The 115343-nt window shown below is 54.2% G+C and carries 96 protein-coding genes (2 of these 96 only partly in view); 67 read left to right on the forward strand and 29 right to left on the reverse strand.

From position 1 onward, the window contains the following. Nucleotides 1–1130: the 5' portion of a methyl-accepting chemotaxis protein gene (locus ACN28R_RS00270; protein ID WP_095833253.1), read on the reverse strand. 427 nt of this gene lie to the left of the window's left edge; 1130 of the gene's 1557 nt are visible here — the first part of the coding sequence; the start codon lies at nucleotides 1128–1130; its stop codon lies off the left edge, out of view. Nucleotides 1131–1766: 636 nt separating this feature from the next. Between ACN28R_RS00270 and ACN28R_RS00275 the strand changes: the two genes are divergently transcribed. From ACN28R_RS00275 to ACN28R_RS00350, 16 genes are all read left to right on the forward strand, one after another. Further along, the gene (locus ACN28R_RS00275; RefSeq protein ID WP_095835688.1) at nucleotides 1767–2459 is read left to right on the forward strand and encodes a glutamine amidotransferase; all 693 of its coding nucleotides are present in this window, start codon (nucleotides 1767–1769) and stop codon (nucleotides 2457–2459) included. 106 nt (nucleotides 2460–2565) lie between these two features. Beyond that, complete coding sequence (locus tag ACN28R_RS00280; RefSeq protein ID WP_095833254.1) at nucleotides 2566–2961, forward strand: type II toxin-antitoxin system RelE/ParE family toxin; 396 nt, start codon at nucleotides 2566–2568, stop codon at nucleotides 2959–2961. Then, entirely contained in the window at nucleotides 2951–3280 is a 330-nt protein-coding gene (locus ACN28R_RS00285; protein ID WP_095833255.1) for a helix-turn-helix domain-containing protein, read from the forward strand. Before ACN28R_RS00280 ends, ACN28R_RS00285 begins: the two co-directional genes overlap by 11 nt. 420 nt (nucleotides 3281–3700) lie before the next feature. Then, the gene (gene nifH, locus ACN28R_RS00290; RefSeq protein ID WP_048639814.1) at nucleotides 3701–4528 is read left to right on the forward strand and encodes a nitrogenase iron protein; all 828 of its coding nucleotides are present in this window, start codon (nucleotides 3701–3703) and stop codon (nucleotides 4526–4528) included. A 196-nt stretch (nucleotides 4529–4724) separates the two neighbouring features. Further along, the gene (gene anfD, locus ACN28R_RS00295; protein WP_048637598.1) at nucleotides 4725–6293 is read left to right on the forward strand and encodes a nitrogenase iron-iron protein, alpha chain; all 1569 of its coding nucleotides are present in this window, start codon (nucleotides 4725–4727) and stop codon (nucleotides 6291–6293) included. An 11-nt stretch (nucleotides 6294–6304) separates the two neighbouring features. Continuing rightward, nucleotides 6305–6655, forward strand: coding sequence for a Fe-only nitrogenase subunit delta (anfG, locus tag ACN28R_RS00300; RefSeq protein ID WP_048637599.1), 351 nt, complete (start codon nucleotides 6305–6307; stop codon nucleotides 6653–6655). 12 nt (nucleotides 6656–6667) lie between these two features. Continuing rightward, on the forward strand, nucleotides 6668–8056 hold the full coding sequence (anfK, locus tag ACN28R_RS00305; RefSeq protein WP_095833256.1) for a Fe-only nitrogenase subunit beta: 1389 nt from the start codon (nucleotides 6668–6670) through the stop codon (nucleotides 8054–8056). Between the two features lie 77 nt (nucleotides 8057–8133). Continuing rightward, complete coding sequence (locus tag ACN28R_RS00310) at nucleotides 8134–8538, forward strand: hypothetical protein (protein WP_048637601.1); 405 nt, start codon at nucleotides 8134–8136, stop codon at nucleotides 8536–8538. A gap of 40 nt (nucleotides 8539–8578) precedes the next feature. Then, complete coding sequence (locus tag ACN28R_RS00315) at nucleotides 8579–9088, forward strand: pyridoxamine 5'-phosphate oxidase family protein (protein ID WP_231604115.1); 510 nt, start codon at nucleotides 8579–8581, stop codon at nucleotides 9086–9088. Between the two features lie 30 nt (nucleotides 9089–9118). After that, on the forward strand, nucleotides 9119–9736 hold the full coding sequence (gene anfO / locus ACN28R_RS00320; RefSeq protein WP_095833257.1) for a Fe-only nitrogenase accessory protein AnfO: 618 nt from the start codon (nucleotides 9119–9121) through the stop codon (nucleotides 9734–9736). A 286-nt stretch (nucleotides 9737–10022) separates the two neighbouring features. Then, a complete protein-coding gene (locus ACN28R_RS00325; RefSeq protein ID WP_082153028.1) occupies nucleotides 10023–11633 on the forward strand; it encodes a sigma 54-interacting transcriptional regulator in 1611 nt (536 codons plus the stop codon). Between the two features lie 3 nt (nucleotides 11634–11636). Next, nucleotides 11637–12791: a sigma 54-interacting transcriptional regulator gene (locus ACN28R_RS00330; RefSeq protein ID WP_095833258.1), complete on the forward strand. Its 1155-nt coding sequence runs from the start codon at nucleotides 11637–11639 to the stop codon at nucleotides 12789–12791. An 814-nt stretch (nucleotides 12792–13605) separates the two neighbouring features. Beyond that, on the forward strand, nucleotides 13606–14031 hold the full coding sequence (nsrR, locus tag ACN28R_RS00335) for a nitric oxide-sensing transcriptional repressor NsrR (RefSeq protein ID WP_048637604.1): 426 nt from the start codon (nucleotides 13606–13608) through the stop codon (nucleotides 14029–14031). 41 nt (nucleotides 14032–14072) lie between these two features. After that, nucleotides 14073–16529, forward strand: a complete 2457-nt coding sequence (gene rnr, locus ACN28R_RS00340) for a ribonuclease R (protein ID WP_048637605.1) — start codon at nucleotides 14073–14075, stop codon at nucleotides 16527–16529. A 241-nt stretch (nucleotides 16530–16770) separates the two neighbouring features. Next, entirely contained in the window at nucleotides 16771–17502 is a 732-nt protein-coding gene (gene rlmB, locus ACN28R_RS00345; RefSeq protein WP_095833259.1) for a 23S rRNA (guanosine(2251)-2'-O)-methyltransferase RlmB, read from the forward strand. Nucleotides 17503–17571: 69 nt separating this feature from the next. After that, a complete protein-coding gene (locus ACN28R_RS00350; protein ID WP_095833260.1) occupies nucleotides 17572–17970 on the forward strand; it encodes a DUF350 domain-containing protein in 399 nt (132 codons plus the stop codon). A 68-nt stretch (nucleotides 17971–18038) separates the two neighbouring features. On the opposite strand, the gene bsmA is transcribed toward ACN28R_RS00350, so the two are convergent. Further along, complete coding sequence (bsmA, locus tag ACN28R_RS00355) at nucleotides 18039–18344, reverse strand: biofilm peroxide resistance protein BsmA (protein WP_095833261.1); 306 nt, start codon at nucleotides 18342–18344, stop codon at nucleotides 18039–18041. A gap of 566 nt (nucleotides 18345–18910) precedes the next feature. Here bsmA and ACN28R_RS00360 point away from each other — a divergent pair. Together ACN28R_RS00360 and yjfP are read left to right on the forward strand one after the other, a co-directional pair. Next, nucleotides 18911–19651 carry an alpha/beta fold hydrolase gene (locus tag ACN28R_RS00360; protein ID WP_095833262.1) on the forward strand — a complete coding sequence of 247 codons (741 nt, stop codon included), beginning with the start codon at nucleotides 18911–18913 and terminating at the stop codon, nucleotides 19649–19651. A gap of 318 nt (nucleotides 19652–19969) precedes the next feature. Beyond that, nucleotides 19970–20722 (forward strand): esterase, encoded by a 753-nt coding sequence (gene yjfP, locus ACN28R_RS00365; RefSeq protein ID WP_095833263.1) that lies wholly within the window; start codon nucleotides 19970–19972, stop codon nucleotides 20720–20722. 91 nt (nucleotides 20723–20813) lie between these two features. On the opposite strand, the gene ACN28R_RS00370 is transcribed toward yjfP, so the two are convergent. After that, nucleotides 20814–21569: an IclR family transcriptional regulator gene (locus ACN28R_RS00370; RefSeq protein WP_375153871.1), complete on the reverse strand. Its 756-nt coding sequence runs from the start codon at nucleotides 21567–21569 to the stop codon at nucleotides 20814–20816. A gap of 316 nt (nucleotides 21570–21885) precedes the next feature. Here ACN28R_RS00370 and ACN28R_RS00375 point away from each other — a divergent pair, with 316 nt between their 5' ends. From ACN28R_RS00375 to rplI, 7 genes are all read left to right on the forward strand, one after another. Beyond that, nucleotides 21886–22812, forward strand: a complete 927-nt coding sequence (locus ACN28R_RS00375) for a dihydrodipicolinate synthase family protein (RefSeq protein WP_095833265.1) — start codon at nucleotides 21886–21888, stop codon at nucleotides 22810–22812. Between the two features lie 21 nt (nucleotides 22813–22833). Continuing rightward, a complete protein-coding gene (locus tag ACN28R_RS00380; RefSeq protein ID WP_183096802.1) occupies nucleotides 22834–24354 on the forward strand; it encodes a UxaA family hydrolase in 1521 nt (506 codons plus the stop codon). A gap of 51 nt (nucleotides 24355–24405) precedes the next feature. Then, on the forward strand, nucleotides 24406–25719 hold the full coding sequence (locus ACN28R_RS00385; protein ID WP_095833266.1) for an MFS transporter: 1314 nt from the start codon (nucleotides 24406–24408) through the stop codon (nucleotides 25717–25719). 422 nt (nucleotides 25720–26141) lie between these two features. Continuing rightward, a complete protein-coding gene (rpsF, locus tag ACN28R_RS00390) occupies nucleotides 26142–26534 on the forward strand; it encodes a 30S ribosomal protein S6 (protein ID WP_048637615.1) in 393 nt (130 codons plus the stop codon). A gap of 5 nt (nucleotides 26535–26539) precedes the next feature. Next, a complete protein-coding gene (gene priB, locus ACN28R_RS00395) occupies nucleotides 26540–26860 on the forward strand; it encodes a primosomal replication protein N (protein WP_095833267.1) in 321 nt (106 codons plus the stop codon). A 4-nt stretch (nucleotides 26861–26864) separates the two neighbouring features. Further along, entirely contained in the window at nucleotides 26865–27092 is a 228-nt protein-coding gene (rpsR, locus tag ACN28R_RS00400; protein WP_048637617.1) for a 30S ribosomal protein S18, read from the forward strand. Between the two features lie 41 nt (nucleotides 27093–27133). Beyond that, entirely contained in the window at nucleotides 27134–27586 is a 453-nt protein-coding gene (gene rplI / locus ACN28R_RS00405) for a 50S ribosomal protein L9 (RefSeq protein ID WP_048637618.1), read from the forward strand. An 88-nt stretch (nucleotides 27587–27674) separates the two neighbouring features. Here the strand turns inward: rplI and ACN28R_RS00410 are convergent, their stop codons facing one another. After that, on the reverse strand, nucleotides 27675–28253 hold the full coding sequence (locus ACN28R_RS00410) for an OapA family protein (protein ID WP_231604119.1): 579 nt from the start codon (nucleotides 28251–28253) through the stop codon (nucleotides 27675–27677). A 229-nt stretch (nucleotides 28254–28482) separates the two neighbouring features. Between ACN28R_RS00410 and fklB the strand changes: the two genes are divergently transcribed. Next, entirely contained in the window at nucleotides 28483–29103 is a 621-nt protein-coding gene (gene fklB / locus ACN28R_RS00415) for an FKBP-type peptidyl-prolyl cis-trans isomerase (protein ID WP_095833268.1), read from the forward strand. Nucleotides 29104–29174: 71 nt separating this feature from the next. Here the strand turns inward: fklB and ACN28R_RS00420 are convergent, their stop codons facing one another. From ACN28R_RS00420 to ACN28R_RS00465, 10 genes are all read right to left on the reverse strand, one after another. Continuing rightward, entirely contained in the window at nucleotides 29175–30842 is a 1668-nt protein-coding gene (locus ACN28R_RS00420) for an alpha-keto acid decarboxylase family protein (RefSeq protein WP_095833269.1), read from the reverse strand. Nucleotides 30843–31098: 256 nt separating this feature from the next. Next, nucleotides 31099–32835: a nitrilase-related carbon-nitrogen hydrolase gene (locus ACN28R_RS00425; protein ID WP_095833270.1), complete on the reverse strand. Its 1737-nt coding sequence runs from the start codon at nucleotides 32833–32835 to the stop codon at nucleotides 31099–31101. Between the two features lie 146 nt (nucleotides 32836–32981). Beyond that, nucleotides 32982–33614, reverse strand: a complete 633-nt coding sequence (locus tag ACN28R_RS00430) for an ANTAR domain-containing response regulator (RefSeq protein ID WP_048637622.1) — start codon at nucleotides 33612–33614, stop codon at nucleotides 32982–32984. After that, a complete protein-coding gene (locus tag ACN28R_RS00435) occupies nucleotides 33604–34770 on the reverse strand; it encodes a transporter substrate-binding domain-containing protein (RefSeq protein ID WP_048637623.1) in 1167 nt (388 codons plus the stop codon). Before ACN28R_RS00435 ends, ACN28R_RS00430 begins: the two co-directional genes overlap by 11 nt. Nucleotides 34771–34836: 66 nt before the next feature. Further along, complete coding sequence (locus ACN28R_RS00440; RefSeq protein WP_095833271.1) at nucleotides 34837–35829, reverse strand: acetamidase/formamidase family protein; 993 nt, start codon at nucleotides 35827–35829, stop codon at nucleotides 34837–34839. Nucleotides 35830–35885: 56 nt separating this feature from the next. Next, entirely contained in the window at nucleotides 35886–36608 is a 723-nt protein-coding gene (locus tag ACN28R_RS00445; RefSeq protein WP_048637625.1) for an ABC transporter ATP-binding protein, read from the reverse strand. Beyond that, nucleotides 36608–37330, reverse strand: a complete 723-nt coding sequence (locus ACN28R_RS00450) for an ABC transporter ATP-binding protein (protein ID WP_095833272.1) — start codon at nucleotides 37328–37330, stop codon at nucleotides 36608–36610. The genes ACN28R_RS00445 and ACN28R_RS00450 overlap by 1 nt, the downstream gene beginning before the upstream one ends. Next, nucleotides 37327–38385: a branched-chain amino acid ABC transporter permease gene (locus ACN28R_RS00455; protein WP_375153870.1), complete on the reverse strand. Its 1059-nt coding sequence runs from the start codon at nucleotides 38383–38385 to the stop codon at nucleotides 37327–37329. The genes ACN28R_RS00450 and ACN28R_RS00455 overlap by 4 nt, the downstream gene beginning before the upstream one ends. Before the next feature lie 9 nt (nucleotides 38386–38394). Further along, entirely contained in the window at nucleotides 38395–39258 is an 864-nt protein-coding gene (locus ACN28R_RS00460; protein ID WP_095833273.1) for an ABC transporter permease subunit, read from the reverse strand. A gap of 99 nt (nucleotides 39259–39357) precedes the next feature. Next, nucleotides 39358–40527 carry an urea ABC transporter substrate-binding protein gene (locus ACN28R_RS00465; protein ID WP_197089021.1) on the reverse strand — a complete coding sequence of 390 codons (1170 nt, stop codon included), beginning with the start codon at nucleotides 40525–40527 and terminating at the stop codon, nucleotides 39358–39360. A 701-nt stretch (nucleotides 40528–41228) separates the two neighbouring features. Here ACN28R_RS00465 and ACN28R_RS00470 point away from each other — a divergent pair. Continuing rightward, complete coding sequence (locus tag ACN28R_RS00470; protein WP_048637629.1) at nucleotides 41229–41624, forward strand: DUF2502 domain-containing protein; 396 nt, start codon at nucleotides 41229–41231, stop codon at nucleotides 41622–41624. Between the two features lie 66 nt (nucleotides 41625–41690). Here the strand turns inward: ACN28R_RS00470 and ACN28R_RS00475 are convergent, their stop codons facing one another. Further along, nucleotides 41691–43643 (reverse strand): bifunctional 2',3'-cyclic-nucleotide 2'-phosphodiesterase/3'-nucleotidase, encoded by a 1953-nt coding sequence (locus ACN28R_RS00475; RefSeq protein WP_095833274.1) that lies wholly within the window; start codon nucleotides 43641–43643, stop codon nucleotides 41691–41693. A 211-nt stretch (nucleotides 43644–43854) separates the two neighbouring features. On the opposite strand from ACN28R_RS00475, the gene cysQ reads away from it, so the two are divergent. Further along, complete coding sequence (gene cysQ / locus ACN28R_RS00480) at nucleotides 43855–44598, forward strand: 3'(2'),5'-bisphosphate nucleotidase CysQ (RefSeq protein ID WP_048637631.1); 744 nt, start codon at nucleotides 43855–43857, stop codon at nucleotides 44596–44598. Between the two features lie 458 nt (nucleotides 44599–45056). Continuing rightward, complete coding sequence (locus tag ACN28R_RS00485; protein WP_145957950.1) at nucleotides 45057–45263, forward strand: DUF1107 domain-containing protein; 207 nt, start codon at nucleotides 45057–45059, stop codon at nucleotides 45261–45263. A gap of 419 nt (nucleotides 45264–45682) precedes the next feature. Here the strand turns inward: ACN28R_RS00485 and paeA are convergent, their stop codons facing one another. Both paeA and msrA read right to left on the reverse strand, forming a co-directional pair. Beyond that, nucleotides 45683–47014: a polyamine export protein PaeA gene (gene paeA, locus ACN28R_RS00490; RefSeq protein ID WP_095833276.1), complete on the reverse strand. Its 1332-nt coding sequence runs from the start codon at nucleotides 47012–47014 to the stop codon at nucleotides 45683–45685. 185 nt (nucleotides 47015–47199) lie between these two features. Beyond that, a complete protein-coding gene (msrA, locus tag ACN28R_RS00495) occupies nucleotides 47200–47838 on the reverse strand; it encodes a peptide-methionine (S)-S-oxide reductase MsrA (RefSeq protein WP_095835691.1) in 639 nt (212 codons plus the stop codon). A gap of 331 nt (nucleotides 47839–48169) precedes the next feature. Here msrA and tamA point away from each other — a divergent pair, with 331 nt between their 5' ends. The 3 genes from tamA to ACN28R_RS00510 are packed head-to-tail and all read left to right on the forward strand — an operon-like array spanning nucleotide 48170 to nucleotide 54200. Further along, nucleotides 48170–49891: an autotransporter assembly complex protein TamA gene (tamA, locus tag ACN28R_RS00500; RefSeq protein ID WP_095833277.1), complete on the forward strand. Its 1722-nt coding sequence runs from the start codon at nucleotides 48170–48172 to the stop codon at nucleotides 49889–49891. Further along, complete coding sequence (gene tamB, locus ACN28R_RS00505) at nucleotides 49888–53850, forward strand: autotransporter assembly complex protein TamB (protein ID WP_095833278.1); 3963 nt, start codon at nucleotides 49888–49890, stop codon at nucleotides 53848–53850. The genes tamA and tamB overlap by 4 nt, the downstream gene beginning before the upstream one ends. Before the next feature lie 2 nt (nucleotides 53851–53852). Continuing rightward, nucleotides 53853–54200 carry a gamma-glutamylcyclotransferase family protein gene (locus tag ACN28R_RS00510; protein WP_048637637.1) on the forward strand — a complete coding sequence of 116 codons (348 nt, stop codon included), beginning with the start codon at nucleotides 53853–53855 and terminating at the stop codon, nucleotides 54198–54200. 48 nt (nucleotides 54201–54248) lie between these two features. On the opposite strand, the gene ppa is transcribed toward ACN28R_RS00510, so the two are convergent. Then, nucleotides 54249–54779 carry an inorganic diphosphatase gene (gene ppa, locus ACN28R_RS00515; protein ID WP_048637639.1) on the reverse strand — a complete coding sequence of 177 codons (531 nt, stop codon included), beginning with the start codon at nucleotides 54777–54779 and terminating at the stop codon, nucleotides 54249–54251. Nucleotides 54780–54958: 179 nt separating this feature from the next. Next, nucleotides 54959–55573 (reverse strand): glycerol-3-phosphate 1-O-acyltransferase PlsY, encoded by a 615-nt coding sequence (gene plsY, locus ACN28R_RS00520; RefSeq protein WP_048637640.1) that lies wholly within the window; start codon nucleotides 55571–55573, stop codon nucleotides 54959–54961. A gap of 137 nt (nucleotides 55574–55710) precedes the next feature. Here plsY and folB point away from each other — a divergent pair, with 137 nt between their 5' ends. Both folB and bacA read left to right on the forward strand, forming a co-directional pair. Next, nucleotides 55711–56064, forward strand: coding sequence for a bifunctional dihydroneopterin aldolase/7,8-dihydroneopterin epimerase (gene folB / locus ACN28R_RS00525; protein WP_095833279.1), 354 nt, complete (start codon nucleotides 55711–55713; stop codon nucleotides 56062–56064). Between the two features lie 262 nt (nucleotides 56065–56326). After that, the gene (bacA, locus tag ACN28R_RS00530; RefSeq protein ID WP_048637642.1) at nucleotides 56327–57145 is read left to right on the forward strand and encodes an undecaprenyl-diphosphate phosphatase; all 819 of its coding nucleotides are present in this window, start codon (nucleotides 56327–56329) and stop codon (nucleotides 57143–57145) included. 230 nt (nucleotides 57146–57375) lie between these two features. On the opposite strand, the gene ACN28R_RS00535 is transcribed toward bacA, so the two are convergent. Beyond that, nucleotides 57376–58623, reverse strand: coding sequence for a multifunctional CCA addition/repair protein (locus ACN28R_RS00535; RefSeq protein ID WP_095833280.1), 1248 nt, complete (start codon nucleotides 58621–58623; stop codon nucleotides 57376–57378). 84 nt (nucleotides 58624–58707) lie between these two features. Further along, nucleotides 58708–59328, reverse strand: coding sequence for a TIGR04211 family SH3 domain-containing protein (locus ACN28R_RS00540; RefSeq protein WP_048637644.1), 621 nt, complete (start codon nucleotides 59326–59328; stop codon nucleotides 58708–58710). 335 nt (nucleotides 59329–59663) lie between these two features. Between ACN28R_RS00540 and ACN28R_RS00545 the strand changes: the two genes are divergently transcribed. The 5 genes from ACN28R_RS00545 to ACN28R_RS00565 all read left to right on the forward strand — a co-directional run bounded on the left by ACN28R_RS00545 (nucleotide 59664) and on the right by ACN28R_RS00565 (nucleotide 67741). Beyond that, nucleotides 59664–60998, forward strand: a complete 1335-nt coding sequence (locus ACN28R_RS00545) for a CYTH domain-containing protein (protein ID WP_095833281.1) — start codon at nucleotides 59664–59666, stop codon at nucleotides 60996–60998. A 70-nt stretch (nucleotides 60999–61068) separates the two neighbouring features. Next, nucleotides 61069–63906: a bifunctional [glutamate--ammonia ligase]-adenylyl-L-tyrosine phosphorylase/[glutamate--ammonia-ligase] adenylyltransferase gene (gene glnE, locus ACN28R_RS00550; RefSeq protein ID WP_472297958.1), complete on the forward strand. Its 2838-nt coding sequence runs from the start codon at nucleotides 61069–61071 to the stop codon at nucleotides 63904–63906. A gap of 103 nt (nucleotides 63907–64009) precedes the next feature. Continuing rightward, on the forward strand, nucleotides 64010–65443 hold the full coding sequence (gene hldE / locus ACN28R_RS00555; protein ID WP_095833283.1) for a bifunctional D-glycero-beta-D-manno-heptose-7-phosphate kinase/D-glycero-beta-D-manno-heptose 1-phosphate adenylyltransferase HldE: 1434 nt from the start codon (nucleotides 64010–64012) through the stop codon (nucleotides 65441–65443). A 15-nt stretch (nucleotides 65444–65458) separates the two neighbouring features. Then, nucleotides 65459–67513: an NAD-dependent DNA ligase LigA gene (ligA, locus tag ACN28R_RS00560; protein WP_095833284.1), complete on the forward strand. Its 2055-nt coding sequence runs from the start codon at nucleotides 65459–65461 to the stop codon at nucleotides 67511–67513. A 3-nt stretch (nucleotides 67514–67516) separates the two neighbouring features. Further along, a complete protein-coding gene (locus ACN28R_RS00565; RefSeq protein ID WP_048637649.1) occupies nucleotides 67517–67741 on the forward strand; it encodes a DUF3820 family protein in 225 nt (74 codons plus the stop codon). 40 nt (nucleotides 67742–67781) lie between these two features. Here the strand turns inward: ACN28R_RS00565 and ACN28R_RS00570 are convergent, their stop codons facing one another. The 4 genes from ACN28R_RS00570 to garD form a co-directional block, all read right to left on the reverse strand. Then, entirely contained in the window at nucleotides 67782–68138 is a 357-nt protein-coding gene (locus ACN28R_RS00570) for a FlxA-like family protein (RefSeq protein ID WP_048637650.1), read from the reverse strand. Between the two features lie 213 nt (nucleotides 68139–68351). Continuing rightward, nucleotides 68352–68708, reverse strand: coding sequence for a FlxA-like family protein (locus ACN28R_RS00575; protein WP_095833285.1), 357 nt, complete (start codon nucleotides 68706–68708; stop codon nucleotides 68352–68354). Nucleotides 68709–68794: 86 nt separating this feature from the next. Continuing rightward, nucleotides 68795–70330: a methyl-accepting chemotaxis protein gene (locus ACN28R_RS00580; RefSeq protein WP_183096811.1), complete on the reverse strand. Its 1536-nt coding sequence runs from the start codon at nucleotides 70328–70330 to the stop codon at nucleotides 68795–68797. 876 nt (nucleotides 70331–71206) lie between these two features. Further along, nucleotides 71207–72772, reverse strand: coding sequence for a galactarate dehydratase (gene garD, locus ACN28R_RS00585; RefSeq protein ID WP_095833286.1), 1566 nt, complete (start codon nucleotides 72770–72772; stop codon nucleotides 71207–71209). A 486-nt stretch (nucleotides 72773–73258) separates the two neighbouring features. Here garD and ACN28R_RS00590 point away from each other — a divergent pair, with 486 nt between their 5' ends. The 4 genes from ACN28R_RS00590 to ACN28R_RS00605 all read left to right on the forward strand — a co-directional run bounded on the left by ACN28R_RS00590 (nucleotide 73259) and on the right by ACN28R_RS00605 (nucleotide 77643). Then, complete coding sequence (locus tag ACN28R_RS00590; protein WP_095833287.1) at nucleotides 73259–74590, forward strand: MFS transporter; 1332 nt, start codon at nucleotides 73259–73261, stop codon at nucleotides 74588–74590. Nucleotides 74591–74666: 76 nt separating this feature from the next. Beyond that, nucleotides 74667–75437 (forward strand): 2-dehydro-3-deoxyglucarate aldolase, encoded by a 771-nt coding sequence (garL, locus tag ACN28R_RS00595; RefSeq protein WP_095833288.1) that lies wholly within the window; start codon nucleotides 74667–74669, stop codon nucleotides 75435–75437. A gap of 21 nt (nucleotides 75438–75458) precedes the next feature. After that, a complete protein-coding gene (gene garR, locus ACN28R_RS00600; protein WP_095833289.1) occupies nucleotides 75459–76364 on the forward strand; it encodes a 2-hydroxy-3-oxopropionate reductase in 906 nt (301 codons plus the stop codon). Between the two features lie 136 nt (nucleotides 76365–76500). Then, entirely contained in the window at nucleotides 76501–77643 is a 1143-nt protein-coding gene (locus tag ACN28R_RS00605) for a glycerate kinase (protein ID WP_095833290.1), read from the forward strand. A gap of 61 nt (nucleotides 77644–77704) precedes the next feature. Here ACN28R_RS00605 and barA read toward each other — a convergent pair whose 3' ends face one another. Further along, nucleotides 77705–80479, reverse strand: a complete 2775-nt coding sequence (gene barA / locus ACN28R_RS00610) for a two-component sensor histidine kinase BarA (RefSeq protein ID WP_095833291.1) — start codon at nucleotides 80477–80479, stop codon at nucleotides 77705–77707. Between the two features lie 164 nt (nucleotides 80480–80643). Here barA and rlmD point away from each other — a divergent pair, with 164 nt between their 5' ends. The 13 genes from rlmD to ACN28R_RS00675 all read left to right on the forward strand — a co-directional run bounded on the left by rlmD (nucleotide 80644) and on the right by ACN28R_RS00675 (nucleotide 99676). Beyond that, a complete protein-coding gene (rlmD, locus tag ACN28R_RS00615; RefSeq protein WP_095833292.1) occupies nucleotides 80644–81981 on the forward strand; it encodes a 23S rRNA (uracil(1939)-C(5))-methyltransferase RlmD in 1338 nt (445 codons plus the stop codon). A gap of 191 nt (nucleotides 81982–82172) precedes the next feature. Further along, a complete protein-coding gene (relA, locus tag ACN28R_RS00620) occupies nucleotides 82173–84404 on the forward strand; it encodes a GTP diphosphokinase (protein ID WP_095833293.1) in 2232 nt (743 codons plus the stop codon). A gap of 452 nt (nucleotides 84405–84856) precedes the next feature. Continuing rightward, the gene (gene mazG, locus ACN28R_RS00625) at nucleotides 84857–85657 is read left to right on the forward strand and encodes a nucleoside triphosphate pyrophosphohydrolase (protein ID WP_095833294.1); all 801 of its coding nucleotides are present in this window, start codon (nucleotides 84857–84859) and stop codon (nucleotides 85655–85657) included. Nucleotides 85658–86485: 828 nt separating this feature from the next. Next, complete coding sequence (locus ACN28R_RS00630) at nucleotides 86486–87883, forward strand: NAD(P)/FAD-dependent oxidoreductase (RefSeq protein ID WP_048637661.1); 1398 nt, start codon at nucleotides 86486–86488, stop codon at nucleotides 87881–87883. Nucleotides 87884–88025: 142 nt separating this feature from the next. Continuing rightward, the gene (locus ACN28R_RS00635; protein WP_048637662.1) at nucleotides 88026–88865 is read left to right on the forward strand and encodes a nuclear transport factor 2 family protein; all 840 of its coding nucleotides are present in this window, start codon (nucleotides 88026–88028) and stop codon (nucleotides 88863–88865) included. Nucleotides 88866–88934: 69 nt separating this feature from the next. Then, a complete protein-coding gene (locus ACN28R_RS00640) occupies nucleotides 88935–90497 on the forward strand; it encodes an aldehyde dehydrogenase family protein (RefSeq protein WP_236840171.1) in 1563 nt (520 codons plus the stop codon). 413 nt (nucleotides 90498–90910) lie between these two features. Next, complete coding sequence (gene potF, locus ACN28R_RS00645) at nucleotides 90911–92020, forward strand: spermidine/putrescine ABC transporter substrate-binding protein PotF (RefSeq protein WP_048637663.1); 1110 nt, start codon at nucleotides 90911–90913, stop codon at nucleotides 92018–92020. A 97-nt stretch (nucleotides 92021–92117) separates the two neighbouring features. After that, nucleotides 92118–93248, forward strand: coding sequence for a putrescine ABC transporter ATP-binding subunit PotG (gene potG / locus ACN28R_RS00650; RefSeq protein WP_095833296.1), 1131 nt, complete (start codon nucleotides 92118–92120; stop codon nucleotides 93246–93248). A gap of 13 nt (nucleotides 93249–93261) precedes the next feature. After that, nucleotides 93262–94221 (forward strand): putrescine ABC transporter permease PotH, encoded by a 960-nt coding sequence (gene potH, locus ACN28R_RS00655; protein WP_048637665.1) that lies wholly within the window; start codon nucleotides 93262–93264, stop codon nucleotides 94219–94221. Next, a complete protein-coding gene (potI, locus tag ACN28R_RS00660; protein WP_095833297.1) occupies nucleotides 94218–95063 on the forward strand; it encodes a putrescine ABC transporter permease PotI in 846 nt (281 codons plus the stop codon). The genes potH and potI overlap by 4 nt, the downstream gene beginning before the upstream one ends. Before the next feature lie 125 nt (nucleotides 95064–95188). Next, complete coding sequence (gene pyrG / locus ACN28R_RS00665; protein WP_048637667.1) at nucleotides 95189–96826, forward strand: glutamine hydrolyzing CTP synthase; 1638 nt, start codon at nucleotides 95189–95191, stop codon at nucleotides 96824–96826. A gap of 85 nt (nucleotides 96827–96911) precedes the next feature. Beyond that, nucleotides 96912–98213, forward strand: coding sequence for a phosphopyruvate hydratase (gene eno / locus ACN28R_RS00670; RefSeq protein WP_095833298.1), 1302 nt, complete (start codon nucleotides 96912–96914; stop codon nucleotides 98211–98213). 128 nt (nucleotides 98214–98341) lie between these two features. Further along, nucleotides 98342–99676 carry an IS4 family transposase gene (locus ACN28R_RS00675; protein WP_095835693.1) on the forward strand — a complete coding sequence of 445 codons (1335 nt, stop codon included), beginning with the start codon at nucleotides 98342–98344 and terminating at the stop codon, nucleotides 99674–99676. On the opposite strand, the gene ACN28R_RS00680 is transcribed toward ACN28R_RS00675, so the two are convergent. Next, nucleotides 99669–99953 (reverse strand): hypothetical protein, encoded by a 285-nt coding sequence (locus ACN28R_RS00680; RefSeq protein ID WP_095833299.1) that lies wholly within the window; start codon nucleotides 99951–99953, stop codon nucleotides 99669–99671. The two genes, ACN28R_RS00675 and ACN28R_RS00680, sit on opposite strands and share 8 nt — an antisense overlap. A 101-nt stretch (nucleotides 99954–100054) precedes the next feature. Here ACN28R_RS00680 and ACN28R_RS00685 point away from each other — a divergent pair, with 101 nt between their 5' ends. Both ACN28R_RS00685 and bglB read left to right on the forward strand, forming a co-directional pair. Beyond that, complete coding sequence (locus ACN28R_RS00685) at nucleotides 100055–101611, forward strand: MFS transporter (protein ID WP_048637670.1); 1557 nt, start codon at nucleotides 100055–100057, stop codon at nucleotides 101609–101611. Nucleotides 101612–101654: 43 nt separating this feature from the next. Next, the gene (gene bglB, locus ACN28R_RS00690; protein WP_095833300.1) at nucleotides 101655–102794 is read left to right on the forward strand and encodes a beta-galactosidase BglB; all 1140 of its coding nucleotides are present in this window, start codon (nucleotides 101655–101657) and stop codon (nucleotides 102792–102794) included. A 177-nt stretch (nucleotides 102795–102971) separates the two neighbouring features. On the opposite strand, the gene ACN28R_RS00695 is transcribed toward bglB, so the two are convergent. Continuing rightward, on the reverse strand, nucleotides 102972–103937 hold the full coding sequence (locus tag ACN28R_RS00695) for an MBL fold metallo-hydrolase (protein WP_048637672.1): 966 nt from the start codon (nucleotides 103935–103937) through the stop codon (nucleotides 102972–102974). A gap of 189 nt (nucleotides 103938–104126) precedes the next feature. Between ACN28R_RS00695 and queE the strand changes: the two genes are divergently transcribed. After that, nucleotides 104127–104798 (forward strand): 7-carboxy-7-deazaguanine synthase QueE, encoded by a 672-nt coding sequence (gene queE / locus ACN28R_RS00700; protein ID WP_095833301.1) that lies wholly within the window; start codon nucleotides 104127–104129, stop codon nucleotides 104796–104798. A 562-nt stretch (nucleotides 104799–105360) separates the two neighbouring features. Here the strand turns inward: queE and queD are convergent. Beyond that, nucleotides 105361–105723 carry a 6-carboxytetrahydropterin synthase QueD gene (gene queD / locus ACN28R_RS00705; RefSeq protein WP_048637674.1) on the reverse strand — a complete coding sequence of 121 codons (363 nt, stop codon included), beginning with the start codon at nucleotides 105721–105723 and terminating at the stop codon, nucleotides 105361–105363. Between the two features lie 286 nt (nucleotides 105724–106009). On the opposite strand from queD, the gene cysJ reads away from it, so the two are divergent. From cysJ to ACN28R_RS00745, 8 genes are all read left to right on the forward strand, one after another. Next, entirely contained in the window at nucleotides 106010–107848 is a 1839-nt protein-coding gene (cysJ, locus tag ACN28R_RS00710) for an NADPH-dependent assimilatory sulfite reductase flavoprotein subunit (protein ID WP_095833302.1), read from the forward strand. Nucleotides 107849–107883: 35 nt separating this feature from the next. Further along, nucleotides 107884–109599 carry an assimilatory sulfite reductase (NADPH) hemoprotein subunit gene (gene cysI, locus ACN28R_RS00715; protein WP_048639821.1) on the forward strand — a complete coding sequence of 572 codons (1716 nt, stop codon included), beginning with the start codon at nucleotides 107884–107886 and terminating at the stop codon, nucleotides 109597–109599. Nucleotides 109600–109611: 12 nt separating this feature from the next. After that, a complete protein-coding gene (locus tag ACN28R_RS00720; RefSeq protein WP_095833303.1) occupies nucleotides 109612–110346 on the forward strand; it encodes a phosphoadenylyl-sulfate reductase in 735 nt (244 codons plus the stop codon). Nucleotides 110347–110482: 136 nt separating this feature from the next. Then, the gene (cysG, locus tag ACN28R_RS00725; RefSeq protein WP_095833304.1) at nucleotides 110483–111925 is read left to right on the forward strand and encodes a siroheme synthase CysG; all 1443 of its coding nucleotides are present in this window, start codon (nucleotides 110483–110485) and stop codon (nucleotides 111923–111925) included. 10 nt (nucleotides 111926–111935) lie between these two features. After that, nucleotides 111936–112844 carry a sulfate adenylyltransferase subunit CysD gene (cysD, locus tag ACN28R_RS00730; protein ID WP_048637678.1) on the forward strand — a complete coding sequence of 303 codons (909 nt, stop codon included), beginning with the start codon at nucleotides 111936–111938 and terminating at the stop codon, nucleotides 112842–112844. An 11-nt stretch (nucleotides 112845–112855) separates the two neighbouring features. Continuing rightward, nucleotides 112856–114301: a sulfate adenylyltransferase subunit CysN gene (gene cysN / locus ACN28R_RS00735; protein ID WP_095833305.1), complete on the forward strand. Its 1446-nt coding sequence runs from the start codon at nucleotides 112856–112858 to the stop codon at nucleotides 114299–114301. Then, a complete protein-coding gene (gene cysC / locus ACN28R_RS00740) occupies nucleotides 114240–114926 on the forward strand; it encodes an adenylyl-sulfate kinase (protein WP_072065843.1) in 687 nt (228 codons plus the stop codon). The genes cysN and cysC overlap by 62 nt, the downstream gene beginning before the upstream one ends. A 208-nt stretch (nucleotides 114927–115134) precedes the next feature. Beyond that, nucleotides 115135–115343, forward strand: partial view of a DUF3561 family protein gene (locus ACN28R_RS00745; RefSeq protein WP_048637680.1) — the 5' portion only. 124 nt of this gene lie beyond the right edge of the window; only the first 209 of its 333 coding nucleotides appear in the window; the start codon lies at nucleotides 115135–115137; its stop codon lies beyond the right edge, outside the window.

Raw genomic sequence — 115343 nt, forward strand, 5'->3', positions numbered from 1 at the left:
TTGGTCTGGAAGGCGATGCCGTCAATCACGCCGAGAATATCATTAATCCGTTTGGCGCTGGCGTCGATCTCCTGCATTTTCTCAATGACATAACAGACCGATTCGCTGCTTAGACCGCTGGTATCGGCCACGTTGTTAGCCAACTGATGCGCCTGTTCCGCATGTTCGGCATTATTTTTTACCGTTGCGCTGAGTTGTTCCATGCTGGCCGCGGTTTGTTCCAGTGAGGCGGCGGACTCTTCGGTGCGCTGTGAAAGACGGTTATTCTCTTCAAAAAGTTCGCGGCTGCCGCGATCGATCTGGGTACCGGCGTCGCGCACCTGTCTGACGGCATCCAGCAACGCGCCCTGCATGCGGCCAATCGCATCGTTCAAGCGTCCCAGTTCGTTATTTCCCCCCAGCATCACACGGCAGGTCAGGTCGCCCGTGGCAACGCGCTCCAGTTGGTCAATCGCATGATCCAACGGTTTTAACAGCATGTGGCGCAACGCTATCCAGGCAAGGCCGGCCAGCGCGACCGACAGCAGGCAGGAAATAATGATGAGTAGCCGCATTACTCGTTCATTGTGTGCGGATAACGCCAGTCGTTGTTCAGAGAGTTGCTGTGCGTAGAGGCGAAAATCCTGGATGGATTTATCAAAGGCATCGCTTAGCGGACCGAGCTGTTTTTCCAGAACGTCGTAATACTCGTCGGTATATTGTTTTTGCAGTGAACTGAGCATCGGCATCATGCCCTGTTCAAGGTAGACCTGATAGGTTTTCTCTACTTCCTGCGCCAGCGAGTGTCTTTGCGTATCAGGTTCGATGGACGCCATCACCAGGGCAATCTCTTTCTGGGACTGCAGCAGATTGTTCTCTACCGTTGCGGTTTCTTTCGTTCCATCGTCAAGCAGCCCGATCTCAATTTTTCTAACGGCCAGCGCAGCCGACGCCCTGGCCCTCAGCGTCAGGTTATAGCCGTTCATCAGGCTACTCAGCTCCGTCCCCTGAATTTTATTCAGCGACAGCAGCGCCTCTTTGTCATTTTTAATTGCCAGGATACCCATACCGCTAACAATAAGCAGTAACAGGGTGGTTAAAAGTAATAATGTCAGTAATCCGGCACGAATGGAGATGTTTTTCAGTCCCATTGTTTCCTTTTCCTTGTGTGTGCGACATGAAGAGACAAAAGCCGTAAACCTTGTAGCCTCGCTAAACCTCATGTTTCCTTCGAGGCCATTCATCAAACAGAACATCACAGAAAATGCGGAGTCGGTGCGGCGCGAACATAGTCGATGCCGGTAAAGCCATAATAAAATCAGTTAGACGGGGCAACGCAGACTACCCGGATAACCGGGTTTATCGTCTGTCCGTTCGTCTTCGCAAGACTGGCGCTGAGTTTTAACGTCATTTTTTATACTCCGCCTAACTAAAAATCGGCTTAAAAGTGATAACCATTAGGGCTGGATGATGGATATTTTACAGTTTGACGGATTTGACTGGGAAATCAGCGGCGTGCTCGTCGCCGTGGTCGTCAGCGATAGAAAATTCGTTATATAAAAGTCATTACCGGTTCTGGCAATATCAACTATACCCTTCATCTTTCACGTTGCAGGTGCGTTGGCTTTGTGACTCGGCCCAATCGCTTACTTGCGTAAGCTGGCCGGGATGCTCTCGTCCGCCGCCTGCCGGTAACTCGAAATTTATTGGGTATCGCAAACCACGAGGTGTCGGCCGAATCAATGGATTACGGCGGCCGGTTCGATTTTTCCTGGGGGGAATGGCTGATGAAAACAGCGGTGGCTTTACGTCATGTTCATTTTGAAGATCTGGGCATCCTTGAAACGCTATTGCCCGATTATGGTTATACGTTTCGTTATCTCGAACCGGCGGTCGATGATTTGTCATCGGTAAATCTGGCCGAGTGTGATTTGCTGGTGGTGCTGGGCGGGCCGATTGGGGCTTTTGACCATGAGAGCTATCCTTTTTTAAACGCGGAATTAGCGCTGATTCGCCAACGCCTGCAGAGTAAAGCGCCTATTCTGGGGATCTGTTTGGGCGCGCAGTTGATGGCGCGGGCGTTAGGTAAGCCCGTCGGGCCGATGGGGGTGAAAGAAATTGGCTTTAGCCCATTGACCTTAACCCCGGCCGGCGCGCACTCCGTGCTGTCATCGCTTGTCGGCGTGCCGGTTCTGCACTGGCACGGCGATCGTTTCGAGATACCGGCCGGCGCGCATTTGCTGGCGGAAACGCCGATTTGCCCCCACCAGGCGTTTGCGCTTGACGATTATGCGCTGGGGCTGCAATTCCATCTGGAGGTGACGCCCGAAAACCTTGCCCACTGGCTGGTCGGTCACGCCAGTGAACTGGGGCAGGCCAATATCGATCCGCGGGCATTGCGCGCCCAGGCCGCCGAGTACCGTGAGGCGCTCGCGCAAGCGGCGCGTCGGACATTCGGCGACTGGCTGTCGCGGCTGTAAAGGGACGGAATCCGGGATATGTCGTCTTGCCATACACGGTAAATGACGTTTGAAAAAAATACCGTAATCATTACCATGATTGCATCAGAGGAATAGACTGAGGCTAATGGATTTGGCGATATATACAACGAAGCTATTTGACCGGAAAATGAAAAAGGAAGATGTGACTGACGTTGATTTATGTCAGGCGGCGTCAGAAGTGATGAACAGTTGTTTCGAGGCGGATTTAGGCGGCGGCGTATTAAAAAAACGTCTGGCTCTACAGAGTGGTAAAAGTGGCGGCGCGAGATCCATCATCTTCTTCAAAAAAGGAAGTCATGTATTTTTTTTCGATGGTTGGAGAAAAAAACAAATCACCAAGAAAGGCGCAAAAGAGATCGAGGAAGATGTGCTCAACACTTATAAGGATTTCGCAGCAGTTTTTCTACAGTATGATGCAGCGATGATAACCAGACTGAAAAAAGCAAAGCAATTAAGAGAGGTAAATTGCGATGAGCGCTAACTTGAAAGAGCTACAGGCACTGGCGCAGGAACTGCATGAGCACGGCGCTATGCCAGACGAAACCATGTCCCGGATTAATGCACGCGTCAGATCGCGGGAACTTCGTGAGCGCATAGCCAGGGTTCATGTAATGACGGGAACGCAGATTAAATCCATGCGTGAACGTTACGGCATGTCGCAGTCAACGCTGGCTTACACGTTGGGGATGTCAGTCGAAAGCGTATCAAAGTGGGAGCGGGGAGAGATTCAGCCCAGCGGTCCGGCATTGCGTATCCTCAACACGATTGACGCCAAAGGCCCTGAAGTTTTTATGCTGTAATTTCCGAGCCGAATTCAAGGTCCCTTTTATGGGACTTTTTGATGGCGTTGAACGTAGGCTGGTTCTGACGCGCTAGCTCGTCAAACGATATAAAAGCGAATCCGCGCAAGAAAGCGTTTTCCGTGCCGCGTCATTTTTCACATCCAGGAACGATCCTGAATAAAAATGTACGTTAATGAACGAAATTATTTGTCTCCCCTTGGGATTGCCCGACGTTTACCTTCCTTTTTATGCCTGCCGGGAAAATAAATAACGCTTCATAAGGCGATGAATCATTGGCCTTATTAAATCGATCGCCTTATTGGTATCAGTTTTTCTTATCGACATTTCCCGGCGTTGGCACACCCCTTGCTCTGTTAATAATGTACTTGGATATGGCATGACTTGGCTGTTTAACACTACATTGAGTAGAGGTGTGTGATAATGCGTAAATTAGCGATTTACGGTAAAGGTGGGATTGGTAAATCAACCACTACACAAAATACCGCGGCGGCGTTGGCGTATTTCCATAGCAAAAAGATTTTTATTCATGGTTGCGATCCAAAGGCGGATTCCACGCGTTTAATATTGGGCGGTAAGCCTCAGGAAACGCTGATGGATGTATTACGCGATCAGGGCGCCGAAAAAATTACCAATGAAATGGTGGTAAAAACCGGCGTGTTTAATATTCGCTGCGTGGAATCCGGCGGTCCGGAGCCGGGCGTCGGCTGTGCGGGACGCGGCGTGATTACCGCCATCGATCTGATGGAAAATAATAAAGCCTACACGGAAGACCTGGACTTTGTTTTCTTCGATGTCCTGGGGGATGTGGTGTGCGGCGGGTTCGCCATGCCGATCCGCGATGGTAAGGCCCAGGAAGTGTATATCGTCGCCTCCGGCGAAATGATGGCGATCTACGCGGCCAATAATATCTGTAAAGGGTTAGTGAAATATGCCAAACAGAGCGGCGTGCGCCTCGGCGGTATTATTTGTAATAGCCGTAATGTGGATGGAGAAAAAGCGTTTCTTGAGGAGTTCACCGCCGCTATCGGTACCAAAATGATTCATTTTGTGCCGCGCGACAATATCGTGCAAAAGGCCGAGTTTAATAAAAAAACGGTAACGGAATTCGATCCTGAAGCTAATCAGGCAAAGGAATATTGCGAATTAGGCCGCAAGATTATTGAAAATACCGATCTGGTTATTCCGCGGCCGTTAACCATGGATCAGTTGGAGTCGATGGTAGTTAAGTATGGTCTTTCCGATTAAGTATACCCGTCATACTTCAAGTTGCATGTGCGTTGGCCACACTCAGTCACCCGAATCACTTACTTGAGTAAGCTCATCGGGGTTCCTTCGATTGCCGCCTTCCTGCAACTCGAATTATTTAGGGTATATCTAAGGTGAATAAAAGACCGTCTGGCCGTATTGATAATATTTATTCATTAAGCGTGGGGAATGTATTATGCCTTACCATGAGTTTGACTGTAGTAAATGTATTCCTGAAAGAAAACAACACGCCGTGGTAAAAGGTCCGGATGAGGATTTAACCTCGGCATTGCCGCTGGGCTATTTAAATACCATCCCCGGGACGATTTCCGAACGCGGTTGCGCCTACTGTGGCGCGAAACATGTTATCGGCACGCCGATGAAAGATGTTATTCACATCAGCCACGGTCCGGTCGGGTGTACTTATGATACCTGGCAGACCAAACGCTATATCAGTGATAACGATAATTTTCAGCTTAAATATACTTTTGCCACCGATATGAAAGAAAAACATATCGTATTTGGCGCCGAAGGGGTGCTGAAAAAAAATATTATCGAAGCGTTTGATGCCCACCCGACGATTAAACGGATGACCATTTACCAAACCTGCGCCTCGGCGTTGATCGGCGACGATATCGCCGCGGTGGCTCAGGACGTCATGGACGAGCGGCCCGATGTGGATATTTTTGTCTGTAACTCGCCGGGATTCGCCGGCCCCAGCCAGTCCGGCGGGCATCATAAAATCAATATCGCCTGGATTAATCAGAAGGTCGGTACGGTAGAGCCGAAGATAACCAGCGATCACGTGATTAACTACGTCGGCGAATACAATATTCAGGGCGATCAGGAAGTGATGGTCGACTATTTCAAACGCATGGGCATTCAGGTGCTGTCCACCTTTACCGGCAACGGTTCTTATGACGATCTGCGCGCCATGCACGGAGCGCATCTGAACGTACTGGAGTGCGCCCGCTCGGCCGAATATATCTGTAATGAACTGCGGGTTCGTTACGGTATTCCCCGGCTGGATATCGACGGATTCGGTTTTGGCCCGCTTTCCGATTCATTGAAGAAGGTGGGGCTGTTTTTCGGCATCGAAGATCGGGCGCAGGCGATTATTGACGAAGAAACGGCGCGCTGGAAACCGGAGCTGGATTGGTATAAAGCGCGGCTGAAAGGCAAGAAAGTCTGCCTGTGGCCCGGCGGCTCGAAGCTCTGGCACTGGGCGCACGTTATCCATGACGAGATGGGCGTCGAAGTGGTGTCGGTATACACCAAATTCGGCCATCAGGGGGATATGGAAAAAGGCATCGCTCGCTGTGAAGCCGGGGCGCTGGCTATCGACGATCCCAATGAGCTGGAGTCGCTTGAGGCGATGTACAAGCTGAAGCCGGACGTGATTTTCACCGGTAAAAGACCGGGCGAAGTGGCGAAGAAAATTCGTGTGCCTTATCTCAACGCCCATGCCTATCACAACGGTCCGTATAAAGGCTTTGAGGGCTGGGTGCGTTTTGCCCGCGATATCTATAACGCCATTTATTCGCCGATTCACCAACTGGCCCAACTGGATATCAGCCAGGATGAAATCCCGACCGAACAGGGTTTCGTCACCGCCCAAATGCTCTCTGATACCGGTCTGAGCGACGAGGTTCGCAATGCGCCGGATCTGCGTGAATACAGCGGCGGTTTTGACAGTGTTTCCAAGCTGCGCGACCGCGAATATCCGGTGTTCGCCGCGCAATCCGCCGTTGCGGCTGAAGAGTAAAGGGGGGCGTTATGGCTAATTCGGATGAGTCGAAGATTGACGCGATGGTGGACTACATCATGAAAAACTGCCTCTGGCAGTTTCATTCGCGGACCTGGGACCGGGAAAAGCAAAACGCCGGCATTCTGCTGAAAACGCAGCAGCTGCTGTGCGACGAACCGGTCGATCTGAGCACGCCGGCCGACCGCTGTTACTGGGTGGATGCGGTGGTGCTGGCCGATGCCTATAAAGCGCGCTTTCCCTGGCTGCTCGAAATGGATAAAGACGCGATTTGCGCGCTGATGAAGGGGCTGCATGAGCGGATGGATTATTTGACGATCTCGGGTTCGCTCAATGCGGAACTTACCGATCAACGCTATTAGAAGGTGGCTGAAATGTCTTGTGAATTGAAAACCAAAGATCGCGTCGGCGTCATTAACCCGATCTTTACCTGTCAGCCTGCCGGCGTGCAGTACGCCAGTATCGGCATCAAGGATTGTATCGGCATCGTGCACGGCGGGCAGGGATGCGTGATGTTTGTGCGTCTGCTTATTTCTCAGCATTTGAAAGAAAGCTTTGAGATCGCCTCGTCATCCGTGCATGAGGACGGAGCGGTTTTCGGCGCGCTGGACAGGGTTGAACAGGCGGTTGATGTCCTGTTGATGCGCTATCCCCATGTGAAGGTGATCCCGATTATCACCACTTGCTCAACCGAGGTTATCGGCGATGATGTGGACGGCGTCGTCATCAAGCTGAATGAAGAATTGTTGAAAGAGAAGTTTCCCGACCGCGAGATCCACCTCATTCCGATCCATTCGCCCAGCTTTGTCGGCAGCATGGTCAGCGGCTACGATGTGGCCGTCAGAGACTTTGTGAAATATTTCGCTGAAAAAAGCGAACCGAACGGCAAGCTGAATGTGATTACCGGCTGGGCCAATCCCGGCGATGTCACCGCGATTAAACATCTGCTGGCGGAAATGCAGATAGAGGCCACCGTGCTGTTTGAGATAGAGAATTTTGATTCTCCGCTGATGCCTTCCGGCAATACGGTTTCGCACGGCAATACCACCATTGAAGATTTAACCGGTACGGCGAATGCGCTGGGTACGATTGCGCTGAACCGCTATGAAGGGGGCAAGGCGGCCCGCTATCTGGAAGATAAATTCGGCATACCGACCATTATCGGGCCTTCTCCCATCGGCATCCGTAATACCGACACCTTTCTGCAAAATCTCAAGCAGATGACGGGGAAACCCATTCCGCCTGCGCTGGTGCGTGAACGCGGGATCGCCATTGATGCGTTAACCGATCTGGTTCATATGTTCCTCGCCGATAAACGGGTGGCGATTTACGGCAATCCCGATCTGGTCATTGGGCTGGCCGAGTTTTGTCTGGATCTGGAAATGAAGCCGGTGCTGTTGCTGCTGGGGGACGACAACGCCGGTTATGAAAGCGATCCGCGCGTGCTGGCGCTACAGGAAAAAGTCGATTACGGCATGGAAATCATTACCAACGCCGACCTGTGGGAACTGGAGAAACGCATTACCCAACAGTCGCTTAAGCTGGATTTGATCCTGGGTCATTCCAAAGGGCGCTTTACGGCGATCGATAACCAGATCCCGATGGTCAGAGTGGGCTTCCCGACTTATGACCGGGCCGGACTGTATCGCCATCCGGTGGTGGGTTATGCCGGCGCCATCTGGCTGGCCGAGCAGATAGCGAATGCGCTGTTCACCGATATGGAATACAAGAAAAACAAAGAGTGGATTTTGAACGTCTGGTAACGGCGGATCGCTATCATCTTCCCCGCCGCATGCGCCGGGGAAGATCGTTTTCCTCTTGGTTCGAACGGGGTGCTGTTATGTCGAAATATATTTTTGAAACAGATGAGAAACGGTTCACGCGCTGTTATCAGGATGCGCAGTGTTATCACCGGCGGGCTGAACTGTTTGCCGGGCAGCAACAGTCGCCCAGTCTGGTGTTTAATGTGGCCGCCATTGCCGTAGAGAACTATCTGATCGCCCTGTGCGCACGCTATGGCGAAATGCCGTTCAATCACAATTACAGCAGCTTGCTTGCCTCGGTGAATGAGGCGATGCCGGAGCCGTTGTCCCCGGCGCTCTGTGACGGCATTCGCTACCTGGACAATATTTTCGGTATCTGTTCCGTAGACAACTATCACCATGGCGCGCCGGACAGCAAGGATAAAGAGGCGATTTTAGCGATTTGCAACGCGCTTTCGATGCAGCTAAAAGCGGTGGCATAGCGCGCCGGTTTACTCTCGCAAAAAACAGACAGGAGCAAGCATGGTGTCCAGCAGCGCAACAATAATGGCGGAAGGCTTTCCTCACGGTGAGATGCGCCGGGAGGATCGGGAAATTACCGATCCGGCGGAAATCGAACAGATCATTCAGGCAGCAAAGGTCATGTATCTTGCGCTGTCCTGTGACGATCTTCCTTTTCTTGTTCCGGTGTTTTACGCCTGGGACGGCCATTCGCTCTATTTTCACTCCGCCAGGAACGGCAGCAAGATCGAAATCATGAAAAAAAATAATAAGGTCTGTTTCGCGATCTCGGTCGACCAGGGAATTATTGAAGATGAACTGGCCTGTAATTTTGAAGCCCGGCATCGCACGGTGATCGGCCTTGGCGAAACGGTGTTTATTGAAGATGAACAGGAAAAAATCACCGCGCTGGATCGCATTGTGGCGCGCTTCACTGACCGGGCATTCAGTTATCCGCCCGCCAATCTTAAATCCACCCGGGTGATACGCGTCGACATCCTTTCGCTGAAAGGGAAAAAACACGGCTTTTGACGCCGATAGCGAAAAAATTCAGGAGGCGAGATGAAAATTGCCGTTTTTATTAATCAGGATGGGGAGATCGCGCCGCTGTTCGAACCCGGCGGGGTACGGCTATTTTCCCGCTGCGATAATCGCTGGCAGGCGGTTGGCGAGATTTCCTATGCGCTGAATCACCAAATGTCATTGAGCGAGATCCGGACGCGCACCTTAACGCTGCTGGAAGAAATGCCTGGCTGCCATCACTTTGTGGCGCGGCAGATACAGGGCGCGTTGCTCGCCTGGTTTGACGGCATGGGCGTGACCATGTGGCAATTTACCGGCCTGCCGGAAGATTGCCTGGAGGTGATTTATACCGCGGTAAGGCAGGTTCAGCGGGCTCCTGCCGTTCCCGCCGCCGCAGAAACCTTCATTCAGACCAGCGCACGGGAAGGGGAATACCATATCGATCTGATTACCACGCTGGCGGGCGATGCCCGGCTAACCTCAAAACAGTTACTGATCCCTTTTTTACAATCCCGGCGCTTTACCCGACTGAGCGTTACCTGCGATCACCTGCCGAAATGGTTCGAGCAGCAACTGCCGGCGTTAAATCTGGCGGTTGAGGTCGAAAAGCAGCGGGGACATCTTTGCGCGGTGATCCATCCCAACGTCGTAAAGTAATATGCAATCGACCTATCCGCTTCGTTTGTACCAATAAGTACATTTCCTGACAAGCGTGTGTTGTTCGGAACACTTTCCCGGCATGATTTCAAACAGTGAATTAAAAACATTGATAAATCAAATAAATAAAATCGCGACATTCGTAGTGAAGATGGCTTTTATTTTGCAACAGTGTTTATCCAGCCTAAAAGCGGCGCGTAATCGGATCGGGCCGGCAGCGGAGGAAGAACAGGGGCGTTTAGGCAGGGAGGATGCATTCACGGTTGTCTCTTCCGGAGAAAAAGCCATGCGTAGCAGAAAAGAAAATATGATAGTCGCAGGCATTGAGCGGAATGTTTTAAAACCACTGTCGTTTACCTGTCTGCTGGGTGAGTGCCGTTCCGAGTTACTGCCGCTGCTTTCCGAAGTCAGTAAAGTCGTCAGCGCAGAAGGGTCGCTATCCAAGACCTTAAAGCTGGTGCTTGAGTTGATGAAACAGCACCTTCAGGTGACCCGGGCGATGATCAGCCTTTATGACGCCAGCTGCGATCAGATCTTTATCCATGAAAGTTTCGGCTTGTCTAAAGAAGAGGCCGAAAAGGGCGTCTATTACCCCGGCGAAGGCATTACCGGGAAAGTGGTTGAAGCCAAACAGCCGATTATTGTGCCGGATATCGCTGACGATCCCCGTTTTCTTAACCGTACCGGCAGCTGGGATAAAAACGAGGATCGTCATCTGTCGTTTATCTGCGTTCCCATTATCCGCGGCATGAAAGTCATGGGAACGATCGGTATTGAACGTCAATATAACAACGATCAACTGCTCTATCTGGATCTGGAAGTCCTGCGGATTATCGCCACCACCACCGCACAGGCCGTTGAGCTGCATCTGTTGGAAAGAGCGCATAAAAAGGTGCTCAGAGATCAGGATTCGCTGTTAAGGCGTACGCTGCGGGAAACCTTCAAACCCGCCAATATCATCGGTAATTCGCGGGTGATGCAATCCGTTTATCAACTGATAGAGAAAGTCAGCCACGCCCGCACCACCGTATTGATTCTGGGCGAGAGCGGCGTCGGCAAGGAGCGCGTCGCCAGTGCGATTCACTATAATAGCCCTTGCGCTACCGGGCCTTTTGTTAAATTTAACTGCTCCTCGCTGCCGGAGGGCATCATTGAAAGCGAACTGTTCGGGCATGAAAAAGGCGCTTTTACCGGCGCGACGTCACGGCGGGCCGGGCGCTTTGAAGAGGCGGACGGCGGCACCATTTTTCTGGATGAAATCGGCGAGCTGACGCCGCTGGCGCAGGCAAAGCTGTTGCGCGTATTGCAGGAGCGCTGTTTTGAACGCGTGGGCAGCAATGAAACCATCAAGGTGAACGTGCGTATTCTGGCGGCCACGCACCGCAATTTGCAGGAGATGGTCGCCAACGGCACGTTCCGCGAGGATCTGTTTTATCGCCTGAATGTTTTCCCGATCACCATTCCTCCGTTGCGCGATCGCGGGAATGATATTCTTATTCTGGCCGATCATTTCAATGCCCATTTCGCCAAAGAGCTGGGGATTGACGTTCCGACCATCGCCACGCCCGCCTTGAATCTGCTGTTGAGCTATAGCTGGCCGGGCAACGTGCGTGAACTGGAGAACACCATGGAGCGGGCCGTGCTGCTGGCGGATGAAGGCTTCATTCACAGCTACCATCTGCCGATTAATCTGCAACCGGTGATCCTGGGGGAAACCGTCACCGGCCTGGAAGCGCAGTTGGCGAGAATCGAGTACGACATCATCGTCGAATCACTGGCGCGCAATCAGGGAAATATTTCCCGCACGGCGGCGCAACTGGGTATGACCCGACGGGCGTTGAGCCTGCGGATGGAAAAATATCAGTTGAGCTATAAAGCGTACCGGAGCGGAAATTAGCGTATGGAAAATACCAAACGCGCCAGCCCCGAACAGGCGGAAGATGCGGTTTCGCCACGCGCCGGCGGCGGCAGATCGAAAAAGAAACCCCATTCGGTACATGAGGTTAGCCGCATTATTACCCATTCGTTCGCCATGAAGCGGGTGATGGAAAAGGTGGCGCGTTTTGCGCCGACGCTATCGCCGATATTGCTGCGCGGCGAACCCGGAACCGGTAAGGATGTCATCGCCAGGGCTATCCATGCACAATCGACGCGCCACCGCCGCGCGTTTATCAAATTAAGCTGTGATTATTCCAATGATGATCAGGCAATCATGGCGTTGCTGGGCAGTGATGAGAACGGAAACCAGCAGCAGGGAGCGATCTCTCTGGTTAACGGCGGCACGCTATTTTTAAGTGAAATCGGCCTGTTTTCGCTGCGCATGCAGAAGTCCCTGCTGCGCTTATTGCAGGAAAAAGAGTACATGCCGTTAGCGGGAACCCGGGTTTTGCCTTGCAAAATGCGGCTGGTGTGCGCGACGGAAAGGAATCTTGAACAGATGGTCGCCGCCGGCGATTTTTTGCCGGAATTATATTACCGGCTGCATGTCGCCACTATTGCGCTGCCGGCGTTGCGCGATCGTCAGGAGGATATTCCCGAACTGGTCAATTATTTTTTTGAACGATTTAACCGCGTGAACAACCTGAATATCTCCATGACGGAGGCGGCGCTCTCTCCCCTCTATTTATGTAACTGGCCCGCCAACGTGCGTGATTTAGAGAACTGTCTGGAATATGCCTCGCTGCACCGGGAAGGGGATATTATCAAACAGCTCCCTTGTCTGACTGAACGCTGCATGCGGCAGAAATTGAATCTGCAGATCAGCAACTATATTCAGAGCGGCGCCGGGGAACCCGCCGCGGCGCCAGAGCCGGTCGCCGCGGAATTTGATGCTCCGCTGCGCTGGGAGCCTTGCGCGACATTACCGCATGTCGTGATGCCGATAGCCGGCGGATCCAGCGGCTACGACCCAAGCGATGAGATTCGTCACCGCATCATCGCCGCGCTGGAGAAGAGCGGTTGGGTCAAGGCCAAAGCCGCGCGTTTATTAAATCTCACCCCTCGCCAGCTCTCTTACGCGCTGCAAAAGCTACAGATCGAAGTGAAAAAGTTTTAACGTTATGAGTTTGGTGACAAATCTTCTGGTTCTCACCCCACCCCGGCCCTCCCTTTCGCAGGGGCTGTCTCTTATGCACAAATGTAGGGACTATGACGGGTTTTGCCGTTTCGGCGTAAGAAATTATGCAGCGGTGGACTTGACCGCCGAGTGAGCCGCATGGATGCGGCGAGAGCCAGTGCCGCGTCGGGAACGCGTCATTGGCGGCTCGAATAGCGGTCGAGAACACCGATGGCACCGCGCAGCGGCATAATTCCCGCCGTAAGCCTGGGGTCACGGGGCGGGCGGCGCTTGAGCCGCCCCGTGTCGGGCGCGTGCGACGAGGTCGCATGAAAATGGCGGTATTGTGGCGCACGAAACTGTCTCCAAGTCTGCATAAAAATGTGACTAAGAGACAACTAACAAGGGGAAGCCGGGCCGGGTAATTAATAGCAATGTCGAACTTTGTTAACAGTCTCGTTATTCAACTTTGCCCTCTTCTGGAGGCGAACTACGTCATCTCAATGGCTAACGCAGGCGTTGTGGCGGCATATATCTCTGTATTGTCGTTAAATAATTAGCCGTAGCGTTTGAGGCTGGTTTATTATCTTCAGTATTGCGTATCTGAAACCCGGAGTCTGGAATACCCGGCTCCTTTTTTCTAAACGCATGAGTTTGATGGCAACGCCCTATACTTACTGAACGGTCTTCCCGCCTGCGGCCGGTGTTGTTTGAGATCCCCGCAGGGGCGAGGATGACGGACATAGGGCTATTTTGTCGTCAGCCTGGCAGTCGCCACGTTGGAAAACGGTACCCAAAGGTATCTGAGGTTTATGTGCAGTTAACACGTTTTACGGATTATGGTTTGCGGGCGCTGGTTTATCTGGCGTCGTTGCCGGACGAGGAAATGACCAGCATTTCAGAAGTGACTGAAGTGTACGGCGTGTCTCGTAATCATATGGTCAAAATTGTCCATCAACTTAGTCGGGCTGGGCTGGTTATGGCGGTGCGAGGTAAGAATGGCGGGATCCGTTTGGGAAAACCCGCAGAATCCATTCGGGTTGGCGATGTCATCCGTGAACTGGAGCCGCTCTCGTTAGTTAACTGCGGCGATGAATATTGTCACATCACACCGGCCTGCCGACTACAACGGATACTCAGTCAGGCGGTGCAGAACTTTCTGCATGAGCTGGACCAATACACGCTGGCCGATTTGGTCAAAGAAAATCCCCCACTTTACAAATTATTGTTGGTTGAATGATATCTGTTCAGCCTCCTGCTGATGACAACGGAGAAACCGCAATGTCACAAGACCCATTTCTGGAACGAGAAGCAGAAAAATACGAATCCCCAATTCCTAGTCGTGAATATATTCTGGCCCATATTGCCAAACGAGATACTCCGATTAAGCGAGAAGAGCTGGCGGCCGATCTACAGTTAACCAGCGAAGAGCAACTCGAGGCGCTGCGTCGTCGTCTGCGGGCGATGGAACGCGACGGTCAGTTGATTTTCACCCGTCGTCAATGCTATGCCCTGCCGGAAAAACTGGATTTGCTGCGCGGTACGGTGATCGGCCACCGCGACGGCTATGGCTTTCTGCGCGTGGAAGGCCGCAAAGATGACCTTTATCTGTCCGCGGAAGAGATGAAACGCGCCATTCATGGCGATGTGGTGCTGGCTCAGCCGCTGGGCGCCGACCGCAAAGGACGGCGAGAAGGCCGTATCGTCCGCGTGCTGGAACCGCGTACCGGGCAGATTGTCGGGCGCTATTTTGTTGATGCCGGCGTCGGTTTTGTCGTCCCGGACGATAGCCGTCTCAGTTTCGATATTCTCATCCCGAAAGAAGAGATCAACGGCGCGCGGATGGGCGCGGTGGTGGTGGTGGAGCTGGCTCAGCGCGCCACGCGCCGCACGAAAGCGGTAGGGAAAATCGTCGAGGTGCTGGGCGATACCATGGGGACCAGCCTGGCGGTGGATATCGCCCTGCGTACCCACGACATCCCGCATACCTGGCCGCCGAAGGTGGAAGAACAGGTCAAGGATTTGGCGGAAGAGGTGCCGGAAGAAGCGAAAAAAGGCCGCATTGATTTACGCAAACTGCCGCTGGTGACCATCGACGGCGAAGACGCCCGTGATTTCGACGATGCGGTGTACTGCGAGAAAAAACGCGGCGGCGGCTGGCGTCTGTGGGTGGCGATTGCGGACGTCAGCTATTATGTACGTCCGAATACGCCGCTGGATCACGAGGCGCGCGCGCGCGGTACGTCGGTTTATTTCCCGTCGCAGGTGGTGCCGATGCTGCCGGAAGTGCTGTCTAACGGGCTGTGTTCGCTTAACCCGCAGGTTGACCGCCTGTGTATGGTCTGCGAGATGACCGTTTCGGCGCAGGGGAAACTCTCCTCGTATAAATTCTATGAAGGGCTGATGAGTTCCCATGCCCGTCTGACCTATACCAAAGTGTGGAGCATTCTTCAGGGCGACGCCGAACTGCGCGAGCGCTATAAACCGCTGGTGGGCGGGCTGGAAGAGCTGCATCGGATGTATAAAGTATTGGATAAGGCGCGCGAGATCCGCGGCGGCATCGCCTTCGAAACGGAAGAAGCCAAATTTATTTTCAATGCCGATCGCCGCATCGAGCGGGTTGAGTCCGTGGTGCGCAACGATGCGCATAAGCTGATTGAAGAGTGCATGATCCTGGCAAATATCTCCGCCGCAAAATTCGTGGAGAAAAATGAGGAGCCGGCGTTATTCCGCGTTCACGATCGGCCAAGTGAAGATCATGTTCTGGCCTTGCGCAGCGTGCTGGGCGAACTGGGGCTGACGTTAAAAGGCGGCATGAAACCGCAGCCTAAGGACTATGCCGCGTTAATGGTGGAAGTCGCCGATCGTCCCGACAGTGAAATGCTGCAAACTATGCTGCTGCGTTCGATGAAACAGGCGGTCTACGATCCGGAAAACCGCGGTCACTTTGGGCTGTCGCTCGCTTCCTACGGCCACTTTACCTCGCCTATCCGCCGCTATCCCGATTTATCCCTACACCGCTCGATCAAGTATCTGCTGAGCTCCCGTAAAGAGCGCTGGACGCCGACCGGCGGCTGGCACAGCGATATGAACGAGATGCTGCAATTGGGCATGCACTGTTCGATGACGGAACGCCGGGCCGATGAAGCCACTCGCGATGTGGCCGACTGGCTGAAATGCGACTTTATGCAGGATCACGTCGGCGAAGTGTTCACCGGGATTATCGCCAGCGTGACCGGCTTTGGTTTCTTTGTGCGCCTCAACGATCTGTTTATCGACGGACTGGTGCACGTCTCCACGCTGGATAATGACTACTATCGCTACGATAATATCGGTCAGCGCCTGATCGGCGAGTCGCGCGGTCAGGTTTATCGTCTGGGCGATGAAGTGGAAATCCGCGTCGAAGCCGTGCATATGGACGAGCGCAATATCGATTTCGCGCTGGTTTCCAGCACGCGCAAACCGCGCGGCGAAGGCAAGACGGCTCGCGATCGGGCGAAGAAAACGGATAACCGCGAGGCCAAACCGGCTCGCCGCCGCCGTAACACCGCTAAACCGGCCGCTAATTTCGAACCGGATTCAGCCTTCCGTAAAGAGGGCGAGCGTAAAGCCAAACCGGCCGCCAGCAAATCGAAACCGAAAAAGAACGCGGATAAAGCCAAAAAGAACGCCGAGAAAACGCGTAAGATCGCCGCAGTCACCAAGGCCAAACGCGCGAAGAAGAAGCCTGCCGAGTGATAGTCACTGTGCGGACGTTGACAACCTCGGGCGCGTTGGCATTAATGGCCTCCACTCTGCGTCGGGCGCGTGCTACGACGTAGCAGGGAATGGGCGGCTTTATCGCGCACGAAACTGTCTCTGAGTCCGCATAAACATGTGACTAAGAGACAGGTCAAGGTATGGGGTTAGCGCCAGAAGGATTGTCATCAACCATTAACGGTCGGGCACCGTCCGTTTCTGATTAATTTAAAGAGTATCAATGAGCGAAATTATTTACGGCATTCATGCGGTTAAAGCGTTACTGGAGCGGGATCCCCAGCGCTTTCTGGAAGTTTTTATCCTGAAGGGGCGTGACGATCGCCGCTTGCATCCGCTGATTACCGAACTGGAATCGGCGGGCATTGCGATTCAGGTGGCTAACCGCCAGTGGTTGGACGGCAAAGCGGAAGGCGCCGTGCATCAGGGCATTGTCGCCATCGTGAAAGAAGGGCGTCAGTATCAGGAGAACGATCTGCCCGCGTTGCTGGACGATCTGGAACAGCCTTTTCTGCTGGTGTTGGATGGCGTTACCGATCCGCATAATCTGGGCGCCTGCCTGCGCAGCGCCGATGCTGCCGGGGTTCATGCGGTAATTGTTCCGCGCGATCGTTCCGCGCAGCTTAATGCGACGGCGAAAAAGGTCGCCTGCGGCGCGGCGGAAAATGTCCCGTTGATCCGCGTGACCAACCTGGCGCGGACCATGCGGCTGTTGCAGGAACATCAGGTCTGGATTGTCGGCACGGCGGGCGAGGCCGATCACACGCTGTATCAAAGCAAGCTGACCGGTCCGCTGGCGCTGGTGATGGGCGCGGAAGGCGAAGGCATGCGCCGACTGACCCGGGAACATTGCGACGAATTAATCAGCATCCCGATGACAGGCAGCGTCTCTTCGCTGAACGTCTCCGTCGCGACCGGGATCTGCCTGTTTGAAGCGGTGCGTCAGCGTAGTTGACGCCTCTCCCTTTTTCATAAGCGCCAACGCGGTATTGGTAATAACGGCAACCTAAAGGAAAGTTACGGCATGATGATGGTTAACGCTTTATTGGCTTTTGCTTCTTACTTTTTCATTGGGTTTGTCATGGTGCTGGCATTCCTGTTTATCTATACCCGCGTCACGCCGCATGACGAATGGACCCTGATTAAAGCGAATAATGGCGCGGCGGCGGTGGGTTTTGCCGGCGCGTTGATTGGCTATGTCATTCCGTTGGCCAGCGCGGCGGTGAACTCGGTCAGTCTGCTGGATTACATCACCTGGGGGATTGTGGCGCTGGCGATCCAACTGCTGATTTATGGCGCCGTGCGCATCTATCTGCCTGGCCTTAGCCAGCGTATTCAGAATAACGAGGTCGCATCGGGCGTCTTCCTGTGTACGGCCTCGTTAGGCGGCGGGATTCTGAATGCGGCGTGTATGTCCTATTAATTACGCAGGCCGGAGATAACGGTTTGAAAACGGGGGGCGACACTACGGTGACTGCTCCCTGTAAAGTTTCAGCGATACAGTACCGCGCGGGAAACCCAAACGCCGGGTAACCGCCTTTTTTCCGTTTTCATCACGATCGTGTAGTAATGCGCCCCTTTCTCATCCGCCTGCCGCTGAATGGCCCGGTCCGCATCATCCGGGCTGCCGTTTACGGTCACCGATGCTGTGCCGATTTTTGTCAACGTGGACGTTTGCGCATAGTTAATTAGCTGCGCGCGTTCCGTTGGCGGCGGCGGGGGAACCGGCGTGCCTTGCAGCACGCTGCAAGCGCAGAGAACGAATGAAGCCATCACCGTCAGAAAAGCCTTCGACATAGCCGTCACCTCATATGTTTATTTCCGTTCAGTGTAGCGCGCTTTGCCTGTTGAAAGTAACGGTCGCCCGTGGGTTAAAAGCCGTTGCAGGCAATCATCCGCTAGAATATTCCGCACAACCCGTTTTAGCCCGGCTTTTGGCCGGCATATTCGGAATAAGGGGGCGCATCGGGCGTTTTCCTGTGTACGGACTCGATAGCGCGGCGGTATTACTTTGGATACGGGTAATTAACATCTATTTTAATTAATAACCCATTGGTAAAATTAATAACTCAATAGTCATTGTTGTTAATTTAATGTTATTGTTAGATATCATTGTAAATTAAATTTTTTCGTATACTATGTATTCTATATAAGATAACTATGTCTATGACGATTAATAATTTATAATTGTTATTTTTTCTATGCGTGCATTTAATGGATTGTGGTTAAATTCAGCATTTTTATTCGGTTTTTTAATATTTTTAAAGTGATCATTTATTGCTTTTCCAAAAAAATAACCGCCAGGATATATATCTCGCTTGCTTATTCAAGCGGTCACGTAAGGAAATAGGGAGAGCATTGTTATGCTATATGAAAAGACAGGGTCCGGTTATCCGGTTATTTTTTTGCCAGGGCTATTTGCCGGCGGCTGGATATGGGATTCGGTTATAAAAAGTGTAGTTGAACGGGGATATAGCGCCATTGTATTCAAAGACGCTATTCCGATGGCATTTGGCAGTGGCTATAAAAAAGCAAAGGATGCGTTGAATGAGGTTATCGCCTCGTGTGATGAGGCGCCCTATTTAGTTGGGAATTCTCTCGGTGCGTTAATTGCGATGCATTACGCATCGGAAAATATGGCGAAGATAAAAGGGCTGGTTATGAGCGGCGCGCCCGGCCAGATCGAAGCTGACGCAGGCGTGTCTCTGAGCGAGCTGCGCACCGGTGACACGCAATACGCCCGCGCCCTGATGAGCAATGTTTATTTCGACAAGACTAAAGTTCCCCAACGTGGCGTGGACGAAATATCGCGTCTGTTTAGCGATCATGAAATACATAAAAATATCGTGCGTTGGTTATCATTCAGCAGAAAATATGATGTTCCGGCCACGCTGAATGCAATGACCGTTCCTACCCATTTTATCTGGGGAAAGGAAGATTTAATTACGCCGATTGAACCGTGGATAGTATTGGCAGATCAATTAGATCACGTCACGATGTCCATTATCGCCAATTGTGGACATAGCCCAATGTTGGAAGCCCCGCAAAAATTTGTAAATGATTTTTTATCCCTGAGCGAAAGTAAATTATTATGTGAAGGATAGATAAACGGCTGGCAATGAACCTGGCCAGATTACATCTGATAATGGTTGAAAATCAATATCCGTATCCTGAAAATATACATGTCACCTGGTTTTTATGACAGGCGGATAGGTGTTTTCTGACGGATATTGATTTATATATTGAAATTAGAAAAGGGCGTGAAATTGAAATGCGATAAGACGGATAACTGTGAATAAAAATATCTCTAATACGAGATAATTATTCAACGCGGACATTCAGACCGAGGTGTAAATGAAAGCTATCATAAATACGATTTAGCGCTAATATAGATGCCGACAACTCAATGGTAGGGAGAAAATATGGTCGAAATGTTCGAAGATGTAATAGGCAGCGGCATCGCGGCGATTCATGCCGTACCCGCCGGCAAACGCGAACAGCCTTTGCCGACCCTCTTTTTCTTTCACGGCTACCTCTCTTCAAAAGAGGTTTATTCCTATTTTGGCTATGCGCTGGCTGCCGCCGGTTTCCGGGTGATCCTGCCGGATGCCTTAATGCACGGCGCCCGCTATGACGGCGATGACGCCCATCGGCTGCGCCATTTCTGGGATATCCTGCAGTCTAATATTCAAGAATTGCCTGATTATGTGGATGCCTATCGGCAGCGCGGACTGATTGCCGATGAGCGTATCGGCGTGTGCGGCGCCTCGCTGGGCGGCATGAGCGCTCTGGGGTGCATGGCGCGTTACCCGTGGATTTCTTCCGTGGCGGCCTTTATGGGGTCGGGCTATTTTTCCACCCTGTCGCAAACGCTATATCCGCCCGTGGTAGCCGCAGAAGAGGGCGCGGAGCAGGTATTGCGGAAATTGTCCGCAACGCTGGCCGAATATGATGTTTCCTCGCGTTTGGAAACCTTGGCCGGTCGTCCTTTACTGCTCTGGCATGGCGATGCCGACGACGTGGTGCCGGCAGCGGAAAGCGCTCGCTTATCTCAGACTCTGAAAGCACGTCATCTGGATAGCAATCTGACCTATCTGACCGAGGCGGGGGTTAAACATCGCATCACGCCATCGGCGCTGCGGGCGGGTGTCGATTTTTTCCGGCGCTATTTATAGCTATCCAGAAACAGAATGGCGCACAGATAAAAACGCCAAACAAGCCGTGCGGTACGAGATTGACCACAGGGTTTTGGCGCTGGTGAAGAGATTAACGGTTAACTTTATCTGATATTGTTTTGGCGGTATCAACAATGCGCCGCGCGTTCTGGGGGATAAGCTCCGGCGTCATTTGAAACGCGACGCCTGATGCGCTGATGGCGGCGATGACATTGCCGTTTTTGTCAAAGATCGGCGCCGAGATGCAATATACCCCTTCGCTATCTTCCGCATTATCGTATGCCCAGCCGCGTTGACGGATAAGCGCCAGCTCATTCTTCAATTCAGTCTTGGTTTTTATCGTCGTTGGGGTAAAGGTTTCGAAGTTTTCATCCGGCAAATAAAGATCGATGGCGGATTCCGGCAGCCAGGCTAATAAGGCTTTGCCCAGTCCCGAACTGTATAACGACAGTTTTTTCCCTACCCAACTGCGGACGACGATGGCGCCGGGACTTTCCAGTTTTAGTAGATAAATAGCCGAACCGCCGTCCTGCACGCCGAGATGGCAGGTTAACTGGGTGGTATCCCGCAACTGGGTCAAAGGTTCCGCCGCCAGCTTTTTAATATCAAAGGATTCCTCAGCCTTGCTGCCGAATTCGTATAGCCGCAATCCCAGGTAGTAATGATTTTTTTCCTGGCGCAATAGCCCGTGGGCAACCAGCGATGCCAGTAGAGAAGACGTCGAACTTTTGGGCAAACCGACGCCCTGATAAATCTGGCTGAATGTCGCTCCGTTGTTTGTTGATAAGAACTCGAAAATTTTAACGGTTTTATCAATCGCTGGGGTTTGTGTTTGTAGCACGCCGATTCTCAATAAGTGTGTAATCTTTGGCGATTATAAGCGAACGCCATAGAAGTTAAAAACGTTAATGCGAGCGATGGCGGCTCTGCTTGATGTCATAACGCCGGGCGGTCCTCCGCTCGGGAACCATTCCTTTCAATCCAGCCTACCCAACGACAATCAGCATTGTTCAGCCTGTGGAAACGCTTATTTTTTGCTTTTGTGTAGCCGATCAAAGTTCGTGCTATTGCTTTCTCCCGGTCGTTGACGCCATGTAGGGCGGGTGCTATAAATTTCCATAAATAGAACTGTAGTTCAGTATATGGAAATAAAGAGGCGATGAATGAGTAACGTAACGAAGTTTTCTGGCGTTTTTCCTCCCGTCCCAACGATTGTCGATGAGTTGGGGCAATTCGATCCCGCAGGCATGGGGAAACTGATTGATAAACTGATTGATGCCGGCGTTAATGGCATGCTGTTTTTAGGAAGCGGCGGGGAGTTTTGCCACTTAACTAAAAGACAGCGTTTCGAGATCGCCGAATTTGTGACCCGGTACGTTGATAAGCGTGTACCGATCCTTTTGGGAATTAGCAGTACCAGTACGCAAGAAGTTATCGAATACGGTAAGCATGCGGATGAGTTGGGCGTGGATGCCGTATTGGTTTTAAACCCCTATTATGCGCTGCTCAATGATGATTATATCTATCATCATTTCAAGTCCGTCGCTTCAAATATCAAGTCTCCCATTATTGCCTACAATTTTCCGGCATTAACCGGCCAGGATATCAGTATTCCTTTATTACAACGATTTGCCAGCGATATACCTAACGTTATTGGCGTGAAAGACACAGTGGATAATGCCAGCCACATCAGGGAAATTATTAATAAAGTTAGACCGATCAGAGAAGATTTCGTTATTTTTGCCGGTTTTGATGAATACATGATGGATGCATTAATTCTTGGCGCGAATGGCGGTATTCCGGCTACCTGTAATTTCGCTCCATCCATCACCTGTGGGATTTATCAGTGTTTTAAACAAAAAAACTATAGCGAGATGTTCTTGCTTCAACGGCAACTCGCTAAGTTATCTTCAGTTTATAGTCTGGAAACGCCTTTTTTCGGTGTCATAAAAGAGGCGATAAAACTCTGTGGCCTGGATATTTCAACAAACGTTGTGCCTCCCGTCGAGCCGTTAAGTGTAGAAAAGAGGGCGCGTTTGATATCGATATTGGAATTTTCAGGACTCGTTACCCATTCAGCAAAACAATAATATCAGCAAGAGAGCAATGTTATGAGCAATATTTCTCCAGTAATAATACTTCATCCAAATGATGATGTCGCTATTGCACGATTTCCTGTTAATCAGGGATATGTTGTTCCAGAGAGAGGCGTTGTTGTTTTAACAGAGATAAAGGAAGGTCATAAAATAGCATTAAGAGACATAGATATTAATCAGGCCGTTAAACGTTATAACCAGATTATTGGCTATGCCAGTCAGCCGATAAAAGCCGGCGAGCATATTCATTTACATAATCTAAAAATGGGAGAGTATGGTCAGGATTACGCTTTCTGCGTGGATAAAAAAGATAGCGAACCGCCCGCAGAGATCAGAACGTTTATGGGATACCGGCGGGCGAATGGCAAAGTCGCGACCCGTAATTATATTGGGGTTCTGACATCGGTAAACTGCAGCGCAACCGTGGCTAAAGCCATTGAAGAACACTTTAAAAGGGGGGGATTGGCCGATTACCCTAATATTGATGGCATCGTTGCCCTTCCGCAGAGTTTTGGCTGTGCGATGGACATGAAGGGCGATCTGATGAAAATCATGCAACGAACGATGAGCGGCTATGCCAATCACGCCAACTTTGCCGGCGTGCTGATCGTCGGATTAGGGTGTGAATCGAATCAGATAAAAGAGCTGATCAAAATAGAAGCCATTAATGAAGGGCCGATGCTTCAGCATATGACCATCCAGGAAACCGGCGGGACGCAAAAAACGCTGAATAAAGGGATTGAAATTATCGGAGGCATGTTAAGCCAGGCCAATAACCTGCAACGGGAAAACATTCCCGTTGCAGAATTGATTGTCGCGCTGGAATGCGGCGGTTCTGACAGTTATTCCGGTATTTCCGCCAACCCGGCGCTGGGATATGCCGTCGATCTTTTAATTCAACAAGGGGGCACCGCGATTCTGGCGGAAACGCCGGAAATCTATGGCGCGGAATATATGCTTACCCGCCGGGCGGTTTCTCAGGAAGTCGGTCAAAAGCTCATCAAGCGGATCCGCTGGTGGGAAGATTATGCCATCCGTTGCCATGCGGAATTAAACAATAACCCTTCGGCCGGCAATAAAGAGGGCGGGCTTACCACTATCCTGGAGAAATCATTAGGCGCGATTGCGAAGGCCGGTAGCTCAAATCTGGTTGACGTATATGAATATGCCGAACAGGTGACGGCCAAAGGGCTGGTATTTATGGACACCCCGGGATACGACGCGTTTGCCTGCACCGGGCAGATTGCCGGCGGGGCAAACGTGATGTGCTTTACGACAGGCAGAGGGTCCGCTTATGGAGGAAAACCCACGCCCTGCATAAAAATTGCGTCTAATAACTTCCTGTGGCGGCGTCAGGAAGAAGATATGGATATTAACTGTGGCGATGTCGCCGATGGGCTGGAGTCATTAGAGTCTGCCGGAAGAAGAATATTCGAAATGATAATTAACGTTGCTTCTGGGGAAAAAAGTAAAAGTGAAAAATTTGGCTATGGTTCATTAGAATTCGTTCCCTGGCAACCAGGCGCAATAATGTAATTAATCCAAGCGGTAAATTAATTTAACAGCTTTAATTAGTTGGGGGATAGTATGTCTCAATATATTGAAACAACTAAAAAAGAAAAACCAACTGCTGTTCGCTGGTTTGTGTTCTTTTTAATGTTGGTGCTAGGTGCGATAAATTATATAGATAGAACGTCGTTAGGTATCGCCATGCCATTTATTCAGGAAGAATTTGGTATTAAAGATCAACGTGTCGTCGGTTTATTACACAGCGCGTTTTTCTGGTCTTATGCATTGATGCAAATTCCAAGCGGTTTTTTAGCCGATAAATTTAAAACGCGGACGATTATTACCTGCGCCACCGTTGTCTGGGGAGCATTTCAGGCACTGGGCGCCGCATGCCACACCATCTTTCTATTGATGTTGACGCGTATAGGACTGGGAATATCAGAAGCGCCTATTATGCCAGCCGGCGCCAAGCTGATGGGCAGTTGGCTAACGCCTAACGAAAGAGGAAGAGGATCGATGCTGTTAGACGGCGGCGCGCCCCTGGGCACGGCTTTCGGCGCCATTCTGTTAACCTGGCTGATCGGTCATTTCGGTTCTTGGCGGGCGGCGTTTGTCGTTGCCGGTGTGGGAACCGTTTTAGTGGGGGTGGTCGCATGGTTTTATATACGCAATAAACCCAGTGAACATCCGGGCGTGAATCAGGCCGAATTACAACATATCGAAAAAGGGATTGAACAAGCGGGCGGTATTGTTAACAAAAAATCGAGACTCAGAGATATCGTTCCCTACCTGACACAGGTTAACGTTATCGCGCTGATTTGCGGCTGGGTGTGCTACAGCATTGTCTTCTACGGGCTCATGGTTTGGGTTCCCGCTTATTTAAATCAGGAACATGGCTTTAATGTCAAAGAGATGGGCAGCGCCATGTTTATGATGTTCATCATGTGTTTCGTCGGTCAACAGTTAGGCGGTTGGCTGGCGGATAAATGGCGTCAGGCGGGCGGTTCACCGAACAAGGTATTTCACACGCTGTTAGCCATCTCGGCAATCGTCTCCGGCGTTGGCGTCTTTTTATGCGCGAATACCAAAGATCCTTTGCTGGCCGTTATATTTCTGACCATCGCGCTATTTCCATTACGTTGGGCCAGCGTGTATTGGTCCATTCCCGGACTGTTGGGGGCTCAACATATGGCGGGCACCATCACCGGTACGATGAATTTCAGCAGTAATATGATTGCGGCGATTGTTCCCATCCTGGTTGGGTTTATGATCCAATCGACGGGTTCATATTATGCGGCGATGATGTTTTTTGCGGTGGCCGCTATTGGTTATTTAGTTAGCTCATTACTTATTAATTTCAATAGAAAGTTGGTCGTCAAAGAAACTAAATAATATCTCTGTAATTAAACGATTCATGGTGAAGAATTTAAAAATAAAACATTTTTAATAAAGACTCTTTTTCTGTCGTCTGACTGAATCAATTAATTGATTATCCAACACCTGAAGGTTATCAATGAATGCCACTTATTGCGCCAGTCATGCAATGGGTGGCGTTTTTGCATCAATGATTTTACCGCCGCTTTTTACCGATAAGCGACCGATAGAAAGCATTGGGTATTCCGCCGGTTGCCGCCCGCGGCTGAGGTTGTCTGTTCATCAATCGACGTTTCTTCTGATTTCCTCCTTGTGTTCCCGCGAGTAGACCAATATAATTACGCGTCATTTTTTCAGCCGCACACATACACACGTTCCTTGCTTCCATGGGCCGCGGTTGACCCTGACAGGAGGCTGAATAATCCGTAAGGAGCAATTCGATGCGTCATTACGAAATCGTTTTTATGGTTCATCCTGACCAAAGCGAACAGGTTCCAGGCATGATCGAACGCTACACTGGTGCTATCACCGGTGCGGAAGGTACGATCCACCGTCTGGAAGACTGGGGCCGCCGTCAACTGGCTTACCCGATCAACAAACTGCACAAAGCACACTACGTTCTGCTGAACGTTGAAGCGCCGCAGGAAGTGATCGATGAGCTGGAAACAAACTTCCGCTTCAACGACGCCGTTATCCGCAGCATGATTATGCGCGTTAAACACGCGGTAACCGAAGCATCCCCGATGGTGAAAGCGAAAGACGAACGCCGCGAGCGTCGTGAAGATTTCGCAGAATCCAACGATGATGCAAATTCTGGGGATTCTGAAGAGTAATTGTTGTGGTGACGACCAATCGTCTGGTGTTGTCCGGCACGGTGTGCAAGACCCCCATTCGTAAAGTCAGTCCTTCGGGTATTCCTCACTGCCAATTTGTGCTTGAGCACCGATCAACGCAGGAGGAAGCCGGATTTAACCGGCAAGCATGGTGTCGTATGCCCGTGATTGTCAGTGGACCCGCGTCACAAGCATTTACCCACAGTATAACGGTCGGCACGCAACTCACCGTGTACGGGTTTATTAGCTGCCATCAAGGGCGCAATGGCCTGAGCAAGATTGTGTTACATGCCGAGCAGATTGAATTGATAGATTCTGGAGACTAGCCAAATGGCACGTTATTTCCGTCGTCGCAAGTTCTGCCGTTTCACCGCGGAAGGCGTTATCGAGATCGATTATAAAGACATCGCTACGCTGAAAAACTACATCACTGAAAGCGGCAAGATCGTTCCTAGCCGTATCACTGGTACTCGTGCAAAATACCAGCGTCAGCTGGCTCGCGCTATCAAGCGTGCGCGTTACTTGTCTTTGTTGCCGTACACTGATCGTCATCAGTAATCGGTCACTGTCCATTAACGAGACTTTGAGAGGATAAGGTAATGCAAGTTATTCTGCTTGATAAAGTAGCAAACCTGGGCAGCCTGGGTGATCAGGTAAACGTTAAATCGGGTTATGCTCGTAACTTCCTGGTTCCGCAGGGCAAAGCTGTGCCGGCAACCAAGAAAAACGTTGAGTTCTTCGAAGCGCGCCGTGCTGAACTGGAAGCCAAACTGGCTGAAGTTCTGGCTGCTGCCGAAGCTCGCGCCGCCAAGATCACTGAACTGGCAACCGTCACCATCGCGTCTAAAGCAGGCGACGAAGGTAAACTGTTCGGTTCTATCGGCACCCGTGATATCGCTGATGCGGTAACTGCGGCTGGTGTTGAAATTGCTAAGAGCGAAGTTCGTTTACCGAACGGCGTTCTGCGTACTCTGGGCGATCACGAAGTGAGCTTCCAGGTACACAGCGATGTGTTCGCTACGCTGAATGTAGTTGTCGTTGCCGAAGCGTAATTAACGCTTTTGTTGACGAGTAAAACGCTGGCCTTGCGCCAGCGTTTTGCATTTTCACCCTTCCACTTTTCAGGCCGTCGGCTTGTGATTAGCGGGAGCGGGTAAATCCGCCGTCCGCATTGCGGGTAAACCTGACCACCTGATTGCCGGTCGTTTCTATTTCCAGTCCCGTTACCGCGCCTTGCGCGTTCAACTGTAATTTTACTTCCTGACCGGCTCGCAGATTGCTGAGCGGTTTGTCATCGCCTTCCACCTGCGCCATCGCGAAGACATCGCCGACCGGCAGATTGTTATCGCGAAATAGCTGCGCCAGCGTCTGACCGGAACTAATTTGATAGTTGCGCCAGGTCGTTTCCGTATGTTGCGGCGCGGATTGAACCGGCGGCGCCGGCTGGGCGGCGGGGGCTTGTTGCGGCGCCGATGGTCTGTTTTCGATAATTTCCGCCTGCAGCGGCGCGGATGGTTCCGTCGCCACCGGCATCGGTTGCGGGGAAGTGGCGGGGGGCGGGCTGTAAGGCCAGAGTAACGCCACCAGTACGATAGCGGCAGCCACCAGCATCCAACGGCGATGGAAGGGAGGGAGCGGTTCCATCCAATGGTAGCTATCAGGCAGATGCCAGATTTTCTTCAACGCGGCTTTGATCCGCAGACCTGATAATGATTGCAATGGGTTATTCTCCTCCCCAGCTTTGAATTTTCAGTATATACCCTTCATCTTGCAAGTTGCAGATCTGTTGGCTTCCTGCATTCTTAAATCTGGCGAATAGTGATCCGCAAGCCGAAATGCCGCCGTTTACTCGCGGATAAACGTGACACATTCGCACACAGGATTTTACCCTAATCTCGCGCGCTGTTATGCTGCGCTTTCGGTTTTTTACAGTTTAAAAGGAACATCCATGACAACCCCTTCTTTTGATAGCGTCGAAGCGCAGGCAAGTTACGGCATCGGCTTACAGGTAGGCCAACAACTACAGGAATCCGGTCTTGAAGGGTTGATCCCTGAAGCGCTGGTCGCCGGCTTGCGCGATGCGCTGGAAGGTCATGCGCCGGTGGTTCCCGTGGATGTGGTTCATCGGGCCTTGCGTGAGGTTCATGAGCGTGCGAGCGCCGTCCGCCGTGAACGTCAGCAGGCATTGGCGGTTGAAGGACAACAATTTCTGGCCGAAAACGCGCAGAAAGAGGGTGTGAGCAGCACCGAGTCTGGCTTACAGTTCCGCGTATTGACGCAGGGCGAGGGGGAAATCCCTTCCCGTCAGGATCGCGTACGCGTGCATTATACCGGCCGGCTGATTGACGGCAGCGTGTTTGATAGTTCGGTCGAGCGCGGTCAACCCGCTGAATTTCCGGTAAACGGCGTGATCCCCGGCTGGATTGAGGCGTTAACGCTGATGCCGGTCGGCTCCAAGTGGGAACTGTATATCCCCCAGGAGCTGGCCTATGGCGAACGTGGCGCGGGCGCGTCCATTCCGCCGTTCAGCGCCTTGATTTTTGAAGTCGAGCTGCTGGAAATTCTGTAAGCTCAATGGAGTAAAAGCGAAGGCGCTCATCGGGCGCCTTTTTTGTCCGCAGGGAAAGAGCAGGACTACGATCAATGCGTTGTATTACGCTGTTCGAGCGACTGGGTAACGGACTGTAGCAATTTCGGCATGTCCATTTTGGGCAAAACGACTTCAACCACCGACAGGCGGGGTTCTCTGTTTATTTCACTCAGCGTCTGAGCCAGTTGCGATGGCGATGTTGTTCGCCGACAAAGAACGTTATCGCTGTCGGCGCCCAGCGCGGCAGGCAGTTGCGTCCAGTTCCAGGCCGCGATGTCATTGTAGCGCTGCTCTGGGCCATGTATTGCCCGTTCGACGGTATACCCTTGATTATTAATTACAAAGATCACAATTTTAAGATCGTCCCGGATGATTGAGCCAAGTTCTTGTACGGTGAGCTGGAGTGCGCCGTCGCCAATCAGCAGAACGACTCGACGTTCCGGAGCCGCTATTTGCGCGCCGAAAGCAGCGGGTAACGCAAAGCCGATAGATCCCCATAATGCCTGAACAATAAACTGGCAATTTTGTGGCAGAGTGAGCGCCGCGGCGCCAAAGCAGGACGTTCCTTGTTCCGTAACGAGGATATCGCCAGGCTTCAGGAAGCCCTGAATTTGCCGCCAAAACCCGCGTTGATCCAGTTTATCCTTTTCATCTGAAGATGGGAGGGCGGGGGGCGTAATCGCCGCGTGCCGCCAGCGAGATGAAAACGCGGATGTTATCTTCTCTAATACTTCGATCGCGGTTAGCATCGGAATATTGGAAAATGTTTTATGCCCTACACGGGTTGTATCAGGCTGAATATCAATACTTTTCTCCGTTGGGATCTGGTGGCTGAATCCGGCGGTGATGGTATCGATAAAACGCACGCCGACACAAATGATCACATCCACATCTTCAATCAGCGATCTTATTTTTTCATCACTGGCGTGGCCTGAATAAGTGCCTGTGAAGCAGGGATGTTGTTCGTTCAGGGTGCTTTTACCCATCAGTAAGGTTGCGTGCGGGAAAGACATATGATCCAGCCAGCGTTGCAAAGATTTTGCGGCGCCAAAGCGTTGCGCAAGAAAATCTGCCAGCAATGATACCGAATTCGCCGTAGCGAGTATTTCTGTTGCGGCATCAATGAATTCTTGTAGCGATGCATCAGAGCACACGGGTTCCGGTATCGGCAACGGACAAGGGCGATTTTCGGTTGGTGCAGACGCCACATCCAGCGGCAGAAATAAATAAACCGGCTGACGGCGGCGCAGCGCTTCTCCAACCACCCGATCGATTTCCGAGGTTGCGTTTGCGATAGTCAGCTTGGCGGCGATTGCGGTGACTTCCGCCGCCATACGGAAAAAATGATCGAACTCGCCATCTCCCAATGTGTGATGAAGCAACTCTCTTTTATGCTGTGATAAAAAAGTGGGGGCGACGGCAATGTGAATCACCGGTACGTATTCTGCGTAACTTCCGGCAATACCGTTAATCGCACTGAGTTCACCGACGCCAAAGGTGGTCAACAGGGCTGCGGCGGGTTTGCACCGCGCATATCCATCGGCGGCATATGCCGCATTCAATTCGTTGGCACAGCCAACCCAGGTGATATGATCATGGTTAAGAACGTGGTCGAGAAATTGCAGATTGTAATCACCTGGTACGCCAAAAAGATGTTTGATCCCTGTTTGTGCAAGACGATCCAGTAAATAGTCGCCTATCGTATAGCCGCTGAGCATAGTTTTCTCCAATGTGTAATGATCTCACATGTAAGTATTAGCGGTATGTTAAAAATCTCTAATGTTTAGTATGCATAAGAGCGGCGGTTAAACGCGTATTTGCTGATAAGTAACCTGGAAAGTTGCGTGTATGATGATTTTTTTTAATGAGTAGGGATGGCTTTGTCTGAGGTGCTTCGTGTCAGTATTGACATTATGGCGGCGTTACATTGAATAACGGCGCTCAGCGAGCGCCATACAGGCGTGCTAATGAGCCTTAGTCAAGCAGCAGCGGCCGGTAATGATGCACCTGCCGCATCGCCACCAGTTCCTTGCGCCTGACCGGATTGGTGGGGGCCGGACTGCCCGCTAATGAAGCGGTATCGATGGTTAAGGTCGTGATGCCCGGCGTCTGCCACAGTACCTGCTCATGCCGGGGGAAGGTGAAGGTTTCCGGCCCGAATATTCCGCTGTATCCGCCGCGCTGACGGTGCGGCTCCACGCGGTTGGCAAAGGCCAGATACAGGTTGTTTTCACCGGCGCGGGTGCGTAGCAAATGCCAGTGCAGGGGATCGGCCCCCACCGGGATCGGGTAGTTCTGGGGAACCTGGCTGCCGGCATGGCCGCTGACGAAACCGTCGCTAAGCGCGGCGGAGCACACCACGATGTCGCAGCCCATTAGCGTGAGAATCCGGGCGGACTCGGGAAACAACGCGTCATTTCCTAACAACAGGCCAATGCGTCCTAGCGCCGTATCGAAGACTCGCCACCGTTCGCCCGCCGTCGCCCATGACTGATAGGCCAGAGGCAGGTGCATCTGGCGGTAGTGGCCGATCAGACCTTCCGGCCCCAGCAGCACCTGGGTGTTGTAGTATTTCTCCTGCTGTTTTTCCGCCATGCCGACGACCAGATAAACCCGCAGCGTCATGGCTAGCTGAATCAATGCCTGTAGCGCGGGGGAGTCCAGCGTCTGGGCGTTCGTTTGCGGGGCGGTATAGCCGGTCAGCGCCATTTCAGGAAACGCCACCAGTTCGCTATGTTGCTGGTCGACCGCCTCCTGCGTCAGCGCCACGATGCGCGCGAGATTATCCTCAACGTTGTCGGCGGGGAAGAACTGACAGACGCTAATCCGGCTCTGTTTGCCCGCGGGCAGGGGATGATGGCCGTACAGGCCGAAGAAATCCGCGGGGTTCCACAGAAAACTGTCGCTAAGCAGCGCGTGGTAATCCTGCGGCCGCCGCTGTGCGAACACCGGTTCGCCCAATACCTGGCGCTGGCGGCTGCGTTGGATATCAACCTCGCCGTAGGCGATGCCGTCTCCATTATCCACCACGTCAACCAGGGTGCCGTCCGGCGCAATAATCCCGCTGCCGCCGCTGAACTGCACGCCGCGCTCCAGCCCCCAACGGTTGCTTTCCAGCAGATAACAGCTGTTTTCCATAGCGCGGCTGATCCAGTAGGGCGCGGGCGCGCGTTCCGCCAGCCAGTTGCTGACGTGACAGATAATATCCGCCCCGGCCAGCGCCAGCAGTCTGGCGGTTTCAGGGAAATGGATGTCCATGCAGATCAGCATGCCGATCTTGCCGATCGGCGTATCGAAAACCTGATGCCCGACGTCGCCCGCCGCCGCCCACTTAGGTTCGGAGATGTAAGGGTGGCTTTTGCGGTGACGGCCGATGACCCCCTGCGGGCCGATCAGCAGCGCGCTGTTATAATACAGCTGGGTATTCGCGTCCACTTCCGGCATGCCCAACACGATATAACACTGATAACGCTGCGCCAGTTCGGTAAAGCGTGCCGACGTTTCGCCGGGCACGGTCTCCACCTGATCGGCGATCTCCTGGCGGTCGTACCAGCAGTAGCCGGTTGTCGCCATCTCCGGCGTGGTGATCAGTTTGGCCCCCTGACGGGCAGCCTGTTCCACCAGATCCAGCAGACGGGCGATATTGGCTTCCTTGGCGAACATCGCCGGTTCGAACTGGACGGCGGCCGCGAGAAAAGGAGCTGTTGACATAATAATCCTCACTAACAGTTAATGTTGCCGCGACGACCGGCTTGTAAATCGCGTCGCGGCATGAAAATAGCTTTGTAACCAGCCCTGGGCGCTTAATCTTCCTGACCTCCCCCCTTCCGGCCGTCGTCAGGGGCGACGTCAAAAACTCATTCCGGAAGTTTTTTGACCGGCGCGGTTAGGGAAAACACATCATTAGCCTGAATCAGTACGCTGGACATCTCCTCTACCGTGATGCGTTTATCCATCGCCTGATGGCGCAGAATTTCGTAGGCGCGTTCCTCGCTGATGCCGTGCATACGCATCAATATCGCTTTGGCTTCGCTAACCTGACGGATCCCCAGCATCTTCTTTTCCAGCCGTTCAATGCGTTCCATCATTTGCCGGCGCTGCTGCCGATGGTGCAGCGCCAGTACCATTGAAGAGAGCAGGCCGGAAGCGCGGATCGGGGTGGTGATGGTGGCGCCGGCGCCCATGTTCAGCGCCTGATCGATGAACGTGGGGTTTTCATAAGCAATGACCGAAATCAGGGCGTGGCGAGCGTGATCCAGCCAGGGAACATCCGGTTCCGGCTGGTCTGACTGCGGAGCGAAGAAAATAAGATCGGTATCGGCGGGAAGCTGTTCCGGGATCGGCCAGAACGCCTTGACTTTAAATCCCATGCGTCGCAGATGACGAGTCAATGTTTCGCCATCTTCATCATTGGGATGCAGGACCACACAACGGATCCCCCGGCTGAGGAGCAGAGCGGTGGTGCTGTTGCGGGAGTCGTTACGGCGCATTGGGATACTCCACTTTTGTCAGTTTGGTGACCCAGTCTCCCTGAACCTGGTTGGTCATATAGGGATCGGGCGCCACGATGTGACGCGATTCCCGTACGATGGTGAATTGCCCGGCGTCGTTGGCCTTGCCGATGCGCGGATAAACCCCGGTATGCTGGTTCAGCGGATCGATCCTGATTCGGCCCTGCGGCGCATCGAATTCGCTGCCTCGCAGCGTGGCGGATAAACACGGAATGGCATCGCTGCCGCATTCCCGCACGGCGTTGGCGAACAGATGTACCTGACTGTAGGTCGCCTCCCAGTTCATATCGGTGGTCAGGCCCGGACCGAACATCTGATGAAATTTATCCAGCGCGGCAAGGTTGGCGCGGGTTTGCAGGCTCTGGAAATAGGGCGAGGAGGTGAAGTGTCCCGCCGCCAGTTCGGCGCCCATCATGGCGATTTCGGTTTCGGAAGTATTCAGACTGCCGATAGGCATCCGTTCGGGATCGAGCCCCACCTCATGATAGGCGCGGTAAAGGTAGGGGACGGTCTGACCGATGACGGTGCTGAAAATGAAGTCCGGCTGTTTTTTGCGGATCTCTTCCAGTACCGGCAGAAAAGCCTCATACGGCGCATTGAGATCGAGATAGCGTTCGCCGATCACCGCGCCGTCGTCCCGCTGCAACAGCAGTTCCTGCATATTGCGGTTACATTCGTAAGGGAAAACGTAACGGGAGCCGATCATATAGACCCGGGCGCCGAAATGGCTGGTCAGGTAATCCTCCAGTTGCACGCAGTTCTGGTTGGGCGCGGCGCCGCCGTAAAAGATGTTTTCGGAGAATTCGAACCCTTCGTATAGCTGGGAGTAAAACAGCAGCCGCTGGTATTTCTCCACGATGGGGGACATGGCTTTGCGGCTGCTGGAGGTGTAACCGCCGAAGATCACATTGACGTGATGGTTGACGATCAACTGCTCCGCCAACGCCCGGAAACGCGCATTGTCGGAGTGCGGATCAAGATGAATGGCCTGTAGCGGGCGGCCGTTGATGCCGCCGTCCTGATTGATCTCTTCGATGGCCAGGGTGGCCCCGCGCAGCTGCGATTGCTCCTGCGCGGCGGTCACGCCGCTGGACGAGTAGAGTAAACCGATATTGATTGGTGTGGCCGGCCCCATATGGACTCGCTTAATATTAGTGTCGAAACTTACCCCGGCGCGCATTCGCCGCCATACCGGGAATCATTAATGCGCCAGCAGCGTTTTGTTGAGCATCGCGCCGACGGTGTATTTCGGGTCTACCATATTTCCCAGTCTGACTTTTCCGCACTGGCTCAGCAGCATGTAAGCGTCCCACTGTTCGAAACCGAAATCCTCCACCAGCCAGTAGATGAGATCCCGATAGGCGATGCGGGTGGCGTCTTCCAGCGGCCGGGCGCTGCCGATGCTCATGATGGCGGTATCGTTTTCCATGCGCGGCCAACTGATGGACCAATTCTTGATCAGATCCACTTTGATGGTGGTAACGGAAGGATATTCCACCGCCGTTCCGCAAATTTCGCCGTCGCCTTGACAGGCGTGGGCATCGCCGATAAACAGCCGTCCGCCCGGCGAGCGCACCGGCAGATAGGTGATGCTGCCGGGGCCGATATCGGGAACGTCCATATTGCCGCCGTGGTTATCCGGCGTCAGCGAGTTGATGGAGTCGATTTCCGGCGATACGCTCAGGGTGCCGATATGGGGTTTGTAAGGCAGCGTGTGGCGTTCGCTCCAGTAGACTTTTTCACTGTCCAGCTTGATCAGCCGCACTTTTTCCGGCAGCGGATCGTTGAGCAGCGCCGTCAGGTCGGTGCCTGTCAGGCCGCCGAAATGCGGGATCATGGCGCAAATGCCGTGCGGATCTTCGCCCCTGGGCAGCATGGATTCGATGTACACGGCCAGTACGTCGCCTTTCTCCGCGCCATTGACCATGATGGGACCGTTCTGCGGATTGAGAAACGGCATTTTCAGCAACTGGCTGGGAATGTCCTGTTCGGACTTAATCGCGCCTTCAAACGCATCGCGGGTATCGACAATCACCCGATCGCCGGGCTCAATGGTTAATACCGGGGTGGAGTAGGGGCCGATGGTGTAGTGAAACGCCTGCTGCATCTCTTCGGTCAGATGATGCGTGACCGGCTGACGCTGCGCGCCCACCCCGCGTTGGGTCATGATGGAATCTTCCAGCCATTTCTTCATTGTGTATTCCTCCGCGAAAAAATCATTCCGCGCCGTTTTTGCGGCGAGGGCTAAAGTCACAGCGCCAGATGGCGGCGCATCAGCAGATCGTCGGACAGTTGCTGCTGGTTCAGGGTGTCGACTACCCGGCCTTTATCCATCACGCAGCAACGCTGGGCGGCCCGCTGGATCATGGCGATATCCTGCTCGACCAGGATTACGGCGACCCGCAGCTCACGGGCGATACGCACCAGCGTGTCGGCGATAATGGTGACGATGGAGGGCTGTACGCCTTCCGACGGTTCATCCAGCAGCAAAACTTTCGGCGAGCCGACCAGTGCTCTGGCGATCGCCAACTGCTGCTGCTCGCCGCCGCTCATGGTGCCCGCCTTTTGCTTCAAGCGCTGGCGCAGGATGGGGAAATAGTCCAGCACCCGTTCCAGCAGGTCGTTGGCGAATTCCCGGTGCTCGCGTACGAACTGCATCCCCACTTGCAAATTCTCGGCCACGGTCAGCCCGGAGAACACTTCGCGCCCCTGCGGCACATAGCCGATGCCTAACCGGGCGCGGCGCTGCGGCGTGGCATGGGTGATGTCCGTCTCGCCCAGCAGAATTTGCCCCTGGTTGACGGCAACCGCTCCTATTAACGAACGCATCAGCGTGGTTTTCCCTACGCCGTTGCGGCCGATCACCCCCAGCACTTCCGCGCTATGCAGACGGAGCGTGGCGCCATTCAGCACCAGCCCGCCGCCATAGCCGCCGGTGATGTCATTCACCTGCATTAATACGTCGTCGTTCATCAGGCTTTCCCCAAATAGATATCCGCCACGTCGTCCTGGGCCAGCACCGCCTCGGCTTCACCGTCGGCAAACACCCTCCCCCCATGCAACACCGTCACCCGGGTTGCAATCTGCCGGATGAAGGTCATGTCGTGTTCCACCACCATCAAGGTCAGGCCGTCCTGGCGCATCTGCTTGATCAGTTCGCCGGTCAGATAGGTTTCTTCCACCGACAGCCCGGCGACCGGCTCATCCAGCATCAGCAGCACGGGTTGCAGCGAAACCGCCATCGCGATTTCAAGCCACTGTTTTTTCCCATGCGACAGGTTGCCGGCCAGTCGGCGAGATTCCCCGGTCAGGTTGAAGCGGTGCAGCAGTTCATCAATACTTGCCGGCTGGTGGCGGACTTCCGGCCGCAGATGGCGCAGAGAGAGTTGCAGGTGCTGTTCGACGCTGAGATCGGGGAAGATGCCCGGGATCTGAAACTTGATGCTCATCCCCATGCGAATGCGCTGAAACGGCGACAGTGAATTAAGCCGCTGGCCGAAAAAGCGGATCTCGCCGCTGGTTGGCGTGTGCTCGCCGGTCAGCAACTTGAAGAAGGTGCTTTTCCCCGCGCCGTTGGGGCCGATGACGCAGCGGATTTCCCCCTGACGGATCTGCATGTCGACCTGATTGATGACCTGTACGCCGCCGAAGCGTTTGTCCAGCCCCTGTGTTTCCAGAATGATGTCCGGGGTCATCGGGCGTCCTCCGCGTTGCGTTCGGACGGCATCATGCGGCGTATCCTATCGCCCAGCCACGGCAGAATACCGTTGGGCGCGGCCAGCACGACGAACAGCAGGATCGCCCCCAGCAGGATCATGGCGTATTCGCTGCCGTACACCGCCAGCCACTGGGAGAGCCAGACCAGCAGGGCGGTAATGACGATGGTGCCGAAGATGTTTTTACGTCCGGCGGTCGCGACCCAGATAACCGGCATCGCCGCGGCCGTCAGCCCCATGGAAGAGGGCGTGATATAGGATCCCCACAGGGTGTAGAGCACGCCGGACAGCCCCGACAGCACGCCGCCAAGCACGAAAACCAGCAACTGATAGCGGCGGATATCAATGCCCAGCATTTCCGCCCGCCGCGGGTTTTCGCGGATAGAGGCCAGCGTCAGGCCGAAACCGGAGCGTAATAAACGCCGTACGCCCCAGTAGACCAGCGCCAGCAGTACGATAATCAGGTAATAGAACGCGTTGCCTTCCAGCGCCAGCAGTTCGCCGTCCGGGCCGGGCAGCGAGAGCGGCGGCATGCCGGACATGCCGTTAAAGCCGTTCAGCCGGGCGCTGCCGATAGTCCACTGCGGTCCGGCGGTCTGCGACATAAAGGTTTCCAGCACCAGCGTAAAAGAGAGGGTGACGATACCGATGAAAATACCGGTCACGCCGCCGTAAAACATCAGGTAACCGAGCGCCGCCGCGACGGCCGCCGCCAGCAACAGCGCCAGCAGCAATCCCGACCAGGTGGACAGCACGCCATCGCCGAAATTCAGCGTCAGCACGCCGTAGGCGTAGCCGGCCAGGCCGAAAAAGGCGGTCTGGCCGAAGGAGAGGATCCCGCCGTGGCCCCACATGGCGGCCAGTCCGATGGCGCAGAACGTCCACAGCAGGAAGTAGGCGAAATCGCCGATCGTGCCGCTGTCGACGCCGAGCGGCAATAACAGCGCGGCCAGCAGGATAAGGCCCGCGGCCCATGGCGCGAGCTGACGTTTTCCCGCCGGGCGGATGGATAAGTTGATGGATGATGAGGTCACTGTCGGCTCCTAGCGATGACGGGTAAACAGGCTGCCTACCCCGTTCGGCAGCAGGCGGATGACCAGCATGGCGGTAAGCAGCAGACCGATCTGGCCGGCCAGTTGTCCGTACCAGGCGTTCAGGCCGGTCTGGATCGCCCCCAGCGTCATGGCGGCGGGAATGGTGCCGACCAGAACGTTGGCGCCACCGACCACCACGGAGACAAAAGCCTGCACGATAAAGCTGCTGCCCATGGTGGGCACGGCGGTGAGCGTCGGCGCGTAGATGGCGCCGGCCAGACCGGCCAGTCCGGCGCCCAGCGCGAATGTCTGGGTATAGAGACGGTCGGTTTCCAGTCCCAGGCAGGCCGCCATGCGGGCGTTCTGGATGGTGGCCCGAGCGCAGACGCCGTAATTGGTATGAAAGAACAGCCAGTACAACAGCAGCAGGATGGCGATGGCGAAAAGCGGCAACAGCGCCCGGTAGGTGGCGAAGGAGTATCCGCCCAGCGTAAAGGAGCCGAAAGGCGTGGACAGCCCCTCCAGCGACGGGCCGGCCAGCAATAGCATGCTTTGCTGCACGATCAGGCTGATCGCCCAGGTCGCCACCACCGAGTCATACAGCCGATGGTATAGATGACGCACCACCAGCCGTTCAATCACCCCGCCGGCGAACGCGGCGGCCAGTGAACCGGCCAGCATCGCCAGCGGCAGCGGCAGACCGGACTTGTTCAGTGAGATCGTGACGTAGGCGCCGCACATGATGAACTCGCCATGCGCCAAATTGATGACCCCCATCATGCCGAAGATCACCGCCAGCCCCAGCGCCGCGAGCACCAGATAGGCAAAGTTGTCGCCGAACTGATAAATCACCGAGTAAATAAAGGAGAGCATCTGCTGTTAATCCCTGGTGCCCTGCGCGACACCGTCAGAAAGAAATCACTCCAGGAAAACGCCGTTTGGCTGGCGCTTTCCTGACCGTAAACCGCCGGGTTATGGTTTGGGCGGATTAGACGGCGTGTACTGGCTGGTATCCGGTTTCACCGGCAGATTGCAGCCCGCCTCGCCCAGCCAGTAAGGTTTGATGTCAGGCCAGACTTTGGGGATCTCGACGGAGTGATCTTCTTTGACGTGGGCCAGATAGATGGTATGGCTCAGGTGATGGCTTTTAGGATCGATACAGACCTTGCCGGACGGGCCGTCGGTACAGATATCCCCGCTTTCCAGCGCGTTGCGCACCGCAACCTGATCGGTGCTGGCGGCGCGCTCAACCGCGAGTTTATACAGGTAGACGGCGTCATAAGCGTTGGCCGCTTCCTGATTGATGTAAGGCTCATTGGGGAACTTGGCGCGGAAGCGCTGCTTAAAGTCATTGCTGGCCGGCGTATCCACCTCTTCCATGTAATTCGCGGTAATGTACATGTCTTTCAGCGCGGGCGCCTTGAAGCGTTTATGCTCGTAGGCCTGGGCCACATTGACGGAGCTGGCCATCGGCAGATTGAGTTTTGCCGCCGCCTGCTGCTCGTAATAGGAAGACTGGTTGGTGCCCACCAGCAGCGTCATGACAAAGTCAGGTTTGGCCTGCTGGATATTCTGAATGGTTTGCCCGAACTGAGAGACGCTGAGCGGGATAAACTCTTCGCCGACCATGGTGCCGCCGTTTTCTTCGACGATCTGGCGCACCCATTCCGCCGAAATCTGACCGAAGTTATAGTCGGCGGCAATGGTGTAAACCTTTTTGCCGTATTTTTCCATCATCCAGGGGATGAGGGTGGAGAACTGCTGTTCGGGCACCGCGCCGGTAACGAAGACATTGGTATCGCATACGCCGCCTTCATACTGGTTGTTGTACCAGTAGAGCTGTTTTTCCCGATCCATGATCGGCCGGATGGCTTCGCGCGACGCGCTGGAAAAGGCGCCGAAAATAACATCGACCTTATCGTTTCTGATTAAACGGCGGGCCATCTGCTGAAAGCGGGTATTATCGGACTGCGTATCATATTTTATCAATTCAACCGGACGGCCAAGGATACCGCCTTTGGCATTGATTTCTTCAATCGCTAATTCGGTTGCGTGGATCTTGGGAATAACGGGCAGCGCAAAATTACCGGAAGCGTCTTCCAGTAAGCCAATCTTTATCGGTTCATCTGCGGCGGACGCCATACCTGAAAAGGTCACGGCAAATGCGGAGGCGATAGCAAGTGTCAGCGCGGCGTAATTACCTTTTGTTCTGGACATAAATACCCCTGGCGTTGGTCTGGAAAGAAGCAAAAAAAAAGAGCCCTGCATAGTCCGAAGACTTTGCGTGGGCTCTATTGCCTTCACCACAAACCGACATCATTGGCGGCCTTGCGGAGAGTGGATGTCACTATAAAAAGCAAATCAAAGTGTTGTCAATGGTTAATTTTTCAATATAAATCATATAGTAAAAACATATGACATCGCACTGTTATTGCGCACGCCTGCACAAATTTCGTGCGATTTGCCGGCCGCTGCCGACAGATTGCTAACGTCTGGTTATTTATAAAATATCCCTATTATTTTATTTTCGCGGGCGTCGTTAATCGCAATAAGAGATGATTATTGTTAATAGAATGCACTGGATAAGACACAAGAAAAATTTTCCGCCCACGGCTGGATAACGAGGATTCCGCCCGGTATTGGGGGCCATTATTATATTTTTATCCTCACTAACCTTGCGTGGAAATTACCGGCGAACGTTTCGGTCAATCATGCCGCTGCTGTGTGGACCCATTGTTAAGAACTGTAAATCCATGAAAATAGGTATTTATCTGATAGTGGCCGTTAGGAAATCCCCGTATATCTTCGCCTATCCGCCATAGCGGCAAGGGAGGAGTCACCCTATGTTTAAACCACTGTTAATAAGTACGCTGTTAGTCGGGATGTTCGCCATGACGCCAGCGACAGAGGCCAGCAGCGTCAGTATCGACTTAATGCCCGGCGTCACGCTGAATATCGGTGACCGTGACCGTCGCGGTTATTACTGGGACGGCTATGACTGGCGCAGCGAACGCTGGTGGCGTGAACACCGGGGTTATCACCGTGGTGAGCGTAACCGGCATGGCTACTATTGGGACGGCTGGCGCTGGCGAGACGTTGGCTGGTGGCGCGAAAATAACCGCGGGCCTCGTCATTTCGATCGCGGTCCGCGCGATTTTGATAAACATCATGCGCATCGCGATTCCCGGCGTGGGCCGGGGCCGGGCTGGGGCGACAGACGCGGTCCCGATCGGCACTAAGCGGATGTGAACAACCGGGAGCCGGCAGGCTCCCGGTTTTGTTTCATGCGGCGTCCCGCCCGCAATTTACCTGCCGTGTTGCAGATCGAGGCGATAAACCGCAAATCCCGCATCGTCGGTACCGACGGCGGTCATTGGATATTGGGCTTTTTCTTTGATAAACGTCGCCGCTTTATCCGACGGCGAGGTTTCAAAACGAATATCCAGCGGCGTGTCGCTACTGATTGGCGCCAGCCGCCAGTTATTATCGGCCTGTGGTTTCACTTCCCCTGATTTTTTCGTTTCCGCGCTGATATAGGCGGCCAGTACCGCGCGGTTTTCATCCGGCGAGGCAAAGGCGACTCGTTTTTCTCCGGTGCCGGCAAACTTCTCGCCATAGGCGCGATAGTTATTGGTGGCGATGAGGAAGGTTGCATTGGCATCGATCGCTTTACCGTTGAAGGTTAGGTTTTTGATGCGGTGCGCGGTATCGTTGATTAAGGCGCATTCGCCGTCATAACGGGCCGGCTGAGTGACGTCAATCTGATAGTTCACGCCGTCGATGACATCGAAATTATAGGTGCGGAAACCGTCCCAGTTGAGCAATTTCTGGGGGCCGGTATGGTGAACGTCAATCTGATTGAATTGGCCCGCCGAGCACTCCAGCCACTCCTGCACCTCTTGACCTTTCACTTTCACCACCACCAGCGTGTTGGGATAAAGGTAAAGATCCGCCGCATTACGGAAGGTTAACTGGCCTTTTTCCACTTCAACGAAGCTGGCCGGATCGTTTTTGCGGCCACCGGCTTTAAAGGGCGCGGCGGCGGACAGCACCGGCAGGTCGGCCAGATCGGGATCGCCTTGAATAAAATATTCGACATAGGCGCGCTGGGCGTTATTGACGATCTGCACTGTCGGATCGTCCTGAATCAGCGACAGATAGCTGTACATGTTATCGGCCGATTGACCAATCGGTTTGCCGACGAAGTCGCGGGTGTTTTGGTGTGCTGCGGACAGCACATCCACCAGACCGGCGTCTGCCGCCGCCAGCGATTTTTTCTGCGCCTGATCGTATATCGGTCTGGCTTCCGCTTTGGCCGTCTCGACGCGCCATGCGCCGCCGTCATTGTTCAGCGTAAGATCCACCACGCCAAGATGATCGCCCCACTGGCCCGGCATAACGGCCGGAATGCCGTTAAGCGTGCCTTGAGCGATATCGGCCCCTTTTATGGCGGCGAAATCCCGGCTGGGGAAGACGGCATGAGCGTGGCCGAACATGATGGCGTCAATGCCCGGAATCTGGCTGAGATAGTAGACGGAGTTTTCCGCCATGGCTTTGTAAGGTTCGGCGGAGAGGCCGGAATGGGGGATCGCCACCACCAGGTCGGCGCCTTGCTTGCGCATCTCCGGCACCCACTTTTTGGCGCTTTCGGTAATATCTTCGACCGTCACTTTGCCTGACAGATTGGCTTTATCCCATACCAGTATTTGCGGCGGAACAAAACCGACATAGCCGATGCGTAACCGATGGGCATTGCCGTCACGGTCGACGACCGATTTATCTTCAATGCGATAAGGCGTAAACAGCGGTTTGCCGGTTTTGGCGTCCAGCACGTTGGCGTTCACGTAGGGGAATCTGGCGCCGGCCAGCGCCTTATGCAGATAATCCAGACCATAATTGAATTCGTGGTTGCCAATGTTCCCCACGGAATAATCGAGCGTATTAAGCGCCTGATAGACCGGATGAACTTCCCCCTCTGTTAACCCCTTGGCCGCCATGTAATCGCCTAACGGGCTGCCCTGGATGATATCGCCGTTATCGACCAGTACGCTGTTCGCCGCTTGCGCGCGGGCCGCATGAATCAGGCTGGCGGTGCGAACCAGACCGAACTTATCGGTTGGCGTATCTTTGTAGTAATCGAAATCCATCATGTTGCTATGCAAATCGGTGGTTTCCATTATTCGCAAATCAACGGTAGCGGCATGAACGGTGGCGGCGACCAACATAGCAAGCAGGCTTAATGCCAGCGAATGCTTCATTACTTGACTCCTTTGCGGCTGTTATTAGCGGTATATCTCATATAATGATGAATCTATGGTTAAACATCACTGGAAAATATGAAGGTACTCATAAAATGACGGCCCGATCGTTGTTTGTTTCAGCGTTGTATAATGATAGATATGGAGCAAGCATGTGTGGCGGCGGATGGTTATCCGTTCCACGGCATAACCGATAACGATGAGGTAGAAAATGCTGGAACATATTTGCCAACTGGCCCGTGATGCTGGGGATGCCATCATGCAGGTTTATGACGGACATCAGCCGGTTGAGGTGGCGCATAAGAAAGACGATTCCCCGGTGACCGCCGCCGATCTGGCCGCGCATCGGGTGATTAAAGCCGGGTTGGCGGCGGCATACCCGGATATTCCTCTGCTGTCTGAAGAGGATCCCCCGCAGTGGTCGGAGCGGCAGCGCTGGCAGCGTTATTGGCTGGTTGATCCGTTGGACGGCACCAAAGAATTCCTTAAACGTAATGGCGAATTTACGGTGAATATCGCGCTGATTGATAACGGTCAGGCAGTGTTGGGCGTGGTCTATGTCCCGGTGACCGATGTGATGTATGCCGCTGCGGACGGGGAGGCGTGGAAAGAGGAAAAAGGAGAGCGCCGACAGATCGCCGTGCATGACGCGCGTCCGCCGCTGGTGGTGGTGAGCCGTTCCCATGCGGATGATAAGGAACTGAAAGATTACCTCAGTCAATTGGGCGATCACCAGACGGTTTCTATCGGATCGTCGCTGAAATTTTGTCTGGTGGCGGAAGGGAAGGCGCAGCTTTATCCGCGTTTCGGACCCACCAATGTGTGGGATACGGCCGCCGGGCACGCGGTTGCTGTGGCGGCCGGCGCGCAGGTCAATGACTGGCAGGGGAAACCGCTGTCTTATGCCCCGCGCGAGTCGTTCCTGAACCCGGGTTTCCGCGTATCGTTGTTCTGATCGCTTCTTGTTTTTCCGCGAGTCATTTTATGCAGCAGGGCGCCCCTGCTGCATTTACCCCGTCATTTTTTCCTTAAACGGCCTCTTTTGCTCAGGCGTGGCGAAAGGGGGAATCGCTGTCTTCGTTTTGTCATGTCCGTTCAGTAGATTAGCCACCGACCGCTTAATGTGACCGCAAAATCCGCCTGGATTCGGCAATCGATCGACTCTGCCATGTCGGTATGTACAAAACGCGAGTACGGCTTTTTTTGAATATTTACACTAATTGTGGGTGAAATATTTGAATACCGCTCTGTAAAAGTGTGTAAAAGCAGTTAATGATACTGTTCAGCGCGGAACTAAATGGCGTTTAATAGAACTAACTTATCAGTATCCATTATTTCATTAGCGCTCAGAGTTCTTTGCCTTGTCGGCTAGAGGAAGCGCGTAAAACAAGAAGATGGGAGGAGAGTACAACGATGAGGATCTTCGAACGTTACAATCCTATGAAGGTTGCCAAGTATGTGAAAATTCTGTTCCGCGGGCGGCTGTATATTAAAGGCGTTGGTGCTTTTGAATTCGATTACGGCAAAATTTTATTGCCCAAGAAACAAGACAAACAGCATTTGCTGGTAATGTCTGAAGTGAACCGTCAGGTTATCCGATTACAGGCTGAGGTGGGCTGAGATTAAGCTCACCCGGTCCCTTCGCAGGGGCATATTGTTAGCGCCTCCCCCTTTGGCACTGTCTAGTACACAAATGTAAGGATTCTGACGGGGTTGGCCGTTACACCGGCGTAAAAAATTATGCTGAGGAAGCGGAAGGCTCCCGAATGAACCGCAGGGATGCGGTTCAAGCCAGTGCCGCGTCGGGAACGCGTCACTGGCGGTTCGGTAAGAGCGTTCCACTTCCGAAGGCACCGCGCAGCGGCATAATTTAGCCGGAAGCCGGGGTTCGCAGGGCGGCGGCGCTTGAGCGCCATGCGTCGGGCGCGTGCTACGAGGTAGCATGAAAATGGCGGCTTTATCGCGCACGAAACTGTCTCTGAATCCGCATAAAAATGTGACTAAGAGACAGGGCTAGGAGTGGTTTACCCCCCAAAAGGTTACTTTTTCTCTTCTGTTTTCGCTTCGCTGGCGGTGGCTGAAACCGGTTTGTTCTCCAGACGGGTGACCAGCAACTGGTCGATTTTATAGCTGTCGATATCCACCACTTCAAATTTGAAACCGGAGAAACGCACGAAATCGGTGCGTTTCGGGATTTTACGCAGGGTGTACATCATAAATCCGCCGATGGTTTCATAATTGCCCGCATGGGGAAAATCATCGATGCACAGGGCGCGCATCACATCTTCTATCGGCGTTCCTCCCTCGATCAACCAGGAGTTTTCATCGCGCGCGACGATCTGCTCTTCCATTCCCTGGCCGACCAGATCGCCCATCAGCGTGGTCATCACGTCGTTAAGCGTGATGATACCGACCACCAGCGCATATTCATTCAGAATAACGGCAAAATCTTCCCCCGCCGTTTTAAAACTCTCTAATGCTTCGGACAGCGTCAGCGTATCCGGTACGATCAGCGCAGGGCGGATCTGCACGCCGCTGTGCAGCTCCAGGCTCTGATTGCCCAGCACCCGGATCAGCAGGTCTTTAGAGTCGACATAGCCGATAATCTGATCGATGTGGCCGTCGCACACCAGGAATTTAGAGTGCGGCTGCTGGGCAATCTTCTCCTTGATTTGCGCTTCTTCTTCATGCAAGTCAAAAAATACCACGCTTTCGCGCGATGTCATGGAAGAGGGCACGGTGCGCGACTCCAGCTCAAACACGTTTTCGATCAGTTCATGCTCCTGCTTGCGCAACACTCCTGCTAAAGCGCCGGCTTCGACCACGGCGTAAATATCATCAGAGGTGATGTCATCCTTACGCACCATCGGCAGTTTGAGCAGCCGAAAAATGACGTTCGCCAGGCCGTTAAACAACCAGACCAGCGGGCGGAAGATAAACAGGCAGAAGCGCATAGGATTGATAATACGGATAGCAACGGCTTCGGGGGCAATCATGCCAATGCGTTTCGGGGTGAGATCGCCAAACAGAATAAACAGACTGGTAACGAGTACGAACGAGCAGATAAAGCTGACTTTGTCGGCCGATTCCGGCGACATGAATTGTTCAAATAGCAGCGTGAACGTTGGCGAAAAGGCGGCATCGCCGATAATACCGGCCAGAATGGCGACCGCGTTGATGCCAATCTGTATGACGGTAAAGAAAATACCGGGTGTTTCTTGAAATTTTAATACCATATCGGCGTTGAGGTTTCCCTCATCGGCCAGCTGTTTGAGCTTTATTTTACGGGACGCGGCCAGCGAGATTTCTGACAGTGCAAAAAATGCACTAAGGGCAATAAGAAGAATAATGAGTAGTAGACTGTTTAACATAATGTTTTCGCTTTGACCCGGAGATGGGAAAGGCAATCCTCAGAAAGGCAAATTATCTTAAATAACGCACAAGAAGCCGTTAACAGGGCTGGGGAACCAGCCCAAATTTTTAATATACCCAGCATATTGGGAGCTATTGGGTATACCGGCGATTATAACAGGAGTGGTGAATTTACTGCCATATTTCAGCGCTGAGGGGGGAGACAAACGCCGATACCGCCGAGTGCGCAGTAACCTTGCGGATTTTTATGCAGGTACTGCTGGTGTTCATCTTCAGCGTAATAGAACGGGCCGGCGGGAACGATTTCCGTGCTGATGGTCCGGGTATCGCCGTTGTCTTTCATCGCCTGTTGAAAACGCTGATAACTCTCGCGGGCCGCCTCTTCCTGCTCGGGCGTGAGCGTATAAATCGCAGAGCGATACTGGGTGCCGATGTCGCCGCCTTGGCGCATGCCCTGCGCGGGATCGTGGTTTTCCCAGAAAAGCTGCAGGAGTTGGCGATAAGTGATGACATTGGGATCAAACACTACGCGTACCGCTTCGGCATGGTCGGTTTTCCCGCTGCAAACTTCACGGTAGGTGGGGTTGGGGGTGTAGCCTCCGGTATAGCCGGCGGCCGTGCTGTAGACGCCGGGTTGTTGCCAAAAAAGACGTTCGACTCCCCAAAAACATCCCATCGCAAAGATGGCGACCTCCATATGATCCGGCACATGGGTCATGGAATGTTCACTAACGGCATGCAATCTGGCGACCGGCATCGGCGTTATGCGCCCCGGCAAGGCTTCTGATTGCTTAATTCGCTGTGTTTTATCGACGTTATCTATCACTTTTTTTTGCGCTCCGGCGTTACAAATCACGTTGTGTCTTTTGAAGCATAACCGAGAAGTTTTACCCTGTCTTTATAACCTATAGATGTTTAATGTTAAGGTTATGTTCACTTGTAACGCTGCATTTTAGAATTTACCGATTAAAATCTATAGCTAAAGGAAAATATTAATATTTCCTGCTAGCGTTGCGGGTAGATGGTGTTTATCTGCGTAACGTAATATTAAACGATATACTTGATGTGATAGAACAAGGTTATCAGGGAGCTAAGTGACTATTTCCACGGGACAAAAAAACAGCCATTCAGGCTTCCGCACGCCACATCGCCTTATGTGGAGTTTATTGTGCGTACTGTTATTTCCCTCCGCCAGTTTTGCCGCCAATGTGCGTTTGCAAGTCGTTGGATTGGACGGCGCGCTGCAAAAGAATGTGCGGGCGCGTTTATCCACGATCGCCGCCGATGAAATCAATGCCGATGGCCGTTTCCGCTCGCGCGTCGATGATGCGATCCGTCAGGGATTGCGCGCTCTGGGATATTACGATCCGCAGATTACATTTGACTTTCGCCCCGCGGTCAACGGCGGGCGTCCGGTTCTGATTGCCAACGTCACGCCCGGCGAACCGGTAAAAATCGCTGATGTGAATATTGTTCTGCGCGGCGGCGCCCATGATGACAAGGATTATCAGCAAATTGTGGCGAAGGATACGCCTGCCGTCGGCAGCGTGCTGAATCATGGCGATTACGACGGTTTTAAAAACTCTTTGAATGGGTTGTCGTTGCGTAAAGGGTATTTCGATGCCCACTTTCTGCAGAGCCAGTTAGGCGTGGTACAGGAAGAGCGAAAAGCCTTCTGGGATATCGATTTCGACAGCGGTGAACGTTACCGTTTTGGCGAAATTAAATTTCAGGGATCGCAAATCCGTGAGGAGTACCTGCGAAATCTGGTGCCCTTTCATTCTGGCGACGCCTACAGCAGCGAAGATCTTGGCGAGTTTAACCGTCGTTTGTCAGCCACGGGATGGTTTAATTCAGTGGTGGTTTCGCCCGATTTCAGCCAGTCGAAAGCGACCAAAACTCTGCCGCTGGATGCGGTCGTCACTCCCCGCACCCGTAACCGTATAGAAACCGGGGTCGGGTATGCGACCGACGTCGGGCCGCGTTTCAAGACCACCTGGAACAAGCCCTGGATCAACGCCTACGGACATAGTCTGGAAAGCAGCCTCAGCGTATCCGCTCCTGAGCAATCCCTTGATTTTAGCTATAAAATTCCACTGCTGAAAAATCCGTTAGAACAGTATTACCTGCTGCAAGGCGGCTTCAAGCGCGAAGATCTCAATGATACGCGGTCTGACTCAACCACGCTGAACGTGGCGCGTTACTGGGATTTGTCCAGCGGTTGGCAGCGGGCGGTCAATTTGCGCTGGAGTCTCGATCACTTTACGCAGGGCAGCGTGACGGACACCACCATGTTGATCTATCCCGGCGTAAGCATTAACCGTACCCGTCAGCGGGGCGGGTTGATGCCGGTATGGGGAGACAGCCAGCGTTACTCTATCGATGTTTCCGATACCCTGTGGGGATCGGATATCGATTTCGTCGTTTTGCAGGCGCAAAACGTCTGGATCAGAACGCTGGCGGACAAGCACCGTTTTGTCGCGCGCGGCAATCTGGGGTGGATCGAAACCAACAGCTTTTCACGTGTTCCGCCGTCCCTGCGTTTTTTCGCCGGGGGCGATCGCAGCATTCGCGGCTATAAGTACAAATCCATCTCGCCGCGTGACAGCGACGATAAATTGACCGGGGCGTCCAAACTGGCCACCGGGTCGTTGGAGTATCAATACAACGTGACGGGAAAATGGTGGGGGGCGGTGTTCGTGGATTCAGGCGAAGCCGTCAACGATATCAAACAGAATGACTTTAAGACCGGTGCGGGCGTCGGCGTTCGCTGGGCATCTCCTATTGGTCCGGTGAAATTTGACCTTGCGACGCCGATTGGCGATCCAGAGAAACATGACGTGCAGTTCTATATCGCTTTGGGACCCGAGCTATGATGTTGTTGAAAAATGCGAGTCTGATAAAAAAAATTGGCATTGGCCTTCTCGCTTTCCTGTTGTTATTACTCATAACGCTCGTGTTGCTGGTGGGAACGACGCCGGGTTTGCATCTGTTGCTGAATGGCGCCGCGCGCTTTGTGCCCGGGCTGGAGATTGCCGGCGTCAACGGCGGCTGGCGCGATCTGACGCTGAAGAATATGCGTTATCAAATGCCGGGCGTTACGGTTAAAGCCGACGAGTTTCATTTGTCGCTGGCGCCTGGCTGTCTGTTGCGCAGTCAGCTTTGCATCAACGATGTGTCGGCGCGAAATATTGACGTGGCCGTGGATAGCAAATCGTTGCCGGTTTCAGAAGAGGCGCCGGCGCCCAGCGAGCCGCTGACCGAAATATCCGCGCCGTTTCCCATCGACTTGCATCAGTTGGTGTTAACCAACGTTCATGTCGCCGTGGACGATATGGCCATCTCTCTTGGCGAGTTCCGTACCGGTATGACGTGGAAAGGACGGATGCTGACGCTGCTGCCAACCAAAATCGACGCCTTGCTGGTCGCGTTGCCGAAAACCCCTGTCGATGTGCTTGAAGATGGCAAAGTGACGGCGGCGGAAGTGGCGGCGGCCGTTAAAGAGACCGCCGCCGACGTTCGCGCGTCGATGGAGAACGGAACGGCTCAGCCGATTGAGATTAATAAGACGCTATCCGGTACCAAAACGTCGCCGGACGAGACGGCCGCCGCGGATAACGGCAGTGCGGCGCAGAAGTCCGCTTCCGCAGGCGATGCGGCTTCCACTCAGCCGGAACAGCCGCTCGGCGAGCGGTTAGCCGCGCTGTTCTCCAAACCTTTATTGCCCGATTTGCCGCAATTTACCCTGCCGCTGGATCTGAACATCGCGGAAATTCATGGTGAACAACTGCGGCTAACGGGCGATCAGGACATCCTGATCTCCGATCTGTGGATCCAGGCTTCAACGCGGGAACAGCGCCTGGATCTGGACAAGTTTGTCGTGCAGTCGCCGCAGGGCGGGCTGAATGTGCGCGGGAGCGTAACGCTCAGCGATAACTGGCCGGTCTCCTTCACCGCCAACGGCGTATTGAATGTTGATCCGCTGAAAGGGGAAAAACTCAAACTTACCGTTGACGGCGGATTGCGCGAACAACTGAATGTTGCGTTGAATCTGTCCGGTCCGCAGCGGGCGCAGCTAAATCTGCAAACCGAACTGGCGCAAGCGGGTCTGCCATTGGCGCTTACGCTGCAAACCGATCGGGTGCGCTGGCCGTTAACCGGAGAGCCGCAGTATCAGGTGAACGACCTGCAAATGCAGTTGAACGGCAAGGCCACGGATTACACCCTTTCGCTACGCAGTGATGTGCGCGGAGTGGATTTGCCGCCCGCCTCGCTGACGCTGGACGGAAACGGCAATGCGCAGCAATTTAACCTGACGCGTCTGCGATTGTCCGCCCTGCAGGGCAATGCCGATCTGAGCGCCGTGGTGGACTGGAGTAAGGCCATCAGTTGGCGTAGCGAGCTGGTATTGAGCGGCATCAATACGGCGAAACAGTGGCCGGACTGGCCGGCGAAAATTGACGGCAAGGTGACCACGCGCGGCAGTCTGTATGGCGGCAACTGGCAGTTACAGGTGCCGGAGCTGCGCTTGGATGGCAATGTGAAGCAGAACAAGCTGTCCGCCAGAGGCGAACTGCGAGGAAACGCCGCCGGCCAGTGGCAAATACCGGGGCTTAATCTGGCGCTGGGCGTCAACCAACTCAACGTTAAGGGCGAACTGAGCGATAAGTGGCTACTGGATGCCGATATCAATGCGCCGTCGCTTAACGGCGCGCTGCCTGGTCTGGCCGGGCGAATCGCCGGTACGCTGAAATTACGCGGCAACCTGCGTGAACCGCAGGTTCTTGCGGATCTCACCGCATCCGGCCTGCGCTGGCAGGAGATGACCATTAACCGCATTAAAGTGGATGGCGATATACGTTCCGAACAGCAGATCCAGGGCAAGCTGGCGGTGCGTTTGGAACAGCTGCACCAGGAGGGGCTGGATATCAGCTTGCTGACGCTGAATGCCGACGGCAATGAGCAGCAGCATCAGTTGCGCTTGAATATGGAAGGCGAGCCGGTATCGGGGCAGTTGGCGCTGTCCGGCAGCTTCGATCGGCAGACGCAGCGCTGGCGCGGCACACTGAATAATACCCGGTTTGATACGCCGGTCGGCGAGTGGCGTTTGGTGCCGTCGATGGCGCTGGATTACCAGAATCTTCAGCAAAAAATCAGTATTGGCGCGCATTGCTGGCGTAATCCCAATGCCGAACTCTGCGTGCCAAGAACCATTGAAGCCGGGGCGAGCGGTCAGGCGAGTATCAGATTAAACCGTTTCGATTTAGCCATGCTCAAGCCTTTCCTGGGGGAAGACACCGTATTGGCGGGAACCTTCTCCGGGGGAGCCGACGTGAGCTGGCAGCCAGGGCAGGGCTTGCCGCAGGCGAAAGTGACGTTGACCGGCAACGGCGTTAATGTCCGCCAGCAGGTGCAGGGTAAAACGCTGCCGATCGCATTTGATACGCTAACCCTGAATGCCGGCATCGATCGTGGCCGCGCCCAGTTGGATTGGCTCATCGCCATCCGCGATAACGGCCGTTTCAGCGGCGATGTGCAGATTACCGATCCGCAGGGAAGACGCAATCTTGGCGGCACTATCGCTATCAATAACATTTCTCTGGCATTGCTTGCCCCGGTGTTGCAACAAGGGGAAAAAGCCACAGGCATGCTGAATGCCAATTTGCGTCTGTCGGGGAATGCGGAGCGCCCGCAGATATTCGGGCAGATTGCGTTGGAGCAGTTTGATCTGGATGGCAGTTGGATGCCGATCGATCTGACCAATGGCCAACTGGCGGTAAATTTCAGCGGCATGTCTTCAACCATGCAGGGTTTTCTGAAAACGGATAACGGGCAGCTAAACCTGAGCGGCAATGCTGATTGGGCGCAACCGGACGCATGGCGGGCCAGCATTGCGGCCAAAGGGGATAAGATCCGGGTAACCGTTCCGCCGATGGCGCGTCTGGATGTTTCGCCGGACATCGTGTTTGAGGCCACGCCGCAGTTGTTCGCGTTAAACGGTTCGGTCAATATTCCCTGGGCGCGTATTGTGGTCAACGAACTGCCGGAGAGCTCGGTGGGCGTTTCGTCAGATGAAGTGATGCTGGATGCCAATCGTCAGCCGCTGCAGAAAGCCTCGACTTCCATCCCGATCAACAGCAATCTGACCATCCGTATCGGTGACGATGTCCGGCTGGATGCCTACGGGCTGCGGGCCCGTTTGCAGGGCGACCTGAAAATGATACAGGATGAGCGCGGGCTGGGGATCAATGGACAGGTCAATATACCTTCCGGCCGCTTCAAAGCCTACGGGCAGGATCTTATCGTGCAAAAAGGGCAGATTCTGTTTTCCGGCCCGCCGGATCAGCCGATACTCAATATTGAGGCCGTGCGTAATCCCGACAATACGGCGGATGACGTAACCGCCGGCGTTCGCGTCACCGGTATGGCCAGCGCGCCCAAACTTGAGGTGTTCTCCGATCCGAGCATGTCGCAGCAAGAAGCGTTGTCATATTTGCTCAGAGGCGAGGGTCTCGACAGCAGCGGCGCCGATAGTTCGGCAATGACATCAATGCTTATTGGTTTAGGGGTTGCACAAAGTGGTCAAGTTGTGGGTAAAATCGGCGAGGCCTTTGGGGTAAGTAATTTAGCTCTGGATACACAGGGCGCTGGCGATAGTTCTCAAGTGGTTGTCAGCGGTTACGTTCTTCCCGGCCTGCAAGTTAAATATGGTGTTGGCATATTTGATTCTTTGGCAACGTTAACGCTGCGTTACCGCTTGATGCCAAAGCTATACTTGGAAGCGGTGTCTGGTCTCGATCAGGCATTAGATGTGCTCTATCAGTTTGAGTTCTAGCGATGCGAATTATTGTCTATGGCAGTTTACGACGCAAACAGGGAAACAGTCACTGGATGACTAACGCCCAATGGTTGGGGGATTGTCAACTCGCTGGATTCGAGTTGTATAACCTCGGCCATTATCCGGCGGTAGTGCCCGGCGATGGGAAGATTTACGGCGAAGTCTATCGCATCAGTTCGTCGATACTGGCGGAACTGGATGCATTGAAGCGAGATGGTCACGAATACCGGCGTGAGCTGATCGGCACCCCGCTGGGGAACGCCTGGATCTATTTATATAAGCATTCGGTGGCGGGCTTGCCGCTTATCCCCAGCGGGGATTGGCTGCAGCGTGAAGAAGAACCATAAAAAAAACGCCGCGTAATGCGGCGTTTTTGATCGTGCTGTCAGCCAGTCTTATTTTTTCTTGGCGCGTTCGAAAGAGGCGACGATTTCCGCTTTGGCGGCTTCGGCGTTATCCCAGCCTTCGACTTTTACCCACTTGCCTTTTTCCAGATCTTTATAGTGTTCAAAGAAATGGGTGATCTGCGCACGCAGTAATTCCGGCAGGTCGTTGACGTCTTTGATGTGATCGTACTCTTTAGACAACTTGCTGTGCGGCACGGCGACCAGTTTGGCGTCTTCACCGGATTCGTCAGTCATTTTCAGTACGCCGACCGGACGGCAACGGATAACCGCGCCCGGCTGCAACGGATACGGGGTCGGCACCAGTACGTCAACCGGATCGCCATCCAGCGACAGGGTATGGTTGATATAACCATAGTTGCATGGGTAGAACATGGCGGTAGACATGAAGCGGTCTACAAACAGCTCCCCGCTATCTTTATCAACTTCATATTTGATCGGATCGGCATTAGCGGGGATTTCAATAATTACATAGATATCTTCCGGAAGATCTTTGCCTGCCGGGACATTGTTCAGACTCATGTCGGTTTCCTTCTCTTCAAACCTGAAATGGCGTGGCGGTCATTATAGCCAAAACGCGCTTAATGTCCCCGATTTTTAGCGCCTTCTAGTGGCTGGAGATAGGCCAGTATTGATTGACCGGGCAGTGTTGTACACCGACCATTCCTGCGGCGGCGGGAATGGCGAAGGATGAAGAGGTCTTAGTCGGCCGAACTTTTTTTCTTACGCAGTTTGTTCCAGATTTTGCTTTCCTGCCCGCGCCATAAACGCTGGATATTGTCGTGGTGACGCACCAATATCAGACAGGAGAGCATGGCGACAGGGAACGTGAACTGCGGCTTGAACCACCAGACATAGAACGGCGCAATCAGCGCGCTGATAATCGCCCCCAGAGACGAGTAGCCGCTCAGCAGCACGGTAAGCAACCAGGTTCCCGTCATCAGGCCGGTGAGATCCCAGCCGATTGGCGCGATGGCGCCGAACGCCGTGGCGACGCCTTTGCCGCCCTGGAAATGAAAAAACACCGGATAGATATGGCCAAGACAGGCGGCGATAGCGGTCAGACCTAGGTATAGCGGGGGAACGCCCAACGCATACGCCGCCCAGACGGGCAGCATGCCTTTTAATACGTCGAAGATCAGTACGGCGGCAGCGACGGATTTCCCGCCGATACGTAATACGTTGGTGGCGCCGGGATTCCCAGAGCCATGCTCGCGAGGGTCCGGCAGCCCGGCGATCCGACAAACCAGAATCGCGCTGGAAATGGAGCCACACAGATACGCGATTAATATCATACCAAGCGCGGTAGCACTCATAACGCGGTTCCGTTTAATAGAAAGACGTTCAATAAAAGGACGTTTAATAAGGGTCGTTTTACTCTTTGCATCTGTGGATAATACGCATATTCCGTCGGAAGTGGTATCCGACAACGACAAAAACAGAGAATGGCGTGATGGATATCGTATTTATTGAGGAACTTACCGTAATTACCACCATTGGTGTTTACGACTGGGAACAGACCATCCAGCAGAAGCTGGTGTTTGATATCGAAATGGGTTGGGATAACCGTCAGGCGGCGGGAAGCGATGACGTTAACGACTGCCTGAGCTACGCCGACGTCAGCGAGGCGGTGATTGCGCTGGTGGCGGGACAGCGCTTTGCGCTGGTTGAACGCGTCGCGGAAGAGGTGGCGACAATGCTTATGCGGCGTTTCTCCATCCCCTGGTTACGCATTAAGGTTTGCAAGCCGGGCGCGGTGGCGCAGGCGCGGCAGGTCGGCGTAATTATTGAGCGCGGGACGCGATAAATCCGATTTTGCTTAAATAATGCTGCGCTGTACGTAACGAAACAGTAACCTGAAGGGTCTATAAAGCGGGTATAGCGGCTTGCTAAGCAGCGCAGCCGCTTTTTTATGGCGGGCTATCCCAGCCCGCTACCCTTACGGGGCGTCGCAAGCGACGTTCGAAAACGCCCGAAGGGCCGTTGTGATGCGGCGTTAAAGCATACTTCAGGCGTTTTGGGGATGGTGTAAGGTTTTATGTTTCAATAATAAGAAGCAAGGATTCTAGATGGCAGATCTGCATTCGTTGTTCATTGCATTTATTCTTGGTGTGGTTGAGGGACTTACTGAGTTTTTACCCGTATCCTCCACCGGTCATATGATTATTGTCGGTCATTGGTTGGGGTTTGCGGATGACAAGGCAAAAACGTTTGAGGTGATCATTCAACTCGGTTCAATTCTGGCGGTCGTCGTGATGTTCTGGCGCCGCCTGTTTGGTCTTATTGGTATCCATTTCGGTCAGGTTCCGCATGAAGGTCATACCGCCGGGCGTTTAAAGCTGAGTCATATCCTGCTGGCGATGATTCCGGCTGTGGTGCTCGGCCTGATTTTTCACGATGTGATCAAATCGCTGTTTGAACCCCGAAATGTCATGTACGCGCTAGTGGTCGGCGGTTTCCTGCTACTGGCGGCGGAATGGTTGAAACCCCGGCATCCGCGGGCGGTTGGGTTGGATGATATTACTCATCGCCAGGCGTTTATGATCGGCTGCTTCCAGTGTTTAGCGCTCTGGCCGGGTTTTTCTCGCTCCGGCGCCACGATTTCCGGCGGGATGCTGGTGGGCGTCAGCCGTTATGCCGCATCGGAGTTCTCTTTCATTCTGGCGGTTCCCATGATGTTGGGCGCGACGGTGCTGGATCTTTATAAGAGCTGGCATTTTCTGTCGCTGGCCGATGTGCCGATGTTCGCCGTGGGCTTTATTACGGCCTTTATCGTGGCGCTGATTGCGATTAAAACCTTTTTGCAGGTTATCAAACGCATCTCTTTCGTTCCTTTCGCGATTTATCGCTTTATCGTCGCGGCGGCGGTGTACATGGTGTTTCTGTAATCCTGCTCGCAAAGTAAAAAAGCCGCGCAGCGGCGCGGCTTCAGACTGTTGACAAAGCCCCTAATATACCTCTGCCATCCTTCACGGCCCCAGCGCGGTCATTCCCGCAGTAGTAGGCGGGAATATCCTGCTGAAACCGTAAACAGCCATTGGCTGATTCCCGCCTACGCGGGAATGACGGGTTTGGGAAGGTTTGTCATCAACCTCGCCGCGCATGGCGCGGCTTTTGCTTATATCGCTGACGGGGCGTTATCCGCCTGTTGCGCTTTCCACCGCTCCAACGCTTTGCTACGGCGGCGATTAAGTTCGTTGCGTACCTCAATGCCCTGAAAACCATCGGCAACGACTTCCGCGCTGGTGACGCCGCGCGCGACGCGAAAAGCTTCGCGCAGATAGTCGCCTTGCGGGTAAGCGGTTTCCTCAAAGCCGGCGCGCCCGCGGGCGTCTGCCTCGCTGGTGATCGCCAACTGTTCCAGCCGCTGCGGTTTACGCCAGACATCCAGGGCGTCAAACAGCTTCAGCAGCGTTTTGGGCTGCAATACCTGAACGGTATGCACCAGATCGTGATATTCCGCGACCAGTTTTGCCAGATCCCGAATATGGTTGGGAATACGCAAGCGCAGGCACAACGCCTCAACCAGCTTCACCCCTGCCGGCCCATGGCCGTGATGGCGCGGCCACAGTTCGGGCGGCGTCAGACCTTTGCCGAGATCGTGACACAGGGTGGCGAAGCGAACGTCAACATCCGGGGTGAGACGGGCGGCGATGGCCAGCGTCATCAGCGTGTGAACGCCGGTATCAATTTCCGGGTGCCATTTGGCCGGCGCCGGGATGCCGTAAAGTTTATCGATTTCAGGAAACAGCACGGCAAGCGCGCCGCAATCTCTGAGTACCTGAAAATAAACCTGCGGGGACGGGGTCGCGAGCGCTTTCTCGGTTTCTTTCCAGACACGCTCCGGCGTCAGGTAGGCAAGCTCCCCCTCATGCGTCATTTTTTGCATCAGCGCCATGGTTTCTTCGGCGATCTGGAAACCCAGGCTGGCGAAGCGGGCGGCAAAACGCGCAACGCGCAATACGCGCAGCGGATCTTCGCTGAATGCGTCGGAAACATGACGCAGCAGGCGATGTTCCAAATCCCGGCGGCCGTGATAGGGATCGATCAACGCCCCCTGTTCCGTGCGGGCTATCGCATTAATGGTTAGATCCCGGCGCAGTAAATCCTGCTCCAGCGTGACATCCGGCGCCGCATGGCAAACAAAACCGGTATAGCCGTTGCCCGATTTCCGTTCGGTACGGGCCAGCGCATATTCCTCATGGCTGACCGGATGCAAAAATACGGGAAAATCTCTTCCTACCTGCTGATAACCCTGAGCCAGCATTTGCTCCGGCGTTGCGCCAACCACTACCCAGTCTCGTTCGGTCACGGGTAAATTAAGCAGACTGTCCCGCACGGCACCGCCGACAAGGTAAATATTCAACGTCGGGCTCCTGTGAATGTATCGTCATATTCATGACATATTACCATTTTTGCGCATTATTACCGTTACAGACAGCGGATAATGCTAACTCATCCAGCGGTCGCTCTTCTTCCGGCGGGGGATAATATGCGGCAGCAGCAGGCCCAACAGAAGTCCGGCGCCAGCCACGCCGCCGCCGTACAGGAACCATTGCAGAATGATGGTTCGCTGTTTATCGTCAAGCTGGACATTCGCGGCGCTGACTTTCTTCTGCGCCACGATGAGCTGGTTTTTTAATTCCTGATTTTCGTTATGTAACCCATTGATAATACCGTCGCTGGCGGCAACTTTTTGCTGCATCTCCGCTGTGCGCTGGTTCCAGGTTTGATCGATATTCTTCAGTTTTTCCGTCAGGTCGTTAACCTGATTTTCCAACTCGGGTACGCGGGTTTTTAGGCTTGGGGTTTCACTCAACTGATCGAGCGGGATCCAACTGGTGCGGTTTCTGTCATCGCGGATTTGTGCGTAGCCCGCTCCTTGATTAACGCTGAGTACCGTCACTTCATCGCCGGCGTTTAGCGTACCCACAATGCGGTATTGATTGCCTGGGCCGCTGTGGATGTAGGTCAGTAACTCATCAGAAATATAACGTTTTTCTTCCGCGTGAGCAGTCAAACTTGAAGCAAAGGTCATTAAGGTAAAACAAATCAGGAGTAATTTCTGCATAAGATCATCAGGTTGCGTGAGTCATAGGATGATAGTAGAGGCTTAAGTCTGACGAGGCAATGATTAAACCTGAATGAGAACTTTCTCACTCTTGGTTCGTCCGGCGTCTCTCCTGGGCGCAGTTCGGTTTTTTTATGGCGCGCCGTCCCTGGCTACTTGTGATGCTACGTCAAAAATTTTTCCCGGAAATCTTTTGTTTGCGCGTGAACATGAATCGAACCGATAGCGGCGCGAGCGGGAATAGCCAAACATCGGAGGATGCGGCAAAGGTGGCAAGGTGAAGTAAAATATTATCTACTAACGGAATTGGCGCCAAACCCGATGTGGGAAATGTTATGAGTGAAGAGATTGAACTGAAATTTATTGTTCGCCCCGACAACGTTGATTCGCTGCGCAAGCAGCTATCCGTCTGGCAGAGTGAGTACAGTCATGCTGAACATATGCATGCCCAGCGGCTGTCGAATATCTATTATGAGACGGCAGACCACTTCCTGCGCCAACAGGGTATCGGTCTGCGCATTCGCGGTGAGAACGAACGTTATGAAATGACGGTGAAAACCGCCGGTAAAGTGATTGGCGGGCTGCATCAGCATCCTGAATATAATGTGCCGCTGGAAAAAGCGGCGTTGGATCTTGGTCTGCTTCCGGCGGATATCTGGCCTGAAAATTGCGATCCCGCGGAGCTTCAACAATCCCTTAAGCCGCTGTTCAGCACCGACTTTACCCGGGAGAAGTGGGTAGTCACTTATCATCAAAGCGTGATTGAAGTTGCCCTTGACCGTGGCGAGATTCGCGCGGGCGAGCTTAGTGAACCGCTGAACGAACTTGAAATGGAGCTCAAGCTGGGGCAGACCTCGGATCTGTTTGAACTGGCGGCGGAAATCGCCGAGTTCGGCGGCCTGCGTCAAGGGAGTCTCAGTAAAGCCGCCCGTGGGTATCATCTGGCGAAAGGCAATCCGCCGCGCGAGTGCCGCCCGGCCGGTATCCTTGTTCTGGAGCCGAAAACCAATATCGATCAGGCGATCGGCGCGGCATTGGAGTACGCGCTGGGCTATTGGCAGTATCATGAAGAGCTGTGGGTACGCGGCAACATTGAGGCCCGTCACGCATTGCCGCAGGCCGGCGCGCTGATGCGCGAAATGCTGGTACTGGTCGGCGGCGTGATCCCCCGTAAGGTAACGACCCTTTTTCGGGCCGCGCTCACCAGCCTGGAGGATAAAGTGCAGGGACCCGGAGATGCGGAGTCGCTATGCTACGGCGTGGAATACTTACAAAGTAAGTTGGTGCTTACCTCATGGCTGGTGGAGGCCGGCTGGCGCAGCCATCTGGATAATAAAGAGCGTATCAAGTTACTGGGCTCCTACAAACGCTTTGCCGATATCATGTTGGGACGCAGCGCCGCCGAGCTGAAACACACCTTCGGCGGCCCCCTGAGCGACGTTCAATATGTCCAGCAGTTGCCTCGTTTACAGCGCAATATTTGTGCTCTTCAACTGTTATCCGGCGCGTATCCGGCTGAACAGGCGGAGGCATATATCGAGCGCTGGCGCGCGCTAATCGAGGCGGTTGAACAACTGTCAGACGATCAATCGCCGTCGCCGTATCTGGAAACCTGCCGCAAACAAGCATTGGCTCAGTCACCATTCTGGTTACACAGCGCCGGGAATTAACCGTTAACTGCGCTCACCCGCTATTGACGGCGGGTGACATCTCAAAGGAATCATCATGTCGACACGTCCTTTGCCGTCTTTACCTTCATTACTGGCGGAACAGTCTCAACGGGTTCTACTCCGTCTGCAGGAAGCCGCTGCCGATCTTGCCCCGGCAACGGAGGGCGATCTTGCCGTACTGGCGATGAGCGATTTTGTCGGTGATGCGCTGATTCGCTATCCGGACTGGTGGCGGGATCTTCATCGTCAGCCGCCGCAGCCCGAAGAGTGGCGGCATTATTCCGACTGGTTGAACCAGGATCTGGCCGAGGCGCATGATGAAACGGCGCTGATGAACGTTCTGCGGCGGTTTCGCCGTCGCATGTTGGTGCGGATTGCCTGGTCGCAGGCGTTACGCACCAGCACCACGGAGCAGACATTGCGGCAGCTCAGCGAACTGGCGGAAACCTTGATTGTTGCGGCCCGCAGTTGGTTGTATCAGGCCTGCTGCCGGGATTGGGGCACGCCCGTCAATGAGCAAGGCATTCCCCAACCGCTGCTTATCCTGGGAATGGGCAAGCTAGGCGGCGGCGAGCTGAATTTTTCTTCCGATATTGACCTGATTTTTGTCTATCCGGAGAACGGTCAAACGCAGGGCGGGCGGCGCGAGCTGGATAATGCGCAGTTTTTTACCCGTTTAGGTCAGCGGCTGATTAAGGTGCTGGATCAGCCCACGGTTGATGGCTTTGTGTATCGTGTCGACATGCGGCTGCGCCCGTTTGGCGAGAGCGGTCCGCTGGTGCTGAGTTTTGCCGCGATGGAGGACTATTACCAGGAACAGGGAAGGGACTGGGAGCGCTATGCAATGGTAAAAGCCCGTCTGCTGGGCGGAATGGACGATGAATATAGCCAGGAATTACGCCGAACTCTGCGGCCTTTCGTCTTCCGGCGTTATATCGATTTCAGCGTGATTCAGTCGCTGAGGAACATGAAGGGGATGATTGCCCGCGAAGTCCGCCGGCGTGATTTGCGCAACAACATCAAGCTGGGCGCGGGCGGTATTCGTGAAATTGAGTTTATCACTCAGGTCTTCCAACTGATCCGCGGCGGCCGTGAGCCGGGGCTGCAGGAAAGGGCGCTATTGCCGACGTTGCGTCATATTGGGGAACTGGGATTATTGGCGCAGCCGCAGGTGACTGAACTTAGCGAGACGTACTGCTTCTTGCGCCGGCTGGAAAATCTTCTGCAGGCGATTGCCGATGAGCAAACGCAGACCTTGCCGGACGATGAACTCAATCAATCGCGGCTGGCGTGGGGCATGGGATTTGATGGCTGGGCGATGTTGCAACAGGCGCTGTTGCGGCACACGCAGTCCGTGCGCCGCGTGTTTGACGACTTAATCGGCGACGACGTGCCGGATAATCATGATATTCCCGAACACGACAGCTATTGCAGCCTGTGGCAGGATATGCTGGATTATGCCGATCTGGCTTTGCTTACGCCGCATCTGACGGAGAGCGTGCGGGAGAGGTTGCTGCGCGAGATTGTTGATTTTCATCATGATGTCGCCAAACGCACCATCGGCCCGCGCGGTCGAGAGGTGCTCGACCAACTGATGCCCAATCTGCTGGCGGAAGTGTGCGCCCGGCAGGAGGCCGATATCATTTTATCGCGCCTGACTCCGCTGCTGCTGGGGATTGTTACCCGCACCACCTATCTGGAATTGCTGCTGGAGTCGCGGCCCGCCTTGGCACAACTGGTTCGGCTGTGCGCGGCCTCGCCGATGGTGGCCGGTCAACTGGCGCGTTATCCATTACTGCTTGATGAATTGCTCGATCCCGCCACCCTCTATCAACCCACCGCGCCGGGAGCTTATGCCGATGAATTGCGTCAGTATCTGATGCGCGTGCCGGAAGACGATGAAGAGCAACAACTGGAGGCGGTACGCCAGTACAAACAGGCTCAGCTGCTGCGCATTGCCGCCGGGGATATCGCGGGCGTGCTACCGGTAATGAAAGTGAGCGATCACTTAACCTATCTGGCTGAAGCGATCATCGCCGCGGTTGTGCAACAGGCATGGTCGCTGATGGTCGCGCGTTACGGCCAGCCGTCGCATTTGCACCAGCGCAAGGGACGCGGTTTTGCGGTTATCGCCTATGGCAAGCTGGGCGGCTGGGAATTAGGCTACGGCTCTGATCTGGATCTGGTTTTCCTGCTGGATTGCCCGTCTGACGTCATGACCGATGGCGAACGCAGCATTGACGGCCGCCAGTTTTATCTCCGGCTGGCGCAACGCGTGATACATCTGTTCAGCACACGCACTTCATCCGGCATTCTGTATGAGGTGGATGCGCGTCTGCGGCCTTCCGGAGCGGCGGGGATGCTGGTCAGCACGGTTGACGCCTTTGATGATTATCAGCGTAACGAAGCCTGGACCTGGGAGCATCAGGCGCTGGTGCGGGCGCGCATGGTTTACGGCGAAAGCGGCATACAGCAACAGTTTGAAACCATTCGGCGCAATATTCTCGGCCGCGAGCGCGATCCCGACAAGCTGCGCGCCGAGGTTCGTGAAATGCGCGAGAAAATGCGGCAGCATCTGGCGAACAAAGACAAAAACCTGTTTGATCTGAAAACGGACGCCGGCGGGATCACCGACATTGAGTTTATCGTCCAATATCTGGTGCTGCGCTATGCTTCACAGCAACCCGGCCTGACCCGTTGGTCGGATAATGTGCGCATTCTTGACATGATGGCGCAGTACGGCGTGATGGATGAACGTGAGGCTGAGGCGCTCAAACAGGCTTACGTCACGATGCGCAATGAGCTACACCATCTGGCGCTGCAGGAGATCTCCGGCCGGGTGAGTCAGGATAAGTTTATGGCTGAACGCCAACAGGTTTTACAAAGTTGGAGCAAATGGCTGGGTTGAGAGGCGCTTCGCATTCTGTTTAACCGGGAAGCGCTTTTTGCTGGTAATAACCGGCCCTGTGATATTATGACGCGCATTATGCGAAATGAGCTTGGAGTATGGGATGAAAGTTACGCTGCCTGATTTCCGCCATGCGGGCATATTAGTGGTTGGGGATGTCATGCTGGACCGCTACTGGTATGGGCCGACCAGCCGGATTTCACCAGAGGCGCCGGTGCCTGTGGTGAAGGTGGATACGATAGAAGAGCGCCCGGGCGGGGCCGCCAACGTGGCGATGAATATTGCATCCCTGGGCGCGCTTTCCCGCTTGGTCGGCCTGACGGGGATTGACGACGCCGCACGCGCTCTGAGCAGTAAACTTAACGAAGTCAACGTTAAGTGTGATTTCGTCTCCGTGCCGACGCATCCGACGATTACCAAACTGCGCGTGTTGTCGCGCAATCAGCAGTTGATCCGGCTGGATTTTGAAGAGGGTTTTGACGGCGTCGATCCGCAGCCGATGATTGAGCGTATCCAGCAGGCGCTGCCGAATATCGGCGCGCTGGTGCTTTCCGATTACGCGAAAGGCGCGCTCACTCATGTACAGGCGATGGTGCAGACGGCAAAAGCGGCGGGCGTACCGGTATTGATCGATCCGAAAGGCACGGATTTTTCCCGCTATCGGGGGGCGACGCTATTGACGCCTAATCTGTCGGAATTCGAGGCGGTGGTCGGACGTTGTCAAAATGAAGAAGAACTGGTGGCGCGCGGCATGCAACTGGTGGCGGATTACGATCTGTCCGCTCTGCTGATCACGCGTTCCGAACAGGGCATGACGCTGCTGCAACCGGGTCAAGCGCCGTTGAATCTGCCGACGCAGGCGCAGGAAGTGTATGACGTGACCGGGGCGGGTGATACGGTTATCGGCGTGTTGGCCGCGGCGCTGGCCGCCGGCAATCCGCTGGAAGAGGCCTGTTTCCTGGCTAATGCTGCGGCTGGCGTGGTGGTCGGCAAACTGGGAACCTCAACGGTAACGCCGATCGAACTGGAAAATGCCATTCGCGGCCGCTCGGAAATCGGATTCGGCGTAATGAGCGAGCAGCAATTGAAAGAGGCGGTTGAACGGGCGCGCCAGCGCGGCGAAAAGATCGTCATGACCAACGGCTGTTTCGATATTCTGCATGCGGGGCACGTCTCCTATCTTTCCAATGCCCGCAAACTTGGCGATCGCCTGATTGTCGCCGTGAATAGCGATGCCTCAACCCGGCGTCTGAAAGGGCCGAGCCGGCCGGTTAATCCGCTGCCGCAGCGCATGATCGTGCTGGGAGCGTTGGAGTCCGTCGACTGGGTGGTGGCGTTTGAGGAAGATACGCCGCAGCGTCTGATCGCCGAAATCTTACCGGATATTCTGGTCAAGGGCGGTGATTATCAGCCGCATGAAATCGCGGGCAGCGAAGAGGTATGGGCCAACGGCGGCGAAGTTAAAGTGCTGAATTTTGAAGACGGCTGTTCCACCACCAACATTATCAACGCCATTAAAGCCGGTAAGTCTGAATAATTGACTGAAACAAGTATGAATCCATTGAATATAGCGTCAGCCGAAGTACGTGAGGCAACCTCACGGATAGCAGAATTGCGCGCCTTATTGCGCCATCATGAATATAAGTATCACGTGGAGGATGCGCCGGAAATTCCCGATGCCGAGTATGACCGGCTGATGCGTGAGCTGAAAAATCTGGAAGAGACCTACCCGCAACTGGTGACGGCTGATTCGCCGACGCAGCGGGTCGGCGCCGCGCCGCTTGCGGCGTTCGAGCAGGTTCATCATGAAGTGCCGATGCTGTCGCTGGATAACGTATTTGATGAAGAAAGCTATCTGGCATTTAATAAGCGTATTGGCGATCGGTTGAAAAGCGAAGAAGACCTGACCTTCTGCTGTGAGTTGAAGTTGGACGGTCTGGCCGTCAGTCTGCTGTACGAAGACGGCGTGCTGGTGCGCGCGGCGACGCGCGGCGACGGCACTACCGGGGAAAATATTACCTCCAACATTCGCACCATCGGCGCGATACCGCTTCGTTTGGTCGGGGATAACATTCCACGCCGTCTGGAAGTGCGCGGTGAAGTTTTCATGAAGCACGGCGGCTTCGAGAAACTCAACGAAGAAGCGCGCCGTACCGGCGGTAAAGTTTTTGCTAACCCGCGGAATGCCGCGGCGGGTTCGTTGCGCCAGCTCGATCCCCGCATTACGGCCAAACGCCCGCTGACTTTCTTCTGTTATGGCTGGGGCCTGTTGGAAGGAGGCGCGTTGCCGAATAGCCATTGGCAGCGCCTGATGCAATTTAGAGAGTGGGGTTTACCCGTTAGCGACCGTATTAAGCTCTGCACCGGTAGTCAGGAAGTGCTGGATTTTTATCGTCATATCGAAGAGGTGCGTGGCTCGCTGGGTTTTGATATTGATGGCGTGGTCATCAAGGTAGACGATTTGGCCCTGCAGGATCGTTTGGGATTTGTCGCTCGTGCGCCGCGTTGGGCCGTGGCGTTTAAATTTCCCGCGCAGGAGCAATTGACCTGGGTACGTGATGTCGAGTTTCAGGTCGGCCGTACCGGCGCGATTACGCCGGTGGCGCGTCTGGAGCCGGTAGCCGTGGCGGGAGTCGTGGTCAGCAATGCGACGTTGCATAATGCCGATGAGATCGAACGCCTTGGATTACAGATCGGCGATCGGGTGATTGTGCGCCGCGCTGGCGACGTCATTCCGCAGATTGTCGGCGTGGTGGAGTCGGAACGTCCGCAAAACACTCGCCCCATCCTGTTCCCCACCGCCTGTCCGGTTTGCGGTTCTGATGTGGAGCGTATCGAAGGCGAGGCGGTTACCCGCTGTACCGGCGGTCTGATTTGCGGCGCGCAGCGTAAAGAGTCTCTGAAGCACTTTGTTTCCCGCCGGGCGCTGGATGTGGATGGTTTGGGCGATAAGATCATCGATCAACTGGTGGAAAAAGAGTACGTCAAAACCCCGGCCGATCTTTTCCGCCTGAGCGCCGGGATATTAACCGGCCTTGATCGCATGGGGCCGAAGTCGGCGCAAAACCTGGCCAACGCGTTGGAAAAAGCAAAAAATACCACGCTGGCGCGATTCCTATATGCGTTGGGGATCCGCGATGTGGGGGAAGCGACGGCGGCCAATCTGGCGGCCCATTTCGGTTCGCTTGATGCGCTGTTCGCCGCGGATGAAGAGGCGTTACAGGAGGTTTCTGATGTGGGGACGGTGGTTGCTACCCACGTGCGTCATTTCCTTGAGGAAGAGCACAATCAACAGGTGATCCGCGAGTTAACCGATCCTGACGGCATCAATATTCACTGGCCAGCGCCGACGGTGGTCAAAGCCGAAGAGATCGACAGCCCGTTTGCGGGTAAGACGTTGGTGCTGACCGGCTCTCTGAGTATCCTGTCCCGTGATGAGGCCAAAGATCGGCTGACGGCATTGGGCGCGAAGGTGAGTGGCAGCGTATCGAAGAAGACCGATATGGTCATTGCTGGCGAAGCGGCCGGTTCCAAGCTGACAAAAGCGCAGGAGTTGGGGATCCCGGTGATTGATGAAGCTGAAATGATTCGTTTGCTGGGAGAGTAAGCGGTGGAAAAAGAAGACCTGATTGAGATTGCCAATATGCAGATGCCGTTTGGTAAATATCAAGGGCGTGCTCTGATCGATCTCCCGGAAGAGTACCTGCTGTGGTTCGCCCGTAAGGGCGAATTTCCGCAAGGGCGTTTGGGCGAGTTGATGCAAATTACGTTGGCCATCAAGATAGAAGGTCTGCAAGGACTGGTTAAGCCATTGAAAAATAGTCGCAAGGCATGATTTTACCTCATGCCTTGTTGCCTATACCCGCCATTCGACGTTAGATATAAACGTTAATTTGGTTCTCTTCCGTCGGACGATTAACGCCATCGGCCTGGGCTGAAAGACTATTCTTATCAGCTTCGGTGTCTGTTACTGACTGTTGCGCCTGGGCGCTTTGCTGGGCCTGCTGGGCTTCAAGTTGAGCGATCTGCGCCTCAATAGCCTGGATCTGGGCTTGTAACATTTGGCTTTGCGTCGCCGCTGTCTCTGAGTCCCCGGATGAGCTTGATACGCTCTCAAGCTGTTCCGTCAGTTTTTCTAGTTGCTGATTTAGTTTGTTAATCTTCTGAGTATAGCTTTGTGAATCGCTACCCGCAGATGACGTTACCGATGAAACCGCACTGATGCTGGACATTTCTCCTCCTGATAAAAATCACACCGCGTGTAAATTTATTATCGGTAAATACGTTTTCGTATTGAGGATAATTGGGTTGTGAAGACGAAGGGTTATCGTCAAAATTTAGCAATACTTGTAACAAGACGTGTTTTTCTCTCATTTTGTTGCCGTCTTGCCGAAGTTCCGTTTGTACTGCAAATGATATTTCTGCCGCGTATTTTTATGATGACATTACACGTAAAGATCGAGCCGATGATTTCCCGATGCGGCCGTGACCGTGTTCTGGGTTTCCGATACGTTGGCGCCTGTCGTCGGCGGAGGAACCGCTTGCCCCTGTTGCAACGCGGATACCTGGGACTGGAGCGCGACCAACTGCGCCTGGATAATCTGTCTCTGTTCCTGGATTTGCATACTATTCTGGCTATCGTCTCCACTGACGGAGGTGGTGCTGAGTTGCGATAGCTTTTCGTTAAGATTATTAATGCGTTGATTAAGCTGTGTAACCTGTTGGTCGACATCATTAGCAGTGCTAGATGTTATCGGCGCAATAGAAGAAACCAGAGCCAGAGAATTGGAATATGTAGACATCGTTTTATCCTCAACGTAAAAATTCCTGACGGCAACTTTACGATTATCGGTCAAATTTCCCCCAACTTTAATTTTAGAAACAGTAATCAACGGCCATAGACATTAATCGCGCTATTTAAGCGCTTCGACTGGTTGTTCAGCTCTTCGGCGGTTTCTGTCGATTGTGTAACCATATCGGTATTGCGCTGCGTCATCTCTTCGATATGGGCGATTGATGTATTGATCAATTCCAACGCAGATGTTTGCTCATGAGCGGCATTACTGATCTCTTTGATCATCGTAGAAACTTGCAGTACTTCATGCACCATATTGCTGATATGTTTGCTGGCGTTTTCCACCATATTCCCACCGGATTTAACGCTTTTAACGTTGTCGTCGATCAGCGCTTTGATCTCTTTGGCGGCGGATGCCGAGTGTTGCGCCAGATTGCGGACTTCGGCGGCCACCACGGCGAACCCCTTACCCTGCACCCCGGCGCGAGCCGCTTCAACGGCGGCATTCAAGGCAAGAATATTGGTCTGAAAGGCAATACTGTCGATCACGCTGATAATATCGACGATTTTATTACTGGCATTGGAAATCGAATCCATCATGCCGATGGTTTCCTTCATGATTTCCCCGCCTTTGATGGCGGTACGGCTGGCGGTTTCCGCCATTTGTGTGGCCTGTGAGGCGGTTTCAGAACTTTGCTGAACCGCGGCGGTAATTTGCTCTATGGCCGCGGCCGTCTGTTGCAGGTTAGCGGATGTTTCTTCCGTCCGGGTATTCAGCGCGATGTTATTTTCGGCCAGTTTTTGACTGACATCCGTCATCCCGTTTACCTGGGTACTGACATCATCAACCAGCGAGCGCAGGTTGAGCCCGAATTGGTTGATGGCCCGCAGCAGTAGGCCGAGCTCATCAACCCGATTCAGTCGTATAGGTTTTGCTTTACGGCCTGAGACGACATGCTGCGCCTGTTTCAGTATCGTTTTTAGCGGTCGGGTAATTTGCCGTTGCAGAAAGGTATCCAACAGCAGGATTAACGGCAGAGTAATGGCCGTTAGCCAAATCGGGTTCACGCCGGCAACAGAGAGTAAAACCGGAATTATTCCGGCAGTCAGCACCGCCAGACGCAGGCGCCAGCGAACGGACAATTTTTGTAATATTGATAACGGGGAGAATATGCCGCTTCGAACCACTAATCCTTTATATAGCTTACGATTCCCGGCCTGCTTTTTCTTCATTGCAGCATACAGAGGTTCAGCCTGTTTGATTTCATCCGCGCTCGGCGTATTGCGCACGGAGATATAACCCGTTAATTGATTTTGATGATAGACCGGTGTGACATTCGCCCGAACCCAATAATAGTCGCCATTGTTACGTCTGTTTTTTACCAGTCCGGTCCAGCTATCGCCTTGCTTTAAGGTCGACCACATATCAGCGAACGCTTCGACGGGCATATCCGGATGGCGTACAATATTGTGCGGTTGGTTGATTAATTCGGATTCAGCGAAACCGCTGACGTTGATAAATGCAGAATTAGCGTAAGTAATATGACTATCTTTATCCGTTGTGGACATCAATGTCGTATCCATATCCAACAGATATTCCTGCTGTGTGACAGGCGTATTTAATCTCATCAGAAACCCCTGAGTGTTCATACCCTTATTTATTTGAAGTTTCAGCATTTTTCCGTTAACGATAATCCCTCGTTTGACGGTTTATACTCGTCATATTGCAAACTGCGGGTGCGTGGTTCTCCTGCAACTTGAATTATTTAGCGTATGACAGAGTGATAAACACGCGGGACTCATTAGCGTTTCTTACTGAAAATCCAGTTTTTGGGTATATTGTTGTGTAAGTTAGTCAATATTCAAAATATTCCCCATCTTTCACAAGTTACCGCCATGTTGGCGTATCGTGAAATTTATGGAGAATAAATACCGTTTATTGTAATAAACGGGCTGTCAATTTTTATGACGCTTGACGTTCAGACCCGATTTTTCTTTTTAATATCAGTGCCTGAATATATTCACTGCCTTGTCAAGTATTGTAAATTTATGATGAGGAGGATCCTGATGTCAATGAATTCGTTTAATTATTATTAAATCAATGATGGAAGGGCATTATTAAAACAAGCAAGTGGAAATGATAAGCCTATTCAATTAAATGGATGACGGGTAGACGGGGAAAAGGATAACGGCGCTTATTTGTTAAATATTGCTATGCAATGGTTTTTTTATTTCTCTTTAAATGTTGCTAATTATGTTTTTTCTACGGATTTATCCGCCATTCAGCAAAAATGAACGTTGGCTATATTGATCCCACATCAAAAACGGTAATAAATATACTCTAAATAATTCGAGTTGCAGGAAGGCGGCAAGGGAAGGAATCCCGATGAGCTTACTCAGGTAAGTGATTCGGGTGACTGAGCGCAGCCAACGCACATGCAACTTGAAGTATGACGAGTATAAAATGGCCGGAATTTGTTCCGGCCATAAGTGGGAATATTTCAATCAGGTAACTGGCGCCGGGTTGAAAACGGATAATGCATTGTGAATGCCCCATTGATCGGACCAGGTCTTCTTCCGGCCGCTGGCGATGTCCAGAATGAAGTGGAAAAGTTGCCAACCGACATCTTCAATGGTGGCGTCGCCTGTGGCGATGGTGCCGGCATCAATGTCCATCAGGTCGTACCAACGATTCGCCAGTGCGGTACGGGTAGCCATTTTTATAACGGGAACGGCCAGCAGTCCGTAAGGCGTGCCGCGGCCGGTGGTAAATACCTGGACGGTGATGCCGGAGGCAAGCTGTTGCGTGCCGCAAACAAAATCACTGGCCGGCGTCGCCGCGTAAATCAGGCCGCGTTTGCTGGGGCGCTGTCCCGGAGAAAGCACTTCCACAATGGCGCTGGTGCCTGATTTGGCAATAGAACCCAGCGCTTTTTCCACCACGTTGGCCAGGCCGCCTTTTTTATTGCCGGGCGAGGGGTTGGCGCTGCGGTCGGTCTGGCCGCTATCGAGGTAGTTATCATACCAGGCCATTTCTTCCAGCAGGCGTTTGCCGACTTCTTCATTGATGGCCCGCGGCGTCAGCAAATGAATGGCGTCCCGCACCTCGGTAACTTCGGAAAACATTACGGTGGCGCCGCAGCGCACCAGCAGGTCGGAGGCGAATCCGACGGCCGGATTTGCCGTCACGCCGGAAAATGCATCGCTGCCGCCGCACTGCATACCGACCACCAGCTCAGAGGCGGGGCAGGTTTCACGCTGACGTTTGTTCAACTGCTGAAGGTGCCGATCGGCCATGGTCAGAATATCGTCCACCATCGACTTAAAGCCGACGTGGTGTTCATCCTGCAAGCGTACGATACTGCAATCATCCAGCGAGATGGCCTGCACATCCGGCGTTCCTTCCAGCAGGCGCTCCGGCTGCAATTTCTCACAACCCAAGCCGACAATCAGCACCTCGCCGCCAAAGTTAGGATTCAGCGCCAGATTATGAATAGTGCGGATCGGCACGACCGCCGCCGGAGCATTGATGGCCACGCCGCAGCCGTAGAGGTGATTGAGTGCGACAACGCCATCGACATTCGGATATTTAGGCAGCAAATCCCGCTCAATGATTTTAACCACATAGTCAACCACGCCCGCCACGCAGTGTACGCTGGTGGTAATGCCAAGCAGGTTTTTCGTGCCGATGCTGCCGTCCGGATTACGGTAGCCTTCAAAGGTATACCCCTCCAGCGGCGGCAGCTCGACGGGAACTTTGGTCGCCAGCGGCAGCGTTTCCAGCGCCGGGGCTTTAGGCAATTCGACCAGTGATTCATCAATCCAACTGCCCTGCGGGATATCCTTTACGGCATAGCCAATAATTTCGCCGTAGCGAATAATGGGGCTGGATTTGGCAATATTGACCAGGGCGACTTTGTGTCCTTGCGGTATGTGCTCAATTAATTCCAGTCCAGTATCAAATCGGGTGCCTGCACGTAAGCCATTATCATTGACAATGATGGCTACATTATCGTCCTGGTGAACTTTAATGTAGAACGCCTGCGTGGAATTCTGTGTATTCTGCGACATAACGTCTCCAGTTAATTTTTATTTTAGAAAACCAGTCTTGTTATCGTTAGGGCAATATGAATTATGTAATCATAATATCTGAAATTCTCAGCGACTGAATTGTGCAGTTGAATAATATTTCAAACTTTAAATGGTGGATAGTCTGGCGATTACCCATACTGTTGTGATCTATCTCACTTTATAGTTTTTAGCTAAACAAAACGCGCGTAGCAATGTGATGTTCATCGCAATTTTATGTGCATAACACAGAAATTATAATTAATTATACGGTTATTGTTGTGCATTTTAACAATGCTATTCCGTATTGCTGTTTTTATACTGATAGCGTTTTAAAAGGTTTGTGGTAAAGCCTGCCAATGTGAGGTTTTATTGATGGTTCGTTTTGTTTAAAGCGTTCGAATAAATAAAATCATTAGTTTTTTAACGCTGGCAATGATGTTGGTTTGTTTGATTTGACATACTAATAACGATACTCAAGGGGATTTTATGAATTCCGATACGATTCTTGCACACAAAAAAACCTATGTGCGCTACATCATATTGTTAATTATATTTACCGTTACCGCGATAAATTATGCCGATCGCGCAACGTTATCAATAGCAGGGACCGAAGTCGCGAAACAATTACAGTTGGACGCGGTTCATATGGGGTATATTTTTTCCGCGTTCGGCTGGTCATATCTGGTTATGCAAATACCAGGCGGTTGGTTGCTTGACCGCTTTGGTTCAAAAAAGGTTTACGCCTACAGCATCTTTTTCTGGTCGCTGTTCACCTTCCTGCAAGGGTTTGTGGATTGGGTTCCCTTAGTGTGGGCGCCGCTGACCCTGTTTGTTCTGCGCTTTATGCTGGGCTTTTCCGAAGCCCCGTCTTTCCCGGCTAACGCTCGTATTACGGCGGCCTGGTTCCCGACGAAAGAGCGCGGTACGGCATCCGCCATTTTTAACTCGGCCCAATATTTCTCGCTGGCGATCTTTTCTCCGATCCTCGGCTGGCTAACCTATCAGTGGGGTTGGGAACATGTCTTTCTGGTGATGGGCGGATTAGGTTTTGTTCTGACCCTGATATGGATGAAGTTTATTCATAACCCAACTGATCACCCCGATATCAGTCCGCAGGAATTGGAATATATTTCTAAAGGCGGCGCTGTCGTCGATATGGATCATAAAAAGGAAAGCGGCAAGAAAGACGGTCCGAAATGGAATTATGTAAAACAACTGCTCACTAATCGCATGATGCTGGGCGTGTTTATGGGGCAATACTTTATTAACAGTATTACCTGGTTCTTTCTCACCTGGTTCCCGATTTACCTGGTTCAGGAAAAGGGCATGTCTATCCTGAAAGTCGGATTGATTGCCGCTATTCCGGCGCTGTGTGGTTTTGCGGGCGGCGTGTTGGGCGGCGTGGTATCGGATATGCTGCTGAAGCGCGGCTTCTCATTAACCGCCGCCCGTAAAATCCCGATTGTATTAGGTATGTTGTTGGCTTCAAGTATTATTCTTTGCAATTACACCGACAGTAATATTCTGGTCGTTTCATTGATGGCGCTGGCTTTCTTTGGCAAAGGATTCGGCGCGTTAGGCTGGCCGGTTATTTCCGATACCGCACCGAAAGAAATTATTGGTTTGTGTGGCGGCGTGTTTAACGTTTTTGGCAACGTAGCCTCAATCGTAACGCCACTGGTGATCGGCTATTTGGTGAGAGAACTGCATTCATTTAATAGCGCGCTGATTTTCGTTGGCGTCTCCGCACTGTTGGCTATGTTTTGCTACCTGCTGGTCGTCGGGGAAATTAAACGCATGGAGTTAAAGAAAAATTAATGATGGGTGATGACGGTTTCCATTATTCATTACCGCGAATGTTAATTAACGAACCGTAATTAAATAGAAGGTTATTATGAGTAATACGATATTACCTAACCATTTTCGCCAAAATTTACGCCAGGGGAAAAGCTTGATTGGCTGCTGGTGCGCGCTGGGTAATCCCATTTCAACCGAAGTGCTGGGGCTGGCGGGGTTTGACTGGCTGGTTCTGGACGGCGAGCACGCGCCGAACGATATCGGCACTTTTATTCCGCAGCTCATGGCGCTGAAAAACAGCGTCAGCGCGCCGGTCGTTCGTCCTCCCTGTAATGAACCGGTGATTATTAAACGGTTGCTCGATATCGGCTTCAATAATTTTCTAATCCCCTTTGTGGAAAGTGAAGAAGAAGCCATCAGAGCCGTGGCTTCCACACGCTATCCGCCGGCCGGGATCCGCGGTGTTTCCGTTGCGCATCGCAGCAACGCCTATGGGACGGAGCCCAACTATTTCGCCACTATTAACGACAACATTACCGTCCTGGTACAGATCGAGAGCCAGCAAGGCGTCGACAATCTGGATGCCATCGCCGCCGTTGACGGCGTTGACGGCATTTTTGTCGGGCCGGGCGATCTCTCCGCCGCGCTGGGTTATTTAGGCCAGCCCAATCATCCGGATGTCCAGCGGGTTATCCGCCATATCTTTGAACGCGCCGCCGCGCACGGCAAGCCCGCCGGTATTCTGGCGCCGGCCGAGGCCGATGCCCGCCGCTATCTGGAATGGGGCGCGACTTTTGTGGCGGTCGGCAGCGATTTGGGCGTATTTCGTAGTGCCACGCAGGCACTGCATGACAAGTTTACGCAGTGATTTCAGCGCAGTGACAAATACATCAGACATGAGGTGACAACGATGAAAATTGGCTTTATTGGACTGGGCATTATGGGAAAACCGATGAGTAAAAATCTGCTGAAAGCCGGTTACTCATTAGTGGTGATGGACCGTAATACCGAGGCTGTGGCGGAAGTGGTTGCCGCTGGCGCAACGTCTGCGGATTCGCCGAAGCTGGTGGCGGAACAGTGCGACATCATCATCACCATGTTGCCGAACTCTCCGCATGTAAAAGAGGTGGTGCTGGGCGACAACGGGGTGATTGACGGCGCGCGCGCCGGTAGCGTCGTGATTGATATGAGTTCGATTGCGCCGCTGGCCAGTCGTGAAATTGCCGCGGCGTTGGCGGGAAAAAACATCGGCATGCTGGATGCGCCCGTCAGCGGCGGCGAACCGAAAGCGATTGACGGCACGCTGTCCGTGATGGTCGGTGGCGACAAGGCGCTATTCGATCGCAGCGTCGACATCATGAAAGCCATGGCCGGTTCGGTGGTGCATACCGGTGATATTGGCGCCGGCAACGTCACCAAACTGGCGAATCAGGTTATCGTCGCGCTGAATATCGCCGCGATGTCGGAGGCGTTAGTGCTGGCAACCAAGGCGGGCGTCAATCCGGAGCTGGTGTATCAGGCTATTCGCGGCGGGCTGGCGGGCAGCACGGTGCTGGATGCCAAAGCGCCGATGGTGCTGGATCGCAACTTTAAACCGGGTTTCCGCATTGATTTGCATATTAAAGATCTGGCCAACGCGCTGGATACCTCGCATGGCGTGGGCGCGCAGCTGCCGTTGACCGCCGCCGTGATGGAAATGATGCAGGCGCTGAAGGCGGACGATCTGGGAACGGCCGATCACAGCGCATTAGCTCGCTACTATGAAAAATTAGCTAAAGTTGAAATAACGCGGTAGGCATTACGTGATGGTTGTCGAAGCGGCATACATGGTGGTATGCCGCCTCGGTCGTCGGGGACATCATTCTGATAAACGCCGGTTCAGCAGTTCGGATTGTTGATGAAATCGGATCGTTTATGAAATCGGATCGTTTATGAAAATAGTTATCGCACCGGATTCTTATAAAGAAAGTATGTCGGCACAAGATGTCGCCGCGCAAATTGAGAGGGGGTTTCGTGACGTGTTTCCCGATGCCTGCTATGTCAAATTGCCGGTTGCCGATGGCGGGGAAGGGACCGTTGAGGCTATGGTGGCGGCCACCAATGGACGGATTGTCAATGTTAAGGTCACCGGTCCGTTAGGCGATAATATTGCCGCTTTTTTTGGGCTGTCGGGCGATGAAAAAACGGCCTTTATTGAAATGGCCGCGGCCAGCGGTCTGGAACAGGTGCCGGCTCAGCAGCGTAATCCGCTGTTAACCACCAGCTACGGCACCGGCGAGTTGATTCGCTGTGCGCTGGATCACGGCGTGGAGCATTGCATCATCGGCATTGGCGGCAGCGCCACCAATGATGGCGGCGCGGGGATGGCGCAGGCGCTGGGCGCGAAGCTGCTTGATGCCTCCGGCTCACAGATTGGTTTTGGCGGCGGCGAACTCGATAAATTGGCCAGCATTGATATCGGCGAGCTGGATGCGCGCATAAAAAAATGCCGTTTTGAGGTGGCGTGTGATGTCACCAATCCGCTGACTGGTGAACAGGGCGCGTCGGCGATTTTTGGTCCGCAAAAAGGGGCGACCGACCAGATGATTGAGCAGTTGGATAATGCGCTCGGGCATTATGCTGAAGTCATCCGCCATGATCTGGATACCGATGTAGAACAGGTTCCCGGCGCGGGAGCGGCCGGCGGAATGGGCGCCGCGTTGCTGGCGTTCTGCGGCGCTGATTTGCGGCAGGGAATCGAGATCGTCACGGAGGCGTTGGGGCTGGATGAGATCGTGCGGGACGCGTCGTTGGTGATTACCGGCGAAGGCCGCATTGACAGTCAGACGATTCACGGCAAGGTGCCGATTGGCGTCGCCAGAGTGGCAAAACGTTACGATAAGCCGGTTATCGGTATTGCCGGTAGTTTGACCGCGGATGTCGGGGTGGTGCATGAGCATGGTCTGGATGCGGTATTCAGCGTGTTGTACCACATCTGTTCGCTGGAAGAGGCGCTGGATAACGCCGCGGAAAATGTACGCATGACGGCGCGTAATATCGCCGCCACCATCAAACTATCGCAGGGATTATCCTAGTGACTGATGCGCTATCCGGGAATGAAGGCAGGCGCGGTCCGTAGCGCGCCTGCCTTGATACTCACTGCGGAGCGGTAATGTTCAGGTGTCGCCGGGCCGCTTTGCTGACATTATCGATTTCATCCAGCAGTTCCAGCCACTCCGGTTCCAGTTCGCTGGCATCGATCCCTTTGCGAAGCTGCTGCTCCAGATAACAGCAGATCCGTTTCAAGCGCGGAACGCCGCTGTAGCTACAGCTGCCGTGTAGTTTGTGGATCAGATCGACGAGGGTATCGCTCGGCTGATCGTTCATCATGTCCTCAACCTGCTGGCGGACCTCCGGCAGAAAGTCCAGCAGCATCTGTAACAGTTCGCGCGCCAGTTCCGGCTTATTGGCCGCCTGCTGCTGCGCCAGCGTCCAGTCCAGAGACAGTTGTCTATCCTGATGTTCATCCGCTACGGGAGACGTCTCTTCGATGTGAGAATAGCGGGACAACACTTTTTTCAGCATCTGCTCGTCAATCGGTTTCGCCAGATAATCATCCATTCCGGCCTGTAGCAGATGATCGCGCTCATCGCTCAGGGTATGGGCGGTAACGGCGATAATCGGCGTTTCCGCGTGATTGGGCAACTGGCGAATCAATTCACTGGTGCGGATGCCGTCCATGCCCGGCATCTGAATATCCATAAGAACGATGTCAATGTCCTGCTCTCTGGCTTGAGAAATGGCCTCCGCGCCGTTTTCACACAGAATGATTTTTTCTACCAGTTCTTCCAGCAGGGCGCCGATCAATTTCAGATTGGCCGGGTTATCATCCACCGCCATTACGCTTAGCGGCAGCCGTTCGGCAGGGGATAACGGCGGCTGCGGCGCCTTGGTGCTTTCCGGCAGAAGAGGCAGTTGGAAAAGCGAATTATCTTGCAGCAACGGCAATAGCCGGGGGGCGGAGATCGGTTTGCTCAGGCAGGCGTGAACGCCAAACAACTTCAACTGTTCAGCGTCCATCTGCGCAAGGCTGGGCAGCGCCAATATCACGCAGGGCGCGCGCCGGCAAACGTCGCGGATCTTGGGCGTGTAGTCGAGCAGCGTATTGCGGTAATGCACGGGAATGCCCAGCAGCAGAATATCATAAGGCGCATTGGGGAGCTGTTCGAGCGTAGCGCTGTAGCTTACCGTTAATGGCGTTTGGCTCAGAATATCCAGCGTGGCCTGCGCCGCCGCCGGATTGGATTCAATGTACGCCAGACTTTTGCCGCGCAGCATGCGATACATATTATGTTTGGGCGTGGCCTGGGGGTTTAACGGCAGATTGATATGGAACCAGAATGTGGAGCCTTTGTTTAACTGGCTGTGGAAACTGATATCGCCGCCCATCTCTTTGACCAGCCGCTGCGTGATCACCAACCCCAGCCCGGTTCCCCCGTGGCGCCGTGAAATACTGGTGTCTGCCTGCCGGAATGCCTGAAAAAGCTGTGACTGCTGCCGTTCGGCAATGCCGATGCCGGTATCGCGGATTTGAATTTCCAACTGAACGATATGGCGTTCCTGACGGCGTTTTTCCACCCGGATATCAATGTTGCCCTGTTCGGTAAATTTAATGGCGTTGCCCAACAGGTTGGTGATGATTTGCTGGACCCGCATCGGATCGCCGACGAACTGCTCCGGCACATCATTTTGTATGTCGAGGGTAAGCTCCAACCCTTTTTCATGCGCGGTATGGGCCAGTAGCATGACCACTTCATCCAGCGTGTTATGCAATGAGAAGGGAATGTTTTCCAATACCAGTTTGCCGGCTTCCAGCTTGGAGAAATCCAGCACATCATTAATGATATTCAGCAGGTTATTGGCGGAACGCTCAATGGTCAGCAGATAGTCGGTCTGTGTGGGATTCAGCGATGTTTTCAGCATCTGGCGGGTAAAGCCAATCACGCCGTTAAGCGGTGTTCTTAATTCGTGCGACATATTCGCCAGGAACTCGGATTTGATTCGCGCCGCTTCCTGCGCCCGTTTTTTCGCCAGATCCAGCTCGACATTCTGGATCTCCATCTGTTCAAGCGTCTCCCGCAGATCGTAAGTCGCCTGATCGATGTTCTGCTGCATCTCTTCGTGATAAGCGGTTAACGACATGGCCATCGAATTAATGCCGTTTTTCAGCATATTCAACTCACCCAGCATATGACCTTCGACCCGGCTGTCCAACTGTCCACGCCGGATCCGATCAACCGTTTCGACCATATTGCGGATCGGGGCGGTGACGTCCCGCATCAGGCGATAGGCAAACAGCGCCGCCACCCCCATACAGAGCAGCAGTAGCAGACCGGCGACGCAAATTTCCTGATATTGCAGGAGTTTGATGGAATTGATATCCAGCTCAACGGCAAGGTAGCCGATAGGCGCCATGGCGTTGAACAAGGTCGGCTTTATGTTATGGGCGAACTCACTGTCGGCCATGATGGGCATATGCAGGATCAGTAAGTTGCCCGAATGGTAGAGATGCGGCTCGCCGTAACCGGGCGTCTCTTTGGTCTGATGTTCGGGGACGTCTTCGTGACGAATATTGGTGGTGACGATCAGCCGATTTTGATCGTCAAAAATACTGATCGCTCTGATGACATCGGAATGGCGGCGATGAAGGGTATTAATCAGCGGCTGCAGCGTGTCCCACTGATTTTTGGCAATGGCATAAGCGCTGGCCACCGCCAAGGGTTCAATGATACTGGCTCCCGTATCGGCCAATTGCGCCTGCAATTGGTTATACCGGTTGATGCCGAAAAAGATGCTGAGTAGCAGCCCGATCAGTAATGTCGGCGCTAGAATCAGTATTAACATGCGCGCACGCAGACTGTATTTGGTCATGGGGCTCCAATGTGGGAGAATTAAGCCTGTATCCGTCATACTTCAAGTCGCAGGCGTCCTGTAACTCGAATTAGTTAGAGCATTACCCTGCATCTTGCAATCTATTGGGTATCAATCAATATTCAGCTTAAAAATTAGGGTTGTTATAAACCGAATCATAAATTATGGCGCAATTCTACTCTCCAAACCGGCGTGTGACGACCCGGCAAACAATAACCGTCGCGGTAGACGACCTTGATCCGTTTGGTCAAGGGGTTGCTCGCCATCAGGGTAAAACCATTTTTGTTACCGGCGTTTTACCGGGAGAGCAGGCGGAAGTGCAACTGACGGACGAAAAACGCCAGTTCGCGCATGCCAGGCTCAAACGTTTACTGACGCGCAGTCCGCAACGCGTGGAACCGCAATGCCCGCATTTTAACGTTTGCGGCGGATGCCAGCAGCAACATGCCGATATTGCGTTACAGCAACGCAGCAAAGCATCGTCGTTAATGCGCCTGATGACGCGCGAAACGGGCGTGACCGCACAGGCCGCCGCTCCCATAGCCGGACCGGCGTATGCATACCGGAGACGGGCGCGGCTTGCGTTATACTATCAGGCGAAACAGCAGCGCCTATTGATGGGATACCGGCAGGCGGGTTCGCACGATCTGGTCAATATCCGCGCCTGTCCGATATTGCGGCCGGAGCTGGAAGCGCTGTTGGCGCCGTTGTATGCATGCCTGAGCCGCTTACAGGCGGTGAAACGATTAGGGCACGTTGAGCTGGTGCAGGCGGATAACGGTCCGCTGCTGGTGTTACGCCATCTGGATCCGTTGAGCCAGGCGGATAGCCAGGCGTTACGCGACTTCGCGCGGCAGCATGCGGTATCGGTCTATCTGGCCGAAGATGCGCAATCCCTGACTTGCCTGTACGGCGAAGCCCCGGTGTACCGGGTCGCGGGGTTAACGCTGGCATTCAGCCCGCGCGATTTTATTCAGGTCAATGATGCGGTCAATCAGCAGATGATCAATCAGGCGTTGTCCTGGCTGGATGTTCAGCCCCAGGACCGGATCCTGGATCTGTTCTGCGGCATGGGTAATTTTACGCTCCCGCTGGCGCAGCGGGCGGCCAGCGTCGTCGGCGTTGAAGGCGTGGTCGCGTTAGTGGACAAAGGACGCGAGAACGCCCGGCGCAACGCCCTTTCCAATGTCACATTTTTTCACCAAAATCTTGAGGATGACATCACTCGGCAGCCTTGGGCCGCTCAAGGTTTTGATAAAATATTACTCGATCCGGCACGGGCTGGCGCCGCGGGCGTCATGCCGCAGATTGTCAAACTGTCGCCCCGGCGGGTGGTTTATGTTTCCTGTAACCCGACCACGCTGGCGCGCGACAGCAAAATATTGCTCGATGCCGGTTATCGGTTGTCGAATGTGACGATGCTGGATATGTTTCCACATACCGGACACCTTGAATCGATGGCCTTGTTTGTGCGCGATTCCGGTGAGGCGAATACCCGGTAACTTCAGGAAGGCAGGCGGCTGACGCCTCTTCGACTTGAAAGATGATGGGTATAACTCTAAATAATTCGAGTTGCAGGAAGGCGGCAAGGGAGTGAATCCCCGGGAGCTTAGATAACTAAGTGACTGGGGTGAATGAGGGCAGCCAACACACCTGCAACTTGAAGTATGACGAGTATAAGTAGGGAGAAATTATGGTTGCGGTAAGAAGTGCGCATTTGAATACGGCTGGCGAATTCGTACCTGACGCGTGGATTGCTTCACTTGGAATAACCAGTCAGCAATCGTGTGAACGTTTAGCCGAAACCTTGCATTACTGCGAGCAACGAACCCAGGGCCACCCCGATGCCATGCTGCTGTTGTGGCGGGGTATCGAGATGGTGGAAATTCTGTCCACGCTGAGTATGGACAATGACAGCATGCGTGCGGCGCTGCTGTTCCCGCTCGCCAATGCCGACGTGGTGGATGAAGACACGCTGGGCGAACAATTTGGCAAAGGCATCATGGATTTGGTGCACGGCGTGCGCGATATGGACGCTATTCGTCAGCTAAAAGCCACGCAGAATGATTCCGTCGCCTCAGAGCAGGTGGACAATATCCGCCGTATGCTGCTGGCGATGGTGGAAGATTTTCGCTGCGTGGTGATCAAGCTGGCGGAGCGAATCGCCCACCTGCGTGAAGTGAAAGACGCCCCGGAAGAAGAACGGGTGCTGGCGGCGAAAGAGTGTACCAATATTTATGCGCCGTTAGCCAACCGGCTGGGGATCGGGCAGCTCAAGTGGGAGCTGGAAGACTTCTGTTTCCGCTATCTGCATCCTGATGAGTACAAACGGATTGCGAAGCTGCTGCACGAGCGCCGTATCGATCGCAAACAGTACATTGATGACTTTGTGAAAACGCTGCGCGCCGCCATGAAAGAAGAGGGCGTGCAGGCGGAAATCTATGGGCGGCCTAAGCATATCTACAGCATCTGGCGCAAGATGCAGAAAAAATCGCTGTCATTTGACGAACTGTTTGATGTGCGGGCGGTGCGTATCGTGGTGGAGCGTTTACAGGATTGCTATGCCGCGCTGGGTATCGTGCATACGCATTATCGCCATTTGCCCGATGAGTTTGATGACTATGTCGCCAACCCCAAACCGAACGGCTACCAGTCTATTCACACGGTGGTGCTGGGGCCGAAGGGCAAGACGCTTGAGATCCAGATTCGTACCCGGCAGATGCACGAAGACGCCGAGCTGGGCGTAGCGGCGCACTGGAAGTATAAAGAAGGCACGGTCGCCGGCGGTCGTACCGGTTACGAAGGTCGGATTGCCTGGCTGCGCAAGCTGATCGCCTGGCAGGAAGAGATGGCGGATTCGGACGAAGTGCTGGATGAAGTGCGCAGTCAGGTGTTTGACGATCGGGTCTACGTGTTTACGCCGAAAGGCGATGTGGTCGATCTGCCTGCCGGCTCGACGCCGCTGGATTTCGCTTACCATATTCACAGCGATATCGGTCACCGCTGTATCGGCGCGAAAATCGGCGGACGGATTGTTCCGTTCACCTATCAGTTACAGATGGGCGATCAGATAGAAGTGATCACGCAGAAGCAGCCGAATCCAAGCCGTGACTGGCTGAACCCCAACCTGGGTTACATCACCACCAGCCGCGGACGATCCAAAATTCATAACTGGTTCCGTAAACAGGATCGAGACAAGAACATCCTGGCCGGTCGTCAGATTCTGGATGATGAGTTGGAACATCTGGGGATCAACCTGAAAACGGCGGAGAAACTGCTGCTGCCGCGCTATAACGTGAATTCTCTGGATGAGCTGTTGGCGGCGATTGGCGGTGGGGATATTCGTCTTAACCAGATGGTGAATTTCCTGCAATCGCAGCTTAAGCAGCCCAGCGCCGAAGAGCAGGATCGTGAAGCGCTGCGTCAGCTGACGCAGAAATCCCCGCCGCCGGCCACGCGTAACAAGGATAACGGGCGTGTCGTCGTCGAAGGGGTCGGCAACCTGATGCACCATATTGCGCGCTGCTGCCAGCCGATCCCGGGGGATGATATCACCGGGTTTATCACCCGCGGGCGGGGGATTTCCATTCACCGGGCCGACTGCGAGCAACTGGAAGAACTGCGTAGCCATGCGCCTGAACGTATTGTGGATGCCGTGTGGGGGGAAAGCTATTCCAGCGGCTATTCCCTGGTCGTCAGGGTCACAGCCAACGATCGTAGCGGCCTGCTGCGTGATATCACCACCATTTTGGCGAATGAAAAGGTCAATGTGCTGGGGGTATCCAGCCGTAGCGATACCAAGCAGCAACTGGCCACCATCGATATGGAGATCGAGATCTATAACCTGCAGGTGCTGGGCCGCGTGCTGGCCAAGCTCAATCAACTGCCGGATGTGATCGACGCGCGCCGCCAGCAAGGGGGATAAATGGGTTTTGGGGCTGCCTTTTTGGTTTTTACAATGGCGTAAGAAATTACGCTGAGGCGGGCGACCCCGCGAATGAGCCGCAGGACGCGGCGAAAGCCAGTGCCGTGTCGGATAAAAATGCCGGGAGCATTTTTAAACAGCGTTTACGCTGGTCCGGTAGGGCGAGTCTCAGGGATGAGACGAGTATTCCGTCACTGGCGGTTCGGAAAAGGGGGCGAATGTCGAAGGAACCGCGCTAGCGGCGTGATTTCAGCCAAAAGCCCGGGTTCAAAGGGATGCGGCGTTTGAGCATCCCTTTGTCGGGCGTGGCGCAATGCGCCAGAGAAATACGGATATTTATCACGCACGAAATTTATCACTTGTCAGCATATGAAGAGCCTTTTGTTTAATTACTATCCGTATGTCACTATCCGCAGCATGTTATTTACCCTAATTTTAAATTGAGATAGCCAATGACTTCACCCGCTGTTGAGCGCTTGCTCGCCATAATGAAAACCCTGCGCGATCCGGAAAACGGCTGCCCGTGGGATCGTAAACAGACGTTTGACACCATTACCCCGTACACGCTGGAAGAGACTTACGAAGTGCTGGACGCTATTAGCCGTAAGGACTTTGACGACCTGCGCGGCGAGTTGGGCGATCTGCTGTTTCAGGTGGTGTTTTACGCGCAGATGGCGCAGGAGCAGGGGCTGTTTGATTTCTCCGACGTCTGCAACGCCATCAGCGACAAACTGGAACGTCGTCATCCGCACATCTTCGCGGATGCGGCGACGCCGGCAGACAGTCAAGCCGCGCTGGCGAGCTGGGAGCAGACCAAAGCGCAGGAACGATCTGAAAAAGATCGCCATTCACCGCTGGATGATATTCCTGATGCGCTGCCCGCGTTAATGAAAGCGCAGAAGATCCAGCAGCGCTGCGCCGCGGTCGGCTTCGACTGGGAGACGCTCGGCCCGGTGGTGGACAAGGTGTATGAGGAGATCGACGAGGTCATGCACGAGGCGCGTCAGGCGGTGGTGGATACGGAGAGGTTGGGCGAGGAGATCGGCGACTTGCTGTTCGCCACCGTTAACCTTTCCCGCCATTTGGGACACAAGGCGGAACGCGCGCTGCAAGAGGCCAATCGCAAGTTCAGCCGGCGTTTCCGTCAGGTGGAACAGATCGTTATCGAAGCTGGCAAAACGCTGGAGGAGGCCACGCTGGAAGAGATGGAGGCCGCCTGGCAGCAGGTGAAAACCAGGGAAAAACAGCGTTAACCGCCATACGCGCGCCGCCAACGGTTCCGTTTCAGACTGCCGACAAACCTTCTGGCTCCAACCCCAACCCAACACCTCCCCTTCGCAGGGGAGGGGAAAAAACCGCTATTTTTAATGTGTTAGCTCCTCCCCCTGACAAGGGCTGTCTCTTAGTCATATTTTTATGCGGACTTGGAGATAGTTTCGTGCGCCACAATGCCGCTATTTTCATGCTGCCTCGCAGCACGCGCCCGACATAGGGGGCTCAGACGCCAGCCCCCTATGAACCCCGGCTTGCGGCTAAATTATGTCGCTGCGCGATGACTTCGTCGGTATCAGGCTTAACGGACCGCTTGCGACACGGAATACTCGTCTCATCCCTGAGACTCGCCCTAACGGGCCAGCGCAAGCGCTGTTCAAAAACGCTCCAGGCGTTTTTGTCAGACGTGGCGCAAGCTTTCGCCGCGTCCGTGCGGCTCATCCTAAGCCTGCTATCTCCTCAGCATAATTTCTTACGCCGGATAACGGCAAACCCCGTCATAGCCCCTACATTTGTGACTAAGAGACAGCTGACAAGGGGGAGGCCGGGTAGGGGGTGCTAACATGGGCGCCTATCTCCCCTAGAACGCCGCACGGCGAGTCATCAACCGGTCTGATGACCAATCCGATAGCTTTTCCTGATGGCTCCCTGAATATTCATGCGTCACATCCTCGCTAATGGCGCGGCTTTTTGCCATTGCGGTTTTTCTTGCGGACCCGCACGGAAAATGACGGTCTTTGTTTCATCTCGAGCTGTGTTTAGGCTCAAGACATGAATAGTTGAGACCAGTTGTTTTTCAGGAGTCTTTTATGACGCTGTATTCGAATCAGGACGCGTTTGTTAACGTAAAACCCTATCCTTTCTGGCTGGATACGCTCGCTGAGGAAGCGCCGGCCCCCGAATTGCGGGACAGCATTTTCTGCGATCTCGCCATCGTCGGCGGCGGTTACACCGGCCTGTGGACGGCACTGCTGGCCCGTCGGCGCTGGCCGGAAAAAAAGATCGCCGTTATCGAGGCCAAGCGCTGCGGTTCCGAAGCGAGCGGCCGCAACGGCGGCTTTTGCTCCCCAAGTATTTCTCATGGCGTTTCCATCGCGGCTAGCCGCTGGCCGCAGGAAGCGGAAAAGATTATTGCCATGGGGATAAACAACCTGGATGAACTGGCGGCGGATCTGGATGATTGGGGCATGCAGATTGAATTTGAACGTACGGGGCAGTTGAATCTTGCCCGCCATCCCTGGCAAATAGAGGGATTGCGTTCGATGCAGGAGGAATACCAGCACTTCGGCCTGGCGTGTGAATTTCTGGAAGGCGACAAACTGGCCGAGAAGGTAAACACCCCCTTTTATAGCGCCGGGCTTTTTGAGCCGAATTACGCTCTGGTCAATCCGGCTAAAATGGTAAGTGAACTGCGCCGGGTTTGTTTGTCGCAAGATATCGCCCTGTTTGAAAACAGCCCGGTGACCACATTGACGCCTCATAAACGGCATGTCCTGTTACAAACGCAGTCCGGTGAGGCCATCGCCAAACAGGTGGTGCTGGCAACCAATATCTCCAAGCCGCTGCTGCGTCACCTGGAGTCGACCGTGATCCCCGTCTATGACTATGCGATCGTCTCCAATCCGCTGAGCCAGCAGCAGTTGGAGGCGATTGGCTGGATTGGACGTCACGGCATCTCCGATAGCGGCAATAAGTTCCACTATTTCCGCAAAACCGCCGATAACCGTATTCTGTGGGGAGGATACGACGCCATCTATCATTTCGGCAGCCGCCGCGACGAGTCGTTGACCCAGCGGCCTGAAACTTTTAACCGTCTTGCCGAACAGTTTTGCGAGGTTTTCCCCGCCATCAAGGATATCGGATTCAGTCATGCCTGGGGCGGCATCATCGACGCGTCTGCCCGTACGACGTTTTTCACCGGCTGTGAAGCCCAGGGCAAGATCGCTTACGCCTTGGGCTTTACCGGATTGGGCGTCTCGGCCTGCCGTTTCGCTGCGCTGAACATGTTGGATCTCCTCGCCGGGGAAAAAACCGCGCGTACCGAATTACGTATGACGTCCAGGGCGCCGTTCCGCTTTCCGCCGGAGCCGCTGCGTTTTGCCGGGGTACAGATGGCCGTCCGTTCATTGGCGCGTGAAGACCGGGACGGGCATCGGAACTTTCTGCTGAAAACATTCGATGCTCTCGGCATCGGTTTCGATTCCTGATCGTGCGGGGTTTCTTGCCGGGGAGCCTGGCACGGGGGATGACCTGAGGGCGCTTGTTCTCCGGTAGGGTGATGGTATAGGGCGGTTGTTCTTTTATAGTATGAACCGGCGATTATGTGATGAATCAGCGATGAGAATGATAATGGACGATGATATCCACTGGCCTGCTCAGCTTGAAACCGCGCCTTACCCTTCGGGTACGGCAAATATTCACACGCAGACGGTCATGATGAATTATTACCAAGCCTGGTGGCAGCGCGACATCGACTGGCTCTTGAGCCTGTTTTCTCCGCAGGTGGAGTATAACGACTTTTTTCAAGGATGCCGCATTGCGCCGGATGAGCTGCGTGACTATCTGTATGCCTGCCTGTCGAAATCGACGGAAGAAACACTGCACTACATCGATCGTCTGCGCGTCGACGAAGATACCGCGACCCTGCAATACCAGACGCCGCTCAGCGGCAGCGATAACCGCGCCGTTATCTGCTGCTGCGAGGTCGTTACCGTTCGTGACGGTTTGATTATCCGGGTAAACGAGTACGCGTCCCTGCTGTCCCAGCGTAAGACGCCGCAGGAAGACGCGCGCCAAAGGGTGACGATCCAGCGGCTGGGGTTGTCCGCCCGGCAGTTGAGCATTATGACCAACGATATTCAGCAGTACTTTTCCCAGCAGCGGCCCTATCTGAACCCCGAACTGGACATGACTCAGGTTGCGTCTTCCACCGGCTATACCCGTAACCAGATTTCCTTCTTTCTCAATCAGGTGATGGGCTGCACGTTTTACCAATATCTCAACCGGCTTCGGTTGCGCCATATATTGACGCAGTGGGACAGCGATCCGAGTCCGCTGCCGCGCATTGAAGATGCGTCCAAGGCCGCGGGCTTTCACTCGTTGTCGACTTTTTACCGCTGTTTTCGGGAGGAGACCGGGATGTCGCCGAAATCCTACCTACAGCAAAAAATTTCCGGGAGAAATTTTTGACGTCGCCTAGCGACGGCCGTAGGGGGCGGCCAGGGACGGCACGCCACAAAAAATTTCCGGGAGAAATTTTTGACGTCGCACCAGCGACGCATTCTTTATGTTTACCGTAACGTGGCCGATTTATCCGCGCGACACCAGGGAGACAACATGATGCACGACCAGCTATATATCGACGGCGAATGGCAAACGGCGGAGCGGGGCGCCCGTTTCGCGGTGTTCAATCCGGCCACCGAGGAGCAGATACGGCATGTCGCCGCGGCCGGCGCGGAAGATGTCGGGAAGGCGGTCGCCGCGGCCAGACGCGCCTTCGATGAAGGACCATGGCCGCGGCTGAGCGGCAAAGAGCGCGCCGGTTATCTGCGTTCCATGGCGAATATCATGCGTCAGCGCCAGGCCGCGCTGGCGCAGCTTGAGGTTGAGGATAACGGCAAACCGCTGCCGGAGGCCCAGTGGGACATCGACGATGCCATCGGATGCTTCGAGTACTACGCTGATTTGGCCGAAGGCCTGGATACGGAAGAACAGTGTATACCGCTGCCGGATGAACGTTTTAGCTGCCGGGTGGTGCGTGAGCCGATGGGCGTCGCCGGCCAGATCATTCCCTGGAATTACCCGCTGTTGATGGCCGCCTGGAAAGTCGCGCCGGCATTAGCCGCCGGTTGTACCACCGTACTCAAACCCTCGGAACTGACGCCGCTGGGGGCGCTGGAGCTTGCCGCCATCGCCGACGCGGCAGGCCTGCCGGCGGGGGTATTGAACGTCGTAACGGGGCTGGGCGCCGAGGCGGGCGCGCCGCTCTCCAGCCATCCCGGCGTCGACAAGCTGGCCTTTACCGGCAGCGTGCCGACCGGGCGCGCCATCATGCAGGCGGCCGCTCAGGATATCAAGAACGTCAGTCTGGAGTTGGGGGGCAAATCCGCGTTTATCGTTTTCGATGATTGCGACATTGAGGCCGCCGTGGAGTGGACGCTGTTCGGCATATTCTGGAATCAGGGACAGGTCTGTTCCGCTACCTCGCGCCTTCTGGTGCAGGAAGGCATCTATGAACGCCTGATCGAACGGTTGATAGACGCAACCCGCCGCATTCGTATCGGCGCTGGCGGGCAGCAAGGCGTTCAGCTTGGTCCCTTAATCAGCGCCGGGCAGTACGACAAAGTCCTACAGGCGATCGAGCGCGGCAAACGCGAGGGCGCCACGCTGGCGTACGGCGGCCGGCGTCCCGCGCATTTGGATCGGGGCTGGTTTATCGAACCCGCGATATTTCTGGATACCCCGACGGAGAGCGCGCTGTGGACGGAGGAAATTTTTGGCCCGGTGCTCGCCGTTCGCCGCTTTCGTGATGAAGAGGAAGCGGTGCGCCTGGCGAATGACAGCCGTTTCGGTCTTGCGGCGGCGGTCATGTCGGCCGATACGCAACGGTGCCGGCGCGTCAGCCGGGCTTTGCGCGCCGGCATCGTGTGGGTTAATTGCTCGCAGCCCACGTTTACGCAGGCGCCCTGGGGAGGATACAAGCAAAGCGGAATCGGCCGTGAGCTGGGCGCCTGGGGGCTCGACAACTATCTGGAGACCAAGCAGATCACGGAATATACCAGTGAGAGCCCGTGGGGATGGTATCTGAAGCCCCATAACTGAAGCCGCCGTCGGCTCCGTAGACGTTCGGTTTCTCCGCCGGTCGAATCCGTTGCGGTTATTCCGCCGGCGGGCGAATGCGCCGGGTTTTTGGCGGCGTGTTTATCAATATCCGGGACGATAATCCGTCCAGGCCGGTCGAGTGCCTGTCGTCCGGGGTTTTTACAGCACAACATCTGTTTTTCCTATTTCTCATCTCCAGTATTTTATTCTATAAATAAGACTACGAACTAGGATATTTCACGATATTCATCTGAATAACTTATGTATTTCGCTAATAAATAGTAAATAAGTGGTCGATAAATTCTGTTTTCGTGAGGGCTTGTCCCTGTTCGTCGTCATGACACGTTAAAAAACACGCCCGTAATACACATCATCGTTTTTTAATTACCCCCTTGGTATGGAGGAAGCAACGGATGTTTACCCAATGTAAAAAATGGTTTCCGAGGGCTGTTGCAGGCTTGCTGATGGCGGTGTCCGCCGCCGCGTCTGCGCAAGGGAAGATATTGCATATCTACAACTGGTCCGACTATATCGCCCCGGATACGCTGGAAAATTTTCAGAAAGAGAGCGGCATAAAAGTCGTTTACGACGTTTTCGATTCCAACGAGGTGCTGGAAGGTAAACTGATGGCCGGAAGCACCGGGTTCGATCTGGTTGTGCCGTCGGACAGTTTCCTTGAGCGGCTGCGGACGGCGGGCGTTTTCCAGCCGTTGGACTGGAGTAAAATGCCGAATGCGAAAAATCTCGATCCCGCACTGATGAAGCTGGTCGCCCAGCACGATCCGGGCAACAAGTACGCGGTGCCTTACCTGTGGAACACTACCGGGATCGGCTACAACGTCGATAAGGTGAAAGCGGTGCTGGGCGACGACGCGCCGCTGGACAGTTGGGATCTGGTGCTGAAGCCGGAGAACCTTCAGAAGCTGAAAAGCTGCGGCGTCGCGTTCCTGGATGCGCCGGAGGATATCTTCGCCGCCGTGCTGAACTATCAAGGGAAAGATCCCAACAGCGACAACGAGAAAGATTACACCCAATCCGCCACCGATCTGCTGCTGAAGCTGCGTCCCAACATCCGCTACTTCCACTCCTCACAGTACATCAATGACCTGGCCAACGGCGACATCTGCGTGGCGATCGGTTGGTCGGGCGACGTCATTCAGGCGGCCAACCGCGCCGATGAGGCGAAGAACGGCGTAAACATTGCCTACATCATCCCGAAGGAAGGCGCGCAGGTGACTTTCGACCTGTTCGCCATGCCGGCGGACGCCAAGAACGCGGATGAAGCCTATCAGTTTCTGGATTACATCATGCGGCCGGCCGTGATCGCCGGTATCAGCGACTATGTCTTCTACGCCAACGCGAACAAAGCGTCGGAGCCGCTGGTCAGCGAAGAGGTGCGCGACAATCCGGGCATTTATCCGTCGGATGCGGTGCGCGCCAAACTGTTTATGACGACGGATAAGTCACCCCGGCTCGATCGTGCCCGCACCCGTGCCTGGGTCAGGGTGAAAAGCGGTCAATAAACAGGAGAACAGGCGGTTGACCGCCTGTTTGCATGATCGATGCGTCGTGGCTGGTGGCTATGACGCCGTTTTCTGCTTCCGCCGGAGGACATAGCAAGTGAAAGAAGCGATTTCCCAGTCAAAACCCCAGAAAGCTGCGATGCCTCTGTTGGAGGTGCGCAACCTGACCAAGACCTTCGACGACGGGCAGGCCGCGGTCGATGATGTGAGCCTGACGATCTACAAGGGAGAGTTATTTGCGCTGCTGGGCGCATCCGGTTGCGGCAAGTCCACATTGCTGCGCATGCTGGCCGGATTCGAACATCCCACGCAAGGACAAATCGTGCTGGACGGGCAGGATCTGTCCATGGTGCCGCCGTATCAGCGCCCGATCAATATGATGTTCCAATCCTACGCCTTGTTTCCCCATATGACGGTGGCGAAAAACATCGCCTTCGGCCTGACGCAGGACGGGTTGTTCAAATCCGAGATCAACGATCGGGTGGATGAGATGCTGGCGATGGTGCATATGCAGGAGTTCGCCGACCGCAAACCGCACCAGCTTTCCGGCGGCCAGCGCCAGCGTGTGGCATTGGCGCGCAGCCTGGCCAAGCGTCCGAAGCTGCTGCTGCTCGACGAGCCCATGGGCGCGCTGGACAAGAAACTGCGCGACCGCATGCAACTGGAGGTGGTCGATATCCTGGAGCGGGTCGGCGTGACCTGCGTGATGGTGACGCACGACCAGGAAGAGGCGATGACCATGGCCGGACGCATCGCCATTATGAACCGCGGCAAGTTCGTGCAGATCGGCGAACCGGAAGAGATCTACGAACACCCGAGCACCCGTTTCAGCGCCGAATTCATCGGTTCCGTCAATATGTTCGAAGGGCTGCTGAAGTCGCGCCAGGATGACGTGCTCATCATCGAGAGCCCGGGGCTGGATCATCCCCTGAAGGTGGATGCCGACGCTTCCGTGGTGGATGGCGTGCCGGTGTACATCGCGCTGCGCCCGGAGAAGGTCGTGCTGTGCGACGAGATACCCGCCGACGGCTGTAACTCCGCCGTGGGGGAGGTGGTGCATATCGCCTATCTGGGCGACCTGTCCGTCTATCACGTTCGCTTGAGCAGTGGTCAGGTGATTAGCGCCCAACTGCAGAACACCTACCGCTACCGTAAAGGGGCGCCGACCTGGGGCGATGAAGTTCGTCTGTGTTGGGATGCGGACAGCTGTGTGGTTTTGACGGTATAGAGAGGAACGGATAATGACATTATTTCCCGAACATTCCACGGCCGAAACGCCGGGTAAGACCGGACTGTTGCCGATGATGGCCCGCTGGCGCCTGAAATACGGCCGTAAGCTGGTGATCGCCCTGCCGTACCTGTGGTTGCTGTTGCTGTTTATGCTGCCGTTCCTGATCGTGTTCAAGATCAGTCTGGCGGAAATGGCCCGCGCCGTACCGCCTTACACCGATCTGATGTCCTGGGAAGACGCGCGTTTGGCGATCGTGCTCAACCTGGATAACTATCTGCATCTGCTGAGCGATCCCCTGTATGTCGAGGCGTATCTGCAATCGTTGCAGGTGGCGGCGGTATCAACCCTGTGCTGCCTGCTGGTGGGCTATCCGCTGGCGTGGGCGGTGGCGCACAGCCAGCCGTCGATGCGCAATATTCTGTTGCTGCTGGTGATTCTGCCCTCCTGGACCTCGTTCCTGATCCGCGTCTACGCCTGGATGGGCATCCTGAAAAACAACGGCGTGCTGAACAACTTCCTGCTGTGGCTGGGGGTCATCGACCAGCCGCTGGTGATCCTGCATACCAATCTGGCGGTCTATATCGGCATCGTCTATTCCTATCTGCCGTTCATGGTGCTGCCGATTTATACCGCGCTGACCCGGCTGGATTATTCGCTGGTGGAAGCGGCGATGGACCTGGGCGTGCGTCCGATGAGAACTTTCGTCAGCGTCATCATACCGCTGACGAAAGGGGGAATCATCGCCGGTTCGATGCTGGTATTCATTCCCGCGGTGGGCGAGTTCGTGATCCCCGAACTGCTGGGCGGGCCGGACAGCATCATGATCGGCCGCATCCTGTGGCAGGAGTTCTTCAATAACCGCGACTGGCCGGTGGCGTCGGCGGTGGCGACCATTATGCTGCTGCTGTTGATCGTGCCCATCATCTGGTTCCACAGGCATCAGAACAAAGAAATGGGAGAGCCGGTATGAACAATCTACCCGTCGTACGCTCTCCCTGGCGCATTCTGATCCTGGTGTTGTGTTTCACCTTCCTGTACGCGCCGATGCTGATGCTGGTGGTGTACTCGTTCAACAGCTCCAGGCTGGTGACCGTGTGGGCGGGCTGGTCTACGCGCTGGTATGTCGAACTGTTTCATAACTCGGAGATGATCAGCGCCGTGGCGCTGAGTTTGACCATCGCCGCCGCCTCCGCCACGATGGCGGTGATACTGGGATCGCTGGCGGCGGTGGTGATGGTGCGCTTCGGCCGTTTCCGCGGCGCCAATGGCTTCGCCTTCATGCTGACGGCGCCGCTGGTAATGCCGGACGTGATTACCGGCCTGTCCCTGCTGCTGCTGTTCGTGGCGCTGGGGCATGCGCTGGGCTGGCCGTCGGAGCGGGGCATGCTGACTATCTGGCTGGCGCACGTCACCTTCTGTACCGCCTATGTGTCGGTGGTGATCGCTGCCCGTCTGCGCGAACTGGATCGCTCCATCGAAGAGGCGGCCCTGGATCTCGGCGCGGGGCCGGTGAAGGTATTCTTCGTGATCACCGTGCCGATGATCGCGCCGGCGCTGATTTCGGGCTGGCTGCTGGCGTTCACCCTGTCTCTTGACGATCTGGTGATCGCCAGCTTCGTCTCCGGGCCGGGCGCGACGACGCTGCCGATGCTGGTCTTTTCCAGCGTGCGCATGGGGGTGAACCCGCAGATCAACGCCCTGGCGTCGCTGATTCTGCTGGTCGTCGGCGTTATCGGTTTTATCGCCTGGCGGTTTATGGCCAGAGCGGAAAAACAGCGGCAGCACGATCTGCAGAGGGCCGGACGAGGCTGAAGGCTGAAAGAGGGTAGGGCCCCTGGCGGGGAAAACGAATATTTGTGGCGTTCATCAGGTTCCGGTATACTACTTTCCCGTCCTGGTATTTCCATCGTCTTTAAACCTAAACTCTCAGGTTCAGCATGACAACTAATTATATTTTTGTGACCGGCGGGGTCGTCTCCTCTCTGGGTAAAGGCATTGCCGCAGCCTCACTGGCGGCTATTCTCGAAGCCCGTGGCCTCAACGTTACCATCATGAAACTGGACCCGTATATCAACGTGGATCCGGGCACGATGAGCCCGACACAGCACGGCGAAGTGTTCGTCACTGAGGACGGCGCGGAAACCGATCTCGATCTGGGTCACTACGAGCGTTTCATCCGCACCAAGATGTCTCGCCGTAATAACTTCACCACTGGTCGAATCTACTCTGATGTACTGCGTAAAGAGCGTCGTGGCGACTACCTGGGCGCCACGATTCAGGTTATTCCCCATATTACTAATGCGATCAAAGAACGCATCCTTGAAGGCGGCGAAGGGCATGATGTGGTGCTGGTTGAAATCGGCGGAACCGTCGGTGACATCGAATCCCTGCCGTTCCTTGAGGCGATTCGCCAGATGGCGGTTGAAGTGGGTCGCGAGCATACGTTGTTTATGCATCTGACGTTGGTGCCTTATCTGGCCGCGGCCGGCGAAGTAAAAACCAAACCAACCCAGCATTCGGTAAAAGAGCTGCTTTCCATCGGTATTCAGCCGGATGTTCTAATCTGCCGCTCCGATCGTACCGTGCCTGCCAATGAGCGCGCAAAGATTGCTTTATTCTGTAATGTGCCGGAAAAAGCAGTAATCTCCCTTAAAGATATTGATTCCATTTATAAAATCCCGGCGCTATTGAAATCTCAGGGCCTGGACGATTATATTTGTAAACGATTCAGCTTGAACTGTCAGGAAGCGAACCTGTCAGAGTGGGAACAGGTCGTTTACGAAGAAGCCAATCCGGGTGGTGAAGTGACCATCGGCATGATCGGCAAATATGTCGCATTGCCTGATGCTTATAAGTCCGTCATTGAAGCGCTTAAGCATGGCGGACTGAAAAACCGCCTGACAGTGAACATCAAGCTTATCGACTCGCAGGATGTTGAAACCCGCGGCGTCGAAATATTGAAAGACCTGGATGCTATCCTAATCCCTGGGGGATTTGGTTATCGTGGCGTTGAAGGTAAGGTCATGGCGGCGCGTTATGCCCGCGAAAATAATGTTCCTTATCTGGGCATCTGTCTGGGAATGCAGGTCGCGCTGATGGAATTTGCCCGTAATGTCGTCGGTATGGAAGGGGCAAACTCGACGGAGTTTGTGCCAGACTGTAAGTACCCGGTGATTGCGCTTATCACGGAATGGCGTGATGAGGATGGCAATATCGAAGTTCGCAGTGAAGATAGCGATTTGGGCGGCACCATGCGCGTCGGCGGGCAACAATGCCATCTGGCCGAAGGCAGCCTGGTGCGCCAGCTCTACGGCGAACCGACGATCGTTGAACGTCACCGCCATCGTTATGAAGTCAACAATATGCTGTTGAAGCAGATTGAAGCGGCGGGATTGCGTGTAGCGGGTCTTTCCGCCGATCGCAGACTGGTGGAGATCATCGAATTACCCGATCATCCATGGTTCGTGGCTTGTCAGTTCCACCCGGAATTCACATCGACGCCGCGTGATGGACACCCGTTGTTTGCCGGCTTTGTAAAAGCTGCCGGCGCGTACCAAAAGCGCCAGGTGAAGTAAGTAAGGTTTTGCCAGCGCCGCGCGGTCTTTGCGATCGCGCGGTGCTCGTCTGAGGTTTTAGTTTAACTGTACTGAGGAAAATCTAATGTCCAAAATTGTTAAAGTCATCGGTCGTGAAATCATCGACTCACGCGGAAATCCAACTGTTGAAGCTGAAGTGCATCTAGACGGCGGTTTTGTTGGTCTGGCTGCCGCGCCATCAGGGGCTTCCACGGGTTCTCGCGAAGCGCTGGAACTGCGTGACGGTGACAAATCCCGTTTTCTGGGCAAAGGCGTAACTAAAGCCGTTGCCGCAGTAAACGGCCCGCTGGCTCAGGCTATCCTGGGCAAAGACGCGAAAGATCAGGCGAACATCGATAAAATCATGATCGACCTGGACGGGACTGAAAACAAATCCAAATTCGGCGCTAACGCCATTCTGGCCGTTTCTCTGGCTGTTGCCAAAGCTGCCGCCGCTTCCAAAGGCCTGCCGCTGTATGCTCACATCGCTGAACTGAACGGCACCCCGGGTCAGTACTCTATGCCTCTGCCGATGATGAACATCATCAACGGCGGCGAACACGCCGACAACAACGTCGACATTCAGGAATTCATGATTCAGCCTGTTGGCGCGAAAACGGTTAAAGAAGCGATCCGTATCGGTTCCGAAGTGTTCCATAACCTGGCTAAAGTTCTGAAAGCCAAAGGCATGAGCACCGCGGTAGGCGACGAAGGCGGCTATGCGCCTAACCTGGAATCCAACGCTGCCGCGCTGGCCGCCATCAAAGAAGCGGTGGAAAAAGCCGGTTACGTGCTGGGTAAAGACGTTACTCTGGCTATGGACTGCGCAGCTTCCGAATTCTATAACAAAGAAACCGGTAACTATGAACTGAAAGGCGAAGGTAAAACCTTCACTTCTCAGGAATTCACTCATTACCTGGAAGGCCTGACCAAAGAATACCCGATCGTTTCCATCGAAGATGGCCTGAACGAATCCGATTGGGACGGTTTTGCTTACCAGACTAAAGTTCTGGGCGACAAAATCCAGCTGGTTGGCGACGATCTGTTCGTAACCAATACCAAGATCCTGAAAGAAGGTATCGACAAAGGTATCGCTAACTCCATCCTGATCAAATTCAACCAGATCGGTTCTCTGACCGAAACCCTGGCTGCCATCAAGATGGCGAAAGATGCCGGCTACACTGCCGTTATCTCTCACCGTTCCGGCGAAACCGAAGACGCCACCATCGCCGACCTGGCGGTAGGTACAGCGGCCGGCCAGATCAAAACCGGTTCCATGAGCCGTTCTGACCGTGTTGCTAAATACAACCAGCTGATTCGTATCGAAGAAGCGCTGGGCGCTAAAGCACCGTTCAACGGTCGTAAAGAAATCAAAGGTCAGGCTTAATTTTTAGCCTTTTCCTATTTGCTGATAACGGCTCCTTCGGGAGTAATGCCGATCAGTTAAGGATCGGTTGAACGATCCAGTGGTTGTGTAAGAATCCGGAAATCTCATGGTTTCCGGATTTTTTTATTATGCAAATTGCTCAGGCTCTCAACCTGGTATCCTGTTACGACTCCACCCGTAACCCATTGACATCTCTAGGCGAGTTTCTTGACCCGGAATTGATTGCCCGTTGTCTGACCGAATCCGGTACGGTCACCCTGCGCAAGCGTCGTCTTCCTCTGGAAATGATGGTCTGGTGCGTTGTCGGCATGGCGCTTGAACGTAAAGAACCGCTTCATCAGATTGTCAACCGACTGGATATCATGTTGCCCGGTAATCGCCCCTTCGTTGCCCCCAGCGCCGTGATTCAGGCTCGCCAGCGGCTGGGAAGTGACGCTGTCCGGCGTGTTTTTACACAGACTGCGCAACTGTGGCACGCCTCAGTCACTCATCCGCACTGGTGTGGACTGACATTGTTGGCTGTGGATGGCGTGGTCTGGAGAACTCAGGATACGCCAGAAAATGACGCGGCGTTCCCCCGACAGCATTTTGGTGGTCAGCCCGGGGCTTATCCTCAGGTGAAAATGGTTTGCCAGATGGAGCTGACCAGTCATCTTCTTACCGCTGCCGCCTTCGGCACGATGAAAGAAAGCGAGTATACGCTGGCAGAGCAGCTTATAAGCCAGACGGGTGACAATACGCTGACGCTGTTCGATAAGGGGTATTACTCACTGGGATTACTTGATGCCTGGAGCCGCGGGGGGACAGAGCGTCACTGGATGATACCGCTGAAGAAGGGCGCTCAGTACGAGGAAATCCGGCGGTTGGGTAAAGGTGATAGTCTAATTACCCTCAAGACCTCGCCTCAGTCGAGAAAAAAATGGCCGGAACTGAATAAAGCGATAACGGCCCGACTGCTGACATTGAGCCGCAAGGGGAAAACGTATTATCTGCTGACATCGATGACGGATGCGATGCGTTATCCGGGTGGGGAGATGACGGAGCTGTACAGCCATCGGTGGGAAATCGAACTGGGCTATCGTGAAATCAAGCAGACAATGCAGCAAAGCAGGCTGACGCTTAGAAGTAAAAAGCCGGAGTTGGTTGAGCAGGAACTGTGGGGAGTGCTGCTGGCCTACAATCTGGTCAGGTATCAGATGATAAACATGGCGGCGAGTCTGAAAGGTTACTGGCCAAATCAGTTGAGCTTCTCGGGATCATGTGGCCTGGTCATGCGGATGTTGATGACATTACAGGGAGCCTCGCCGGGTCGCATCCCTGAACTTATGCGGGATATGGAAAGCATGGCGCAGTTGGTCAAACTGCCGGGAAGGCGGGAAAGAGCCTATCCCCGAGTGGTGAAAGAAAGGCCCTGGAAATATCCAAAGCCTCAAAGTAAAACTGCCAGTCAGTTGCTTAACTGACTGGCATTACTCCTTCGGGAGCCGTTTTTTTTACCGTCATTCTTTGCTTTTTCGTATGAAAAGTCGCCGTTTTCGGCGGTACTAAAACGATGCCGCCATAAAAAATTGCGCCCCGTCTCAAATCCTCTTCTTTCCGCATGCAGTAATATGCCGCCAGAATTACATTAATCAGACCGGTGGTTTTATTAATATAAAATACTTTTTTATAAAATGTTTGAAGCCGATCGGTTAATTCTTTTCCGTGGTGCCAGTACAGGTCGTCCGGTGGCAAAAGCACAAAGGTGCTTACGCGGTCTGAACGTTACCTTAATGCCATGGCGGGTATAAGCACTCAGCCAGCTATGACACCTTCATAAAAATGACCGAGGAAGGATGGTAATGAAAACACGTAAGATCGGGTTGGCTAATTATCTGGCCTATGGCTCGGGCGACTTTCTTGGAGCAGGCACTACCGCGCTGACGGCTGCCTGGTTGCTTTATTTTTACACCACGTTTTGTGGTTTGACTCCGATTGAGGCGACCTTTATTTTTGCGATGGCGCGCGTATTGGACGCCGTCGTCAGCCCGCTAATGGGCTTCCTGACTGACAACTTTGGCTCCACCTGGCTGGGTAAACGCTTCGGCCGCCGTAAATTCTTTATCTTGCTCGGTATCCCTTGCGTATTCAGCTACAGCTTTATGTGGGTAGGTGATATGGGATATTGGTACTACCTGCTGACCTACCTGCTGTTTGATGTCATTTATACGATGGTGCTGGTGCCGTATGAAACGCTGGTGCCGGAAATGACCGACGATTTCAAACAGAAAACCAAATTCTCCGGCGCACGAATCGCGCTGGCGCAGCTTTCCGCCATTCTGGCCGCCTTCCTGCCCGGTATTCTGCTGGGGTATTTCGGCAAAGACAACGCGGTTTCCTTCTTCTATTCCAGCCTGGTGTTCTCCGTGATCTGCGCGTTGGTGCTGACGTTGGTGTATTTGTTCACCTGGGAACGGCCCCGCGATCAGATGTCCGAGGCTTCTCTGCGGGCGGAAAAAGAGCGTCAGTCCCTGTCGTTGGTGGATAGCCTGAAACGGCTGAATGTTGAGCTGTTATCGACGCTGCGTATTCGTATTTTCCGTCAGCATTTAGGGATGTATCTGGGCGGCTATATCGCGCAGGATGTGTTCAATGCCGTGTTTACCTATTACGTGGTCTTTGTGTTAATGCAAAGCCCGACGATGGCCTCTAACCTGATGGGGACGATGGCGATCCTGCAATTTATCGCGGTGATCGGCATGATCCCACTGTGCATTCGCTTCGGACCCGCGCCGTCTTATCGCCTGGTAGTCTGCCTATTCGGGCTGAGCGCGCTCTCTTACGCGTTCCTCTGGTACAGCAACCTGCATGACGCCTTCTCGCTGCTGCTGCTGATTTCCGCGCTGGCTGGTTTAGGCCGTGGCGGGATCAACTATGTGCCATGGAATACCTATACCTATATCGCCGATGTTGATGAAGTGATCACCGCGCAGCGCCGCGAAGGGATCTTCGCCGGCATCATGACGCTGACCCGCAAGGCTTCCCAGGCCGGCGCGGTGATGCTGGTAGGCATTGTGCTGCAATTGTCCGGTTTTGTATCCGGTCAGAGCGTACAGGCGCCGGGCGTCAGCCATACCATCCTGATGATCCTGAGCTTCGGCACCGTTGGCGTACTGGCGCTGGGCTTCCTGGTTTCCCTGCGTTTCAAACTCAATCTGCAGACGCACAGCGTATTGCGTGAGGAAACGCAGAAGATGCGCGAAGCCGGACGTCCGGTGCCTGAACAAATCACGCCGCAAGCCAGAGCGACCGTCGAAATGCTGGCCGGTATGCCTTATGAGTCGCTGTGGGGCAACAACAACATCGGCTATCTGAACCGCAATAAGGTGAAGCCCGTCACGCGCGTGACCCAGCCCTGAACGTTTTGAATTGTTAAATGCTAACTAAATTGGATGATTGACTATGACCGTATTCAGTGTAAAACATAGCCCGCTTTTGTGTCAGCCCGAACGCTTCATTTCGCGCGAGGACTTAAAGGCGCTGATTTGCCGTATCACTGATAATCTGGTGAACATTGAAGATAAAACCGGTGAGTTTCTGTTACGGCTGGACGATGGCCGGGTGATTGATACCAAAGGCTGGGCCGGTTGGGAATGGACGCACGGTATCGGTTTATACGGTATTTATCAGTATTACCAACAAACGGGCGATGAGCAGATGCGGGCCATCATCGACGACTGGTTTTCCGCCCGCCTGGCGGAAGGTACGCCGACCAAGAATGTGAATACCGTTTGTCCTTTCCTGACGCTGGCTTACCGTTACGAAGAAACGCATGATGCCCGCTGGTTGCCGTATCTGGAGCGTTGGGCCGAGTGGGTGATGTATGAGATGCCGCGCACGCAGAAGCAGGGATTGCAGCACATTGTTTACAACAATGAAAATACCGAGCAAATGTGGGACGACACGCTAATGATGAGCGTGTTGCCGCTGGCGAAAATCGGCAAGCTGTTAAACCGGCCGGAATTCGTGGAGGAAGCGACCTATCAGTTCCTGCTGCATGTTCAGTATCTGATGGATCGTCAAAGCGGTTTGTGGTTCCACGGTTGGACATTTGCGGAAAAGCATAACTTTGCCAAAGCGCGCTGGGCGAGGGGCAATAGCTGGCTGACCGTGGCGATCCCCGAGTTTATCGAACTGTTGGAATTGCCGGAGCGCAATGCGACGCGCCGCTTCCTGTTGCAGGTGTTGGAAAGCCAGATTGAGGCGCTGGCGAAATATCAGGATGACAGCGGTTTGTGGCACACCCTGATTGACGATCCGCAATCGTACCTTGAAAGCTCGGCGACGGCTGGTTTCGCTTACGGCATTCTAAAAGCCGTACGTAAGCGCTATGTGGATAAAAGCTATGCGTCAGTGGCGGAGAAAGCGATTCGCGGCGTTATCAATCACGTTAATGCGGACGGTGAACTGACCCAGGTTTCCTTCGGCACCGCCATGGGCAACGATCTCGATTTCTATCGTGAAATAGCCTTGACGTCTATGCCGTACGGCCAGGCGATGGCGATCCTCTGCCTGTCGGAATATCTGCGGGTTTATCTGTAATGATGAAGGCGGATATCCCGGCACGGGATGCCCGCCTCTGCCTGTCACCATGCCCGATATTAGGGCACTGTGCCGATGGGGTCGTAGCGGCGTCAGCCGCCGAAGCGCCCTGCGGTACGATAAGCCCGGGTCTCTCGATCTATGGGGTTGTCGTCAACCTCAATGGTGTCTGAACGTTTAGTCGGTTAACCCCGCTACGCTGTAATTGATCGGCACCCAGCGATAGCCTGACTGTTCTCCCGTTTTAACGTGACCGATGCCGGGAAACGATATATGCGTCCCGGCTACCCAATAGCCTTGACTGGCGGCATCCGCCAGCACCTTAGCGCGGGTTTGCGCCGCCGTATCCATATCGGAATCAAAACTGATGGTGGTGGCCGGCAGTGGGAACTGTACGGCCGCAACGTGGATAATATCCCCCCAGATCAACAGTTTTTGTCCTTCGCTCTCTACCCAAAACGCCGTATGGCCGGGCGTATGTCCGGGCGCGGGCAACGGCGTGATGCCGGTAAAGAGCGGCTGCTCGCCGGCAAAGGTTTTCAGCTTATTGGCTGCCTGGATGGTACGAAAGGCGGCCTGAACCCGCTGGAACGCCGGTTTCTGCGCTTCGCCGGCCTGCTTCAGATTAGCCTCGCTGAGCCAATAATCGGCTTCGGTCTGGCTGACGTAGACGGTGGCGTTGGGAAAAGTGAGTTTGCCGTCGGTAATCAGACCGCCAAAGTGATCGCCGTGCAGATGCGTCATCAGCACCGTATCCACCTGTTCCGGCGTGTAGCCGGCGGCTTTAAGGTTATTCACGACTTTACCGACGGAAGGGTTACTCTGTTTACCATTGCCGGTATCCACCAAAATCAGGTTTTGTCCGGTATTAATCAGATAGGTATTGATGGAGGTATCGACGGGCGCGGTCAGCGACTGCTCCGCCAGCAGGTTTTTGATTTGCTCCGGCGTTGCCCGCGTCAGCAGCTTGTCGACCGGCATGGCGTTGGTGCCGTCGGCCAGCGCGGTAATTTCAAATTGTCCCAGCAGCATACGGTAATAGCCCGCCTGGGTTTTAACCTGTGGAACCGGTTGCGCCGTAACGATATTGGGGACGAAAACAGATGTCAGCAACAGTAAAGCAAGAGATCTCAATCGATTCATGTTTTTCGTTCCTTGTTAATGAGTTAGCGTGTTAAACATTGCGGTGAAACTTGTTGATCGCCTGTTGATTATTAGCTGTACTGTAACATTACTCAAATTAAACATAAGCGCAGGTCATTGATGCGGGGTTTGGTGCGCCGCTGTCTATCTGCGATAATGTGTTTTTACGTTACAGGTATAGTGAAAAACATGCAGTACCCGATTAATGAAATGTTTCAGACGTTGCAGGGTGAAGGCTATTTTACCGGTGTCCCGGCGGTGTTTGTGCGCCTGCAGGGGTGCCCGGTCGGCTGTAGTTGGTGCGATACCAAACATACCTGGGACAAACTTGCCGAGCGGGAAATTCCACTGGATCAGGTACTGGTTAAAACGCGGGAAAGCGATGGCTGGGGGGCGGCCAGCGCCGAGGATGTTCTGGCGCTGATCGATCGGGAGGGCTATACCGCGCGTCATATTGTGATCACCGGGGGAGAACCCTGTATTCACGATCTGGCGCCGCTGACGCTGCTGTTGGAACAGCAGGGGTTTAGCTGTCAGATAGAAACCAGCGGCACGCATGAAGTTCGCTGCTCGCCCAAAACCTGGGTGACGGTTTCCCCGAAAGTGAATATGCGCGGCGGCATGGCGGTGATCGATCAGGCGCTGCACCGGGCGGATGAGATCAAACATCCGGTTGCCCGCGAGCGTGATATCGAAGATCTGGACGCCTTGCTGGCCCGGTTGAAGGATGACAAACCGCGCATTGTGGCGCTACAGCCGATCAGTCAGAAAGAGAGCGCCACTAAATTGTGCATCGGCACCTGTATCGCCCGTAACTGGCGGCTTTCCATGCAGACGCATAAGTATTTGAATATCGCCTAGATCCTCACCAAGCCGTCTTTCCCTTGCCAGAGCTGTCTCTTAGTCACATTTTTATGCGGACGCAGAGACCGTTTCGTGCGCGATAAAGCCGCCATTTGTGTATAAGAGACAGTGGCCAGGGAAGTGCGTTCTCCCCTGTGACTGTCTCTTATACACAAATGTAGGGGCTATGACGGGGTTTGCCGTTATCCGGCGTAAGAAATTATGCTGAGGAGATAGCAGGCTTAGGATGAGCCGCACGGACGCGGCGAAAGCTTGCGCCACGTCGGGAACGTGTCGCAAGCGGTCCGTTAAGCCTGATACCGACGAAGGCATCGCGCAGCGACATAATTTAGCCGCAAGCCGGGGTTCATAGGGGGCTGGCGTCTGAGCCCCCTATGTCGGGCGCGTGCTATGACATAGCATAGAAATAGCGGCATTGTGGCGCACGAAACTATCTCCAAGTCCGCATAAAAATGTGACTAAGAGACAGCCCCTGTGAAGGGGATGCCCGGGGTGGGGTTAGTGTAAGGAGGATGGAGCGCTATTTTTTGCAACGCTTCGCGTGGTTTGAGATACGCGCTTACTCGCCTTTATACACACAGCCCGCGGTGCAGGTCTCTTTTACCATCACCGCGCTCAGTTCGGGCAAAGACGGTTTCACCTGCTGCCAGATCCAATGTGCCAGCACTTCGCTGGTGGGATTTTCCAGTCCGGGGATCTCATTCAGGTAATGATGATCCAGCTTTTCCCACGTTGGTTTGAACGCGGCTTTTAATTCGGCGAAGTCCATCACCCAGCCGGTGTGCGGATCAACCTCGCCGGTGATTTCCAGTCGAACCATAAATGAATGCCCATGCAGGCGTCCGCATTTATGTCCGGCCGGAACATGAGGCAGACGGTGGGCGGCTTCAAACTGAAAATCTTTAAATAGCGTGGTTGCCATGGCGGTGTTCCCGGGTTCTTTCACTGAAGTAGCGTGCTTAAAGCCGTCGCATACTACCGGAAATCGGCGCGTGAAGCACGTTTCGTCGCCGATATGTTGACGGTGGGTATAACACTTTAAGCAATAAGGGTTATCAGAAAAACCATTTAGTCATTTTGGTTATTTGATATTTCCATCATTTCTTTAGTTGTTAAGATACGGATGGTTAACCTAAATGCTCCATTCATCTTTTTATTGTATGAATTTGTATTAGCCCGGTCACAAGCACAAGGAAATAGAGATCATAATGACAACTCCGGTTTCTCCGACTTCATTGCTCCCGTTGAGTGCGGAGCAATTAACGCGTTTACAGGCGGCAACCGGTGATTTTTCACCCACGCAGCTTGCCTGGTTATCCGGTTATTTTTGGGGCCTTTTACAGCAACCGACGGTACAACAGCCGCCTGGTTCTGCGGCCATCGCCGCGAATGCGGGTTCATCGGCGGCGGTTTCTGTTCCGGTTCAGAGCATCACGCTGATTTCCGCTTCTCAAACCGGTAACGCGCGTCGGGTCGCTGAGCAACTGCGAGATGATCTCTTGAACGCCAAACTGGCGGTGAATCTGGTGAATGCCGGCGATTATAAATTCAAGCAGATCGCACAGGAAAAACTGCTGCTGATCGTGACCTCGACGCAGGGGGAAGGGGAACCGCCGGAAGAAGCGGTCGCGCTGAACAAATTCCTGTTTTCCAAAAAAGCGCCGCAGTTGAAAGATACCGCGTTTGCGGTGTTGGGCCTGGGTGATACCTCCTACGAATTTTTTTGCAAAGCCGGCAAGGATATTGATAGTCGGCTGGCCGAGCTGGGCGCGGAACGGTTATTGGATCGTGTTGATGCCGATGTTGACTATCAGGCCAAGGCCGAGCAATGGCGCCGGCAACTGGTGGATATCCTTCAGGCTCGCGTACCGGTACAGGGCACGGCGGTCGCGTCAGTGAGCGCAAGCGGCGCGCTGGATGAAATCACCAGCAGCCCCTATAGCAAGGCGTCGCCATTACTGGCTACTCTGGCGGTGAATCAGAAAATCACCGGGCGTAATTCGGAAAAAGACGTTCGCCACATCGAGATTGATCTGGGCGATTCCGGTTTGCGTTACCAGCCGGGCGATGCGCTGGGCGTATGGTTTGAAAACGATCCGGCGCTGGTGCAGGAACTGCTCGAACTCCTGTGGCTGAAAGGCGATGAGCCGGTGACGCTGGACGGAAAATCGCTGCCGTTGTCGCAGGCGCTGCGCAGCCATTTTGAATTGACGCAGAATACCGCGCCCATCGTGGAAAAGTATGCGGCGCTATCGCGTGATGAAACCCTATTGTCGCTATTGGCGGATAAACCGGCGTTACAGCAATTTGTTCAGCAGACGCCGCTGGTGGATATGGTGCGCCAGGCGCCGGTTGAGCTGACGGCGGAACAGCTTACCGGCCTGTTGCGTCCGTTGACGCCGCGCTTGTATTCCATCGCCTCTGCACAGGCGGAGGTGGAGAATGAGGTGCATATCACCGTGGGGGTGGTACGTTATGACGTCAATGGCCGCACGCGCGCCGGCGGCGCATCCGGCTACCTGGCCGATCGCCTGAATGAAGATGATGAAGTCCGGGTGTTTATCGAACATAACGATAATTTCCGCTTGCCGGCGAACCCGGATGCCCCGGCGATCATGATTGGCCCCGGCACCGGAATCGCGCCATTCCGCGCCTTTATGCAACAGCGCGAGGCCGACGGCGCCGGCGGTAAAAACTGGTTGTTCTTCGGCAATCCCCACTTTACGGAAGATTTTCTGTATCAGGTTGAGTGGCAGCGCTACGTGAAAGACGGCCTGCTGACGAAGATCGATTTGGCCTGGTCGCGCGATCAGGCGCACAAGATTTATGTTCAGGACAAGCTGCGGGAGAAAGGCGCGGAAGTGTGGCGCTGGCTTCAAGAGGGCGCGCATATCTATGTTTGCGGCGATGCTAATCGTATGGCGAAAGATGTCGAACAGGCGTTACTGGACGTGGTGGCCGAGCACGGTGGTATGGATGCCGAGCAGGCCGATGAGTTTTTGAGTGATTTGCGCCTTGCGCGCCGTTATCAGCGAGATGTGTACTAATGAGCAAAAAGCCATTATCAGATGAAAAAAACGCCTTGAGTGAAAGGTATCCCGGCCCATTGGTGGTGGAAGGGAAACTCGCTGATGCCGAGCGCCTGAAGAAAGAAAGCAATTTCCTGCGTGGCACCATCGCCGAGGATTTACAGGATGGCCTGACGGGCGGTTTCCACGGCGATAACTTTTTATTGATTCGCTTTCATGGCATGTATCAGCAGGACGACCGCGATATCCGCGCCGAACGTGCCGAGCAAAAGCTGGAGCCGCGTCATGCCATGATGCTGCGTTGCCGTTTGCCGGGCGGGGTTATCACGCCCCAGCAGTGGCTCGGTATCGATAAATATGCCGCCGAAAATACCTTGTACGGCAGTATCCGGCTGACCAACCGTCAGACGTTCCAGTTTCACGGTATTCTCAAACCGAATGTGAAACCGGCGCATAAGCTGCTGAACAGCCTGGGATTGGACTCGTTGGCAACCGCCAACGACGTTAACCGTAACGTGATGTGTACGTCGAATCCGGTGGAGTCCGAACTGCATCAGCAGGCGTATGCGTGGGCGAAGAAGATTTCTGAACATTTGCTGCCGCGTACCCGTGCCTATGCCGAGATCTGGCTGGATCAGGAGAAGGTCGAAACCACGGACGAAGAGCCGATTCTGGGCGCGACCTATCTGCCGCGTAAGTTCAAAACCACCGTGGTGATTCCGCCGCAGAACGATGTGGATCTGCACGCCAACGATCTCAACTTTGTCGCCATTGCCGACAACGGCCGGCTGGTCGGCTTTAACGTGCTGGTGGGCGGCGGACTGTCGATTGCCCACGGCGATAAGGCAACCTATGCGCGTACCGCCAGCGAACTGGGTTACATCCCGGTAGAACACACGCTGGCGATCGCCGAAGCGGTGGTCACCACCCAGCGCGACTGGGGCAACCGCACCAACCGTAAAAATGCGAAAACCAAGTATACGCTGGAGCGGGTGGGCGTTGAGACGTTCAAACAGGAAGTGGAAAAACGGTCGGGCGTGCAGTTTGAATCGGTGCGGCCTTATGAATTTACCGGCCGCGGCGATCGCATCGGCTGGGTGAAAGGCATCGATAATAAATGGCATCTGACGCTGTTTATCGAAAATGGCCGTATTCTGGACTATCCCGGCCGGCCGTTGAAAACCGGACTGGCGGAAATTGCTAAAATCCATAAAGGGGATTTCCGCCTGACGGCGAATCAGAATCTGATTGTCGCCGGGGTGTCCGCGCGCAACAAGGCGAAGATTGAAGCGCTGGCGCGTGAGCATGGGCTGATTGATGATAGCGTGACGGAACAGCGCAAAAACTCTATGGCCTGCGTGTCTTATCCGACTTGTCCGCTGGCGATGGCGGAAGCGGAACGTTTCCTGCCGCAGTTTGTGACCAAAGTTGAAAATATCATGCAGCAGCATGGCGTGGGCGACGAGCATATTATCCTGCGCGTGACCGGTTGTCCCAACGGCTGCGGCCGGGCGCTGCTGGCGGAGATCGGTCTGGTGGGGAAAGCCATCGGCCGTTACAACCTGCATCTGGGCGGCAACCGGGAAGGCACGCGTATTCCGCGTATGTACCGCGAAAATATCACCGAGGCGGAAATCCTCAATGAGATAGACCAGCTAATCGGGCGTTGGGCGAAAGAACGGAAAGACAATGAAGGCTTCGGTGATTTCACCATCCGGGCCAACATTATTAAACCGGTGCTGGATCCCGCGCGCGACTTTTACGACTGACAGGAGATCCTGATGTCCGAGCTTAATCTTGAAGCGCTCAACGCCTTACCTAAAGCTGAACAGGCGACGGCGTTGGCGGAAGTTAACCAGCAGCTGGAACGGCTATCCGCGCAGGAGCGCGTGGGCTGGGCGCTGGAAAACCTGCCGGGGGAATATGTCTTGTCCTCCAGCTTTGGTATCCAGGCGGCGTTGTCCCTGCATTTGGTGACGCAACAGCGGCCGGATATTCCGGTCATTCTGACCGATACCGGCTACCTTTTCCCGGAAACCTATCAGTTTATCGACGCGCTGACGGAACAGCTGAATCTGAATCTCCAGGTCTACCGCGCCGAACTGTCGCCCGCCTGGCAGGAGGCGCGCTACGGTAAATTGTGGGAGCAGGGGGTTGAAGGCATTGAGCGTTACAACCAGATGAACAAGGTAGAGCCGATGAACCGGGCCTTAGGCGAGTTGAAGGCAAAAACCTGGTTCGCCGGCCTGCGGCGCGAACAATCCAGCAGCCGCGGTCACCTGCCGGTGCTGGCGGTGCAGCGCGGCGTGTTCAAATTCCTGCCGGTCATCGACTGGGATAACAAGCAGGTTTACCAGTACCTGAAACAACACGGGCTAAGCTACCACCCGCTGTGGGATCAGGGATATCTCTCGGTGGGCGACACCCACACCACCCGTAAGTGGGAGCCCGGCATGAGCGAGGAAGAAACCCGCTTTTTCGGTCTCAAGCGTGAGTGCGGCTTGCATGAAGGGTGAGAGATTAACCGGGGTTATACCTGAAATCCCGCTGTTATTCCATTACGGAACTTGTCATTCCAATTCGGCATTTCATAAGTGTTCCGTCCGCGCCGTATAGTCACCTTATCTATTTTTTGACTTAGTTTAGGCGATTGTGAACTATCTTCCCATATTCGCGGATCTGCGGGATCGCCCGGTGCTGGTGGTCGGCGGTGGTGATGTCGCCACGCGCAAAATCGAACTGCTGCAACGCGCCGGCGCCGAGATAAAGGTAGCCGCCCAGTCGCTGTCGGAACAGTTAACCGCGCAGCATCATGCCGGCCGGCTTGAGTGGGTCGCCCGGCGTTTTACGCCCGAGTTGCTGTCGGATGTGTTTCTGGTTATTGCGGCAACGGATGACCGGGAACTTAATGCCGCCGTCTTCGAGGCCGCGAATCAGCGTCATCTGCTGGCGAACGTGGTGGACGACCAGCCAAAGTGCTCGTTTATCTTCCCTTCCATTGTCGATCGTTCGCCGCTGATGGTGGCGATCTCATCCGGCGGACAGGCGCCGGTGCTGGCGCGGCTGCTGCGTGAAAAACTCGAAGCCCTGCTGCCGGTCACGCTGGGAACCATGGCTCAACTGGCCGGGGGCTGGCGCGACCGTATCAAGCAACGCCTGCATTCCTCGGGTGAGCGCCGCCGTTTCTGGGAGCGTCTTTTCTACGGGCGTTTTTCCAACCTGGTGGCGGCGGGACAAATTTCTCAGGCGGAAGAAGAGCTGCGACAGCAGCTCGAACAACAGCAACACGAGCAACAACAAGCCGCCGTCAATCGGGGGGAAGTCGCGCTGGTCGGCGCCGGTCCCGGCGATGCCGGATTACTGACGTTGCGTGGTTTACAGGTTATCCAACAGGCGGATGTGGTGCTGTATGACAACCTGGTGAGCGATGATGTGCTGGAATTGGTGCGCCGCGACGCCGAACGTATCTGTGTCGGCAAGCGAGCCAGCGCCCATTCCGTCCCTCAGGAAGAGATCAACCGATTAATTATCTCATTAGCCCGGCAAGGAAAACGGGTGGTTCGTCTGAAAGGCGGCGATCCGTTTATTTTCGGCCGCGGCGGCGAGGAGTTGCAACAGGTGGCGCAGGCCGGCATTTCCTTTCAGGTTGTGCCGGGCATTACCGCCGCCGCCGGCGCCACGGCTTACGCCGGTATACCGCTAACGCACCGGGACTATGCCCAGAGCGTCATCTTTATTACCGGCCATTGCCGGCCTGACGGTCAGGCGTTGGAGTGGTCGACGCTGGCGCGCGGTCGTCAGACGCTGGCGATTTATATGGGCACGGTGAAAGCCGCCGATATCGCTCAGCAGTTGATCGCCCATGGCCGTTCGGCCGAAACGCCGGTGGCGGTGATTGGCCGGGGAACCCGGCAGGATCAGCAAGTATTGATCGGCACCTTGCAACAGTTGGAACAATTGGCCCAGCAGGCACCGACGCCAGCGTTGCTGGTGATTGGCGAGGTGGTGAATTTGCACCATCAGATCGCCTGGTTTGGTCAGCAGTCGCTGGCGGCGCGGCAAGACAGCCGTCCGGCGGTAGTGAATTTGTCTTAAGGGAAAGGTTATGGACGAGAAACGACTCACTCATTTACGGCAGTTAGAGGCCGAGAGTATTCATATCATCCGCGAAGTGGCGGCGGAATTCAGCAACCCGGTGATGATGTACTCCATCGGTAAAGACTCCTCGGTGATGCTGCATCTGGCGCGCAAAGCGTTTTTTCCAGGATCGCTGCCTTTCCCGCTGCTGCATGTGGATACCGGTTGGAAATTTCGTGAAATGTACGAATTCCGCGACCGCACGGCGAAAGCATACGGGTGCGAACTGCTGGTTCATCGCAACCCGCAGGGGGAGGCGTTGGGCATAAATCCGTTTATTCACGGCAGCGCCAAGCATACCGATATTATGAAAACCGAAGGGTTGAAACAGGCGCTGGATAAATATGGTTTTGATGCCGCATTCGGCGGCGCACGGCGCGATGAAGAAAAATCCCGCGCGAAGGAACGCATTTACTCCTTCCGCGACCGCTTTCACCGCTGGGATCCGAAAAGCCAGCGTCCGGAGCTGTGGCACAACTATAACGGTCAGATCAACAAGGGCGAAAGCATCCGCGTATTCCCGCTGTCTAACTGGACCGAGCTGGATATCTGGCAGTACATCTATCTGGAAAACATCGACATTGTGCCGCTTTACCTGGCCGCGATGCGCCCGGTGCTGGAGCGTGACGGCATGTTGCTGATGGTGGATGACGATCGTATCGATCTGCAACCAGGCGAAGTGATTGAGCAACGCATGGTGCGTTTCCGTACCCTGGGCTGCTGGCCGCTGACCGGCGCGGTTGAATCAAACGCGCAAACGCTGCCGGAAATCATTGAAGAGATGCTGATTTCCACCACCAGCGAACGTCAGGGACGGATGATCGATCGCGATCAGGCCGGTTCAATGGAGTTGAAAAAGCGTCAAGGGTATTTCTGAGGAGCCGTCGAATGAACCAGTTTGTTGAACAACAGAATGTGATCGCCAAGCAGATTGCAGATCAAGGGGGCGTAGAGGCCTATCTGCGCGCTCAGCAGGATAAAACCCTGCTGCGTTTTCTGACTTGCGGCAGCGTCGACGACGGTAAAAGTACGCTGATTGGCCGTTTGCTGCACGATACCCGCCAGATTTATGAAGATCAGTTAACCACGTTGCACAGCGACAGTAAGCGGCTGGGGACGCAGGGTGAAAAGCTGGATCTGGCTCTGTTGGTGGATGGTCTGCAGGCCGAACGTGAGCAGGGCATCACCATTGACGTGGCTTACCGCTATTTCTCGACGGAAAAGCGCAAGTTTATTATTGCCGATACGCCGGGGCATGAGCAGTACACCCGCAATATGGCGACCGGGGCATCCACCTGCGAACTGGCGATCCTGCTGATCGATGCGCGCAAAGGGGTGTTGGATCAGACCCGGCGTCATAGTTTTATTGCGACGCTGCTGGGCATCCGTCATCTGGTGGTGGCGGTGAACAAAATGGATCTGGTGGACTATCAGCAGACGGTATTTGAGCAGTTTAAACAGGACTATCTGGATTTTGCCCAGCAGTTACCCACCGATCTGAATATTACCTTTGTGCCGATTTCCGCGCTGGACGGCGATAACGTCGCCAAGCCGAGCGGCGCGATGAGCTGGTACACCGGGCCGACGCTGCTGGACGTGCTGGAAACCGTCAATGTGGCGCAGCGCAGCCTTAAGTTGCCGATGCGTTTCCCGGTACAGTATGTGAACCGTCCGAATCTCGATTTTCGCGGCTACGCCGGTACGCTGGCGTCCGGCGTGGTGAGCGTGGGGCAGCGGGTAAAAGTGTTGCCGTCGGGCGTCGAGTCCACCGTCAGTCGGATTGTCACCTTTGACGGCGATCTGCAACAGGCGCAGGCCGGCGAGGCGATCACCCTGGTGCTGGCCGATGAGATCGATATCAGCCGCGGCGATCTGCTGGTCGACAGTACGGAAAACCTGAAGGCGGTGCGCAACGCGCTGGTGGATGTGGTGTGGATGGCGGAACAGCCGCTGGTGCCGGGGCAGAGCTATGACATCAAGATCAGCGGCAAGAAAACTCGCGCCCGGGTAGAGAATATTCAGTATCAGGTCGATATTAATACCCTGACGCAGCGGGTAACGGAAAATCTGCCGTTGAACGGCATCGGCCTGGTTGAGCTGGCGTTTGATGAACCGATGGTGCTGGACAATTATCAACAACACCATGTTACCGGCGGTATGATCTTTATTGACCGCCTGAGCAATGTCACCGTAGGCGCGGGGCTGGTGCGGGAGGTCATTGAGCAAACGTATCAGGAACCTGGCGCTTACAGCGCGTTCGAGCTGGAGCTCAATGCCCTGGTTCGCCGCCACTTCCCGCATTGGGGCGCGCGCGACCTGCTGGGAGGTAAATAACGTGTCCCAACGCCATTCATCTTCGCCCGCCGATGAAAATGTCGTCTGGCATTCGCACGTGGTGTCTCGTCAGGAGCGTGAACGTCTGCATGGTCATCAAGGGAGCGTCATCTGGTTTACCGGGCTGTCCGGTTCGGGGAAATCGACCCTGGCCGGCGCGCTGGAGCAGGCGTTGCACCAGCGGGGCGTCAGTACCTACCTGCTGGATGGCGATAACGTCCGTCACGGGCTGTGCCGCGATTTAGGCTTTACCGACGCCGATCGGCGGGAGAATATCCGCCGCGTCGGCGAGGTGGCCAAATTGATGGTCGATGCCGGGCTGGTGGTGCTGACGGCCTTTATCTCGCCGCACCGCGCCGAACGGAAAATGGTGCAGGATCTGCTGGATCAAGGGCAATTTATCGAGGTGTTTGTCGATACGCCCCTGGCTACCTGCGAAGCCCGCGATCCGAAAGGGTTGTATAAGAAAGCGCGGGCCGGGGAACTGCGTAATTTCACCGGTATCGATTCTGTTTATGAAGCGCCGGAAGCGCCAGACATTCATCTGAACGGCGAACAATTGGTAACAAATTTGACCAGTCAACTGTTAGATCTGCTGAGCCGACGAGCTATTATCAACCTCTGATCGCTTCGTCACTCGCGCGCGGGTATACCATTTCCGTTATACCCGCGTCAGCAGGCGGGGATCTGCTTTCACCGGCGGTTCGGGTGTAAGAGATTCCGCCTGCGCGGGAATGACGCGAGGTGGAGCCTGCGGGTGGTGCGTGTCTTAACTGAGAATGTTTAACTCAGTATCTGCATCTGTCCGGGCGACGAAATTGAAGGGGAGAATTATGCAGAATGTCACTCAGTTAACTGTCGCCAAGACAGGCGCGATGCGGGACGAAGACGACGGTCTCTCGTATCTGTTTCTGGGAACCGGGGCCGGCTTTTCCTTCTATTGCCTGGCGTTCACGCTTCCCTTTCTGGTCTACGGCGCCAATACCGCGTTTTTCCTGATGCTTTACACCTGGCCATTCTTTCTAGCGCTGATGCCGTTGTC

The organism is Brenneria goodwinii, assembly GCF_002291445.1.
Classification (GTDB): Bacteria; Pseudomonadota; Gammaproteobacteria; order Enterobacterales; family Enterobacteriaceae; genus Brenneria; species Brenneria goodwinii.

Excerpts from the sequence above, each read along its gene's own strand:
- rnr (WP_048637605.1), top strand. The coding sequence starts at position 14,073 with ATGTCACAAGACCCATTTCTGGAACGAGAAGCAGAAAAATACGAATCC.
- ACN28R_RS00510 (WP_048637637.1), top strand. The coding sequence starts at position 53,853 with ATGCGAATTATTGTCTATGGCAGTTTACGACGCAAACAGGGAAACAGT.
- ACN28R_RS00470 (WP_048637629.1), top strand. The coding sequence starts at position 41,229 with ATGTTTAAACCACTGTTAATAAGTACGCTGTTAGTCGGGATGTTCGCC.
- ACN28R_RS00385 (WP_095833266.1), top strand. The coding sequence starts at position 24,406 with ATGTCTCAATATATTGAAACAACTAAAAAAGAAAAACCAACTGCTGTT.
- ACN28R_RS00325 (WP_082153028.1), top strand. The coding sequence starts at position 10,023 with ATGCGTAGCAGAAAAGAAAATATGATAGTCGCAGGCATTGAGCGGAAT.
- potI (WP_095833297.1), top strand. The coding sequence starts at position 94,218 with ATGAACAATCTACCCGTCGTACGCTCTCCCTGGCGCATTCTGATCCTG.
- bsmA (WP_095833261.1), bottom strand. The coding sequence starts at position 18,344 with ATGTCGAAGGCTTTTCTGACGGTGATGGCTTCATTCGTTCTCTGCGCT.
- fklB (WP_095833268.1), top strand. The coding sequence starts at position 28,483 with ATGACAACCCCTTCTTTTGATAGCGTCGAAGCGCAGGCAAGTTACGGC.
- tamB (WP_095833278.1), top strand. The coding sequence starts at position 49,888 with ATGATGTTGTTGAAAAATGCGAGTCTGATAAAAAAAATTGGCATTGGC.
- ACN28R_RS00465 (WP_197089021.1), bottom strand. The coding sequence starts at position 40,527 with ATGGCGTCCGCCGCAGATGAACCGATAAAGATTGGCTTACTGGAAGAC.
- cysD (WP_048637678.1), top strand. The coding sequence starts at position 111,936 with ATGGACGAGAAACGACTCACTCATTTACGGCAGTTAGAGGCCGAGAGT.
- paeA (WP_095833276.1), bottom strand. The coding sequence starts at position 47,014 with ATGTTAAACAGTCTACTACTCATTATTCTTCTTATTGCCCTTAGTGCA.
- rplI (WP_048637618.1), top strand. The coding sequence starts at position 27,134 with ATGCAAGTTATTCTGCTTGATAAAGTAGCAAACCTGGGCAGCCTGGGT.
- ACN28R_RS00420 (WP_095833269.1), bottom strand. The coding sequence starts at position 30,842 with ATGCTCAGCGGCTATACGATAGGCGACTATTTACTGGATCGTCTTGCA.
- rlmB (WP_095833259.1), top strand. The coding sequence starts at position 16,771 with ATGAGCGAAATTATTTACGGCATTCATGCGGTTAAAGCGTTACTGGAG.
- ACN28R_RS00540 (WP_048637644.1), bottom strand. The coding sequence starts at position 59,328 with ATGCAGAAATTACTCCTGATTTGTTTTACCTTAATGACCTTTGCTTCA.
- ACN28R_RS00685 (WP_048637670.1), top strand. The coding sequence starts at position 100,055 with ATGAAAACACGTAAGATCGGGTTGGCTAATTATCTGGCCTATGGCTCG.
- ACN28R_RS00695 (WP_048637672.1), bottom strand. The coding sequence starts at position 103,937 with ATGAATCGATTGAGATCTCTTGCTTTACTGTTGCTGACATCTGTTTTC.
- ACN28R_RS00430 (WP_048637622.1), bottom strand. The coding sequence starts at position 33,614 with ATGCGCCGTAACGACTCCCGCAACAGCACCACCGCTCTGCTCCTCAGC.
- relA (WP_095833293.1), top strand. The coding sequence starts at position 82,173 with ATGGTTGCGGTAAGAAGTGCGCATTTGAATACGGCTGGCGAATTCGTA.
- ACN28R_RS00545 (WP_095833281.1), top strand. The coding sequence starts at position 59,664 with ATGAGTGAAGAGATTGAACTGAAATTTATTGTTCGCCCCGACAACGTT.
- ACN28R_RS00605 (WP_095833290.1), top strand. The coding sequence starts at position 76,501 with ATGAAAATAGTTATCGCACCGGATTCTTATAAAGAAAGTATGTCGGCA.
- barA (WP_095833291.1), bottom strand. The coding sequence starts at position 80,479 with ATGACCAAATACAGTCTGCGTGCGCGCATGTTAATACTGATTCTAGCG.
- ACN28R_RS00310 (WP_048637601.1), top strand. The coding sequence starts at position 8,134 with ATGTCGAAATATATTTTTGAAACAGATGAGAAACGGTTCACGCGCTGT.
- ACN28R_RS00485 (WP_145957950.1), top strand. The coding sequence starts at position 45,057 with ATGAGGATCTTCGAACGTTACAATCCTATGAAGGTTGCCAAGTATGTG.
- ACN28R_RS00380 (WP_183096802.1), top strand. The coding sequence starts at position 22,834 with ATGAGCAATATTTCTCCAGTAATAATACTTCATCCAAATGATGATGTC.
- ACN28R_RS00460 (WP_095833273.1), bottom strand. The coding sequence starts at position 39,258 with ATGCTCTCCTTTATTTACTCGGTGATTTATCAGTTCGGCGACAACTTT.
- potF (WP_048637663.1), top strand. The coding sequence starts at position 90,911 with ATGTTTACCCAATGTAAAAAATGGTTTCCGAGGGCTGTTGCAGGCTTG.
- ACN28R_RS00435 (WP_048637623.1), bottom strand. The coding sequence starts at position 34,770 with ATGGGGCCGGCCACACCAATCAATATCGGTTTACTCTACTCGTCCAGC.
- bacA (WP_048637642.1), top strand. The coding sequence starts at position 56,327 with ATGGCAGATCTGCATTCGTTGTTCATTGCATTTATTCTTGGTGTGGTT.
- ACN28R_RS00375 (WP_095833265.1), top strand. The coding sequence starts at position 21,886 with ATGAGTAACGTAACGAAGTTTTCTGGCGTTTTTCCTCCCGTCCCAACG.
- ACN28R_RS00475 (WP_095833274.1), bottom strand. The coding sequence starts at position 43,643 with ATGAAGCATTCGCTGGCATTAAGCCTGCTTGCTATGTTGGTCGCCGCC.
- ACN28R_RS00330 (WP_095833258.1), top strand. The coding sequence starts at position 11,637 with ATGGAAAATACCAAACGCGCCAGCCCCGAACAGGCGGAAGATGCGGTT.
- ACN28R_RS00440 (WP_095833271.1), bottom strand. The coding sequence starts at position 35,829 with ATGAAGAAATGGCTGGAAGATTCCATCATGACCCAACGCGGGGTGGGC.
- rpsR (WP_048637617.1), top strand. The coding sequence starts at position 26,865 with ATGGCACGTTATTTCCGTCGTCGCAAGTTCTGCCGTTTCACCGCGGAA.
- anfK (WP_095833256.1), top strand. The coding sequence starts at position 6,668 with ATGTCTTGTGAATTGAAAACCAAAGATCGCGTCGGCGTCATTAACCCG.
- anfG (WP_048637599.1), top strand. The coding sequence starts at position 6,305 with ATGGCTAATTCGGATGAGTCGAAGATTGACGCGATGGTGGACTACATC.
- cysC (WP_072065843.1), top strand. The coding sequence starts at position 114,240 with ATGCCCTGGTTCGCCGCCACTTCCCGCATTGGGGCGCGCGCGACCTGC.
- hldE (WP_095833283.1), top strand. The coding sequence starts at position 64,010 with ATGAAAGTTACGCTGCCTGATTTCCGCCATGCGGGCATATTAGTGGTT.
- ACN28R_RS00315 (WP_231604115.1), top strand. The coding sequence starts at position 8,579 with ATGGTGTCCAGCAGCGCAACAATAATGGCGGAAGGCTTTCCTCACGGT.
- rlmD (WP_095833292.1), top strand. The coding sequence starts at position 80,644 with ATGGCGCAATTCTACTCTCCAAACCGGCGTGTGACGACCCGGCAAACA.
- ACN28R_RS00575 (WP_095833285.1), bottom strand. The coding sequence starts at position 68,708 with ATGTCTACATATTCCAATTCTCTGGCTCTGGTTTCTTCTATTGCGCCG.
- mazG (WP_095833294.1), top strand. The coding sequence starts at position 84,857 with ATGACTTCACCCGCTGTTGAGCGCTTGCTCGCCATAATGAAAACCCTG.
- ACN28R_RS00425 (WP_095833270.1), bottom strand. The coding sequence starts at position 32,835 with ATGTCAACAGCTCCTTTTCTCGCGGCCGCCGTCCAGTTCGAACCGGCG.
- ACN28R_RS00590 (WP_095833287.1), top strand. The coding sequence starts at position 73,259 with ATGAATTCCGATACGATTCTTGCACACAAAAAAACCTATGTGCGCTAC.
- cysQ (WP_048637631.1), top strand. The coding sequence starts at position 43,855 with ATGCTGGAACATATTTGCCAACTGGCCCGTGATGCTGGGGATGCCATC.
- ppa (WP_048637639.1), bottom strand. The coding sequence starts at position 54,779 with ATGAGTCTGAACAATGTCCCGGCAGGCAAAGATCTTCCGGAAGATATC.
- ACN28R_RS00445 (WP_048637625.1), bottom strand. The coding sequence starts at position 36,608 with ATGAACGACGACGTATTAATGCAGGTGAATGACATCACCGGCGGCTAT.
- queD (WP_048637674.1), bottom strand. The coding sequence starts at position 105,723 with ATGGCAACCACGCTATTTAAAGATTTTCAGTTTGAAGCCGCCCACCGT.
- anfD (WP_048637598.1), top strand. The coding sequence starts at position 4,725 with ATGCCTTACCATGAGTTTGACTGTAGTAAATGTATTCCTGAAAGAAAA.
- ligA (WP_095833284.1), top strand. The coding sequence starts at position 65,459 with ATGAATCCATTGAATATAGCGTCAGCCGAAGTACGTGAGGCAACCTCA.
- ACN28R_RS00450 (WP_095833272.1), bottom strand. The coding sequence starts at position 37,330 with ATGACCCCGGACATCATTCTGGAAACACAGGGGCTGGACAAACGCTTC.
- bglB (WP_095833300.1), top strand. The coding sequence starts at position 101,655 with ATGACCGTATTCAGTGTAAAACATAGCCCGCTTTTGTGTCAGCCCGAA.
- ACN28R_RS00360 (WP_095833262.1), top strand. The coding sequence starts at position 18,911 with ATGCTATATGAAAAGACAGGGTCCGGTTATCCGGTTATTTTTTTGCCA.
- queE (WP_095833301.1), top strand. The coding sequence starts at position 104,127 with ATGCAGTACCCGATTAATGAAATGTTTCAGACGTTGCAGGGTGAAGGC.
- ACN28R_RS00350 (WP_095833260.1), top strand. The coding sequence starts at position 17,572 with ATGATGATGGTTAACGCTTTATTGGCTTTTGCTTCTTACTTTTTCATT.
- rpsF (WP_048637615.1), top strand. The coding sequence starts at position 26,142 with ATGCGTCATTACGAAATCGTTTTTATGGTTCATCCTGACCAAAGCGAA.
- yjfP (WP_095833263.1), top strand. The coding sequence starts at position 19,970 with ATGGTCGAAATGTTCGAAGATGTAATAGGCAGCGGCATCGCGGCGATT.
- plsY (WP_048637640.1), bottom strand. The coding sequence starts at position 55,573 with ATGAGTGCTACCGCGCTTGGTATGATATTAATCGCGTATCTGTGTGGC.
- pyrG (WP_048637667.1), top strand. The coding sequence starts at position 95,189 with ATGACAACTAATTATATTTTTGTGACCGGCGGGGTCGTCTCCTCTCTG.
- tamA (WP_095833277.1), top strand. The coding sequence starts at position 48,170 with ATGTGGAGTTTATTGTGCGTACTGTTATTTCCCTCCGCCAGTTTTGCC.
- eno (WP_095833298.1), top strand. The coding sequence starts at position 96,912 with ATGTCCAAAATTGTTAAAGTCATCGGTCGTGAAATCATCGACTCACGC.
- garL (WP_095833288.1), top strand. The coding sequence starts at position 74,667 with ATGAGTAATACGATATTACCTAACCATTTTCGCCAAAATTTACGCCAG.
- ACN28R_RS00285 (WP_095833255.1), top strand. The coding sequence starts at position 2,951 with ATGAGCGCTAACTTGAAAGAGCTACAGGCACTGGCGCAGGAACTGCAT.
- ACN28R_RS00675 (WP_095835693.1), top strand. The coding sequence starts at position 98,342 with ATGCAAATTGCTCAGGCTCTCAACCTGGTATCCTGTTACGACTCCACC.
- cysN (WP_095833305.1), top strand. The coding sequence starts at position 112,856 with ATGAACCAGTTTGTTGAACAACAGAATGTGATCGCCAAGCAGATTGCA.
- ACN28R_RS00580 (WP_183096811.1), bottom strand. The coding sequence starts at position 70,330 with ATGAGATTAAATACGCCTGTCACACAGCAGGAATATCTGTTGGATATG.
- ACN28R_RS00280 (WP_095833254.1), top strand. The coding sequence starts at position 2,566 with ATGGATTTGGCGATATATACAACGAAGCTATTTGACCGGAAAATGAAA.
- ACN28R_RS00720 (WP_095833303.1), top strand. The coding sequence starts at position 109,612 with ATGTCCGAGCTTAATCTTGAAGCGCTCAACGCCTTACCTAAAGCTGAA.
- ACN28R_RS00275 (WP_095835688.1), top strand. The coding sequence starts at position 1,767 with ATGAAAACAGCGGTGGCTTTACGTCATGTTCATTTTGAAGATCTGGGC.
- ACN28R_RS00570 (WP_048637650.1), bottom strand. The coding sequence starts at position 68,138 with ATGTCCAGCATCAGTGCGGTTTCATCGGTAACGTCATCTGCGGGTAGC.
- ACN28R_RS00630 (WP_048637661.1), top strand. The coding sequence starts at position 86,486 with ATGACGCTGTATTCGAATCAGGACGCGTTTGTTAACGTAAAACCCTAT.
- potH (WP_048637665.1), top strand. The coding sequence starts at position 93,262 with ATGACATTATTTCCCGAACATTCCACGGCCGAAACGCCGGGTAAGACC.
- cysJ (WP_095833302.1), top strand. The coding sequence starts at position 106,010 with ATGACAACTCCGGTTTCTCCGACTTCATTGCTCCCGTTGAGTGCGGAG.
- folB (WP_095833279.1), top strand. The coding sequence starts at position 55,711 with ATGGATATCGTATTTATTGAGGAACTTACCGTAATTACCACCATTGGT.
- ACN28R_RS00635 (WP_048637662.1), top strand. The coding sequence starts at position 88,026 with ATGGACGATGATATCCACTGGCCTGCTCAGCTTGAAACCGCGCCTTAC.
- garD (WP_095833286.1), bottom strand. The coding sequence starts at position 72,772 with ATGTCGCAGAATACACAGAATTCCACGCAGGCGTTCTACATTAAAGTT.
- anfO (WP_095833257.1), top strand. The coding sequence starts at position 9,119 with ATGAAAATTGCCGTTTTTATTAATCAGGATGGGGAGATCGCGCCGCTG.